Here is a 115343-nt window from a genome sequence, read left to right on the forward strand (position 1 = left end):
GGGTCGTCCGTCAGCGCTGCGATCCGGGCGGCACTTGCATGGTGGTGTGCCGCGACGGCGAGTTCGCCGTGAACGCCGTCTGCACGACCGGCCGCGCCCGGCTCCGGGGCGAGCGGGCCGTGACCTGCCCATCGACCACGGCCGGCCGCATCGCCGCCTATTGCATGTCGACGGAGCGGGACGACGCGGGACGCTGACCGCACGGCCGCCGCCCCCTACAGCGGCGACGAGCGTCGTCCTCCCGTCGGTGAGAAGGATGACGACTCCGGCCCGCAGCCATCCGCCGACGACACATTGCGCGCGCCGTCCGGGCCGCCATCCTGACGATGGCCGTCGTGACGATGGCCGTCATGATGGTGGGTCTCGTGAAGATGAGTCTCGTGACGATGGCCGGTGTGACCGTGACCGTCGACGGGAGCACGACCCGTCCCGTGGTCGAAGACCAGCCCCCAGGGGGCACGGAGATCGCGCATCATCCGCTCGTGCTCGTTCGCCATGATGCGATAGCACAGGCACGACATGCTCTCGAGCCGCCCGCGGTCGAGAATCTCGAGCTGTGCTCGTCGGGTTCCGACCACTTGCTCGCGCTCGAGCAGCGCCAGGCATTCGCTGATCGTCGCCCGCCGCACGCTGAGAAGGCGCGCGAGCATGTCGTGGGTGAGCGGCAGCACGTCCCGGCCGATGCGGTCCTGCGCCGTCAGCAGCCATCGGGCGAGCCGCTGCTTGATCGGATGGGCGCTGTTGCAGGCGCTGGTCTGGGAGGTCTGCACGAGAGCGAGCTGGACGTAGCGGAGCATGACGGCGCGAAACGACGGGACACCGTTCATCGCCGCATGGACGTCGGCGGCGCGCATCCGCAGGGCGGAGCCGCCGAGCTGGACGACCCGGCGGTGCGGCGAGGCGCTGCCGCCGAGGAGAAGCGGAATCCCCGACAGGCCCTCGCGGCCGATCAGCCACACCTCGGCCGCCTTGCGCTCGTCGATCTGGGCCAGGACCGAGACCAGCCCGCTCTCGATGAAGTAGACGTGCTCCATCGGGGCCCGATCATGGTGGAGCACGCGCCGCTGCTTGATGGAGATCGGCTCGAGCAGCGGGAGGATGCGATCGCGATCGGCCGGCGGCAGGGCCGTCAGGAGGGCGTTGCCCGGCGGCAGCTCGTCTCGCGCCATCACGTGTTCCTTCGGTCGGCCTGGTTCCGCCGGCGGGCCCGACCCGTCTGCGGCCGGACGTCCGCAACGGCAGGTGCCGAGAACGGCGCCGCGGCAGGTGCTCGGCTGGCGACGTCGATCCCGGCGACGTCGATCGACGCCGCACGCGCCCAGCGGCCCGCGCGGTGCGAATGACCGACCTCCCTGGGCGAACCGATCCGGGCGGCAGTGGTTCCGCCCGGACGGCGGCGGCACCGTGCCGCAGCACCGCCGTCGCCTGACGGGACTCGGTGCGCCGGACTCAGCCGGGCGGCGCGGCCGGGATCGTCGCGACCAGACCGGCGAGCAGGTCGAGGCCGTGCGGCCAGGGGCCGAAGCCCGCCTCGGCATTGATGTGGCCGGCCTCGCCGAGATCGGCGAGGTCGGCGCCCCAGATCGCGGCCCAGTGCTCGGCACGGGCGAACCGCATCACCGGATCGTTGTGGCTCGCCACGACCAGGGCCGGCACGCCGAGCCCCGTCTCGGGCACGCGCTCCTCCGCCTCGAAGCGGCTCGGCTCGGCCGGCGCCACCAGCATCAGGCCGGCGACCTGCGGATGACGGTCGGCGGCGAGGCAGCTCGACGCCAGCGCGCCGAGCGAATGGCCGATCAGCACGGCCGGCCGGCGCCGCTCGGCGAGCAGCCGCTGGATCGCCGCGATCCACAGCTCGATGTCGGGATTGTCCCAGCGCCGCTGGCCGATGCGCTGGAACGCCGGCACCGCGGCCTGCCACAGGCTCTGCCAGTGCTCCGGCCCCGAATCCTTGAAGCCCGGCACCAGCACCAGGTCGAGCCGGTCCGCGGCTTGCACCAGAATGTCCCGGGCGCCTCCCGAGAGGGTCGCTGTCATCTCCGAAGGCCTGTGATCTGTCCGGGCGGGCGCCCGCCCGGACAATAGAGCATGTGCCGCAAATGTGGACTCCGGTTTCGCGGAGACGTCATGCTCCGAAAGGCGGCCTCGGACGCGTCACCAGGTGCGCGCGGGCGGGCCGTCGCGCAGAACGAATGGCAGGCGGTGCAGCGTCCAGGCGACGGCGAGAAGGTCGGCGCTGCCGCCCGGGCTGAGGTTCCGGGCGATGAAGGCGTCGTCGAGGGCGCACAGGCGGGCTGCGTAGTCGGCCGCGTCGACGCCGCCCGCCTGCAGCAGGCGCACCGCCGCGGCCCGCGCGAAGCCGAGTCCCCCGATGCCGCCGCGGGCGGCGAGATTGGTGTCGGCGTTGTGGGCGAGGAGATGCAGGAAGGCGGCGGCGAGCGCCGTATCCGTGTCGCGGCCTTCGGCGAGCGCCCGCTCCAGCACCGGGAGCGCACGATACCGTACCGTCGCGAAGCCCGACTCCGCCTCGCCGCGCGCCCCGGTCAGCCCGTGGCGGCGGAACAGCCGCTCGCCGGCAGTCCGCGGCTCGCCCGGACGGCGCAGCTCGCGGGCGACGAGACCGGCAGCGATGCGGGCGACCTCGTCGCACACCGCGTCGGCGTCGACCGGCAGGCCGGCGGCCCACAGCCGGCCGACCGCGGTGAGCAGGAGACCGAACGCGAAGATGCTGCCCTTGTGGGTGTTGACGCCGCCGGTCGCCGCCAGCATCGCCCGCTCGCAGGCGAGCCCGACCGGGCGGGCGCATTCCAGTACCGCCTCGGGCGGCAACGGCGCGATCCCGGCGCCGAGCGTGACGAAGCCGGCGAAGCCCGGACGCAGCGCCGCGGCCGAGGCTTCGAAGGTCGCCACGTCCATGTCGCGGTGCGAGCCGGTGTTGCGGCGATCGACCAGGCCGGGCTTGGGGGTCAGCATCACCTCGCGCAGCAGCGCGTCGACGACGAGATCGGCGAGCGCCGCCGCGAGCGGCGCGACCGCGGCGCCCGAATGCGGGCCGCGGAGGAGCGGGCCGGCGTCACGCGGCCGGATCGACGGCGCGAGCCTGCCAGGCATCGATCCTCTCCTCCATGGCGGTCAACAAGGCGTCGAGCGGATGCGCGCGCGAACGGGCGCAGGCATGGGCCGGGGCGTCGCAGACCAGGCAGCGGCGCGGCGCCAGACCGAGATCGCGGCGCGAGATCGCGCGGTCGCCGGGCGCGGCGACGTCGAGGTCCCACAGCCGGCCGAGCGGATCCGTCTCCTCCAGCATCACGAGGGCCCGCTTGAGCGCGCGGGGCTCGGCCGCGACGGCGACCAGCGCCTCCGGCCCGGTCGGTCCGGCCGCCTCGACCAGGGTCGTCGCCGGCCAGCCGTGCGCGGCGAACAGCCGATCGAGCGCGGTCCGGGCGGCCGCGGCGGCGTCGCGGCTGAGCGCGCAGTCCTTCACGGGTCCCGGCATGACCACCGACACCGTGACGAGCGGCACCTCGGGCCGGCGGGCGAAGGCGTCGCGACGACGCGCGACGCGGCGCTCGCGCGCCGCGAGCATCGCCTCGATCGTCACGGCCGGTCCGGCCCGGCGCCCGCCCGCCGCGAGGCTCATCCCTTCACCTGCCGCACCACGTCGATCACCGAGCCGTCGCGATAGCGGATGAGGCCGACGACCTTGTCGAGGAACTCGATCGGCTGCGGCTTGCCGGTGAGGGCGACGGCCCGGCCGTAGAGGTCCTCGATGGTGGTCACCGGCAGGCCCGCCGCCTTCAGCCGCTCGGCGACCTCCGGGCGGTTCGGATTGACGGCGATGCCGTGGTCGGTGACCAGCACGCCGATGGTCTCGCCCGGCGTCACCACGGTGGTGCAGCGCTCGACCACGGTCGGGATGCGCGAGCGGATCAGCGGGCCGACGACGATCGGCAGGTTGGCGCCCGCGGCGACGTCCGAATGGCCCCCGGAGGCGCCGCGCATCACGCCGTCGGAGCCGGTGATCACGTTGACGTTGAAGTCGAGGTCGATCTCCAGCGCCGACAGGATCACCATGTCGACGCGGTCGCTGCAGGCGCCTTTCGACGTGAGATTGGCGTAGGTGTTGGTCGAGATCTCCCAGTGCTCCGGATTCTCGGCGAGCGACTGGGCCGCGACCGCGTCGAAGCTCTGGGTGTCGAGGATGCGGCCGATCAGCCCCTTCTTGTGCAGATCGACGATCGAGCCGGTGATGCCGCCGAGCGCGAAGGCCGCCTTGATGCCCTTCTTCAGCATGCGCTGCTCGAGGAACCGGGCCGTCGCCGTGGCCGAGCCGCCGGTGCCGGTCTGCAGCGAGAAGCCGTTCTCGAACCAGCCCGAGTGCTCCATCACGTCGGCGGCGAGGCGGGCGATCAGCAGCTCGCGCGGGTTCGAGGTGATGCGGGCGGCGCCGACCGAGATCTTCGAAGGATCGCCGATCTGGTCGACCTTGACGACGAGATCGACCTGATCCTGACGGATCGAGGCCGGCGCGTTGGGGAACGGCACCAGCTGCTCGGCGAGGAGGATCACCTTGCCGGCGCGGGCGGCGTCGACCATGGCGTAGCCGAGCGAGCCGCAGCGCGAGCGGCCCGACACCGCGTTGGCGTTGCCGAAGTCATCGGCGGTCGCCACCGCCAGGAAGGCGACGTCGAGGGTGAGCTCGCCGCGGTCGATCAGATGGACGCGGCCGCCGTGCGAATGCACGTTGATCGGCTCCTCCATCAGGCCGTTGGAGATCGCCTCGGCGAGCTTGCCGCGCATGCCCGAGGTGTAGATGCGGCGGATGACCCCCGACCTGATGTGCTCGATCAAAGGCGCGTTGCAGGAGAGCAGCGACGACGGCGCGAGCGTGAGATCGCGGAATCCCATGGCGGCGAGCGTGTCGACCACCAGGTTGATGATCTTGTCGCCCTCGCGGAAGGCGTGGTGGAACGAGATGGTCATCCCGTTCTTCAGGCCGGAGGCGCGGATGGCGTCCTCCAGGCTGCTGCAGAGCTTGCGCCCGCACTTGCTCTCGCGGGTGGCGAGATGCGGCGCCCGCGCGGTGACGCCTCCGAACGGCTCGAGGCCCTGCGGCAGGGGCGCGCCGACGAGGCGCTCTCGGATGGCTGCGGTCATGACATCGTCCTCGATCTCTTCTGCGCGGTCACTGCCGCACCCCCGAAGCCTCGGCACGGCGCAGCACCACGCGCGCGTGCTCGATCACCGGGGCGTCGATCATCTTGCCGTTCAGCGACACCACGCCGAGGCCCTGCTTCTCGCCCTGTTCGGCGGCGGCGACGACGCGGCGCGAGTAGTCGACCTCCTCCTGGGTCGGCGCGAAGGCGTTGTGCAGGAGGTCGATCTGGCGCGGATTGATCAGCGACTTGCCGTTGAAGCCGAGGCGCCGGATCAGGTCGACCTCCTTCAGGAATCCGTCGTCGTCGTTGACGTCGGAGAACACCACGTCGAAGGCGTCGATCTTGGCGAAGCGGGCGGCGTGCAGCACGGCGCAGCGCGCGTAGAACAGCTCGGTGCCGTCGCCGCGCTCGGTCTGCATGTCCATCACGTAGTCGAAGCCGGCGAGCGCGATCCCGATCAGCCGCTTCGAGGCGGTGGCGATGGCGACCGCGTTGACGACGCCGGAGGCGGATTCGATCGCCGCCATCAGCCTGGTCGACCCGACCTCGCGGCCGCACTCGCGCTCGATGCGCTCGACCTCGGCCTCGAGCGCATGGACGTCGTCGGCCGTGTCGGTCTTCGGCAGGCGGACGACCTCGACGCCGGCGCGCACCACCGCCTCGAGATCCTTCATGCCGAACGGCGTCGACAGAGGATTGATGCGCACCACCGTCTCGATGCCGCTGTCGCGATAGGCCGGCATCCGCAGGGCGTGGAACACCAGGAGGCGCGCCGAATCCTTCTCGCGCAGCGAGACGGCGTCCTCGAGGTCGAACATGATCGAGTCGGGCTTGTAGACGAACGCCGTCGAGAGCATCGCGGCGTTCGAGCCCGGCAGGAACAGCATGCTGCGGCGGAGCTTCATGACAGCACACTCCAGTCGGCCGTCCAGGCGTCGACGGCGCGGGACACCGCGGTCTGCACCCGGGCGGCGATGACGCAGTCGAGCGCGCCCTTGTCCTCGATCACCACCAGCGCCTCGGCGATGCCGAGCTTCGCCAGGCAGCCGCGCACGACCGCCTCGATCTGCGGCCCGAACTGATGGATCACCTCGCTCTGCAGCACGATGGCGAGCTCGCCCTCGCGCGGTGCGATCCTGACCATCAGGTCGCTCGATTCGAGCGTCCCGGCCAGGGCCTCTCTGACGATCTTCATGAATGGACGTCCTTTCGAATGGAGCGCGGCGGCGATGCCGGCCGAAGGCGAGCCCGCGTCGGGCTCAGGCGGCCGAGATTCGGGGCGCGCGGTATTTCGCTTCGAGGAGCTGCAGGGTCGCCGGCGGCACCAGCCGGCGGATGTGGGCGAAATCGTCGGCCGCGAGGAGCCGGCGGACCTCCGAGGCGGAGATCGGCACCTCTTCGCATTCGGTGCGGGCGATCTCGACCATCTCCACGGTCGGCGCCGGCGACACGTCGCCCATCAGCCACTCGCGCATGTCGGCGTTGTACTTGAAGGTCGTCGGGCAGAACGGCTCGGTGCCGACGAAGCGGTGCGTGATCCCGAGCGCCGGGGCGATGTGGTTGCGGAAGATCAGGAGGTCGATCGCCGTGCAGCAGTTCTCGACCAGCCCCTTCTCCTTGAGGAAGTAGGCCGAGAAGGTCGCCCGCGAGACCATGTACTCGGAGCCGTGGTGCAGCGTCGTGTGCGGAACGTCGGCGATGCCGGCCGAGACCAGCGCGTAGCGGTCCCGGTACGAGATCAGCGACACGTCCTCGGCGACGACGAAGACGTGCAGCCAGTCGCAGGCCGCGGCGGCGCGCTCGACCAGGTAGCGATGCCCGCGCGTGAACGGGTTGGCGTTCATCACGATCGCGCCGATGGTGGCGCCCGGCTGGCGCAGCCGCTTCAGCCGGTCGCAGTAGGTGCGAATCCCGATGGGGGTGTTCTCCATCAGGGCGACGAGGTCGGGAACCTCGGCGAGCAGGTAGAAGCCGCAGGCCCGGAAGAACTCGACGCAGTCGGGCTTGGTGTAGAGGAACAGGTGGCTGTGCCCCCGCTCGTGGGCGAGGTGGCTCACCTCGGTGAGCAGCGTCAGCCCGAGCGATTCGCCGCGCAGGTCCGGGGCGATCGCGGCGCACTTCACGATGTTCTTCTCGAGTCCGGCACACGCGACGAGTGCATTGCCCCGTCGGAACACCACGAAGGCCTGCACCCCCGCCTCGTAATCCAGCCCGCACACCGCGAGGAACCTGCGGACATCCTCGCGCTCGGCCGGTTCCTGGACCGGATCGATCGTGTAGGACTGCAGTTCGGCCGTCATCTGTATCGACTTTCGAAAGAGCGGCCCCACCCGCACCCGGCGGCGTGACCCGATGCTCCGCTCATGGCGGACCGGCGCACCGCGCATGGCCGCGCGCCGGTCCCGAGACGCCCCATCAGACGATGTGCGCCAGGAAGATCAGCACCAGCGTGACCGTAATAGCACCACCGATGCGCGTGGCGATCTGCGCAAATGGCATCAGAACCATGCGGTTCGCCGCCGTGAGGATGGCGACGTCGCCGGTGCCGCCCTGGCCGGAGTGACAGGCGTTCACGATCGCCGCCTCGATCGGGTACATGCCGATCTTGCGGCCGACCAGGAAGCCGGTGCCCATCAGGGTCACGACCGTCGAGATGATGATGGCGAGATGGGTGAAGTTGAAGGCGGCGACGAGCTTGTCCCACGGGGTGATCGAGACGCCGACCGCGAACAGGAGCGGGAACGTCACCGAGACCTGGAAGAACTTGTAGACGACGCCGGCACCGGCCTGCAGCTTCGGCGACACCAGGCGGCCGAGCTTGATGGCGACCGCCAGGAACAGCATGGCGACCGGGCCCGGAAGGCCGGTGAGCTTGTAGACCAGCATGCCGAGCAGGTAGAACGTGCAGGCCGTGATCAGCGCGCCGGCGACGACGCCCGGACCGATGGTCGCCGGATCGACCCGCTCCTCGGTCGCGGCGACGTCGTTCGCCACGCCCGGCTGGAGCTGACCTTCGCCGGTGAGGTGCGGATAGCGCTTGCCGATGGTGTTGAGGGCGCCGGACAGCAGGATGGCCGTGAGGCTGCCGAGCATGACGCAGGGCAGCACGGTGGCGAACATCTCGCCCTGCGGCTGGTGCAGGATCTCGGAGTAGCCGATCGACAGCGGGATCGCCCCCTCGCCGACGCCGCCGGCCATAATCGGCACGACGATGAAGAAGAAGGTCTCGTAGGCCGACTTGCCGAGCGCGACGCCGACCAGCGTGCCGACGATGCCGGCCGCCACCGAACCGACGGCCAGCGGCACGAAGATCTTGAGGAACCCCTTGATCAGCACCTGCCGGTCCATCGCGAAGATCGAGCCGACGATGATGCAGGCGATGAACAGATAGAGGAACTGACTCTGCTTGGAGAACTGGGTCGTGACCCGGACCACCTCTGCGGGAAGAAGGTGGTAGAACGCCAGGGCCGACGGGATGAAGGTGGCGAAGATCGCCGCCGCGCCGACCTTGTTGAGGATCGGCATGCGCTTGCCGAGCTCGCCGCAGGCGAAGCCGCCGACCGACAGGAGGCCGATGGCCATCGTTATCTCGCCCGACAGCTTCCCGATCCACGAGTAGTAGCCGATGATGCCCACCAGCACGACGAAGATGGGCAGCGGCACCACGCCGATGTTGTAATCGACGACCTTCCACCACAGACGCAGCCACGTCTCGCGAGGCTTCGCCCGATCGACCGCGGCCAGCTCGGGCAGCGATCCTTCCAACTGCAACGTCATGACGTCCTCCAAACGACCCCGTCGTTCCTCTCGGCGCCGAACGGCCCTTCCGCGTCCCCGGGTCCCCCAATCGATCGGTCGTGAGGACGTCGACGACGTTCGAGCGTTCCGATGCGGACCAGGACGGCAATCGCCGTGCCAGCTGCGGCGGCGCTCGCAAGCCGCTCGCCGGGCTCGTCTTTTCCGGCAGCATCCGGATGTCTGCGGACACTGCAAGGGACGGACCTCCGGACGCCCTGCCGGAGCGATTTCCGAGAATCCGGAAACCGGCCGTCGTCGCGCCGGTCTTGCGTAGAAGTCGGGATGGCCGTCGGCTCGGTCGTCGTGCGACGACAGACCGCCCGGGCTCGAACGCGGGTTCGATCCCTCACGTCCAAGGCCCGACCGGCGGAGACACGCCTTGACCTGGTTCTCGCACGTCACGATCCGCGCCCGGCTGATCGCCGCGATGGCGCTGTCGCTCCTGCTGCTCGTCGCCGTCGGCCTGTTCTCGCTGCAGGCGCTCGCCACGGTCGACCGCGCCACCAAGGATCTGTACGCGCGCTGGCTGCCGGCCGTGCACGCGCTGTCCGAGATCAAGTACGTGATGGCGAGCCACCGTCTGCGCTTCATCCGCGCGATCCTGACGCCGGAGCTGGAGGATCGCGCCGTGGTGTTCGACTCGGCGGAGCGGCGGCGCGACGACGTCGCCGCGCTGAGCCGCGCCTTCGCGACCGGCCTCACCGACCCGGTCGAGACGCGGCGCTTCGCCGACGCCATGGCGGCCTGGGACGCCTATCTGGACGAGGAGCGCCGCATCCGCGACGGGCTCTCCGGGCGCTCGGCGGCGGAGATCTCGGCGCTGGTCAACGGACCGTCGCGGCTCGCCTTCGACGCCGTCTACGCCGCCATCAACCGGGCCATCGCTTTCTACAACACCGGCGCCGACCGGTCCGGGGCCGAGGCGGTCGCCACGTTCAGTCGGGCGATGCGGCTCAACCTGACCCTGTTCTTCTTCGCCCTGGTGCTGATGGCCGTGTTCGTCGTCCTCGTCGTGCGCTCCATCGGCCGTCCGATCGAGCGCATCACCGAGACGATGCGGCGCCTCGCCGACGGCGACCGCACCGTGTCGGTCGCCGGGCTCGAGGGCACCAACGAGATCGGCCGCATGGCGGCGGCCGTCGACGTGTTCCGCAACTACCTGATCGAGCGCGACGCCGCCCGGGAGGCGCTGGAGCGCGCCTACGAGAACCTGGAAGGAAAGGTGGAGGCGCGCAGCTCCGAGCTGCGGATCGCCAATGCGGCGCTCCATGCCGAGGTCGAGGAGCGCGACAAGGCGAACCGGCAGCTGAAGTCGATGCAGGAGGAGCTGATCCGCACCGAGAACCTCGCCGTCATCGGCCAGCTCTCCGCCGGCATCGCCCACGAGCTCGCCCAGCCGCTCGCCGCGCTGGCGACCCTCTCGGAGAACGCGGTGCGGTTCCTCGATCTCGGCGACGAGGCGACGGTGCGGGGCAATCTCGACCGCATCGTCCGCATGGTCGACCGCATGGGAATCCTCACCAGCCGGCTGCGCTCCTTCGCACGGCGCACCGGCGCCGAGCGCGAGGTGATCGATCTCGGCCGCTCGGTCGAGAACGCCCTCGCCCTGCTCGGCCACCGGCACGACCGCGAGCACATGCGGATCGTGCTCGATCCGTCGCAGACGCCGGTCTTCGTCCACGCCAACGCGGTCCGCGTCGAGCAGATCCTCGTCAACCTGATCTCCAACGCCTTCGACGCGACGCGCGGGGTCGCCGACGCGGTCGCCGTGATCGCCTGGACGGCGAGCGGAGCGCAGGCGGTTCTCACCGTGACGGACAACGGGCCGGGCTTCGCGCCCGACATCCTGACCCGGATCTTCGAGCCCTTCTTCACCACCAAGACCAAGTCGGGCGGCGGACTCGGGCTCGGCCTCGCCATCTCGGCCGACATCGCCCGCATCTACGGCGGCTCGCTGACCGCCGCCGAGGCTCCGCAGGGCGGCGCCGTGTTCACGCTGGCGCTGCCGCTCGCCGACCCCACGGGCACGGCCGAGCCGGGCGGCGGCGAGAGCCGGTGACCCGCTTGCTCACGTCTGCTCGTTGTCGAGCCCGTGCTTGCGGATCTTGTCGAACAGGGTCGACTTCGCGGTCGACAGGGTCCTGGCGGCGCGCAGCACGTTGCCGTGCTGGCGGCGCAGCTCCTCGGCGATCAGCGACTTCTCGAACAGGTCGACGGCCTCGGCGAGCGGCACCGGCCGGTCGTTCGCGGCGGTCGACACCTTGATGCCGAGGACGTGACGCTCGGCGCAGTTGCGCAGCTCGCGGACATTGCCGGGCCAGCCGTGCGCCATCAGCTCGCGAACCGCCGCCTCCTTGATCTCCGGCGGCTCGCGGCCGTGGCGGAGCGCCGCCTGGGTGACGAAGTGCTCGAACAGGAGCGGCACGTCCTCGCGGCGCGAGCGCAGCGGCGGGAGCTCGAGCGTCACCACGTTGAGGCGGAAATAGAGGTCGTTGCGGAAGCGCCCGGCGGCGCTCTCGACGGCCAGATCCGCCTTGGTGGCGGCGACGACCCGGAAGTCGACCGGGATCTGCTGGTTGGAGCCGAGCCGCTCGATCACCCGCTCCTGCAGCACGCGCAGGAACTTGATCTGCATCGGAACCGGCATGCTCTCGATCTCGTCGAGGAACAGCGTGCCGTGCGCGGCGTGCTCGATCTTTCCGATCCGCCGCTTGACGGCGCCCGAGAAGGCGCCGGCCTCGTGGCCGAAGATCTCGCTGTCGAACAGCGTCTCCGGCAGGCCGCCGCAGTTGAGCGCGACGAACGGGCCGCGCCGGCCCGACGCGTCGTGCAGGCAGCGGGCGACCAGCTCCTTGCCGGTGCCGGTCTCGCCCAGGATCAGCACGTCGGCCGACGTCGCGGCGATCTCCGAGATGGTCTCGCGCAGCCGGCGGATCGCGTCCGAGCGGCCGATGATGCGGCTCTCCAGACTGCCCAGGCCGGCGAGCCGCTTCCTGAGGCCGCGCACCTCGAGCGTGAGGGCGCGCTTCTCCAGCGCGCGCTTCACCACCTCGACCAGATGCTGCGACGTGAACGGCTTCTCGATGAAGTCATAGGCGCCGTCACGCATCGCCTGCACGGCGGTGGCGACGTCGGCATGCCCGGTGACCAGGATCACCGGCAGCGCCGCGTCCTGGGTCAGCAGTTCGCGCATGAAGGAGAGGCCGTCCTGCCCCGGCAGGCGGATGTCGCAGACGACGATGCCGGAGAAGCCGGGCCCGACCAGACGGTGCGCCTTCTCGGTCGAGTCGACGCCGTGGCTCCGGATGCCTTCCAGCGTCAGCGCCTGGACGCAGCCGAGCCGGACGTCGGCGTCGTCCTCGATGATCAGCACCTGCGGATCGGACACGATGGGCCTCCTGCCGGAATGCGTTCGGGGGACGGGGGCGGCACTCCGGCCGGCCGGCGCGCCCGCACGTCGCGGCGGCCGGCGAAGCCAGCGTCTTAGATCGGCAGGTCCGTCGTCAACAATATGGCAACCTACTTAGCCTTGGGCGCCACGCACGATGTGTCCGCCCGGCACGTCGGCCCGGCAGGACGCAGGGATCTGCGAAATGCACATGGCGGAGCTGCGCGGCTCCGCCCCGTGCTTCGGGATCCGAGCCGGCACGGCGATCGTCGTGAAAATGTCGTGCCGAGGGGCGGAAATGTCGTTCTGATGAGATCCGTCGGGCGTCTTGCGATGTTATCGTTCGCGTGCGGGTTCGGCGCTGATCGGCGTGGTTCCGACGTCCGGGCGACCGGACGTGATTTCGCTGCATTTTCCGGCGATCCGTCACGAGCCGCTGCGATCGACGTCACAGTCGCTTAACGAATTGCGGCCCAAACAACCGCTTGCGCGCCGCCCTCGAACTGGCACGGCGCTTGCGGGCACGAATGCCTGATCACGACGGTCGGGCGCGTGCGTTGCCGATTGCGGGTCGTGAGATCCGCGGCTAACAACACCGGCCTGCGCGGCTGCCCGGCGCGATTCGGCGAGCCGACCACTCGGGTCTTCTCGGTCGACGCCGGGCCGGGTCCGCCAGGCCACGAAGAGGCAGGTCATCATGCGCCGTCAACGTCGAGCCAAGATCGTCGCCACGGTCGGTCCGGCCAGCTCCGCGCCCGAGACGCTGCGGGCCCTGCTGGCCGCCGGCGTCGACACGTTCCGGTTGAACTTCAGCCACGGCACCCACGAGGACCACGCCAAGGTCCACGCGGCGATCCGGGCGCTGGAGCAGGAGACCGGCTGCTCGATCGGCATCCTGCAGGACCTGCAGGGACCGAAGATCCGGGTCGGCACCATCGCGGGCGGCGCCATCAAGGTGGCGGCCGGCGACCGCATCCGTTTCGTGCGGACCGGCACCGAGGGAACCGCCGAAGCCATCCCGCTGCCGCATCCCGAGATCTTCGACGCGGTGATGCCCGGCCACGAGCTGCTGATCGACGACGGCCGGGTGCGGGTGCGGGTCACCGGCCTGCCCGGCGATGCGATCGAGGCGGAGGTGCTGCTCGGCGGCACGATCTCCAACCGCAAGGGCGTCAACCTGCCCGGCACCATCCTGGACGTCTCGCCGCTCACCGCCAAGGACCGGGCCGACCTCGCCTTCGGGCTCGAGCTCGGCGTCGACTGGGTCGCCCTCTCCTTCGTGCAGAAGCCGTCCGACGTCATCGAGGCGCGGCGGCTGGTCGGCGACCGCGCCGGCCTGATCGCCAAGATCGAGAAGCCGAGCGCCATCGAGACGATCGACGACATTCTGCGGCTCTCCGACGGCGTGATGGTGGCCCGCGGCGACCTCGGCGTCGAGATTCCGCACGAATACGTGCCGGGCCGGCAGAAGGAGCTGGTGCGCGCGTGCCGCCAGGCGGCCAAGCCGGTGATCGTCGCCACCCAGATGCTCGACTCGATGGTCGGCGCGCCGACCCCGACACGGGCCGAGGCCTCCGACGTCGCCACCGCGATCTACGACGGCGCCGACGCCGTGATGCTGTCGGCCGAGTCGGCGACCGGCACCTATCCGGTCGAGACCGTCGAGATGATGGACCGGATCATCCGAGCCACCGAGGCGCACAAGCTCTACCGCTCGATCGTCCAGGCCTCGCAGCCGGGCATGGAGGAGACGCCGCCGCACGCCGTGGCGGCGGCCGCCGCCGACCTCGCCGAGTCGATCGGCGCGCCCGTGATCGTCGCCTTCACGTCGTCCGGCACCACGGCGACCCGCATCGCCCGCAAGCGCCCCGCCCTGCCGATCCTGGCGATCACCCCGAGCCGGCAGACGGCGCGGCGCATGAACCTCCTGTGGGGCGTCCACGCCTCGCTCGCCGGCGACGTCGGCTCTTACGAGGAGATGGTCGAGCGCGGCCGCCGGGTGGCGCACGAGGAGGGCTTCGCCGCCGCCGGCGACCTCATCGTCATCGTCGCCGGCGTCCCGTTCGGCCGCGCCGGAACGACCAACAATCTGCGGGTCGCGCAGATCCTCCCCACGCCCCAGGCCTGACGCCGGGCGCACCCTGCACGGCTGCGGCCGTCGGACCGTCCGGCGGCCGCGTTCGGGCGCTTGCTCCCGTGCGCAATTGTCGCGGCCGGAACCGGACCGGATCGACCGGGAGCCATCGGACCTCCCCCGAACTCGGGTATCATCGACGACGACGACGGACACGGCTCCCACACGGGGACCCCGATGACCATCGATCGCATCGTAAACGCCCGGAGCGACCGGCCCGCCCGCCAGGGCGCCGGGTTCCCCCCGACGCCCGAAGCCCCCCCGTGGCATGCGGCGCGGACCGACGACGTGCTGTCACGCCTGTCGGTCTCTGCCGACGGGCTGACCGACGGCGAGGCCGAGAACCGGCGGGAGATCCACGGATACAACCGCCTGCCGACGGCGACGCCGCGCAGCGTCCTGGTGCGCCTTCTCACCCAGTTCCAAAATCTCCTGATCTACGTGCTGCTGGTCGCGGCGGTCGTCACGGCCTTGCTCGGCCACCCGATCGACACCGCCGTCATCCTCCTGGTCGTCCTCGCCAACGCGGCGATCGGTTTCGTCCAGGAAGGCCGCGCCGAGAAGGCCCTCGACGCCATCCGCGGAATGATCGCCCCGCACGCCTCGGTGCTGCGCGACGGACACCGCGTCACGCTCGGCGCGGAGGCGATCGTCCCCGGCGACGTCGTGCTGATCGAGGCGGGCGACCGGGTCCCCGCCGACCTGCGGCTGATCCGGGCCCGCAACCTCAAGATCGAGGAGGCGATCCTCACCGGCGAGTCGGTCGCGGTCGAGAAGGACGTGCGGCCCGTGGCGGCCGAGGCCGCCCTCGGCGACCGCGCCTCGATGGCGTTTTCCGGAACCGTCGTGGCCGCCGGCCAGGGACGCGGCGTCGTGGTGGCGACCGCGCTCGATACCGAGCTCGGCCGGATCAGCGCGCTGCTCGGCACCGTCGAGACGCTGACGACGCCGCTGCTGCGACAGATGAACCGGTTCGCCCGCCAGCTCACGGTGACGATCCTCGGCGTCAGCGCGGTGGTGTTCGGCTTCGCCGTCCTGCTGCGCGGCTATGCGTGGCCGGACGCGTTCATGGCGGTGGTCGGGCTCGCCGTCGCCGCCATTCCGGAAGGGCTGCCGGCCGTGATGACCGTCACGCTCGCCATCGGGGTCCAGCGGATGGCCGCCCGCAACGCCATCGTGCGCCGCCTTCCCGCCGTCGAGACGCTCGGATCGGTCTCGGTGATCTGCTCCGACAAGACCGGAACGCTGACCCGCAACGAGATGACGGTGCAGACCGCGGTGACGGCGGCCGCCGAGATCGAGGTGACGGGCTCGGGCTACGAGCCGCGCGGCGCGTTCCGCCACGCCGGGCGCGACATCGCGGCGGCGGACCTGCCGATCCTCGACGAGCTCGCCCGCGCGGCGCTCCTGTGCAACGACGCGACTCTGCGCCCGACCGAGACGGGCTGGATCGTCGACGGCGACCCGATGGAAGGCGCGCTGGTCTCCTTCGCCGTGAAGGCCGGGCACGACGCCGACCTCCTGCGCCGGCAGATCCCGCGCACCGACGAGATTCCGTTCGACACCCGCCATCGCTTCATGGCGACCCTGCATCACTCGCACGAGGAGACGACCGTCGCCTACGTGAAGGGCGCGCCCGAGCGGGTGATCCGGATGTGCACGCGGCAGGCCGGCCCGGATGGTCCGGTCCCGATCGACGCGACCCGCTGGATCGAGACCGTGGAGGCGCTGGGAGACGAGGGACAGCGGGTGCTGGCGCTCGCCCGCAAGGCGATGCCGCACGGCACCGTGACGCTCGACTTCGCCGACGTCGAAGGCGATCTGGTGCTGCTCGGCCTCGTCGGCCTCATCGATCCGCCGCGCGAGGAGGCGATCGTCGCGGTCGGCGAATGCCGGGATGCGGGCGTCCGCGTCAAGATGATCACGGGCGACCATGCCGCGACGGCGCGCGCCATCGCCGCCCGGCTCGGCCTCGCCCGACCCGACTCGGTGATCACCGGCGAGCGGCTGGACGGTCTCGACGACGACGCCTTCGCGACGGCGGCCCGCGACACGACCGTGTTCGCCCGCACCAGTCCCGAGCACAAGCTGCGCATCGTCACCGCCCTGCAGGCGAACGGCGAGATCGTCGCCATGACGGGCGACGGCGTCAACGACGCCCCCGCGCTGAAGCGCGCCGACGTCGGCATCGCCATGGGCCGCAAGGGCACCGAAGCCGCCAAGGAGGCGGCCGAGATGGTGCTGGCCGACGACGACTTCGCCTCGATCGTCGCCGCCGTGCGCGAGGGCCGGACCGTCTACGACAATATCACGAAGGTGATCGGCTGGACGCTGCCGACCAACGGCGGCGAAGCCATGGCGATCGTCACCGCGATCCTGTTCGGGCTGGCGCTGCCGATCACGCCGGTGCAGATCCTGTGGATCAACATGATCACGGCGGTGGCGCTCGGGCTGACGCTGGCCTTCGAGCCGACCGAGCCCGACGCGATGCGCCGCCCGCCGCGGGCGCCGGACGCGCCGATCCTGTCGGGACTCCTGGTCTGGCGGGTGGTGCTCGTCTCGCTGTTCTTCGTCGCCGGCGCCTTCGGCATGTTCTTCTGGGCGGAGAGCCGGAGCATTCCGATCGAGGAGGCGCGAACGATCGTCGTCAACACGGTCGTGGTGATGGAGATGGTGTACCTGTTCAGCATCCGCCGTCTCCACGCGACGTCGCTGTCCTGGACCGCCGTGGCCGGTACGCCCGCCGTGCTGACCGGGGTGGCCGCGATCGCGGCTGCCCAGCTCCTGTTCACCTACGCGCCCTTCATGCAGGTGCTGTTCGCGACGCGTGCGATCTCGCCGCTGGACGGCATCGCGATTCTCGCCGTCGGGATCGCCCTGTTCGTCGCGCTGGAGATCGAGAAGCTGGTCCGCCGGCGCCTGTGGCCGTGAAGCCGGCGGCGCGGACACGTCGCTCGCCACGCCGACGGGGGACAGGAGGCAGATCCGGCATCACGGGCCGGACGGACGGTCCCGCGGATGTTCAGGCGGCCTTTGCCATCTGGCGGGCGCCGAGGCGGTCGAAGATCACGTAATGGCCCTTGAACCACGGCTCGGCCGCGAGCGCGGCCCGCCAGGGCGTCTCGCGGGCCCGCCGCCGCGCGTCCGACTCCATGACGCCGCGATCGGAGAGATAGTGGAGCGCCAGCCGGTTGTACTTCTCCGGCGCGCCGTCGACGACGTCGAAGCGCCGCACGCCGAGCCAGCGCGGATCGGACAGCAGCAGCGGCACGTGGTCCTGGTCGTACCACGCGTCGAAGGCCGCGCAGCGATCCTCCGGCACCGCGAAGAACACGGCATAGAGCACCGGCGCGTCGAGCAGCACGTCGCCGCCCGGCCCGGCTTCGGCGATGGTGCGCCCGACATAGCGAGTGAAGCCCGACACCGCGCCGAGGATGTCGCGGGTGAGGTCGGAGGGGCTGTTCTTGATGACGCCGTATTCCGGGGTCTTCAGCGCCTCCGGCCCGTCCATCTCGTAGACGGCGAGATAGTTGCGGGTCGTCCCGTCGCGGTAGCGCTGCGCACTGCGGAAGCCCGGCGCCCCCATGCGCACGGGAATGTGCTCGGTGTCGTACCAGTCGTTGAAGGTGTGCTCGAGCGCCTCGGGCGGCGTCATTTCCGAGAACAGGATCCCGCGGCCAATCGCGCCCATGTCGTCCTTCCATTTGCCTGATTGTCAGACAATATTGAACCTCGCCGCCGTGTCAACGGGAGATGCGGGCCGGCCTCGTCGGAGTTGTCGGGACGCCCGTCGATCGCGCGCTCGCGGCGACCGCGCCGGCAGGCGGCGGCAGGCCCGGGCGGCCGGAGAAGCGGGCGTCGGGGACCGAGCGCCGGCCAACGGCGCTCCGGTACCGGCGCGGCTCGCCGCAGTCCCTGATTCTCCGTGATGACGCGCCGAGCGCGAACCACAGCGCCGCCAACGCGTTGGGTCTCCACAAGGAGAACAAGATGAAACATCGTTTGATCGCCCTCGCGGCCGCAGCCGCCGCGCTCACCTTCAGCCCGTCGCTGCAAGCCGCGCCGCTCGGGGCGAGCGGCGGCATCCGCGCCGCGGTGGACGGGATGGACCTCGCCGAGCAGGTCCAGTTCTTCTACGGCGGTCGCCGCTACTGCTGGTACGACGGCGGCTGGCGCGGCCCCGGCTGGTACCGTTGCGGGTTCGCCTGGCGGCGCGGGCTCGGCTGGGGCGGTCCGCTCGGCTGGCACGGCTGGCGGCACGGCGGGCCCCGGCACGGCTATCACGGACCGCGGCGCGGCGGCCCGCAGATGGGTCGTCCGGTTCCGGGGCCCGGCCGGATGGTCGGGCCCCGTTCCCCGGGCATGCGGCAGGGCGGCCCCGGGCCCGGGGCTCCGCGCGGCAGCATGTCGGGCGGACGCCCGGGCGGCGGCACGACCGGGATGAGCAGCGGCGGCGGGCCACGCGGTGATGGCGGCCCGGGCGGCGGCGCCATGCGCGGTGGCGGTGCTGGTGCCGGTGGCGGTGGTGGCGGCGGCGCTGGTCCGGGCGGCGGCGGCGGACCGCGCGGCGGCGGCGGCGGTGGTGGCGGCGGCGGCCCGGGTCGCTGATCGCACGCGCAACTCTCGAGTATTCCGAGCACTGATCGGCGGGCCGCTCCGGCGGCCCGCTTTTTCGCGCCCCGGGTCCGCCTTCGACCGGCGAGCCCGCGACGACGCGGCCGTGACCCTCGCAGCCTCGGCTTCGCGGATTCGACTATCGAGATTTCGACTTTCAGCGCAGCTCGTCCTATTCCGGACGCGACGCGAGCGGGTGCCGCGCGGAACGTCGCGGGGGACGGATCATGCACGTGGTGCTGCTGGGGGATTCGGTGTTCGACAACGCCGCCTATGTGGCGGACGGCGGCGACGTGCTCTCGGCGCTCCGCCGCCTCCTGCCGCCCGGGGCGACCGCCACGCTGCTGGCCCGCGACGGTGCCACCATGGACGATCTGCCGGACCAGCTCGTGCGACTTCCGCCGGACGTGACGCATGTGGTGGTCAGCATCGGCGGCAACGACGCGCTCCGGCAGTTCGACCTGCTCGACTCGCCGGTGCGATCGGTCGCCGAGGCACTGGACCGGCTCGCCGGGGTGCGCGACCGCTTCCTGGCGCGCTACACGGCCGTGGCGGACGCGATCCGGGCGACCGGACGTCCGGCCGCACTGTGCACCATCTACGAGCCGCGCTTCCCCGACCCCGCCCTGCGACGGACCGCCACCGCGGCGCTCACGCTCCTCAACGACACGATCACCCGGGCCGTGTTCGCCCGCGCCCTGGTGCTGATCGATCTCCGCCTCGTCTGCGCCCGCGACGAGGACTTCGCCAATCCGATCGAACCCTCGGCGGCCGGCGGTGGCCGGATCGCCGCTGCCGTCGCACGCTTCGCCGCCCGCCCGCCCGCGGGGCCGACGGTGGTCACGTGATCCGGGCGGCGAAGCCGCCCGCGCCCGGGAGCCGGAGCGGGCGGCGCGCCCTCGGCCTCAGTCGTGGTTGCCCGCCATCTCGGCCTGCCACGGCGCGACGCGGCGCTCGATCGTGCCGACCAGGGCGTTGAGCAGGGTCGCCAGCACCATCAGCACGACGATCGGCACGAACATGCGGGCGGTGTCGAAGGCGTTGGCCGCGTTGATGATGATGCCGCCGAGGCCGGAGATGGCGGTGAAGAACTCGGCGATCACCATGGCGACGACGCCGCGGCCGACCGACAGCTTCAGGCCCGCCATGATGTAGGGCAGCGTCGCCGGCAGCACGATGCGGCGCAGGATGACGAGATCCGGCGCCACGAAGGCGCGGCCGACCTCGATCAGCGGCTTCGGCACCACCTTGACGCCGAGCCAGGTGTTGATGGCGATCGGGAACACGCACATCAGGAAGATGACGGCGACCTTCACCCAGAAGCCGAGGCCGAGCCACAGCACCAGCAGCGGCACCAGCGCGACCAGCGGCATCGCGTAGCCGCCGGTGACGAGCAGCCCGAGCGCCGCCTCGACGGTGCGGAAGCGGCCCAGCACCAGGCCGAGCGGCACGCCGACGACCACCGACATCGCATAGCCGAGAACGAAGGGCTGGATGCTCTCGGCGAGCGCGCGGACGAGCTCGCCACTGGCGACGAGCTCCCAGCCGGCGACGGCGATGGCGCTCGGGTACGAGCCGAACACCGGATTGATGTCGCGCCCGAAGATCTCCCAGGCGACGAGCAGCGCCACGATCGTTCCGGTGCTGATGATCCAGCGCGGGAGCGGCTTGCGCCTGGCGCGGCGGCTGCGGCCGGAGGCGTCGAGCGACAGGTTCTGGCTGGCCAGATCGACCATGGTGATCTCCTCGCGCGGCAGCGGGCTCAATGGACGACGTCCGGCGCCTGATGCAGCGCCTTCCAGATGCGATAGCGGATCTCGCCGAAGGCCGGCGACGAGCGCAGCCGGCCGATGTCGCCGCGCGGCCGCGGCAGGGCGACGTCGACGATCTCCTGCAGCTCGCCGTCCCGCATCACCACGACGCGGTCGGCGAGCAGAACGGCCTCGTCGAGATCGTGGGTGACGAACAGGATGGTCTTGCCGGTGCGGGCCTGGATGTCGAGCAGCTCGATCTGCAGCGACTCGCGCGTCTGCGCGTCGAGCGCGCCGAACGGCTCGTCCATCAGCAGCACCTTGGGGTCGATCGCCAGGGCGCGGGCGATGCCGACGCGCTGGCGCATGCCGCCCGAAAGCTGATAGGGGCGACGATTCCAGGAGTCCTTCAGGCCGACCAGGTCGAGATAGCGCATCGCGGTGTCGTGCAGCTCGGCCCCGCGCATGCCCTTCATCTCGAGGCCGAACTGGACGTTCTGCAGCGCCGTCAGCCAGGGCAGCAGCTCGGCGTGCTGGAACACCATGCCGCGGTCGTAGCCGCAGCCGTGCACCTCGCGCCCGTCCACCATCACGTGGCCGTGGCTCGCCTGCTCGAGTCCCATGGCGACGCGCAGCGCCGTGGTCTTTCCGCATCCGCTCGGCCCGATCAGCACGGCGATCTCGCCGTCCCGGATCGTGAAGCTGACGCGCTTCAGCGCGAACACCGTATGGGCCGCCGCGCCGACACCGGACGTGAACCGCTTGGTCACGTCCACAAGGCTGACTTCTCCCATGCTCGTCTCCTCGGGACGCCCGCGACGGGGGCTCTGCTCGCTCCGAAGCGTGGCGGCCGGCACCGGTCAGTCGGTCACACGGCCGGGCGTCATTTCCCGACCAGCTCGAGGGCGCGGGCGCGCGGCTTCTCGTCGACCATGGCCTTCACGTCGACGGGCTTGGTGAGGTTTCCGGTCTTGGTCAGCAGGTCGCGCATCCAGGTGAGCTTCTCGACCGGGATCGGCATCGCCGGGTCGATGGCAGAGAGCTTCACGACCTCGTCGTGGACGTAGCCGGCGCGCGGGTCGTCAGCCTTGACGCCGGTGACCTCGCTGGTCACCGCGATCATCCTGTCGCGGTTGTCGAGCGCATAGCGCCACGACGCCATCGAGGCCGCCAGGAACCGGGCCGCGTCGTCGCCGCGCTCCGCCAGCGTCTTGCCGGACACGTAGGTGCAGAAGCGGATGTACTCGGGAACCACGTCGTGGGCGTGGACCAGCATCTTGACGCCGAGCTTGTCCGCCACCGGGGCGAAGCCGGTCGCCGCCGCCGCGGCGTCGACGACGCCCGCCGTCACCGCCTTGAAGCGGTCGCCGTCGCTGCCCAGCACGCTGAACCGCACCTCGTTTCCGGCAATGCCGGCCTTGTCGAGCACGGCGCGGGCGAAAAGGTCGGGCAGCGCGCCGGGACCGGAGATTGCCAGCGTCTTGCCCTTCAAATCGGCGACGCCGCCGACACTCTTCTTGGCCCAGAGTGCGTAGGTGAGGCCCGGCCAGTAGCAGCCGACGACCTTGATGTCGGCGCCGCGCGAGGCGGCGATCAGCGGCGCGCCCGGGCTGCCCTCGTAGCTGTCGAGCTCGCCGGCCAGCATGGCCCGCAGGGCGAGCGCGTCGCCCTTGAACTGCATCATCTGCAGGTCGATGCCCTGCTTCTCGGCGAAGCCGCCCTTGGCCGCCATGAAAACGAAGCCGGCGTCGCTCTTCGCCTCGACGACGCCGTGACGCCACGGCTTCAGCTCGGCGGCCGACGCCGCGCCGGGCAGCGCCATCGCCGTGAGCAGCACGACGCGGCCGAGGAGCCTGTTCGCCGGAAACCAGCTCGATCGTGAGCTCATGACATCTCCTTCAGGTGCACCCGGATCAGGTTGGCCCGGGCTCGGGGGTCTGCGCGAAGGCGACGGGGGAATTCATGGCGACGTCGCTGCGTCGCTGGTTTGCAAGCTCCGTACCAGTCTTGAAGTAGTCGCTCGCGGCGGCGCGCCGCGCCTGCTGTTCGAGCGCCTCCGGCCAATGGCCGAGCTCGTAGCCGTGCCACGGCGCCTCCGGCGCGAGCGCCGGCAGGCCGAGCCGCTCCCAGATCGCGCGGGCGTTCTCCATGTACTCGCGCCGCGGCAGCGCCACCGGTGCGAACACACCTTTCAGCATCGCGTTGATCAGCACGGCCGCCGTGTCGCCGCCGTCGCGCGGCCCTTTCGGGCCGTGACCCGGATCCTTGTGGTCGAGGACCCGGAGATCGTGCTGCGGCTGGCAGCGGTAGGACATCGCCCAGAACAGCGCGTCGGCGTTCTCCGGATCGATGTCCTCGTCGACCGCGACGATCCATTTGCCGGCGAAGCGGTGCAGGGTCGAAGCGCCGTAGAGGGCGCGCCAGACCTCGGTCTCGGGCACGCCGCGCTCGAACTGGATCCCGAGCACTGCATACAAACTGGTCAGCGGCTCGTGCATCGCGACGCGTTTGACGCCGCGGATCGACAGGCCGTGGCGCAGGTGATGCAGGAACATCGGCTCCATCGCGGCCTTGCGGATCACGCTGGACTCGCTCGGCGTCACCTGGCTGATGAAGGAGGTGAGGATCGGGTTGCGCCGGCGGGTGATCGCCGTCACCTCCATGTAGGCGTTGTATTCCTGCAGATTGACGTAGCCGTGCGATTCGCCGAACGGTGCCTCGGGTTCCAGCGCGTCGGTGGCGATGAAGCCCTCGATGACGAACTCGGCCTCGGCCGGCACCAGGAGATCGACCGTCTTGGCGCGCGTCACGTTGATGGAACTTCCGACCAGGGCGCCGGCGACGGCGATCTCGTCGAGATGCTCGGGCATCTTCTGCACCGAGGCATAGGAGACGGCGGGCGGGCAGCCGACCACCACGGCGCAGGGCATCGGCTCGCCGCGCGCCTTGTATTTCAGCCAGTGCGCATAGATGCCGGCGCGCAGCTCGACCGAGGGATTCATGCCGAGCCGCCGCGGCGCCTTCAGCTGGCCGCGATAGTTGCCGACGTTCTGGACGCCGGTGTCGGGATCCCTGGTGATGTAGTGGCCGGCCGAGAGATAGGGCGCGTTGTCGAAGCCCGGCGTCGAGATCGGCACCGGCAGCCCGTCGAGCGCCGCGCCGTCGCGGTCGAGTTCCTCGCCCGTGACGACGATGTCGTGACACGGCGCGGACTCGACGACGCGCGGCGGAATCGGCGCCGCGATCGCCGCCACCCAGGTGTGGCCGATGTCCTCCAGCGGACGGCCGAAGCCGATGCGGTAGACCTCGCGGTTCGCCGCCAGCCCGGCGACCAGCACGGCGCCCGCGTAGCGGCGGCCGTTCGAGTCGGTCGGCCGGGTGAACAGGAACGCCTTGCGCTCGGGCTCGGGGATGCCGCCGCGGTACTGCCACCGCACCAGCGGATGCATCTCCGTGTCCTTGTTGATCGGCTCGTCCACGACCACGAGCCGGCCGGCGCGATGCAGCGCCAGCAGGTGGTCGTGCAGGTCTGGATAGCCGCGCGCCGATCCGGCGTCGTCGAGATAGCGGGCGAGCGCCGGATGCAGCGTGTCGGCCTCACGCATCGGGCACCCCGAGCGCCTCGGCGAGCCACGCCGAGACGGCGAAGGCGTCGGCATCGCCGTTCGCGAAGCCCAGCACCTGGAGACCGAGCGGCAGCCCCGCCTCCTCGAACAGCGGCACCGAGAGCGCCGGCACGCCGAGCATCGAGCCCGGCACCACGCAGATCGGGTTGCCGGTCGGCCGCAGCCCGACCGGCGCGGCGCTCGGCGCCGGCAGCGCGATGCAGGCGTCGCAGTCGGATGCGAGCGCCGCGTAGAGGGCCCGCACGCGGGCCCGCTCGGCGAGCGCCTTGCGATAGCCGTCGAGCCCGATGGTCGCCGCCTCGTCGAGGCGGTCGCGGCACGCCTGGCTCAGCTTGTCGGCATCGCGCGAGCGATAATCCTTGTAGGGCCAGATCGACTCGAAGGCGTTGATGCGGTTGGACAGCGGCCACGCGTCGTGGACCGCCTGCTCCACCGCCTCGACGCGCGGATCGGTACGGCGCGTGACGACCGCCACCCCCTGCTGCGCCAGCCGCTCGGCGGCGTCGTGCAGCACCGCCTTGGCGGCCTCGGTCGCCACCGCCCAGCCGGCCGTCTCCAGCACGGCGATGCGGGTCGGCCTCCTCGGCGCCGGCATGGTGGCGGGGCCGAACAGGCCCTCGAAGCCGGGATCGCCGCCGACCCGCACGGCCATCTCCATCATGGCCTGCCAGGCGTCGGCCAACGAGGCGGCCAGGATGCCGGTGGCGCTCTGGCTCAGATAGTCGTGGCTGCCGCCGCGATTGATCGCGCCGACCGTCGGCTTGAAGCCGACGCAGCCGCAATAGCTCGCCGGCCGCACGATCGAGCCGATCACCTGGGTGCCGAGCGCGGCACTGACGATGCCGACGGCGACAGCCGCGGCGGAGCCGCTGCTCGAGCCGCCGGGCGTGTGGCTCGGGTCCCACGGATTGCGGGTGCCGCGCGGCTCGGTGGCGGCGAACTCGGTGGTCACGGTCTTGCCGACGATCACGGCGCCGGCGTCGCGCAGCCCCATGGTCGAGGCGGCGTCGCGGCCCGCCTGCCAGCCGTCGAAGACCGGCGAACCCATCTGGGTCGGCAGGTCGAAGGTCTCGATGATGTCCTTGACGCCGACCGGCATGCCGTCGATGCGCGACAGCGGCCGGCCGGCCTTCCAGCGCGCCGTCGCCGCGTCGGCGGCGGCCCGCGCCGCCGACGGATCCGTGCACACGAACGCCCCGATCACCGGCTCCCACGCGTCCAGCCGCTCGAGGCAGCGCTCCAGGAACGCCCGCGGCGTGTCGCGGCCCTCCGCGAAGTTCTCCGTCGAAGCGCAGAACGGCGCCGGGGTTGGCCGGCCGGGGGTGCTCGTCATCGGGATCACGCGGGCTCGAGGGTCATGGCGGCGGCGCGAGCCTGGCTCGCGATCATCGACGTGCGCATCAGAAACTGGCGCGCCCGGTCCGGATCGCCGGCGATCGCGCGCAGCTCGTCGAGGTTCTTCCGCCGCGTCTCCGCGTCGCGCGCCTCGAGCCGCTTCTTGTTGGCGATGGTCTGCTCCTGAACGAACTCGATCGCCACGGTGCGGCGCTGGAGGTCGTAGAGATCGAGCAGCGCCTCGGGCGCGCCGTCGTTCGTCACCGCGAGCAACTTCTCGGCGAGGTTGGCGCCGTCCTGCAGGCCGCCGTTGAGTCCCATGCCGCCGATCGGGTTGTTGACGTGCGCCGCGTCGCCGGCGAGCAGCACCCGCCCCTTGCGGAACGTCGTCGCGACGCGCTGGTGGGTGACGTAGAGATTGCGGTGGACGATCTCGTAGGGGCGATCGGCCGGAAAGAACTTCTGCATGCGCGCCTGCACGGCGGCATCGCTCATCAGCTCCGCTTCGGCGACATTCGGGTCCGTCGGGAACACGCAGCGCCACAGGCCGGGCGGTCCGTCGTGCGAGACCTTGAAGCAGTTGCACCACTCGTCCGGATCGGCCCAGTAGCTGCGGAAGCACAGGCCGCGCTGCGCCTCGAAGTCGAACGGCGTGGTCAGCACGATGAAGCGCTCGGGCCAGGTGAAGCCCTCGAACGGAATCTCGGCCTGCTTGCGCACCACGCTGCGGCCGCCGTCGGCGCCGATCAGCCACGCCCCCGAATGCCGCGCCACCGTGCCGTCGGGACCACGAACCTCGACGGTCGCCTCGCTCGCCGACTGGGTCGCGGTCAGCACCTCGTGGCGATAGAGCACCTCGACGTTCGGCAGCCGCGCGATGCGATCGAGGATCAGCTTCGCGGTCTTGAACTGCTCGCACTGGACCACGAAGGGATGCCGCGTCGCATCGGCGAGGATCGCGTGGTCGAACTCGCAGACCTTCTCGTTGCCGGGCCGGTCCCAGAACTGGAACGTGCGGGCGACGAGGCCGACCCGCGCCATGTCGGCGGAGAGGCCGTCGTCGGCGAGCAGATCGAGGGTCGCCGGATGGGTCGTGGCGGCACGCGGGTCGGCCTGCGGGCCGTCGTTGAGATCGAACAGCCGCACCGGAATGCCCTGCCGTCCGATCAGCCATGCACAGAGGAGACCGACGGGACCGCCGCCGGCGATCAGCACGGTCCTGCTCGTGTCGCCGCTGCTCATGCGGTCCGTCCCGCGTCGCGATGGTTCGTCCCGGAGACCTGGAGCGCGCGTGTCTTCACGATCATGACCCTTCGCTTGACAGATTGTCTGACGATATGAAACTCTGCGGTCCTGTCAACAAGAGATAAGAGCCACGCCTCATGGATCTTCCCATCCGCCGCCTGACCACCGTGGTCGACGACAAGTTCGTCGAGGCCGGACGCCCGGCCGATCGCCTGCTCCGCAAGGTCGCCGTGGTCGCGGTGGTGCCGAACCCCCATGTCGGCCGTTACGTGCAGGATCTGTCGCCGATGATCGAGGCGAGCCGCGAGATCGGTGCCCGCATGGCCGAGGCCGCGCTGGCGGCGATGGGCGCGCACACGGCGGAGAGCTACGGCAAGGGCGGAATCGTCGGACTCGGCGGCGAGCAGGAGCACGCCAACGCGCTGCTGACGACCACCTTCGCCAACCCGTTCCGCGATGCCATCGGCGACGCGCCGGCCTGGATCTCGTCGATGACCAAGGTTGCGGCGCCGGGCACGCCGATCGACATCCCGATGAACGCCAAGACCGACGTCTACGTGCGGTCGCACTACGACGGCATGACGCTAGTGCTGCCCGACGCACCGCTGCCCGACGAGATCGCGCTCGTGTTCTGCCTCGCCAATCGCGGCCGCCTCAACGCCCGCGTCGGCGGCATGAGCTACGCGGAGTCCGTCGCGGCCCTGCAGAAGGCGCTGCAGCCGGCGTGAGCAGGACCGGACAGTCGTTCCGGCGCCGGAACGGCGGAGACGGCTTCGTCTGATGACCTCGGGTCATTCCGGGACGGCGCGCAGCGCCGGACCCGGACTGCAGCCACGAACACGAAACTCGTCGCTGGAGTCCGGGTTCGCGGGCATCGCCGGCGCCCCGGAATGACCCGCGCTTTCAGTGCCCGGCGCCGCTGAAGTCCTGCGGGATGCGGCACTCGGCGACGCGGACCGGTCTGATGGTCTGCGGCGTGTTGCGGCTGCGGCCGACGAAGCGCGGGACGCCGTCCGTGACGAGGGCGCCGACCGCGGCGATGTCGCCGTTGGCGAGCCCGGCGAGCGCGTCGTTCTTCGAGCCGCCGGCGCAGGCGTCGATCAGCACCACGTCGGCATCGCGGCCCGGCGCGATCACGCCGGAATTCAGGCGATAGACGCGGGCATTGTTGCCGGTCGCGGCGGCGATCGCGCGCTCGACCGGAATGCCGCCGAGGCTCGCCAGATGCGTGATGGTGTAGAGCATGCCGAGCGGCATGATGCCGCTGCCGGTCGGCGTGTCGGTGGCGATGAGCACGCGGTCGAAGGCGCCGGCCGCGGTGGCGAGCTTGGCCACGAGCAGCGCGGTGCGCAGATTGCCGGCCGTGCAGATCTGCAGCGCAACGTCCGACTCGTTCACGAGGCGCGGAAAGTCCCCGTCCGGCATGGCGATCGGGCCGCCGTTCACGTGGAACGATACGTCCGGCCTCATGGCGAGCAGGTGGTCTGCCCAGATGCCCGACGAGCCCGGGATCGACGACCCGCCGGTGTGCACCAGCGTGACCATGCCGAGGGCGCGCGCCTCGGCGATCAGCGGCGCGTAGTCGTAGGGCGTCGGGAAGGCCCCGAAGCCGGCCTTCGCCATCCACACGCCCTGCGCGGCGATCTCGGCGAGGTCGGCGCCGGTGAGCCCCGGCTCCAGGATCACGGCGCCGGCATGCACCCGCATCCCGCCCGGCCGGTAGTCCTGGAACGACTTCAGCGCGGCGACCGCGAGCGCCTTGACGCCGGCCGGATCCTTGGGCCGGCCCGGCACGTGCACCTCCGACGCCGTGATCGCCGTGGTGACGCCGCCGTGCACGTAGCTCTCCAGATAGCCGACCGTCTTCTGGCGCGGCGTGTAGTCGCCGAACGTGATGTGCACGTGCGAATCGATCAGGCCCGGCATCGCCGTGGTGCCGCCCGCGTCGATCACCACGTCGGCGCCCTCCATCGCATCCGCGTCGGCACCGCCGACATGGACGATCGCGCCGCCCTCCATCACGATCGTGTCGCCGGCCACGAACGGCTCGCGCCAGTCGCCGCTGACGATCAGGCCGAGATTGGTGATCGCCGTCTTCATGCGTCGGTCCCCTCGTCGCTGGTCGCCGGCGCGTCGCCCCGCCCGACCGGGCCGGGCCGGCGTTCCGGATCTGGTACGTAGATGCTCATATTGTAAGACAATCTGTCAAGTGATAGCGTCACCGGACCGGCGCGAGCCCGCCGGTTCCGCGGCGAACGCTCCCCTCGGATCGGGCGCACACCACGGGCAGGTTCCGCCGACGGGTGATGCCCGGGGGCCGGAAACGTCGTATCGTCCCGGACGATTCGAGCGCGCAGCGGGAGCGGCACGTTCGCGTCCCTGCCGTTCCGGCTCGACCGACGCGGGCGACGTCGTGACGCGGTGCCATACCGCGTCGAGGAGCAGACGGTTCGACGGCGAACCGCCCTGGACATCGGATCGTCGGATACAGATCGTCGGAAGCGGATCGTCATGAGTCAGATGGCCCCGAGGCCCCGCCTGGATCTCCGCATCTCTCCCAAGACGGTGCAGCAGCAGGCCGTCGAGAAGCTCCGCGGCGCGATCCTGGCCGGCCACTTCAAGCCGGGCGACCGGCTGGTCGAGGGCGATCTCTGCGCCATGCTCGGCGTCAGCCGCCCTTCGGTGCGCGAGGCGCTGCGCAGCCTGGAGGCCGAACGGCTGATCGCCGTCGCGCCGAACCGCGGCTTCTTCGTCCCGACGATGTCGTGGGAGGAGATCGAGGAGATCTACCGGGTGCGGGCGCTGCTCGAAGGAGAGGCCGCCGCCCTGTTCACGGTGCGGGCGAAGCGGCCGGAGCTGCAGGCAATGCGGGCCGCCCTGGACGACTTCAGGGCGGCCGTGGCCGCCGACGACATGATGGAGCAGCTCGCCTCGACGGGCCGGTTCTACGAGCCGATCCTGGCCGGCTGCGGCAACCGCATCATCCAGGAAATCCTGCAGGGTCTGATGGCCCGCATCACGTTCCTTCGGTCACGCTCGATGTCGCGCAAGGGCCGCGCCCGGCTGAGCCTGCGCGAGATGACGCGGATCTTCGACGCCGTGCGGGGCAGCGATCCGGAGGCGGCCCGCACCGCGGCCCGCGAGCATGTCGAGCAGGCCTGCGCCGCAGCCGAGATCGTCTACGCCGAGAAGGAGTGAGGGACGCGGTTCGTGCGAACGAGCCGGTCACGAAACGGGCGGGGGCCGGAACGGGCGGTGTCGGAATCAGGCGGTGACGGTGTATGCGGCGGCGACATGGCCGGCGGCGTCGAAGACTGATGCGACACGACCTGTGAGGCGGGACACCACCCAGACCGCGCCGAGCGTCCGGTCAAGTGGTGGGCGCACAAGGACTCGAACCTTGGACCCGCTGATTAAGAGTCAGCCAATTTCCGCGACTTCTCAACGACTTAGGAAAACGAGAAGTGTCAAACCTCCCCCCGAGGATCAATGACCTACGCCCGTTTTGTCAAACCCGTAGGGAACCTCCGCGCGCGCGGCGCCCCATGATGACCTTGGTGACATCGATCGGCAGTGTCGGCTGCGCTGTCCCAAATCTACCGGCGCGCCGCCGGACCCAACCGGGGGGGCATCCGCCCGCATCAGGCGACACTAGAAGTGGTTGTCGCCAGAGTTCGGAACCGTTTCCGGCCTTCATGAAAAAACGATTCTACGGGGCTCCTAGGGCTTTAGGGCCGGGGCCTCTGCACTCCAGCGACGTGAACGACGCCCCAACGCCCTGTGGCGGCTATAAAATGTCACATTTTCGACGTCCTGCCATAATGTGCGTCATAAAACCGTGTCCATCCCTCGATTCAATATCCGGAATATGAGGAGCGCGAGTATTTCCAAAATACTCGCGGCAGATGAACCGACACTCTTCGGCTTACAAACCCTGGCGGCAGAGGATCATCCTTCGCTTTGTTTCGGGCAGGCATGTCGAGCGTCAGTGAAATGGCTATAGCTGAGCCGATTTCAGCGCTTTCGACCCTGTGTCCAGGCTGAAGGACCGCTGAAGCAACTCTCTATCAGCGCGCGCTGGCCGCGCGAAAGCGACCGATGGGGCGTGAGGCGCCGTCGGCGTGTGCGAGGCTTATGGGGCTAGGGCGATGCCGTCCGATGACGATACCCACGATTTTCGGAGCTTCGATCGGCTTCCTTGGGAGCTGAACAAACGCATTGCGTTGGAGGTCGCGCGGGGCCTCAGAGACGGGGGCCAGCTCGGCGAATACGACCGGCTCGCGGATCGCATCACCCGATGCGGGCGGGTTTTGGAGTTCGATCGCTACGACACGGCCGAGGGCACGATCCCTCGCCTCGTTGGGGGAGAGTTTTGCCGGTCCCGGATGTGCCCGACGTGCATGCGGCTCAGAAGCCGCAAGTTGCACTATCAGCTGAGCGAGGTGCTGGACCTCTATACGCGCCGAAACCCGACCGACCAAGCTTTGTTGATCACCCTGACCATCAGGAACTGCGTTGCGGAGGAGTTGGCAGACACCCTCAGCCGATTGATGGAGGCTCTCCGGCGCTTCGTCCGTGCAAAGCGCTTCAAGCGCGCGTTCGCCGATGACTCCGGGGCGCGCTCCTGGTTCCGCACCTTGGAGATCACGCGGAACGCTGAGACCGGGGCATATCACCCTCACCTGCACCTCCTGGTGATGGCGCCGAACGGCTATTTCCAGAGGGACACCGGCCGTTACCTCACACAAGATGAACTCGCCGAGCTGTGGGGAACCTCCCTGCATGCCGACTACCGGCCTGTGGTCGATATCCGGCCAATTAAGGGAGTTGGTGGAGGCCGACTCACCGATATCGGGCGGAAGTCGCTGCGGGAGGTCACGAAGTACGTCACCAAATTCTCCGACCTGGTGAGCAGTGACAGCCTGGCGCTGGCGATCACGCCGGAAGAGCTTTGCGAGGTTCATGAGGCGCTGAGGGGCCGTAGGCTGATCGGCAAGAGCGGGACCTTCCGCGCGCTCTCGGCCGAACTCGATCAAGTCGACGTCGACGAACCGGACGCGGACTGGGGCATGCCAGACCGCTTGCCGCCGGAGGCCATTTATCTCGGCCGCGAACGCTGGGAATGGCGCTGGGCCTCACAGACTTTCGAGATTTTCGATCTGGTTTTCGTGCCGCCAGAACGGCGGCGCGAAACCGGGTAGCACGCAGCCTCTGCCCGGCCGGGCAGCAGCCCGGAGTTTTTTGAGCTGCACTTTGAGACTGCCAGGAATGGAGAAGCGCGATGGCGAACACGGGCTTGCTGGTGACCGGCAAGGTCGTCGGTCAAAAACACAACATGTACGATAACAAGCCGTATTGCGTGCTGCAGGTGATGGGTGAGGCGACGGACGGGTCTGTGAGCTTCATGGAAGTGAGCATGCCCGATGGCGCCAACCTCGCGGAATATGAGAAGGGAAAGGACGTGAGCATCCCGGTCATGGCGGCCGTCAACAAGTACAACAAGGTGGTGTTGCGGGCGGTTCTGCCGAAGACGGCGGCGGGCCAGTCGGCTTCGGCGATCAACAACGCCCGGCGCACTCCTGAAGCGCCGCGCACGACGCCGTGAGTGTGCTGGACCGGCGTGGCGTGGCTCCGCCACGCCGGTCTTGCCTCGGAAGGTCCGACGCATGCAAGTCCATTGCCTCAGCTTGGCGGATTCGCTGCTCGATTTCTGGAAGCGCGACGACCGCAACGCCGTGGAGGCGCACTTCAACGCCAAGCTTCGCGAGTTGGAGATGGACCACCTGCATCGCAACCTGGCGAAAAGTTACAGCTGGTGCCTCCGCGCTTACGTTGCCCTGTGGGATTGCGGACCAAGGATTTCGCTGCTCAATCTTCTTCACTGTGACTTCCGGTCAAAAGTGATCACGTATCGGCTCTACGAACGGGTCCTCACGGTCGCTGATTTGGAGGTCCGGCGCGAAGCCCTCGAACACCTCTGGGGCGAAGCCGTCGAGTTCGTTGATGGCGCTGGCACATTCGAACACTACTGGGACGGGCGCACTCTCCGGGAATTCACGGCGCCAGGCGCAGTAGTGGTGCGCCCTAAAGGCTGGAAGCTGATCCGCCCCGTGATCGAGGCGCCCAAAATCGCAACGTCCTCGCCACCCAAGGCGTGCATCAACCTGCCGTACCGACCACCGCCACCCGGTCTGCGCGTGGTCGAGCCCGCACCGAGCGCCGTAGCGGTCAGGGCGAATGTTTTGGAACGCCTCCGGTCGCACGCCGCGCCGAAGCCCAAGCCGGTTGAGCCGATCGAGTCCAAGAAGCTGCGCGAGTTTTTGGACTGGTGGGCGCGCGGTGAAGACCCGAATTACGTGGTTCCGGAGTTCGCTTTCTTCATGGTGGGGTCCGAACATCTCCTCACGCATTACTGGACGCTCTCCGACCAGGACAAGGCGAGAGGAAGGCGGTTTATCTGGCGAGCGATTGCCGAATTTGCCGGGCGGCTGAATTCGACCACCTATCCGGCAATGGCGGCGGCCGTGGCAGCCTGGCGCTGCGGGCTCACAGGATCGCTAGAGACCAGTTGGATCGAGCTGAACGCCTGTGACTTCCGCAACAGCGTGGTCACCTACGTCGGGATCGGGCAGGTCCTGCGGCCTGCCGAATTCGAGCCGCATCGGGACTACTTCGAGACGCTGTGGCAAGGGCCGGTCGAATTCGTCGACGCGGGCCAGGGGGTAGTGCTTCCCGCACAGTGGGACAAGGTCTCGAAACATCCCGGTTGCGTGACTGTGCGGCGGCGCCGCGTCCTGCCCGAACGCATCCAGCTTGGTCCGGTGCGGAATGCGGAGGTCACATTCGGCGTGGAGCTAACCACCGGCGAAAGGGTGAGCCTGCCTCTCCGAAGAGTCCCGCACACGCTGGTCGCCGGGACGACAGGCTTCGGCAAGTCCGTGTTCCTGCATCAGTTGATTCAACAGCTGCTGCAGCAAACGGACGTGGAGCGCCTGTACCTCGTCGATCTCAAGGCAGGCATTGAGTTCGCGCGCTATGAGGCACAGCCCAGGGCGACCGTCGTCTGGGAAATGCCGGAGGTGTTCCGGGTCATCGATGAGCTTGCCGCCGAGATGGACCGAAGACTGCAAGCCGCTCGGGGAGCGGGCCGGGAGTTCAACGGGCCACGCATCTTCTTCGTGGTCGACGAGTACGCCGAGATCGAGCTGTGGCCGACCGTGGGGAAGGAAGAGAAGGAAGCGAAGGCGAGGGCCCTGGCTCAGCTGATCAGGATTTCGCTGAGGGGACGGGCGGCCGGAATCGTGCTCGTGCTCAGCCTGCAGAAGGCCACGACTGACGTAATGGATAGTTCGCTGCGGAATAACCTGGCCGGACTGGTGTGCTTCCGGGTCGGTTCGAAAATGACGGCGGCTGCGATGTTCGGCAGTACCGATGATCTGCGGGTGAACCCGCTGCAGCTGCGGCGCGGGCAATTCATCTTCTACAATCCGGTCGCGGCGGAGATTCATTATCTGCAGGCAACCGTGCCGGACGGGCTCGGGATCGCGGACGGGAGGGGCTAGACGGACCGTGAGGGGTGAACCGAGGGCCGAACCCGCGAGGACAGACGCGCCGCCTGAGGCGCGGCTGCCCGCAGCGGGGAGGCCAGAGCGCGAGAACCGAACGGCTGGCCAAAGTCGGATCAGGCTTCGAACTGAGCCCCGCGAAGAGTGGCTGAATGAGATGAAGATTGGCGCTCGACGGTTGCGGGAAGAGGAAGGCGTCCGCTGTAGCGGCGGCGGTGACTCACCCGCACACATGGTAGGCGCGAGATGCCAGCGTCAATCTGATCGGGCGGGCCGTGGGCACGGCGGCGGGGCGAAGATATTTCCCTTGATACATTCGAAACAGCAGGTCACGCAGCTAGGCCTGGGGCAGCGAACCGTTGCGTTAGTGGCGCCGATGGTCGACCCTGAACCGCAGAACGGGTTAGGACGATGCTCCTGTCCTGCAGAACGCTCCGATGAGCGGTTTCAGAACCGCCGTCGGTTTCTTAGTCGAGTGCAATTGGTGCGGTGTGGCCCCTCTTCGCGGGAAGGGAAATGGTCGCACCCAGGTGGACTTCTTGTTGCTATTCGCGCTTGGCAGGCCAGATTGCGTCCCTGATCGACCTTAAATCCGAATTTGATCGGTGCCCTCAACTTTTGGAGGTCAAACGCACCTTGGCCTTGGTCGAGCGCGCATCTCGGTCTCTCGTTGGCTTTGACCGAATCGCCCGCCTGACATTCCCGATACTAAATCCCGCGACCTGAGGCGGGCGGAGAGCGTCGCTCAAGAATATTACCTCCGACCCAGTATTTTTCTCGCCAGCGCTATAGTTAAGCAAATAAGTGATTGGCGCAAATGATGAATAGGCATCTCTTATTTCAGGAACATTGTCGTAAGACACGACCCATCTTGCCTTTCGCCTCCGCTTTAGCTCAGCGGCGATATTTAAATGATCTTCTGCTCGATAGAAATTTTTATAGAGCTTATGCCCCTTCACGAAGTACGGAGGGTCTAGATATATAAATGATTTCTCATACCCTACCGCCTCCCCGAAAAAATCGAACGCATCAGCATTTGTTACTCTGATCTGGTTCGCATACCTCGACAAGGCCTTCAGATTTTCAATCTGCTTTTCTTTCACCAAGCGAACATCGATCTTCCAACTTCCTTTTTGTGCGTACCCGCCGATCGGTCCCGCTCCTTCGATGATCCCAGATCGATTGGTGCGATTGAGGAAGTAAGCAGAAAAACCGAGCTCTAACTTATTCTCGAAATCCCCTGCTTCCCATATTTCCAGCTGACGGTGCCATTGATCGATATCGACCGGCGTTCTTTCGATAAGGCGGCAGAATTTTTCTGTATTGAATAGTGCTGAAACCCAAAACGAATAAATAGATTGATCAATGTCATTGATTGAAATTCGGTCGACAAATCCATTGACGAGAAGCCGAATGGCCAGCCCTGCCCCACCCGCATAAGGCTCGCAGTATTCAGCGCCAAACAGTCTATTCTCCCGGATCAGCTCGACGAAAAACGGAAACAGCTTGGCCTTCCCCCCAGGATACCGCAGCGGAGATGTGATCATTACACATGCTTCTTTACAAACTGATCAATCGTGTCGCGTGCAGCGAGCACTCTTGTATCGTTGGGAATTACGTTCCCGTGAGCCCCGAGGTTGAGATAGTTAAGGTGATCCTTCTTGAATTCACTTAATATATTCTTATCGGCTTGAGACATCTTTACGTGCTGACTTATGCAAAGATTGAGGGAATTCTCCAAGTCTAATTTCGCACCATTTTTGTTCGCCCCCTGGTCGTCTATGATATGTTTCAGAATTGTCTCAGTGATGTTGCGAAGGAGAAAAGTTGCAGCCGCAGGGTATTTTTTACAGTTAATTTCCCTAGCTTCTTTCAAAAGCTGCGCCACAAGCGCGTTGTTAATTTTCTTAATTGAATAACCAAAGAGCGAGCCGGGCTTAGGCGCGCTGCTGGTACCACCGCCCGTCTTCGCGTTAGCCGGCCCCTGCTTACCGCTACTTCCGCTGTTACTCGCGGCACTAGCCTTCTTTCCACCACTCGCAACACTCGAAGCGGCCGTGCCATAATCCGCAAAGACCGCTTCATAGCTGGCGGTAGCGCCCAGCCCCTTAACCGGGCTGATGACGAGCTTTTGCAGGAGGTGCTTAAACTTTTTGTCTGCATCCTTGCCAAGCACGACTTTCAAATTGACAGTGTCGTAGCTGATGCCCACCTTCTCCTTGTGCCCGCTGGTTTGCAGAAACCGAACCGGCGGATTAAAGGCCAGATTTGGCTTAAGCAATATTTCCTTTTCTGTAGGTGTCCAGGACAAGCTTAGCGATTTAAGGTAAAGCTGGTATTCAAGAATCAGCTCTTTGATTTCACTTTGGGCCACATTAAACAATTTGGCGAGCTTGGGCAGGCTTTTTCCGCTTTTCCATTCATCATATACGGCCTTACGACTCCCTAAGTACCCCCACTTGGATTTGTCACCCGTACCGAAGTGAGCGCTCGCCATGATCGGCATCATAGCATCGCGGTTGGGGGCAATGCTGCAATCGACTTTGAGCAGACTGTTTCTTATGTTTTCGCTGATGTGAGGTATTGTGCCAGCATAATCTTTAGGCGGCTTCATGAGGCCAGTGAGAAGCTTGTACGCGGCAATACGCGTATTGCCTTCAACCACAACATATCCAGAGCCTTTTTTGACGACATATGGTCGCTCGGCCCCGATATTCTTTCCCTCTGATGAAATTTTCTTAATAAAAGCTTCAAGATCTTCGTTCTCATACAGATAGGAAACAATTTCACTCTGACTTGAAAGAGGAGTCTGTGAGACAATCCGAGGATTGCGATCGTCCAGCACGATCTCCTTAAGCGGAACGCTTTCGTACTTGAAGCCGGCAAACATGGAGTCCCCCCCGTACCGTTGGACATAGAGCACGAAGCTGGTCAGAGGATCAACCGGCGGGGCTGGGAGACGAGTGACAGTCCACAGCTGCTACCGGCGCAGGCCATGCTTAACACATATGCCGATTCTAGTGGTTCTCCCGTTGGCTTCTTCAGCCAAGCATCGCCGTCCGTCAGGAGACCTTCAGGCCAGCCTTAAGCGGAGGCGCAACGGAGGGGCCGACCGAGGGAGCCCTTCTAATACCGTTGGATGTCTTGCGCTCTCGCGCGGTTGGCCGACTTACTACCGCGTCCGGCCGCGTGATGGGGCCGCGCGCAATGGGCAGACAGCCGGACCAAAGCCCACTGCCCGCCAAAACGTCGCAGTACAGAGGCTGTGGGGAGGCTCCCGGTGGGGATCGGCTCGCCTGAGCCGGTTTCCGGCTTAGGCGAACGGACGGCCCTCGCCGCGTCGGGACGGCCGGGTCAAGGCCGCGTTAGCGCCCGAAGGGCTTGGCCTTGAGGCGGACGGCTCGGCGTGGCCCTTGCACACGAACGGTATCAAAATGCCTCTGGAAGCGGCAAATTAAGCGGCGAAATCCAACCGCATCACTAGGCACAACCGCTTGCCAAGCGTAGATAATTGACCGGCAATGAAAGCGGCAAAGAATGACATCGACATCGACGATGGAACCGATGATGCCGGAGGATTCCGGGCATCGCCTTGAGGATGCGGCGACCGACTTGGTGGCCAAGAGCAACGCCCTTGCGGCACGCCTCCACCCCATCCTGCGGGGGACGGTCGGCGACCTGGTCCGCTCGATGAACTGCTATTACTCGAACCTCATCGAGGGGCATCAAACGCTGCCGGTCGATATCGACCGCGCGATGGCCGGGGACTTCCACGACGAGCCTGAGCGCCGGAACCTCCAATTGGAAGCCCGCGCGCATATCGACGTGCAACGGCTCATCGACCACGGAGAGGCACCGGTCCCCGTCCTCTCGGTCGACTTCATTTTATGGCTGCATCGGAAATTCTGCGAGCAACTGCCCGAGGAGCTGTTGTGGGTCACGAACCCGGACACGGGTGAACGGAAGCGCGTCATTCCCGGCGAGCTAAGGGACTCTCATGTTCGGGTGGGGCTCCACGTTGCGCCCGACCCTACGGACCTGCGGCCGTTTCTTGATCGGCTGGTCGAGGCCTACAGCAGCAACCACCTTTCGAAATTGCGCAAGGTGATCGGGATCGCGGCGGCTCACCACCGGCTCCTGTGGATTCACCCGTTCCTGGACGGCAACGGCCGCGTGGCGCGGCTGTTCTCACATGCACTGATGCGGGAGCTGGGAGTCGGCTCAGAGCTGTGGTCGGTCTCGCGCGGCTTGGCGCGCAGCGTCACGGAGTACAAGGCGCTGCTGATGGCCGCCGACGGCCCACGACGCGGAGACCTGGACGGCAGAGGCAATCTTACGCAAGCGGGTCTCGATGCCTTCTGCGGGTTCTTTCTCGATACCTGCGTCGACCAGGTCAGCTTCATGGAGGAACTGCTGGAGCCGCCGGAGCTGCTGCGCCGGATGGAGATCTGGAGCGAGGAAGAAATCCGCGCCAAACGCCTCCCGAAGGGCTCCTGGCCGCTGTTGCGGGAGGCGGTCATGGCGGGTGAGTTCTCCCGTGGCGCGGCACCGGCGCTGACCGGCTACGAAACACGGCAGGCGCGGACCGTGCTCAACACGCTTATCGACGCCGGGTATCTGGTTTCGCCAACGGCCCGCAGCCCGGTCCGGCTAGGGTTCCCGATCAGCGTTGTCGAGAGATGGTTGCCCCGGCTCTATCCAGGGACGGCTGTACCCACGGCGCGCTTTGAGGCGTGACTGCCGGGCACGCGCGACCTCTGCCTCGGCGACAGTGCCGTAAGACGTGGTGCGGACGGTCCCGGGCTGGCCGATACGCCCCCACTCGCAGATTAAGCTGCAGCCGCCAAACAGGTCTGGCTGCACGTCCAATCGGTAGAAGCGGGCCATATTCCGCTCCGGATCGATGTGCGTGAGGTGCAGGACCGTCACGCGCCGACCCTCGCGATCGTCGACCGACTGACCCCATAGCTGTCGCCGAGGTCGCGGGACTTCTCCCCGTTGGCTAAGCGTTGGCGGATTTCGGCGACCTGTTTGGCGTTGAGCTTCGGCTTTCTCCCCATCTTCACGCCACGCTCGCGGGCCACCTGACGGCCCTCGTGGGTGCGCTTGATGATCCTCTGACGCTCATCCTCCGCCATCGCCGAGAAAAGCGCCATGAAGCCCTGCCCCATTGGCGTGCTGAGGTCGATGTAGGACCGATCCAGCACCCGAATGACCGCCTTGCTCTCGATCACGCGCTTAATGATTTGCAGGCCGTCCCACATCGAGCGGGTCGCACGGTCCCACTCCGCGATCACAAACTCGTCGCCCTCGTCGAGCTGGGTCAACGCGGCCTCAAGGTCCGGCCGTCCGGCCACGGTCTTGCCGCTCGCCTTGTCCGAAAACACCAGGTCGCAGCCGTACCGTTTGAGGGCACGCAACTGCCGCTCCAGGTCCTGGCGAAGGGTGCTGACCCGGGCGTATCCGATGCGGCGAGTTTTGGGACTCATTTATGCACAACCTAACCCACTGAGGAATCAGTGGCAACTCCGCTGTGCATAATTCTTGATTTTTGAGCTGCAGCCGATATTAGGGCAATGGCCAAACATTCGGCAGCCAGTGACTGCCTTCTGCCTCAATACTCCCGATCGCGCCTATACCGACATCGACACTTTCGAGCTTAGCGATAACAGACCTGACGCTTGATTCACCCAAAACATCGCCGACCACAACATGGTATACGGGCGTATGCAAATTCGCGTACAGACGCAGCAGGGCGATTAAGAGGATTCTGGCACCATCTCCAACCACAACCGTACGCAAATTGTACCCCACTCCCGGAGTCGGCGGCGGTATATCAAATGCCCCACCAACAATGTAGGAAATATTCGATCTTGCGCCAAGAATGTATGGCAAACACAACGGCCTAAAATCATCCAGACCCAGCGTCCACAGCACTTGGCCGTATCCAATCTTGGCCAACAGCCGCCCAAAGCTGTTCGGAACGTGACGAAATTTTACGGTGAGCTTCATTCCGTACTTACTTTCGAAGCCATTCGCTTTTTCGTCATCACAGACGGCTGTAAACTGCCACTCCCCCGAAATATCGAGATTTTCGGGGGAGCCTATTAAAATCCCAGCCTTCTGCATTTTGTAAAAGATCATCGCCGCAGGGTAGTCACTGTAGGGCACTTTCACAGTTCGGCCCGGGCGCTCTGGATCATGCAACTTTATGTGAGTCGGGCGACTTCTCTTTCGGCGGCTCGGGGCGTTGTAGCTAATCCGAGCATCGCCCCACATCTCACGTGCTACATCCTGCTCGAATTTCTTCGTTATATCTGCGCATCTCAGGCAGCTTGCCTTTTCTATAATGTGCCGCCCGCCGAGCGAGAATGGCAGGAAATGCTCGTCTGTGAGTTCAACACCGGCGTCACCGCAGTAAATACACTTTCCTTTCGATGGAATCCGACTCGGCCCGTGCGACACAACACATGCCTCTGACACTTATTGCATCTGAGGCGACACCCCAGGCGCACCCCACACTTCCCTGCCTAGATTGTACTATCCAACCCGAGAGTACGGATAGGCGTTTCGAATGTATGCGTTGAGGAACTGCCCCTTTGAGGGCGCCTCGCAAAACTGCTGGTACAATGCTGCTCCGACATTGTAGTATTGATACACCGTCCCGTTTTTGAACTCCACCTCAAGGGTTTCACTGGGTTCGTCGTATCCGACACTCGCGAGATTTGAAGATGATACGGGGTCTCGGTTCATGACACTTCCTCCTCCGAAGGCGATTCATCCTCCACGGGGGCGCGATGAATCTTCGTTTCCACAGCAACTGCCGTCGTACGTTGAGCCCGCCAGGACGCGACAACGCGGTCGTATCCTTCCGCTTTGCGGCGGGTGCTCCACGCTTCCGTGACATTCGGGTCAGCGCTTCGGGGCAAATGGGCCTCAGACGGCAGGGTCGCACGGCATCGAACAGGAAGCCGAGCGGCCTCCCCCGCGATAATTGCCTCCCCTGTTCTCAGAACCGGCAGCAAGTCCATCAAGCCTGCTAGATTATCCGGAAGCGCGCCGCGCACCCGATTTCTGTCATTGGGATTGGCTAATCGAAGCGCGATGATCGTGCCACACTGAGACAAAATCGTTTCATCAACTTCGGCCGGGCGCTGAGAAACGATCATGGCGCCGATGCCGTATTTCCGCCCTTCCTTTGCAATTCTCTTGACGACATCACAGGCCACATTTGTATTTTCCGCACCCAAGTATCGGTGCGCTTCTTCCATAACCACAAGCAGCGGCCTTAGTATTCCGCCCTCTGTCTTCTCGCGACTCCAATACAGCGCGTCGTAAACGATACGCAAAATGGACCCGATTAGACGTATTAGAGCGGCGCTCGGTACACCCGATAAATCCAAGATGGTTATTTGTCGTTCGTGCCCAAGCCACCCTTGGAGCAACTTATCGAGGTCCGCCTTCACTCCTCCATTCAAATCCGGCTCCCAAGGGCCCGGGTGAAGCAGAAAATCGAATCGTCGATCGAGAAGCCTCGACCTTAAGAGATTCAACTGCCGTCTGATCCCCTTCGCAGCAGAGTTCATATAGGGACCGGCTGCACCCATCGCATGGGGCTTATACTGCGGAGCACTAAGCTTTTCAGCGTCACCCTTAGCGATTAATGCTGGCTTATCCCGCTGCTGCCCTTCATAGGTCGTCGTTTCGAAGTCGACGAGCTCGTACCAAAGTCGCTTAAGGCTAAACGGTACAGGACTGTCTACCGTCAGGGACTGCGGATCTAACCCAGGAAGTGAAGCTTCCGCGACCCGTAACGTTTTCAACTCAAATATCTTATCTGTGAATGCGATTTCTTGGTTGTCGTTCAGCCCTCCGGCAATGAAGCCGAGAAGCTCCCCGGCCTCAAGAGCCCAGTATGGAATGTATAGGGGCTCTTCGCCAGGCTGAGGCGTAGCGCTAAATACTTTAGAAATGTCGGCAAGCGGCTGGGCATACTCTCCATGCAGATCCAAGAGAAGAATTCGAGCACCGGGTGATCCGCCTTTTGGATCATCCGGCCTGACAATGGAACGCAACAAGCTCACAACTGTTGTGGACTTTCCTGCACCTGTTGATCCAACCACCGCAGAGTGACGGGTGATGAGACTGTCTAGTGAAAGCCGCACAACAATGTTCTCAGCGCTGGCCAAAGAACCGACTGCAACTTGGTCGTTACCGCTGCTTCCATAAATCCGCTGAAGATCGGCCTCCGTGACGATATGCACCGAATCTCCAACGCTTGGATGCTGGCTCAAACCACGTTCAAATCGGGCTCCAATTGCTTCGCCAGCAAGTTCAACCCGCATCCACCGTCCGGCATTCGCTCCTGGCTCCGTCCGATCTGGCGCTGCTTTTGCACCAACTTCGCAAACGATACCAAAGAGGTCTTGGTAGCCTTGCGGGATGCGGACGAAGCTTCCAACCTGGGCCACTCGATAAGTGTGTCCGTGAATTATCGCGAGCCCAGAGGCCAGCGATTCTGCCAAAATCACTGTAACCGATGCGCCCGAAACAGCGGCGACGGTCCCGAGATATGTGGGATCACTTCCCTTCAAGTGCTGGCTCCTTCGCGGTAGCTGACGCTGTGGAAGCCTCCGGGTCTGCGGCGGCCGCCGCCATTAGGTCCGAAGCCTGCGCGAGGGCGCAGAATCTAGCGAACCGGGCAAAATCACCGAGCAAGAAGACGGGTGCTCCGTCCGCTTCCCGCTTATCCCAGAAGCTTGCGCGAATCTCTGCCCAGTTCTTCGGAAGCTCTCCCGGAACCCAAGTCCCAGGAACTCCACTGATGACTGCGCCATCTGCCGCGTAGACGCTGAGGTTGGGCCTATCAACCGCAATTCGGCACGCACACTCCTCTTGAGCTAACTGTTGGTATTGGAACGCCATAACAGCAGTATTCGCATTTACAGCTAGGGTCTCATCTAAGACTGCACAAATATGCGCATCACGAAAGGAGAACCCAATCGCCAAGATCAGCGTATCGGGGGTCAACAAGAAATTCTTTAGGCGCTCGAATAATGCCGCGTAGGGCTGCTTCTGCGTAAGGTCATACTTGAGATAGTCTGGGTAGACGAGTTCATTTGACTCGCGACCACCTCGCCGAACGATAGCGCCGTTTTCGGCGGCCCACCCCAGCGATCCGTGGAGTTTCCAAAGACGCGACCACCTGGGCGGCAGGTCGTCGCCGGCCACGGTCACAGGATCGAAGAACGGAGCATGCCCGCCCGAAAACCCGTCAAAATACGCCGCTCGGGCTTGCTCGAACGCTTCTTCGAAGAGCAAGTCGTAGTTCGTTGTAAATATCTCTACGGCGTGTGCTCTGTGCGTCCCGCCGATCCACGCCACTAGTTCATTGTAGGGATTCCGCTGTTGCGGTAGGCGAGGGCCCACCAACTTGCCGATTTCAGCGCATATGCTCTTCGCCAAGGTTTCGTATTGTTTCCCATCCATGCCGCTAATAGAAATTGACCCAAGCGCCTGTTGAAGCAGTCGGACGCGCGACAGAATCGATTCAATATTGCTTTTGGCTCCCAATTCGACATGAATTGCATTTGCAGCAACACCGTGCGGCCCGGAAAGAGAGCTAAGCACCTTTGCCGTCAACTCGTTTACGCCTGGGATGAGTGGAGTTCCCGCAGGATGTGGTTTTCCGTCAGCATCGAGCCGGATCGACATCGGCGCTCCCGCACCGATTAAAAGGCCGATGCGTTTTCTGCCTTGCGAGAGCACGTACCTGAGATCGGCCATGAACCGATCAGGATTGTGAATCGTTTCCACTTGTTCCCCCTCTTTTATTCATGTTTTACACCCGCGCGAGAGGTAAGGAAACGGGCCTGCGCTGGTTTAGGCTGGTGGCCGGTCTGCAGCGATCTTGCGCGAGGGATCGAAGCCCGGAGGGCGGAGACGCATCGCGGCTCCGTTCACGAGAGCCCGGCCCGAAGGGGCGCGCCACTCCGCCCGCGAAACCTGCTCGCTCAATAGGCTGAACAATATACGAAACTGATATCCAGCCGTACTCTCCCCTCGCCTCGGCGCATGGTGCACCGTGGCATGGGAAAGGATGACGTGCGCTTACTTCCGCTCGCCCTCGTGCTGATCGGGGCAGTTGGCTCGGCCTGGGCTGACTGCACCAATCCCCCCGGCCAAGCCGGGTTCGTGCGCTACGCCGCCAACGTCTCCATGATGGTCTTCTGCGACGGCACCAACTGGGTCAGCATGTCCGGCGGCGCCAACGTCACTGTCGGCGGCAACGTCAACAACCCGGGCGGGGCCGATACCTACGTCCAGTTCAACAGCGGCGGCACGGCGTTCGGCGGCAGCAGCGCGTTCACCTGGAACACCGGCACCAGCACCCTCTCGGTCACCAACATTTCCGCCACAAACCTCTCAGGCCTCCTGCAAACCGCCGCCCAGCCGAACATCACAAGCGTCGGTACCCTCACCGGCCTCACGGTCAACGGCACCGTCAGCGCCACAACGGTGTCCGGCACAACCGGCTACTTCACCAACTTGGTGGTCAACGGCGTCTCGGTCACCGGCGGCGCCCAGGCCGACCGCATCGTCTCGGGCAGCACCAAGGTGGTGGCCAACAGCACCACCGACATTATCAGCCTGAGCACGGCCAACGTCACCTGGGGCTACTTGGCCAGCTCCACCAGCTACCTGCCGACACTGGCGGGCGCCAAGGTGAGCAGCACCAACGCCAGCCACAACACGGTGCAGCTGGTGCCCGAACCGATCACCAACATCATGGGCGGCGGCGGCAACTACATCCTCTCCGGCACGACGGCGGTTTCCACGTCGTCTGCCGGGACGATCAATTTCGCCACCAACGGCAACACTCAAATGACGATTGATTCCGCGGGGAATGTTGGCGTTGGAACCTCGGCACCAAGCACGGCACTGGATGTCAGCGGCACCTTTATTCGTAAGATTTACCGGGCTTCCGGTGTTGGTCCCTACATACAATCACCAGGAACAGTCACCGGCAGAACGTTGACCTTCACAAAAATGAAAAATGGAACTGACATTCTTATTCGTTATGCAGATACGCTAGGTGCCTATCGGACAAGCTCTTTGTCGACCTACTGCACTTTTACGATTAAAGTCGATGGGGCTAATTGTCCGACATCTATTGCGGGCGTAGTTTACTATCCTGGGGCATCCGATGCTGTGATGTCTCCTAGTTACATTGAAGGTTCCTGCTCGGGATTGAGCGTCGGCTCTCATACCATTAGCGTTGCCTCAACCACGTCAACTGCCATGTGGTGTTATGCTGGATACTCTCCTGCGTCATGGTCGCTAACGGCTGAAGAAGTTTACTAACGTTCGTAGGTATCCATTCGATCGCGAACACGAGGTCTCCCAAACTCAAAGCCGACAACGACACCCTCCGCCACACCCTCCAGGCCAGCGCATCCGCCTGCAAATCCCTCGAAGCAGCGCAACGGGCCGACCACGCCGCTCTGGAAGCCCTACGGCGCCAGGTAAACGCTCTCGTCCCCGCTCGCCACTGACCGTGGAAGAGCTGAGCGGGGGAGGTGAGCCTTCGCTCGAAAGCGAAGACTCAGAACCGGTCTATGCCTTTATCACCATCGGATGGCGGCGAAAGCCTCTCCACGGGCAGCTAATGCGGCTTCGTACTCGTCCGCTTGGCGGTGCCAATCTGGATAGATGCGAAGTCCATACGCCTCCACACCTGGAACACCGGCATCGGTGTCCAGAAGCAGACCGGCAATGAGACCGTGAAGTTCGTGTAGACTGGGAGTGGATAACTCGTTGTATTTCATGGATTGCTCCTTTGGTATGGGCAGCACCATTGCTGCCTCTTCTATTTAGTAAATCGAGGAGTTCACCAAGCAGAGCTCCGTTCGGGCCATACAGGCAGCCCGGCTCTGGCGCAGCTCAGAGCGCCACCGACCGGACGAACGCGAGATAGAACGGCTCCGTCAGCAAAACCGGCATCGCCGCATCGAGCGGCAGCGCGAGCGTGAGACACCCTCCCCGGCGCACGGCCGGAACATCGTCCAGCCGATCGAGCCGCACCCAATAGCCCTGCGGGCCGCCTTCGGGATCGAGACAGGCGAAGTACACCGTCAGATGGAACAGGCGGGCGAACGTCCTGAGCTTCTGAACCTCCGCCACGTCGAATATCAGCCCTTCCGGGTAGACCGTCTTCGCCTTCACGTCGAAAGCAATCAAGCCGACGCCTGGGATGCCGACCAGGTAATCCGGGCGCTTGATCTGACCGCGCAGCGGCACCGGGACGGTCAACGGCGACTGCTCGACATACAGGTGCGGCAGCACGGCCGAATCCAGCCAAGTGCGGAAGACCTGTTCGGCCTGCGCACCCTTGGCGATGTCGGCAGGGTCGACAACACGGCGTGCTCTCCGGACGCGGGGCTTGTTCATATCCGCCTATGGGCGGCCCCGGGAGCACGACCTGACAGCACGGCGTGCGCCCGGCTGGCGCTGGAAGGCACCCGCCCCGAGCGCCAGGTCGCCGGGGGTGCGGGGGCGGCCTTGGAGCGCCCCGCAGGCCTGCTGGAAGGCCGGAGGCCCTAAGCAGGCCTCGGGAAGGGTTCGGGGAGGGCTTCCCTCCCCGATCGCCGGGCGTGTCCCGGCGACCTCTACGGCAAAGCCGCCGTCACTACTGCGAAGCTCTTAGGTAGTGACGGCGGCGGCCCGCGAACGCGACGCCCGCCACCAACAGCCCAGGATTCCGCCAAGCCCAGCCCGTTCTGCAGCTGTGGCACCGCCCTGTCAGAAATGAGTGCTGGCGAGTGCCAGAAGGGAGTGCACGGGCTGCACGGGCCTGTGCCGGTAACACGCCGCCGGGCCATCGGGCCGGGGAAGTCGGGACACACACGGCCTTCGGGCCACGACCAATTCAAAGGAGAAAACCATGACGATGTTCATCATCGACGCGAGCCGGGCGCATCCCGGCAAAAGAGCTGATCGGCGTGACCCATCGGGCAACACCCACAGCCATCCGTAAAGGAAGCGAATTCAGGACGGCCCATAGAAGGCGGCGCCAGCAGGCATTGGAAGAGCCACGCAGCGTCCCCCGGACCAACGAATTGCAGACCAAGGAAAGGAGCGACGGTCCAGCTAACCGGAATGCCTGACCAACTCCGCTGAGAAGCGGGCGGCGTGTTGCCACGGCACACGGCGCGGTCATCAACACTAAACGAAAGTAAGAGACGTGGACGCACTGGCGTTCGACCTAAAAAGCATCACCCTCGCCGCGGGCGAGGGCTCGTACCTGACGCGCGCGCAGCGTCACCGGGGCTTGCAGTTGATTGCGCGTGAGCTGCGGGGGCTCGGCTTCAAGCTGCCCGCCGCAGGCTCGCTCAAGCCCAAGCACATCGAGGCGCTGGTGGCGCATTGGAAGACATCAGGCCTCTCGGCCGGGACGATCAAGAACCGCATGGGGTGGGTGCGGTTCTGGGCCGGGAAGGTCCGCAAGGCGGGCGTGCTGCCGCGCGATAACGACCGCCTAGGGATTCCGGATCGGCACAGCTTCAAGGGCAACCGGGCGCGTATCACGGTCGGCCAGCAGCTGACCGCCCTGCCCGATCGCATGCGACTCGCCATCCGGCTTCAGATGGCCTTCGGGCTGCGGCTGGAAGAGAGTTTGAAGTTCCGGGTGAGCCAGGCCGACACAGGCGACGCAATCGCCTTGCAGGCGAGCTGGTGCAAGGGCGGCCGGTTCCGCGAGGTGCCGATCACGCATCCGCGCCAGCGGGCGCTGCTCGAGGAAGCGCACGCGCTCTGCGGGGACGGCTCGCTTGTGCCCGAGGGCAAGACGTTCATTGAGTTCCGGAAGGAGATGGAGCACGCGACCTGGCGGGCGGGCATCCGCAACATGCACGGGCACCGCCACTGGTACGCGCAATGGCGCTACCAGGCCCTAACGGGACGTCCTGCCCCGGCCGCAGGCGGCCCGACCTATGAGCGGCTGAGCCGGGCCGAGCGGGCGACCGACTATCGGGCTCGCATGACGATCAGCCGCGAGCTTGGCCACAATCGCCTGCAGATCACGGACACCTACCTCGGCAGCCGCTTTGCCCCGAAAGGCGGTGCGTGATGCGCGCTCCCCTCGCCAAACTTCTCCCCATCCTCCAGGCTGAGACCGCCCGGGCGATCGAGACGGCCGCGGCCGAGATTGCGCCGGAACAGGTCCGGGCCAAGATCACGGCCGCAGCCAAAGCCGGTCAGTCGGCGCTGCGCGTCCGGCTCCCCTCCCCCGTCAACGTCCGCGACACCGAAGCCGCAAAAGCCCTCACGGCCTGGTGCAAGAAGGAAGGCCTCAAGCTCGCCTGGGAGAATCGGGCAGCAGATTTGGAAGACGGTCGCCGGGTGATCGTGTGGGAGCCGGAGATTTCGTGGTCGGTGCTCTGAGGAGCGCCCCGACCTCGGGCTAACGGCGGACGGCCTTCTCCAAGGTGGATGCCACCCACTTGTTGAGGCTGACTCCGGCGCGCCTGGCGGCCGTGGACACTTCCTTGTGGAGCGACGGGTCGGTTCGAACCACAAACTGACCTGAGAACGGCTTCTCTGGCTCCTCTCCCCGCTCCTTGCAGAAGGCCAGGTAGTCCTCGATCGAACCGGCGAGGGCCTTCTTAAGCTCGGCCACAGACTTGCCCTGGAAAGTGATCACGTCGCGCAGGTTGGTGACCTCACCATGAAAAATCTCGGCGTCTTCGTCGTACTCGACGATCGCCTCGTATCCCTTGTAACTCATCGTGGTCATGGTGTTATCCCTGCTTCAGTCAGAAAGCGGCGGACGGATTTTACAGCGCCCTTGTCGGTTTCCTTCTGCGGGTGCGGGCGATGGAATACCGCGCGCACGTCGTTAAGGGCGACCCGGACCCGCGACCCGCTCCCTTCGCTGATCTCTGCCCCACATGCCCGAAAAAGAGCTTCGATGTCGGTCCAGACGATGCTGGACCGAACCGGGGCGGCGAAGATCGCTTCCAGGATCGCCTGGTGCTTCCTGCTCAATTCCATATAGTATCACATTTTGATATCAATTCAAGAATCCTCTTGCGAGAAGCGTATGCCGAGGACCGATCCTCGGCGACTCCGGTGCCGCGATACTTGGCATCTTTGGCAAGATGGGGGACGTACTCGAAGCTGGGAGCCGAGAGTTGGCACGGGCACCGGCGGGATTCCCGCTCCGGGGCATCACGATTTTACGCCGAATCGTACCCACGAGTTTGCGGCAACCCGGCCACACGACTGCGTAGACTTTTGGCAGGTGCGCTTGGCAGCGATGCCGACCCGGCGCAGCTTCTTTGCGATGAATCGCACAATCGTAAACACGACCACCACCATCGGCGTGGTCAGCCAAAAGGGCGGCGCTGGCAAAACCACCGTGTCGATCAACCTGGCGGCGGCCTACGCCGCAGCCGGTCAACGGGTTCTGCTCGTCGATGCAGACCCGCAAGGGACGGCGCTCAAATGGTCGGCTCTCCGAGACCGCGACCCGCTGTTTCCTGTCGTCGGGATGCCGAAGGCAACGCTTCACAAAGACATCCGGGGGGTTGCGCGCGACTTCGACGTCGTCGTGATCGACGCGCCCCCACATAACAACGAGGTCGGACGATCCGTCATTGCCGCAAGCGACTTGATCGTCATTCCCGTCCAACCCTCCGGCCCCGACGTGTGGTCCACGGCCGACACGGTCCAGCTGATCCGCGAAGCCCAGCAATTCCGGGACAATCTGAACGCCGTAATTGTGATCAATCGTAAAATCGTGGGCACGGCTCTGGCACGCGACGTGATCACGGCCGTGAACGGCCTCGGCATGCCCGTCGCCAAGACGCATCTCTGCCAGCGCATCGCCTATGCCGAGTGCATCACCCAGGGCCTGACTCTCGCCGAGGCTGAGCCCAAGGGCGGCGCCACCAAGGAATTCTCTCGGCTGGTCGCCGAACTCCGCACAACAAAAGAAAGGATGGTTGCATGAGCGCCAAGGTGGTGCCGGTCAAGATGCCCGGTTTCGATTCAAGAAAGGCCGATGCGTTCGTCACCGGCGGCGCGGCCGTCGCCGCCGAACCCGCACCAGTCAGAACGAAGCGCTTTACCATCGACGTGCCGCTCGACCTCCATGCGCGCGTCAAGATCGCCTGCGCCAAGCGGGGTTTCAACATGGCCGATGAGCTGAGACGGATACTCGAACAGGAATTTCCGGCCGAGTGAATACGACAATGCGCTTTTACGACGGCACGTCTTTGCGATTTGGCGGGTCCGCACATGCGTGACGGCATGGACGCCTTTCGGGAGGCTCTGGAATGCCGGGTCGGGCCAGAGGCTTTCCGGTCCTGGTTTACGGGCGTGCAGTTCAATCACGAGGCCGAGGTTCTTGCCGTCCACGCGCCAACGGACTTCGTAGCCCGCACCCTCCGATCCGAGTTTGAGGTCTCAATCCAGGAAGAGGCACGCTGCGCATTTGGGGAGAAAGTCACCGTTGAAATCGTCGTTCCGAGCGGAACTCCCGCCCGAGCCGCGCAAACCGAGCCTCTGGCCGAGATATTCCGGGCGGTGGCACCAAACGACAACCAGCGCGACTTCTTTGTCCCTGATCTCACAGAGGTCGCCATCAAGGACGAGGTCCACCTTATGGAAATGACCCCGTTCACGCTCAACAAAAGCACCGAGACACGATCTGAGCTTGTCTACGTAACGCCGCAGGGCTTGACTCTGCGCGTGAAGGCGGGTGCGGATCGCGAGCTGCCGTCCGTTGAGGACTACGACTTGGTTCTGATGATGCAAAGCTGGCTTGCCGACATGGCGAACCAGTACCGAACCTCCGTGGAACAGTACGAGGCAGAGAAGCGTGCAGGAAAGAACGTCGCACCTCCGGCTCTGCCGCCGCGATCTTTCGACGTCAGCATCAGCGAGGTCGTCAAGTTCAAGCGAATGAAGTGGGGTGGTCACCGCAGTGAGGACGTGCTCGACGGGTTGAGACGGTTGGTGGGAGCCGTCATCTCGGTCGACCCACTCAAGGGTTCCAAGTACCGAGGGGGCGAATTCCACCTCATCGACAAGTACGACATCCTCGCCAAGACTCCAGACGGGAAGGCATCGCGCCTGCGCATCGACATTCCAAACTGGACCTACGAGGGCATCGTCGAACGGGCGGTGCCCACGCTGCGCACATACAGCCGCGATTACATGATCCTGGCGCAGCCGCTCCATCGAGCGCTCTACCGGCTTCTATCTCTCAAGGTGCCCAAGGACAGCACCGCACTCTACGTCGTGAGCCTGGTCGAGCTGGGCCAGCGATTCCAAACCCGGCAAACCCAAAAATATTTCAACCGGACTATCAAGGGAGCGGTGGAAGCATGCCAAGGCCGCCTTCTTGGGTTCCGGCTTGAGCTGGTCGGGCAGAAGGATGACCGGGCGTTACGGGCTTGGCGCGAGTTACCGGGCTTGTCCGAAGACGCAAACGCTGATCACCACATCACCCAGAGCAACTGAAAATCGTAGGGTCGTATTTGCGATCCGCTGATAACCGTGTCACCTGCGGATCGGCACCTCACCACACTGATTTCCACGTCACCTACCGCTGATCGCCACCTCACCCGGCCGGGCTTAAAATCGTGAAGTCGTATTTGCGAGCCACTGATAACCATGTCACCGCCACTGATAACCGTGTCACCCGGCACTGATTTCCACCTCACCCATCACTGATAACCGTGTCACCCGGCGCTGATAACCGTGTCACCTGATGGGGGCTTAACTGCTCGGATTCATTTCGCTATTTCGGTCCTATCCTTATATCCTTAGATATCCTTCTTTCCGCGCTCCCGCGCTGCGCCGTCGAAAGACGGCCCTTGAAAGGAAGGGGCCGTCTTCGCCGTCGCCGGGGTTGCTCCGGGACACACCGAGGGAAGCTTGCCTGTTGGAAGGGCGCCGCTGCGGCCCCTCGATCTGATGTTGACAACCACGCCTCCCGCGATTTGAATCACGTCCAGGCTGCAAGCGCGGTTGAGCGTTGGTTCTCAAGCCGGTTGACTGACTAACTGGCGGGAACGCGACTGCTTCCTGGCGCCGCAGAGCCCATCGCAAGCCGACAGCTTCGGACTGATAGCGCCCCGCCTGCGGGCCTGACCGAAACTTGCCGTCGCCGCTTGCGCCCTTCCGATTTCTCCAGCGAGAGCCGTCCAGACTCCGTCTGCGGCGATGAATGCAATCATGCTCGGAGAACGCACATGAGTGGCACGCTGCTCAAACTCAGCATTGTCCCCAAGCGCATGCTGACCGTGGACGAAGCCGCCGGTCACTGCGGTCGGCCGGTCAAGCGGTTCCAGATCGAGTGCCCGGTGCCCGCCGTGATCTTCCCCAACGGCGACCGGAGATTTGACGTGCAGGACCTCGATAAGTGGCTAGACTCTCTCAAGGTTGGCGCCGACGACGCGGACGCGATCGTGGCCAGGTTGGGCACCCATGACCGTCGTTCGGGTTAGAGGCTTCCAAATCTTCGCGGACCGCCACGGCCGCATGCGGTGCTATCACCGCCGCACGCGGACGGCCGTCGATTTGCGCAAGGCGCCGCTCGGGTCGCCGCAGTTCTTCGCCGAATGCGCGCGCATCGCCGAGCTAAGCAAACTCGCGCTTCCGGCAAAGCCGGGCACGCTCGGCAAGCTCATCGCCGAGTACAAGGCACACCCGGCGTTCACCGACCTAGCGGAACACACGCGGGCCGATTACGCCCGCATCTTCGAGTATCTGCGGCCGATCGACGGCACGCCGCTCAGCCGTTTCGACCCGCCCCTGGTGGTCCGCATCCGCGACAAGGCCGCGACAGGCGGCAAGCGCCGTTACGGCAACTATGTCCGATCGGTGTTGAGCACCGTGTTCGGCTGGGGCGTCGAGCGCGGCTATCTCGCCATCAACCCGGCCAAGGGCGTGAAGAACCTCCGGCGCCCGAAGGGCCTGCCCGACGCCAACCGGCCCTGGATGGACGCGGAACGGCATGCCGTGCTGGATCACGCCCCGGCCCACATGCGGCCCGCCCTGGCCCTCATGGCGTTCACGGGCCTCGGGCCGGGCGACACCCTGCGGCTGCCGAAGGGGTTCTACAAGGACGGCCGGATCGCCACCCGCCGGAGCAAGACGGGGGAGCCGGTGTACTGGCCTGCGCCTGAGCCCCTGCGCGCCGCGCTGGCGGACGCCCCGGACCACGACGCCGAGACCCTGTGCGCCAACTCGGACGGGAAGGCGTGGACGGTCGACGGGTTCCGGACCTCCTGGGGCAAGCTCCGGCAGAAGCTCGAAGAGGACGAACTCATCGGCCCCGGCCTCACCCTGTACGGGCTCCGGCACAGCGTGGCGGTGATTCTGCGGGAGTGCGGCTTCGACGAACGCACGATCGCCGACGCCCTCGGCCAGAAGACGATCGAGATGGCGCGCCACTATGCGCGCGGGGCGGACCTGTCCCGGAAGATGGAAGATGTGGCGGAGACGTTCGGCGAGGAGCTGATCCGGCGCCGGGCCAAAGTGTCAAACCCGACCGCGAAAGTGTCAAACCTGCCGCCCCGGCCGAAGCAGCCGGGTCAGAATATTCAGGTTTTGCGGGAGGTTAGTGGTGGGCGCACAAGGACTCGAACCTTGGACCCGCTGATTAAGAGTCAGCTGCTCTACCAACTGAGCTATGCGCCCGCACGCCTTGGCGGCGCGCGTCTGTAGCAAACGAGGCCGGCCGTGTCTACCGCGTCGGACCGGTATTTTGCATGCCACGGATGCAGGCCGCCGGTCTGCCGCCCCGGCGGCGGCGGCTCGCCGGCCGCGGTGCCGGTCTCGCCGGCCGAATCGCTGAGGCCGCCGGGTCGAAACCCGGCGGCCTGCGAGGCCCGGCAATCGCTGGGGGGCTGGGGGGAGGCATCGGGGTGCGATCGCCGAACCTTTATGAATTCGCTGTCGTGGCTCCTCTTCGTCTGCGGTCGTCGTCCGCCGTCGTCCCGCCTGCCGCGGAGAGCCACGAAGGCCCGCCGGGCGCGGCGGATGTCCCTAGAGGCGTTCCTCGCCGTCGCCGAGCGGCCGGCGCCGATCGTCGTCCCGCCGGTACGGACCGGAGCCGCGGCGGTCGTCGTCCCAGCGACGGCCTTCGCGCCATCCCGGACCGTCGCGGCGGTCGGGGCCATGGCCCCAGCGCTCGCCGCGGCCGTATCCGTCGCGCCAGCGATCGGGTCCGTGAAACCCGTGGCGGCCCGGACCGGACCCGCGATTCTCGTGCCAGCGGTCATGGTGCCCGCGGTCGTGGTGCCAGCCATGGCGGCCGCGATCGTCGCCGCGCCAGGGGTGCCGGCCGTGCGGACCGCCGTCGGCGAACCGCGGCCCGAGCCGGGCCAGCGACCAGAAGCGGCGCTTCTGGCTGTCGTCGAGGCTCTTCACCAGCGGCGCCGTGGCGTCGGCGAGTGCCTTCAAGGACCCGGCCCGCCGGGTCGCCTGGTCGGCGAAGCGCTCCAGGCGCTCCAACGGGTCGCCAGTCGTTGCACCGCCCGCGCGGTCCTCGCGCATGCGCTCGCGCCATGCCTCGCGCGCCGCCACGCGGTCGGCCATGAAGGCCCGGTAGGCGCGCTCGAAATCAGGCCACGCCCTGTCCTGCTCCGGGGTCAGCGCCAGCCCGGCCCGCAGCGCCGCGATTCGCGCCTCGAGATAGGCCTGACGGTCGGTCAGCGAGGACGCCGAGCCGGACGGAGCCGAGGGCGCCGGCGCACTCTGCGCCGGCGGAGGCGCGCCCTCGGGGCGCTGCTGCGCCAGTCCGTAGCCGGTACCCGCCAGCGCGATCATGGCCGTGCCGGCGAGGAGTGACTTCCACATGTCCGCCTCCGATCGATTACTATGCGAACGGTAGTAATCGCCCCGGACCGCGGCAAGTTAAACTTGGGTAAGAATTACGGATCGGCAATGTTCGCCTTGAATTCGTCACGACCACTGTCGAATCCCGCCGCCGACGTGGCGGGATCGGGCCTCGGCCGGGTCCCGCCGGCCGCCCCGTAATCCCCTGCAGAACGGGCACAATCGGCCCCGTTAACCACCCGGTAACCATGAACCCGGCAAATTTTGCCGGGGCGGTGCGTGAGCGCGGGGCGGATCGATGTCGGATGTGGCGACGGGTCAGGGCGGATCGGGGTTTCGGCTCCCGAGCCTGCGCGAGATCGGCGATACGCTGAGATCGGGCGACATCGCGCTCGCCATCGGCGTGATGAGCATCCTGGTCGTCCTCATCCTGCCGCTGCCGCCGGTGCTCCTCGATTTCGCGCTGGCGATCTCGATCATCACCTCGGTGCTGATCCTGATGACCGCGCTCTTCATCCACAAGCCGCTGGAGTTCTCGGTCTTCCCGACCGTGCTCCTGATGTCGACGATGCTGCGGCTGTCGCTCAACCTGGCATCCACCCGCCTGATCCTGTCGCACGGCCACGAGGGACCGTCCGCCGCCGGCCACGTCATCGAGGCCTTCGGCAACTTCGTGATGGGCGGCAACTTCGTGATCGGCATCATCGTGTTCACGATCCTGGTGATCGTGAACTTCGTGGTGATCACCAAGGGCTCGGGCCGCATCGCCGAGGTGGCGGCGCGCTTCAACCTCGACGCCATGCCGGGCAAGCAGATGGCGATCGACGCCGACCTCTCGGCCGGCCTGATCGACGAGAAGGAGGCGCGCGCCCGCCGCAAGGGCCTGGAGGACGAGAGCTCGTTCTTCGGCGCCATGGACGGCGCCTCGAAGTTCGTGCGCGGCGACGCCATCGCCGGCCTACTGGTCGTCTTCATCAACATCATCGGCGGCATCATCATCGGCATCGCCCAGCAGGGCATCTCGTTCGCCGAGGCCGGCCGCACCTACACGCTGCTGACCGTCGGCGACGGCCTCGTCACCCAGATCCCCGCCCTGATCGTCTCGACCGCGGCGGGCCTGCTGGTCTCCAAGGCGGGCCTCTCGGAAGCCGCCGACAAGGTGCTGCTCCGCCAGCTCTCCGGCTATCCCAAGGCGCTCGGCATGTCGTCGGCCGTGATGGTGGCGATCGGCCTCCTGCCCGGCATCCCGATGCTGCCCTTCCTGCTGCTCGGCGGCGGCGCCGGTGCGCTGGCCTGGATCGTCGACAAGCGCGCCAAGGACGAGGTGCAGGTCGCGGCGGCGACCACGGCGGCGGCCGCCGCGGCTCCGGCCGAGGAGCCGATCTCGGCGGCGCTGAAGATCGACGACCTCAAGATCGAGCTCGGCTACGCGCTGCTCCCGCTGGTCAACTCGCCGGACGGCAGCGACCGCCTCACCGAGCAGATCAAGGCGCTGCGCCGCTCGCTCGCCATGGACATGGGCTTCGTGATGCCCGCCGTGCGCATCCTCGACAACGTCCAGCTCGACGCCAACACCTACGTCATCAAGATCAAGGAGGTGGAGGGCGGTTCCGGGCGGGTGTGGCCGGGCCAGTACATGGCCATGGACCCGATGGGCGGCCAGGTGAACCTGCCCGGCATGCACACCACCGAGCCGACCTTCGGCCTGCCCGCCACCTGGATCGACGCCGGCCTCAAGGAGGAGGCCGCGGTCAAGGGCTACACGGTCGTCGACGCCGCGACCGTGCTGGCGACCCACCTGACCGAGCAGCTGAAGGCCAACATCTCCGAGCTGCTCTCCTACGCCGAGGTGCAGAAGCTGCTGCGCGAGCTGCCCAAGGAGCAGGCCGAGCTGGTCAAGGAGATCGTGCCCGGGCAGATCACCGTCACGGGCATCCAGCGGGTGCTGCAGCTCCTGCTCACCGAGCGCATCTCGATCCGCGACCTCGGCACCATCCTGGAGGGCATCGCGGACGCGCTGTCCTTCACGCGCAGCCCCAACGTGCTGGTCGAGCACGTCCGGACCCGCCTCGCCCGCCAGATCTGCGCCCAGTACACCACCGCGGCCGGCCACCTGCCGCTGATCGCGCTGTCGGCCCGCTGGGAGCAGGCGTTCGCCGAATCGATCGTCGGCCAGGGCGACGACCGCCAGCTCGCCATGCAGCCGTCGCGCCTCTCCGAGTTCATCACCCTGGTGCGCGAGCGCTTCGAGGAGGCGGCCCGCATGGGCGAGGCACCGGTGCTGGTCACCTCCCCGGGCATCCGGCCGTTCGTGCGCTCGATCGTCGAGCGCTTCCGCTCCCAGACCCCCGTGTTGTCGCAGTCGGAGATCCACCCGCGCGCCCGCCTGCGGACGGTGGGCAGCATCTGACCGGCGCCCCCGCGCCGGCGCCGCGGCCCCCGCAGCGGCCACATCCTTCGGCCCGTATCCGGCGACGACGCCGGTCGACATTGCCCGCCCGGCCGCATCCGGCACGCAGCTTGCTAGGGGTCGCGGCCATGATGAACGCCGCCACCCCCGGCCATCCCTCCCGCTGCTTCGACACCCCGCACGCCGGGGTCGCACTCCATGGCAGCCACCACCCGCCACCGATCGGGCGGGCGCGCGGCGTTGCGCCACGTGCGCCATGCCGTCGGGCCCGCTCCTGACGATCCCGGACACCCCCGCTCCTCCTGGAGGTCCTCTCGATGACTGATCATCTGCGCGCCGCCACCACCACCGGTCTCACGCGTCGCCATCTCCTGATCGGCGGCGCTGCCGCCGGCGTGCTCGGCACCCTGCACGGCGCCGCGGCACAGACCTCGTCGAGGGTCACCATCGCCATGTCGCTCGGCGACGTGCCGCGCCTGTGGGCGGGGCCGGACGGCGGCTTCGAGGGCCTGCGCTTCGGCGGCTACACGGTGTTCGACGCGCTGGTCGGCTGGGATCTCTCCTCGGCCGACAAGCCTTCGACGCTGGCGCCCGCCCTCGCGGAATCCTGGAGCATGGATCCGGCCGATCCCAAGCGCTGGATCGTCAAGCTGCGCCCGGGCGTGACATTCCACGACGGCACGCCGTTCGACGCGGATGCGGCGGTGTGGAACTTCGCCTCGGTGTTCGACGACAAGGCGCCCCAATATCTGGCGCAGCGCGCGCTGGGTATCCGCGGCCGTCTGCCGAGCGTCAAGGGCGCCGAGAAGATCGACGCGACGACCATCGCGGTCGTCACCCATGCCGAGGATTCGCTGCTTCCCTATCAGCTCACCTTCCTGCTGTTCGCCAGCCCGGCGAAGTTCGCCGCGGTGGGCAGCGACTGGATGAAGTTCGCGGCGGATCCCGCCGGCACCGGACCGTTCAAGGTGATCAAGCTGGAGCCGCGGGTGCGCCTCGAGCTCGCCCGCAACGACGCCTATTGGGACAAGGCCCGGGTCGCCAAGGCGGCGACGCTGGTGCTGGTGCCGATCCCGGACGGCACCGCGCGGGTCGCTGCACTGCGCGCCGGCCAGGTGGACTTCATCGAGTCGGTGCCGCCCGACACGATCCCGAGCCTGAAGGGCGCCGGCGTCGCCGTCACCATAAACATCTATCCGCACACCTGGATCTGGTACCTGTCGACGTTGCCCGGCTCGGCCTTCGCCGACAAGCGGGTGCGGCAGGCCGCCAACCTGGCGATCGACCGCGCCGGCATCGTCGAGATGCTCAACGGCACGGCCATCGCGGCCGAGGGCATGGTGCCGCGCTCCTCGCCCTGGTTCGGCACGCCGAGCTTCGTGCTGAAGCACGATCCGGAGGCGGCCAAGAAGCTCCTCGCCGAAGCCGGCTACGGCCCCGGCAAGCCGGCGCGCGCCAAGATCCTGATCGCCAACTCGGGCGGCGGCCAGATGCAGCCGCTGCCGATGAACGAGGCGATCCAGCAGAACCTCAGCGCCGTCGGCATCGAGGTCGAGTATCAGGTCGTCGACTTCCTCACGTTGTTCACGGCCTATCGCAACGGCGCCAAGGCACCGGCCGACAACCCGGTCGCCCTCAACCTGTCGCTGCCGACCCAGGATCCGACCAGCGGCTTCGTGCGCTGCTTCGACAGCGCTCTCGTCTCGCCGCGCGGCACCAACTGGGGCCACTACGCGAACCCGGCCGTCGACGCCGCCTTCAAGGAGGCGCAGCTCGCCCGCGACACGGCGGCGCGCGACCGCGCGCTCGCCAAGGCGCATACGCTGCTGGTCGACGATTGCGCCGCCCTGATGGTGGTGCACGACCGCAATCCGCGCGCCATGTCGGCCAAGCTGAAGGGCTTCGTCCAGCCGCAGAACTGGTTCGCCGACTTCACCCCGGTGTCGATGGGTTGAAACGGTCGAACGCGGCACCATTGCTCCCCGTCACCCCGAGGTGCCCGGCGAAGCCGGGCCATGGCAAGTCGGCTTGCCGACTTGCCGAGGTTACATGCCGATCTCGGGCAAGCCCGAGATCAGGTGGGCGACGGCCCGCGAGTCCGGGGCCGCCTCCTTCGAGGCTCGCCGGCGGCGAGCACCTCAGGACGACGGCGCGAGGATTGGGGACGCCGACATGAGCCGCAACGAGTCTCGGGAGACAACCTGATGAAAGCCGATCTGGTCGTGCGCAATGCACGCGTCGTGCGTCACGACGGCGAGTTCTTCGGCGGCGTCGCCGTGGTCGACGGGCGCATCGCCGCGCTCGGTGCCGACGCGCTGCTGCCCGACGCCACGCGCGTCGTCGATGCCGAAGGCCGGGTGCTGATGCCCGGCGTCATCGACACCCATTGTCACCTCGGCTTCCACTATCCGTATGCCGAGGATCTGGCGACCGAGACGCCGCCCGCCGCGGTCGGCGGCGTCACCTCGGCGCTCGACTACACGCCGCTGGTCGACCCCGACTATCTCGGCTTCTTCCGCGAGAAGCAGCGCCAGATCACCGAGCATTCGGCGATCGACTGGGGCTTTCACCTCATCATCCAGCGCGAGGAGGACGTCCACCGGCTCCAGCGGATCACGGCCGACACCGGCGTCGTCTCGTACAAGTTCTATTTCGGCTACGAGCCCGACAACGCCATCGGCATCGTGCCGGCCACCGACGGCTGGATCTACGGGGCGATGCGGGCGCTCGCGGAGATTCCCGGCGGCGTCATCAACGTCCATTGCGAGAACACCGCGATCGGCACCTGGCTGGAACGCGAGATCCGCCCCACCGGCCGTCAGGATCTCGGCGCCTATCAGGAGTCGCGGCCGAGCTTCGTCGAGGAGGAGACGATCCGGCGGATGATCTTCTTCTCGGAGCTCACCGGCTGCCCGCTGCATGTCGTCCATACCACCATCGGGGCCGGCGTGAAGCTCGGCGTCGAGGCGCGCTCGCGCGGCGTCGACGTCACCATCGAGACCTGCCCGCATTATCTCACCCGCACCTCCTACGACGCCGACCTGGACATGAAGGCGAAGATCTGCCCGCCGCTGCGCAACAAGGACGAGCAGGAGGCTCTTTGGCGCGGTGTGGCGGACGGGGGAATCTTCTCGATCGGCACCGACCACGTGCCGTTCCGCCCGAAGAAAGGCGTGGATCTGTGGACCGAGTCGCCCGGCGCCGTCGGCTTCCAGTGGGAGCTGCCGCTGATGCTGCACTACGGCCATCACGCCCGCGGCGTGCCGTTGTCGCGGCTGGTCGCGCTGAGCTCGTGGAATCCGGCGCGCCGCTTCAGCCTCGCGCCCAGGAAGGGCACGCTGCAGGTCGGCGCCGACGCCGATCTCGTGCTGGTCGATCTCGATCTGGAGAAGGCCGTGACGCACCAGGGCAAGGGCCACTGCATCTACGAGGGCATGACGCTGAAGGGCTGGCCCGTCATGACCATCGTGGCCGGCGCCGTGGTGGCCGAGAACGGCGCCTTCGACGACACTGCCGTTCGCCCCGCCCGCTGCCTCAACCTGCTGGCGTGACCCGGCCGGCCTGACCCGGGCGCCTCGGTGCCGGTCTGCGAAGACCGCGATCCGACCCGCTTCGACGTGCCGAGGCGAAGGCGTTCTCCCGGCCTCGTACGGCGGCAGCGCGCCACGCTCGGCACCGGAACGACTTTCCTAAAATACCGCCAAATTTTGTAAACCGTTCTAAGAACAAGAGAATTATAGTCACTCCTGCTCGCCGATCACGAACACGTGAGAGCCCGGAGGGGAAACTTTCCCGGCCCGTATCGGTTGTTGGCGGCAGAGGGGATGGTGCGCTGCACGGGGCGAGGTCGATCCAGCCTGACAATCGGTGAGCCGAACGGCGTCTTGGCCGCACGGCGACGTGACCCGGACGGGACCGTCAACCGAGACTCCAGGGATTGAACCGGCCCCCGGCCCGCGGCGACCAACGGACAAGCTCGATGGGAGGGGTCACATGAACAACGCGTCGCTCGCCACCGCCGACCGGCTCACCCACCTGAAGGTGGTCGTGCTCGCGCTGGTCGCCTCGATCGCGATCATGGTGATCGGCATCACGGCCCATGCAGTGGACGACACGCGCGCCTACGGCGTCGCCGCCGTTCCCGTGAAGGCCGGCAAGGTCATGGTCTCCACCACCGACGCGCCGACCCTGGTGCGCTGAGCCTTCTCTTTCCCTGTCGCCGGCGATGCCCCGCCGGGCGACAGACACCACGCCGAACCTCCAGACGTCGCAAGCGGCCGGGCCCCAGCCCGGCCGTTTTGCTTTTCCCGACAGGCGGCAATGATGTACGGGTCCGGCTCGGATCCGGCCATCGCCCCGGCCGCCCTTACGGGACGGCGCGCAGCGCCGGTCTGTCCGTCGCGGCCGCGACCGGTTCAGGGCCTTCCCGCGAACAAAAACCCCGCCATTCGCGGCGGGGTTCGGAAGCGTCCGAGTTCGGGAGGAGAGCCCGCGGCTCGACGAAACTCGGGACAACGCGACGGCGCGGTGCGGGCGCGTGCGCCGTTTCGGGTTCAGATGGCGATGCGGGCCTCGTCGTCGCTCGGCTCGCGCAGAACGTAGCCGCGGCCCCACACCGTCTCGATGTAGTTGCGGCCCTGCGACGCGTTCGCCAGCTTCTTCCGCAGCTTGCAGATGAACACGTCGATGATCTTCAGCTCGGGCTCGTCCATGCCGCCGTAGAGATGGTTGAGGAACATCTCCTTGGTCAGCGTCGTGCCCTTGCGCAGGCTGAGGAGCTCCAGCATCTGGTACTCCTTGCCGGTGAGATGCACCCGCTGGCCGCCGACCTCGACCGTCTTGGTGTCGAGATTGACGATCAGGTCGCCGGTCTGGATGACCGACTGGGCGTGGCCCTTCGACCGGCGCACGATCGCATGGATCCGCGCCACCAGTTCGTCCTTGTGGAACGGCTTGGTCATGTAGTCGTCGGCGCCGAAGCCGAGGCCCTTCACCTTGTCCTCGATGCCGGCGAGGCCGGACAGGATCAGGATCGGCGTCTTGACCTTGGAGACCCGCAACGCCCGCAGCACCTCGAAGCCCGACATGTCCGGCAGGTTGAGGTCGAGCAGGATAATGTCGTAGTCGTAGAGCTTGCCGAGGTCGACGCCCTCCTCGCCGAGATCCGTCGTGTAGACGTTGAAGCTCTCCGACTTCAGCATCAGCTCGATGGATTGCGCAGTCGCGCTGTCGTCTTCGATCAGGAGAACGCGCATGCCAGTCCCCTTCCATGCCGCGTCGGATTGAGGGCGGCCCGCCGCAGTGCCGGCCAACTCTGACGCCTCGGGACCCAACTGATTCGAAAGGTTAACGGCCAATCCTTAACAAAGTCTGATTCCCCAGCGCAAGACAGTGCTGGGCAATTTCGCCAGAATCGGCCTAAAATGCTGTGGCGGGATGGTTTTTTGGGCACGTTCACGCTCACATCTCACTTTAGGAAGTGGCCGTAACCGATTCAGTCGACTCGCCCCTCCGTCACCGGGGAGACGAGATTCCGGAAGGACCCGAGGACGGTGATCCAATGATTAACGCTCCGGGTAAACATCGAGTTAAGAGTTTCCGGTTCGTTGCTGGCGGTGCTGCGGTGCGCCCCCGGTGCGGGAGGGACGGTTGAGGACGCTCGCCGACCAGATCGCCGAGATCGACGGTGTCGAGGTGTTCGGCCGCGTCGTCGGCGTGAAGGGCCTGATGGTCGAGGTGGCGGGCCCGCTGCACGCGATGTCGGTCGGCGCCCGCGTCGGAATCGAGACCACGGCCCGCACCATTCCCTGCGAAGTCGTTGGATTTTCGGGCAATCACGCGCTGCTGATGCCGTTCGCCGCGCTGGAGGGCGTGCGGCGCGGCTGCCGCGCCGTAGTGATGTCGGCGGCCGCCGCGGTGCGGCCGTCGGGCGGCTGGCTCGGCCGGGTCGTCAACGCCCTCGGCGAGCCGGTCGACGGGCTCGGCCCGCTGCCGATTGGTCCGACACCGTGTCGTTTCCGCAACAGTCCGCCGTCGGCGCATGCCCGGCGGCGGGTCGGCGGACCGATCGACCTCGGCGTGCGGGCGCTCAACACCTTCATCACCTGCTGCCGCGGCCAGCGCATGGGCATCTTCGCCGGCTCCGGCGTCGGCAAGTCGGTGCTGCTGTCGATGCTGGCCCGCAACGTCGACGCCGACGTGTCGGTGATCGGGCTGGTCGGCGAGCGCGGCCGCGAGGTGCAGGAGTTCCTGCAGGACGACCTCGGGCCGGAGGGCCTCGCCCGCTCGGTCGTCGTGGTCGCCACCTCGGACGAGCCGGCCCTGATGCGCCGCCAGGCCGCCTATCTGACGCTCGCCATCGCCGAGTACTTCCGCGACGAGGGCAAGAGCGTGCTGGTGCTGATGGATTCGGTGACGCGCTTCGCCATGGCGCAGCGCGAGATCGGCCTGTCGGCCGGCGAGCCGCCGACCTCCAAGGGCTACACGCCGACCGTCTTCACCGAGCTGCCGCGCCTGCTCGAGCGCGCCGGCCCGGGTGCCGGCGCCGGTGCGATCACCGGCATCTTCACGGTGCTGGTCGACGGCGACGATCACAACGAGCCGGTCGCCGACGCGGTGCGCGGCATTCTCGACGGCCACATCGTGATGGAGCGGGCGATCGCCGAGCGGGGCCGCTATCCCGCCATCAACATCCTGAAGTCGATCTCGCGGACCATGCCGAAGGCGTGCGATCCGGCCTATCTGCCGGTGATCATGCAGGCCCGCAAGGTGATGGCGACCTATGCCGACATGGAAGAGCTGATCCGGCTCGGCGCGTACCGGCCGGGCTCCAGCGCCGAGGTGGACGAGGCGATCAAGCTGCACGACCCGATCGAGGCCTTCCTGTCCCAGGGCAAGGCCGAGTCGACGCCACTCGCGGAGGGATACAAGAAATTGCAGGAAATCCTCATGGTCGCAGAAACCGAAAACTAAGAATATGCTCCCAGAATGAGCGCCTGTTCGGAGCGGCTCTCGGCCCATGCGTGCCAGGCTGCGTTCGAGGCTGCGCTCGGGGCTTCTGGGGAGTAACAGTCGATGAAGTCGCGCGATACACTCATTCGGCTCAAGAAATTTCAGGTCGACGAGAACCGCCGCAAGGTCGCTCAGATCGAGACCATGATCGCCGAGTTCCTGCGGATGGCGTCCGATCTCGACCGCGAGATCCAGGTGGAGCAGGAGCGGGCCGGCATCAACGACCCGGGCCACTTCGCCTATCCGACCTATGCCAAGGCCGCGATGCAGCGGCGCGAAAACCTCAAGCGGTCGGCCGACGAGCTGTCCGGCCAGCTGGAGGAGGCGCGCGCCGCGCTGCAGGAATCCTTCGAGGAGCTCAAGAAGGTCGAGCTGCTCGACGAGCGCGACCAGCTCCGCGAGCGCACCGCCGAGCACGCCCGCGAGCAGAACGAGCTCGATTCGATCGCCGGCATGCGGGCCCGCAGCGCCATCGCCTGATCCGAACCGTACCGACGGGTCGAAGGCCCGGGCTCGCGCCCGGGCCTTCGCGTCTTTGCGGATCCCCCGCCTTCGGCCATAATCCGGCCGGGTGGGAACGGGGCACCGGGATGCCGACATCGGCCGAACTGGTCTGGCTGCTGGCCGGAGTCGCCAAGAGCGACGTCGCGGCCTTCGAGCGCCTCTATGCGGCGACCCGGGCGAAGCTCTACGGCGTGGTGCTCGGCATCGTGCAGGGCCCGGCCCTGGCGGGCGAGGTCCTGCAGGACGCCTATCTGGCGATCTGGACGGCGGCGCCCCGCTTCGACCCGGTCCATGCGACGCCGATGACCTGGATGGTGGCGATCGCCCGCGCCCACGCCATCGCGGCGGCGCGCCGCACCGGTGCGATCGTGATCGACATGGAGGCCGATCCGGACGCCGACGCGTCGGAGGACCGGACCGACGCCGCCGAGGCGGAGAGCGCCGACGCTGCCGATCCGCCGGCCGCCCGGGTGGCGAGCGAGGCGCTCAAGCGCCTGCTCGCCGGTCTCGGCCGGCTCGAGCCGGACCGGCAGCGCATGCTGCTGCTCGCCTATTTCAGCGGGACCGCGCGCACCGCGCTCGCCGCGGAGTTCGACCGGCCGGTCGACACGATCAGGACGCAGCTCCGGCACGCGCTCGCCGACCTGCGGGAGTTCTTGGGGAATGAGTGACGACGACCGCGCGGGCCTGGCCGCCGAGTACGTGCTCGGCACGCTGGACGCCGACGAACGCGACGAGGCGGCCGCGCTGATCGCCAGCGACCCGGCCTTCGCGGCGCTGGTCGCGGCGTGGGAGCGCCGGCTCGGCGAACTGCATGCCATGGTGGAGCCGGTTACGCCGCCGGCCGAGATCTGGATGGCGCTGCGCGCCCGGCTGCCCGACCCGGCCCGCGAGGCCGCCGCCCCGCCGGCGACCGCTCCGTCCGAGCTGCCGGACACCGCCCCCGGACCGGCGCAGACCGCGACGGCGCACGCCGAATCCAGCCGCGCCGAGGAGATCCGGGCCGGAACGCGCGAGAGCGAGACGACGCATGCCGGGGCGACGGCGGAGCCGGCGCAGCCGCGCGCCCCCCCGGAGCCCGACGTGCCCGACATCCTGCGCGCCGTCGCCGAGGCGCTGGCGGTGCCGCCGGACGATTCCCGCAACGCCGCTCCGTCGTTCTCGGCGGCGACGCCGGCCGCCGCGTCCGGCACCGTTTCGGCCGAGCGGATCGCCGGCGACACCGCCGGCGAGTCGGCCGCTCCCGGAGCGAAGACCACCAACGGCTCCGGTCCGGATCTCCGCGCCGGGATCGGGCCGACCGCCGCCGTCGACGCGCACGACGGCATCGACCTCGCCGTCGATGCCGAGGATGCGATCGCGCAGCCGGGGCGCGACCTCGTGCTGCCGCCGCCGGGAGACGACGAGGCGGTGCGCCGGCTGGTCCGCAGCGTCCAGCGCTGGCGCAGCCTGGCCGCCGGCCTCGCCGCGTTCGCCATCGCGCTCGCCGCCATCACAGTGACGGCGGCGATCGCACCCGACCGGCTGCCGGAGCCGCTGCGCCTCGCGCCGCAGACCGTCGAGGTGGTGCGCGAGGTGGTGCGCACCGTCGAGGCTCCGGCGCCGCCGCCGGTCCCGGCGAACGAGCCGGCCCGCCATGTCGCGGTGCTGCAGGCGGAGGGCACGACGCCCGCCTTCCTGGTGTCGCTGCAGCCGGACCGCAGGAGCCTGATGGTGCGTCGGGTGAAGGCCGCCGACGAGGGCGACAGGCGCTACGAGCTGTGGCTGGTCTCGGACAAGCTGTCGGCGCCGCGCTCGCTCGGCCTGCTCGGCACCGGCGAGTTCACCATCGTGCCGGCGGTCGCCGATCTGCCGGCCGACCTGGTCGAGAGCGCCGTCTACGCGGTGTCGCTCGAAGCCGAGACCGGCTCGCCGGTCGAAGGACCTTCCGGCCCGGTGCTCGCTTCCGGCCGGCTGATCGAGGCGGTCCCGGTGATGCCGGCCAGCCCACCGAGCGGCAGCGGCGGACCGTGATCCGTTCGCGGCGGCAGGCCGCGACGAAAGACGCCCGGCTTTCGCCGGGCGTCTTCGTCGGGGGATTTTCGCGGCCGCGGGCCGCGCAACCAGAGGCTCAGCGCGGAGCGCCGAAATTGGCGGCGAGGCGCTGGGTGGCCGGCATGGCGAAGCCGCCCGCTCCCTTGGCCGGCACGGCACCGTTCGGCGCATAGACGCCGCGCTGGTCCTGCACCGGCTTGAACGCGTCGGTGAGGCCGACCACCGTCTCGGCGGCGCCGAGCACCAGGAAGCCGTCCGGCTCGGTGATGCGGCGGATCCGCTCCAGCACGTCGATCTTGGTGGGCTGGTCGAAGTAGATCAGCACGTTGCGGCAGAACACCAGATCGAACGGCCCGAGGCTGGTGAAGTCACCGAGCAGGTTGAGGGTGCGGTACTGCACCATCGAGCGGATCTCGGAGGAGATCTGCCAGGTCTCGCCGGTTTGCGTGAAGTACTTCAGCAGCATCTGGATCGGCAGGCCGCGCTGCACCTCGAACTGCGAGTAGACGCCGGCCTTGGCCTTGTCGAGCACGTCCATCGAGAGGTCGGTGGCGACGATCTCGACACGCCAGCCGTCGAGCCGCGGGCCCATGTCCTTCAGGCACATGGCGAGCGAGTACGGCTCCTGGCCGGTCGAGGCGGCGGCGCACCAGATGCGCAGCTTGCGCTTCGCCTCGCGCGCCTTGAGGAGCGCCGGGACGATCGAGTTGCGGAAGTGGTCGAACGGCACCTTGTCGCGCAGGAAGAAGGTCTCGTTCGTGGTCATCGCCTCGACGACGGCCACCAGCAGGGTTTCCGACCCGGGGCCCTTGAGCTTCTGCACGAGCTCGCTGAGCGAGCCGAGCGAATTCTTGCGCGCGATCGGCAGAAGCCGACTCTCGACCAGGTACTCCTTGTCGGCGGAGAGCACCAGGCCGGACCGGTCCTTCAAGAGCTTGCGCAGATAGTCGTAGTCGAACGGCGTCACGAGCGCTCTCCCGAGAAAATACGCGTTACTTTCTGGGCGATCTGCCCCAGCGGCAGGACTGCGGAGCACAGTCCCGCCTGGGCGACGGCCCCCGGCATTCCCCATACGACGCTCGAGGCTTCGTCCTGAGCGATGACGCTGCCGCCCGCGGCGACGAGTTCGGCCGCCCCCTTGGCCCCGTCAGACCCCATTCCGGTGAGGATGACGCAAAGCGCGGCCCCTCCCCAGACCTGCGCGGCCGTCGACAGCAGCGGGTCGACGGCGGGCTTGCAGAAGTTCACCAGCGGACCGTCGCGCAGAACGATCACCGGATTCCCGTCGCGGCGCGCCACCTGCATGTGGATGGCGCCCGGCGCGACATAGACGCGTCCGGCCACCACCGGCTCGCCGTCGACCGCCTCGCGCACCGTCCGGCCGGAGGCGCGCGAGAGATGCTCGGCCAGAATGGTGGTGAAGGTCGGCGGCATGTGTTGGGTGATCAGCACCGGCACCTGGTCGATCACGCGGCCGAGCTGCGCGACCACCTCGTTGAGGGCCTGCGGGCCGCCGGTCGACGAACCGATCAGCAGCACGCGCGGCGCCGTGTGCGAGAACGGCCGCAGCTTGAGGGCGGGCGCCTTCTCGACCGGCGCGAGGGGGGCCGGACGGCCGCCGCCGGCGAGGCGCGTGTCGGCCGGCGCGGGAGCCGCGGTGGCCGGACGCGGACCCCGCATCCGCCGCCGCCGCTGGCCGAGATGGCGGACCTTCTCGACGAGATCGCGCCGGAAATCGGCCGAGGTGGTGACGCCGCGCGCGGTCTCGGGCTTCGGAATGTAGTCGGCGGCGCCCAGGGACAGCGCCTTGAGGCTGACCTCGGCGTTCCGCAGCGTCAGCGTCGACGCCATGATGACGACGAGGTCGCGCTTCTTGGCGAGCAGGAGCGGCAGCGCCGAGATGCCGTCGAGCACCGGCATCTCGATGTCGAGGATGGCGACGTCGGGGTCGAGCTTCTCGACCTGGTCGACGGCCTCGCGGCCGGTGCGCAGCGAGGCGACGACCTCGAAGTCCGGCTGCTCCTCGAGCCAGCGGGCGATCAGGCCGCGCACCACGACAGAATCATCGACCACCATGACCCGGACACGGTCGCCGGCGGCGGTCGACGCTCTGGACGTGGATGTGACGGCGAGTGCCATAACACGAGATACTCGGTTACGCAGAAGAGACGACGGAGATGGCTTGCGATTTACGTGGAGGTCAGCAGGCCGGATCGGACGCGATCAGACCAGCCCGACCTCCTGGAACTTCGCCGCGACGATGTCCTTGTCGAACGGCTTCATGATGTATTCGTCGGCACCGGCGTGCAGGGCGCGCGCGATCTGGGCGACTTCGTTCTCGGTCGTGCAGAAGACCACCTTGGGGCGGTCGCCACCGGGCATCCGGCGGAGCGTGCGAAGGAACTCGTAGCCGTCCATGCGCGGCATGTTCCAGTCGAGCAGGACCGCGTCGGGCAGCTCGCGCTGGCAGGCGTCGAGTGCCTCCTGACCGTCCTCGGCCTCGGTGATCGCGAAATCCATGCCTTCCAGGATACGCCGCGCCACCTTGCGAATGACGCTGGAGTCGTCGACAACCAAACAGGTCTTCATCGCGTGCCTCGCTTCTTCCGTGAACCGGCCGCGGTCTCTGCGCCGGCCCACCCGCAGTCGAAAAACGCCTCGCTCAGGCCGCGATGGCCTCGCCCATGTCCAGCACGCGGTCGACGTCGAGGACGACCAGGAGCTGACCGTCGAGCCGATGGACGCCGGCCGAGACGCGGGCGAGCCGCGCGTCGAGATTGACCGGATTCGGCTCGCGGTTGTTCTCGTCGAGCTTGAGGACCTCGCCGACCGTGTCGATCAGCAGGCCGTAGGACTCGCCCTTCGACTCGATGCCGATCGCCATCGGCTTCTTGCCGTCCTCGCGCTTCGGGAGGCCGAGCCGTCGGCGCATGTCGATCGCCGTGACGATGCGGCCGCGCAGGTTCAGCACGCCGGCGATCTCCGGCTGCGACAGCGGCACGCGGGTGAGCCGCTCCAGCATGAACACGTCCTGCACCCGCGAGATCGGCAGCCCGAAGAGCTGCTCGCCCAGCATGACGGTGACGTATTCGGTGAGCTGGTCGCTCGGGTTGTTGTCGTTCGCCATCCTCGTCTCCATCACGCTGCCTCGGCGTGGGCGGTCTGTTCCTTCAGGGCGGCGATCAGGCCCGGCCGGTCGAACTTGGCCACGAAGTCGTGGAAGCCGACCTCGCGTCCGCGCTCGATCGCCTCGGGCGAGGTCAGGCCCGACAGGGCGATGATCGGAACGTCCTTGGTCTCGGGATCGGCCAGCACGGCTTCGGCGAGATCGAAGCCGTTCATGCCTGGCATGTCGATGTCGGTGACGACGACGTCGATGCGCTTGCCGGACTTGAGGACGTCGATCGCCTCCTGGGCGGCGCCCACCGTGGTGACCTGATAGCCGGCGGCCTTCAGGACCGGGGTGAGCATGTTGCGGAAGAACGCCGAGTCGTCGACGAACAGCAGCGAGCGCGTCACCGGGCCGCCGAGCGCCTTGTCCTTGCGGCGCAGCCAGTCCTCGAAGGCGATCGGCAGGAAGTAGCCCATGTCGATGATCTCGGTGGCGTGGCCCTTGACCACCGCCGAGCCGAGCACGCCGGGGACCTCGCTCGACACCTCGATGTTGAGGTTGTCCTCGACGATGTCGACGATCTCGTCGACCACGAGTCCCATCGAGCGGCCGTCGTCGGAGAACACCAACAGTGGCTGGGTGCCCTGGGTGCGGATCTGCACCTCGTCGTTGACGCGCACCAGCGGCATCAGCTGGCCGCGATACTGGACCAGGCGGCGGCCGTTGGAGATCTCGATCTTGGTCGCGTCGATCTCCTCGAGGCGGGTGACCAGCGACAGCGGCACCGCCTTGGGCTCCGGCGAGCCGGCCCGGAAGACCAGCAGCGAGGTGGTGTTGTCCTGTCCGGCGTGATGCTGGACGGCCGCCTCCTCGGACTGTCCCTGCGCCGTCGCGATGGTGCCGAGCGCCCGCGCGATCCCGTTCGGATCGATGATCATGATCACCGAGCCGTCGCCGAGGATCGTGTTGCCGGAGAACATCGCGATGTGCCGCAGCTTGGTGGACATCGGCTTGACCACGATTTCCTCGGTGTGGAAGACGCCGTCCACCACGATGCCGAAGGTCTGGTTGCCGACCTGCGTGACCACGATGAAGCCGTTCTCGGCGTCGTTCGCCGACTCGGCCTGCACCTCGCCCTCGTCCATCTTGAGCAGGCTCTTGAGCCGGATCAGCGGCAGCAGCTTGTTGCGCAGCCGCAGGACGGGCGTGTCCTTGATCCGCTCGATCTTGTGCTCGGAGTTGGTCTGCGCCCGCACCAGCTCGACGACCGAGAGCTGCGGAATGGCGAAGCGGTCGCCGCCGGCCTCGACGATCAGCGTCGAGACGATGGCGAGCGTCAGCGGGATCTTGATGATGAAGCTGGACCCGGAGCAGGCCACCGACTTGACGTCGACGGTGCCGCCGATCTGGTCGATGTTGGAACGGACCACGTCCATGCCGACGCCGCGGCCCGACACGCTCGTCACCTTGGCGGCGGTCGAGAAGCCGGCGGCGAAGATGAACTTGTGGATCTGCGCCTCGCTCATCTTCTCGATCTGGGCCTCGGTGGCGAGCCCGCTCGAGACCGCCTTGGCCTTGATCTTCTCGGTGTTGAGACCGCGCCCGTCGTCGGCGATCTCGATGATGATGTGGCCGCCTTCGTGATAGGCGGAGAGACGGATGGTGCCCTTGTCCGGCTTGCCGAGCGCGCGGCGCTCGGCCGGCGTCTCGAGGCCGTGGTCCGCCGAGTTGCGGACCATGTGGGTCAGCGGATCCTTGATCAGGTCGAGGACCTGGCGGTCGAGCTCGGTGTCGGCGCCGTGCATCTCGAGCTCGATCTGCTTGCCGAGCTCGGTGGCGAGGTCACGCACGATGCGGGGCAGCTTCTGCCACGCGTTGCCGATCGGCTGCATGCGCGTCTTCATGACGCCTTCCTGCAGCTCGGCCGTGACGTTGGAGAGCCGCTGCAGCGGCACCTTGAACTCGCTGTCCTCGTGGCGCCGGACGATCTCGAGCAGCTGGTTGCGGGTCAGCACCAGCTCCGAGACCATCGTCATCAGGTGCTCGAGGGTCTCGACGTTGACCCGGATCGACTGGTTGGCGACCTTGGAGTCGTTCTTCTCCTCCTCGCCCTTGCCGTCGGCGGGGCTCGACAGCGCGGCGGCCGCCTTGGCGGCGTTCGGCACGTCGGACGGCGGCGTGAACTTCGGGCCGGGCGTCTCGCGGAACGCGCGCTCGAGCTCGTCGAGCGACACCTCGCCCGGACGCAGCTGGCGCTCCAGGATCTGGTAGGTCAGCGTCCCGGCCGTGACGTCGGCCGCGGGCTGCGGGGCCGGCGCGGCCTCCGGCTCGGCCGCCTTGGCGGGCGCCGGGGCGTTGATGGCGAGTCGCTCGAGCTCGTCGATGAGGTCGCGGTCCTCGCCGGCCGGCTCTTCCTGGTTCTGCTCGAGCTCGTCGAGCAGCGACTTGATCCGGTCGATGGTCGAGAGGATCAGCGTCACCGCCTCGCCCGTCACCGAGGTTCCGTCGCGGAACTTGCCCATCAGGGTCTCGGCAGCGTGCGCCAGCGCTTCGAGGCGTGGCAGGCCGAGGAACCCGCAGGTTCCCTTGATGGTGTGGACCAGCCGGAAGATGTTGTCGAGGATCTTGGCGTTGTTTGGATCCTGCTCGAACCGAACGAGCTCGACGTCCACCACGTCGAGGCTCTCGTTCGTCTCGGTCAAGAATTCCCGGAGCAAGTCGTCCATCGGAAAAAACTCGCGTTACAGGCTCGAGCAGCCCGGAAGGAATTCGGGAGCTGATGCAGTCTGTTGGGAAAGCGTTTAAGTTTCGTTTCGGCAGACCGCATGGAAATGCGCATCACACTGCGCAAAGTCGATCGGCAGGCGGTCGCGGCGTCGCGCCTGCGCTCTCGCGACGACCGCGAGCCGCTCGGAATTGTTGAAAATTAGAGCAAATATGTCGGCGCGCGTGGGCGCGTTAAGGTCGTGTTAAGCGGCCCGCGACGGCGATCGGCGAGACCAAAAAAAATTCCGCCGCCCGCGCCGGTTCGTCGCGACTAACACTCGGAAGGGCTTGAAATAACCCGTTCGTACGAGATCGATCAGCCGACTCCGGCGACCGCCTCGGCGCCGGCGGACGCCGTAGCCGTGATCACGATCGCCTCGCCCTCGGTCGCGAAGGCGACGTCGAGGCCGCAGGCGCGGGCCAGCAGGCCGGCGTAATAGGGCTGGACCGCGTGCGCGTCCATGGCCGGATCCTCCGGCGTGCCGGAGACGAGCTGCGGCAGATGGGGCGGCACGCGGGCATTGGTGCCGCGCGTCTCGATCCGGAAGCCCATGGTCTCGCCGTCACCGACCGGATCGATCGACAGCGTGCCGCCGCGTGGGATCGTGTGGCCGGCCAGCAGCAGCAGGTTGAGGACGAGCTTGACCCGATTCTTGGGCAGCAGCAGCCGCGGCAGGCTCCAGGAGAGCTTGACCTTCTCGTCCTCCAGCGCGCCGCGCGCCACCTTCTCGGCGTCGCCGAGGTCGATCTGGGCGCCGGCCGAGCCGGAGGCGCCGAAGGCGAGGCGGCAGAACTGCAACCGGGCCGAGACCCGGCCGGCGCTCTTCTTGATCAGGTCGAGCGCGAAGGCCTTGGTCTCCTCGTCCTGGGCGTCCTCGAGGACCTCGAGGCCGTTGACGATGGCGCCGGAAGGGCTGATCAGGTCGTGACAGACCCGCGAGCACAGCAGGGCGGTCAGGTCGAGCGGATCGAGGATCGCTGCGCTGGGCGTCACGGCGCTGGACATCGTGTCTGGTCTCCGCGGGCCACCGAATCGGCGCCCCCGCCGCGGTGGTGCGGTGTGATACACCGGCGCGAAGCACCAAGGCAAACCGCCGTTCACCATACCGGACGATCTCCATGGCCCCGATCGACGACGCTCTTCTGGCCGACCTCTCGGCGCTGGTATCGCGGGCCGGACGCGCGATTCTGGAGGTCGCGCGGAGCGCCCTCGCGGTCGCCGAGAAGGCCGACCGGTCGCCCGTGACGGCCGCCGACCGCGCCGCCCAGAACGTGATCCTCGACGGCCTCGCCCGGCTGCTGCCCGGCGTGCCTGTGGTGTCGGAGGAGAGCGAGGCGAACGCGGGGCGGCGCTTCGGCGACGAGACCTTCGTGCTGGTCGACCCGCTCGACGGCACCCGCGAGTTCGTCGCCGGCATCGACGAGTACACGGTCAACGTCGCGCTGGTGAGCGGGGGCCGGCCGACCGCCGGCCTGGTGTTCCTGCCGGCACGCGGCGTCCTCTATCGCGGCCGCGCCGGCGTCGGCGCCGAGCGGGTGGCGGTGCCGGCCGGCGCCGCCGACGGCCCGGCGGTGGCGATCCGCACCCGCCCCTGCCCGGCCGCCGGTCTCGTCGCTGCCGTGAGCCGGTCGCATCTCGACCCGCGGAGCGAGCAGTTCCTCGCGGCGCGCGGCGCCGGGCAGCGGATCGCCTGCGGTTCGGCGGTCAAGTTCGGGCTGCTGGCGGAAGGCGCCGCCGACGTCTATCCGCGGCTCGCGCCGACGCGCGAGTGGGACGTGGCGGCCGGGCACGCCGTGCTGGCGGCGGCCGGCGGTGTCGTTGTGCGCCCGGACGGCAGTCCCCTCGCCTACGGCGACGGCCCCGGCGGCTTCCTGGTGCCCGGCTTCGTCGCCTGGGGCGACCCGGCCGCGACGGCACCGGGATGCCCGGAGGGAGCGCCGGCGCCGGTCAGGGCGTGAGCTGGGCCCGCAGCTCCGGCCAGTGGCTCTGCGCGTCGGTCAGCACGGCGAGCGGATCGGCCAGGAACTTGTCGCGCGCCTTCTCGCTGTAGAACAGCATCAGCCGGCCGCGCAGCACGACGAACACCTCGGGGTGGCCGGGCCGCGAGATGCCGCGGGCGATGCCGACCGGATCGTAACCGCCGAACAGCGGCGCGTAGACCCCGGGATTGTCCGCGAAGGCGTTGCGGTTGCCCTCGTTGCGGAAGCGCCAGACCGTGCCCTGATAGACGTATTCGTACTCGGGACGGCCGGGGGCCGCCTTGCCGTCGACGAAGTAGGAGACCGGGTCGAAGCCCGCGATGGCGAGCCCGGAGTAGCGGTCGGTGACGACACGCTCGGTCGTCGCGGCCAGCAGACCGGATGTCGGCGCGAGCGCCAGACCCAGAATCCCGGCAACCAGAGCGAACAGGAGCACGCGCGCAGTTTGCCGGGTTCGCCGCCTTGGCGTCATAGTGTTGCCGGATGTTGTCTCGATTCGGGTGGGACACTCCTAGCGCGATTTCGTAATCACGCCGTTAGCGCGCTGCAGCAAAAGCTCGGGCAAATTCGAAGTTCGGGCGAGTCGAAGGTCGGGCACGGTTCGGAAGGGTCGGATATGCGCACAGTCTCGCGTTGGATCGCGGCCGCGGTCGTTCTCCTCGGATGCGCCGTACCGATCGCGGCCTCCGCCCAGAGCCAGCCGGTTCCCGCCCATCGCAACAACGACACCTATTCGACCGGCGAGATCGTCTCCGCCGGCCATCGCTTCTTCGGCGGCGTCTCGCGCAGCCTGGCGACCCTGGTCGAGCGCGCCGCCAGCCAGTGGGGCCTGCCCAACGGCTACGTGCTCGGCGAGGAAGGCGGCGGCGCCTTCTTCGGCGGCCTGCGCTACGGCGAGGGCGTGCTCTACACCAAGAACGCCGGCGACCTGAAGGTCTACTGGCAGGGCCCCTCCTTCGGCTGGGACGTCGGCGGCGAAGGCGCCCGCACCATGATGCTGATCTACAACCTGCCAGCGACCCAGGCGATCTATCAGCGCTTCGGCGGCATCGACGGCTCCGCCTATTTCATCGGCGGCCTCGGCATGACGGCGCTGACGTCGAACAACATCGTGGTGGTGCCGATCCGCTCCGGCGTCGGCCTGCGCCTCGGCGCCAATATCGGCTATCTCAAGTTCACGCCGCAATCGACCTGGAACCCGTTCTGACGCAGACGGGTCGAACCGCCCCGCAGGGGCCTCCCCGGACGTGCTCCCGCCTCCGGGCGGCCGGACACTGTTGCGTGAACGCTTCGAATTTGCCGTTTCCGGGCCTTGCAAAACAGTGGTCAGGTCGTTGAATTCCCTTTAGAAGCTGGACACTCAAACGGCCGACGGCACCTCTCCCGGCGGCGCGAGTAGCCGGAGGCGTTCGCCATGATCGAACAGGCCATGCTGTTCGGGATCGGGTTTCTGGTCGCGAGCCTGTTCAACCTACTGTTCGTGCCGCTGGTGCACAACCGGGCCGTGCGACTGACCATGCGACGCCTGGAGGCCGCGACCCCGTTCTCGATGGCCGAGATCCAGGCCGAGAAGGACCAGCTCCGCGCCGAGTTCGCCATGTCGACGCGGCGCCTGGAGATGAGCGTCGAGCAGCTCAAGACGCGGGCCGCCGGCCAGCTCGCCGACCTCGGCCGCAAGTCGATGGCGATCGGTCGCCTCAAGCAGGAGCTGGACGAGAAGAACGCCGCCTTGCTCGCCATCGAGGCGCGCGAGAAGGCGCTGCGCGAGCAGCTGCAGTCGACCGAGCAGGAGTTCTCCCGCAAGAGCGACAAGGCCCAGTCGGTCGAGCGGGTGCTCGTCGGCAAGGAGGCCGAGCTCGCCAAGCTGACGGCGGCGCTCGACGAGCGCACCTCGGTGTCGGACAGCCAGCGCATCGAGATCGCCACCCTGAAGACCCAGATCGAGTCGCTGAAGTCGCGGGTCGAGCAGGCGCAGAGCGACCTCCGGGACACCAAAACCCGGATGGACAAGGAGCGGGCGGCCGCCGCGAGCGTGGCGGCGGAGCTCGCCCAGGAGCGCACCCGGGCGGCCGAGCTCGGCACCCGCACCAGCGAGCTCGAGCGCCAGCTCGGCGAGCAGACCGGCGAGGCCGAGGGCCTGGGCCGGCGCATCCGCGAGCTGGAGGAGCGGCTGACCGAGCAGGGCCGCATGCTGGTCGAGCGCGAATACGACGCCCGCAAGGCGCGCGAGGAGGCGGCCGGTGCCTCGGAAGGCCTGCGTGGCGAGACGGCGCGGCTGGAGCAGGAGCTGAAGGCGGCCCGTGCCGAGAACGCCCGGCTGGAGCAGGAGCTGGCGGCGTTCCGCAAAGGCAGCGAGGAGTCCTGGGCCAGCGAGCGGGTCGAGAACGCCCTGCTGCGCGAGCGCATCAACGACGTCGCCGCCGAGGTGGTGCGCCTCACCATGGTGCTGGAGGGCGCCGGCTCCCCGATCGAGGCGCTGCTCGCCGAGGACCGCCCGGCCGAGCCGGCCGGGGCGGAGGCCGCCGCGACCGACGGCCCCGCGTCGCGCGGCGGAGATCTCGTCCAGCGCATCCGCGCCCTGCAGGCGCGCGCCTCCAAGGTGGCGCCGCCGGTGCCGGCCGGCGTGGGCGCCGCGGTGCCGGAGGTGGCACCGGCGGCCTCCTGACCCGCCGGCCCGTGCGCCGGCTCCCCGCGGCGGTGGCGCTGCTCGTCCTGGCGATCGCATCCGTCGCGAACATGGCCGCCGCCGGCGAGCGGCACCCGCCCGGACGTGAGCGGCACCGGCCCGCCCCCCCGATCCGGGAACCGGCCCGCTTCACCGACGACCAGATCCTGCGCGGCTTCCTGGCGGTCGCGTTCGGTGCCGAGTTCTCGACCGCACCCGACGACCGGATTCGCCGGTTCGACGGCCCGGTCCGCGTCCTGGTCGACGCGACGGGCACTCCCCCTGCCCTGCGGACCCGCCGCACCGCCGAGGTCGCCGCGGTGGTCGCCGAGATCGGCCGGGGCGTGCCGCATCTCGACCTCGCGACGACCCCGGCCCGCGACGCTGCCAACCTCACCGTGCTCGTGGTGCGGCGGCGCGACATCCCCGCCACCGTGCGGGCGGTGTTTGGCCCGGCGCGGGCGAGATCGATCCTCCGTCGCCTGCAGCCCGAATGCATCAGCGGGTTTTCACGCGATTCCGCGAACCGGATATCCCGGGCCGTCGTGGTGCTGGCGGCCGACACCTCGGACTTCGCCTTCCGCGACTGCGCGTTCGAGGAGATCCTGCAGGCGCTCGGGCCGATCGACGACACCGACGCGGTGCCGTGGACAATGTTCAACGACGCGGTGCGGACCGGCCGCTTCGGCCGCTACGACCGTCACCTGCTCGGCCTGCTCTATCACCCGCGCATGCGGCCCGGCATGACCCGCGCCGAGGCGGAGGCGACCGCGCGGGCGGTGCTGCCGGAGGTGCGTGCGGCGGTCGACCGGACGCCGGCGGATGCCCCGGCGCCGCCCGCCGCAACCGGGCGGTAAGGTTAACGCTTCGTTTCGATTGCGGCGGCACGCCGCGGCTCCTAGCGTTCGGTGGTGGCCCGGTGGCGGAATGGTGACGCGGGGGGTGCCGACTGCTCTCCCACATCCTGGTTCGAATCCAGGCTGGGCCTCCACGCCGCGTCCCCTCCCGGATGGAACTAACCGGACCGGACTGCGTTACCAACGGCCCGTCACCACGCTTCGCAACCGCCTCGGCTCGGCCGGGCGCTGCCAGCAGGGCCATCGATGGCGCCATCGATCCCTCAATCGATCCGATCAGGTCGCCCGACCATGTGCGTTCTCCGGTCCGTCTCGCGCAGGATGCACGGCCGACCGGCGCCCCGTTCCACCCCGCCCGCCATGCACTTTTCCGAGTCCCGAGGTCCCGGAGGATCATGACAACTCGTTCGCACGCCAGCCTCTTCGCCACCATCCTGTCCGAGCATGGTCCGCAGATCCTGTCGGCCTGGTCGGATCGCCTGAAGTCGACCGGAGCTCTGGCCTCCGGCCGGCTGCGCGAGGCCGAGCTGCAGACCCAGTGCCGCACCGTGCTCGAGCTGCTGTCGACCGCGATCGCCGGCGGGCTCGACGCCGCCAGCCCGAACTACGGCCCGCTGCGCGACGTCCTCGCCGACGTGTCGCGCTCCCGGGCCGTGCAGGGCTTCACGCCGTCCGAGACAGCGACCTTCGTGTTCTCGCTCAAGCAGCCGCTGTTCGAGGCGGTGAGCGCCGCCGAGGCCGGCGACCCGTCGACCGTGGCGCGCGCCGTCCAGGACATCACGCAGCTGATCGACGCGCTCGGCCTGTACACCATAGAGGTGTTTCAGAAGAGCCGCGAGGAGACGATCATCCGCCAGCAGCGCGAGATCGCCGAGCTGTCGACGCCGGTGGTCAAGCTGTGGGACGGCATCCTGGCGCTGCCGCTGATCGGCACCCTCGACAGCCAGCGCACCCAGGTGGTGATGGAGAACCTCCTGGAATCGATCGTCGCCCAGACGGCGGAGATCGCCATCATCGACATCACCGGTGTTCCGACGGTCGACACCCTGACGGCCCAGCACCTTCTCAAGACCGTCTCGGCGGCGCGCCTGATGGGCGCCGACTGCATCATCAGCGGCATCCGTCCGCAGATCGCCCAGACGATGGTGCATCTCGGGGTCGAGCTGAACGTCGTGTCCAAGGCGACCCTGGCCGACGCCTTCGCCCTGGCGCTGAAGCGGGTCGGCCGCACCGTCGTCGCCGTCAAGGCGCGTGAGCTGCCGGCGGGCTGAGCTCATGGACCGCATACCGATCCTCAAGCTCGGGAACGCGCTGCTGGTGACCATCCAGGTCGACATGCACGACCGTCTCGCCACCGCGCTGCAGGAGGACCTGACCGAGAAGATCGTGTCGGCACGCGCCCGCGGCGTGCTGATCGACATCTCGGCGCTGGAGATCGTCGACAGCTTCATCGGCCGCATGCTCGACCACATCGCGGCGATTTCCCGCATGCTCGACGCCGAGACCGTGGTGGTGGGGATGCGCCCCGCCGTCGCCATCACGCTGGTCGAGCTCGGCCTGTCGCTGTCCGGGGTGAAGACCGCCCTCAATGTCGAGCGCGGCATGGAGCTGATCAAGCGCAGGCTCGACGAGACCGAGGTCGCCGATGGCGACGACGACGAGTGACCGCATGGAGGTTCGTTCGTCGGACGACGTGGTGCGGGTACGCCAGCAGGTGCGGGCCCGCGCCGTGGAGGTCGGCTTGTCGCTGGTCGATCAGACCAAGATCGTCACGGCGGCGAGCGAGCTCGCCCGCAACATGCTGGACTACGGCGGCGGCGGCGTCACCACGATCGAGGTGGTGTCCGACGGGATGCGCCGCGGACTGCGCCTCGTCTTCGAGGACACGGGCCCCGGCATCGCCGACATCGAGCTCGCCCTGAAGGACGGGTTCACCTCGGGCAGCGGCCTCGGCCTGGGACTTGGCGGAGCCAAACGGCTGTGTAACGAGTTCTCCATCGACTCGAAGCCCGGCGAGGGAACGCGCATCGTCTGCGCGCGATGGAAGTAGGATCATGATCCGACGTGCCGACGATCGTCTTTGCGGGGCCAACCGCGGGTGCGGAGCTGGACCGCACCCCCGCACGCGGCGCCGTTCACCGGCGTCCGGGCCCGCCGCGAACACACCGTCCCGGACCGGCCGATAGGTCGACCATGATCCGGGTTCCCGTCACCGAGACGAGCCAGGTCTCCGAAGCGCGCCGCACGGCCGCCGAGCGCGCCGAGCAGTGCGGCTTCGGCACGGTCGACGCCGGCCGCGTCGCGCTCGCCACCACCGAGCTCGCCTCGAACCTGATCAAGCACGCGGGTGGCGGCGACATCCTGGTCGGCGGCTTCGACGAGCCCGACGGGGCCGGCATCCAGGTACTGGCGCTCGACAAGGGCCGCGGCATCGCCGACCTCGCCGCCTGCCGCCAGGACGGCTATTCGACCGCCGGCACCAACGGCCACGGTCTGGGCGCCGTGTTCCGCCAGGCCCATACGGTCGAGGTGGTGTCGTGGCCGGCCCTCGGCACCGGCCTGCTCGCCCGCTTCGAGCCCGGCCCGCCGCCGCAGAGCAACAAGCCGAGCCGCGCCACCTTCGGCGTCGTCTCGGTGGCCATGGAGGGCGAGAGCGTCTGCGGCGACGGCTGGAGCGTCGACGAGAGCGCCACCGCGCGGACCCTGATGGTCGTCGACGGGCTCGGCCACGGCCCCAATGCCGCGACCGCCGCCTCCGAGGCCGTGCGGGTCTTCCAGCGGCACAAGGGACACCGGGTGCCGACCATGCTCGACTACATTCATGGCGGGCTGCGCGCCACCCGCGGCGCCGCGGTGTCGATCGCCCGCATCGACACGGCGGCGGACGGGGTCGAGTTCGGCGGCATCGGCAATGTCTCGGGTGTCGTGGTGACTCCGGCGGCTTCCCGCCGGATGGTGTCGCTGCCCGGCACGGCCGGCCACATCGCCCGCAAGATCCAGAGCTTCGACTATCCGTTCGACGACGGCCTGGTGGTGCTGCACTCGGACGGGCTGTCGACCAGCTGGTCGCTCGACCGCTACCCGGGCCTCCTGCGCGCCCACCCCACCCTGATCGCCGCGGTGCTGTTCCGCGACCACTGGCGGCGGCGCGACGACGTCACGGTGCTGGTGGCCGGACGGGGAGCGGCGCCGTGACCTGGCCCATCGTCACCATGGCGATCGTCTCGGAGGCCGACGTGGTGACGGTGCGCCAGCGCGCCCGCCTGCTCGCCGAGAAGCTCGGCTTCGAGCGGCAAGACCAGACCCGCATCGCCACCGCCGTCTCGGAGATCGCCCGCAATGCCTTCAGCTACGGCCGGGGCGGCCGCGCCGAGTTCGCGCTCGACACCGGCAACGGCCGGCAGGTCTTCACGATCCGGGTGAGCGACCGCGGGCCGGGCATCGCCGATCTCGACGCGATCTTCGAGGGGCGCTACCGCTCGCCCGAGGGCATGGGACTGGGGCTCGTCGGGGCGAAGCGCCTGATGGACCGGTTCGACGTGGAGTGCCCGCCCGAGGGCGGCACCGTGGTGACGCTGGGGCATCTGCTGCCGGCGCGGACCGCCCCGGTGACGGCACCCGGGCTCGCCGCGATCGTGCGCGATCTCGCCGTCCAGGGAGAGGACCCGCTCTCGGCTCTGCGCGAGCAGAACCGCGAGCTGATCGAGACGCTCGACGCCCTGCGCCGGCGCGAGCAGGAGGCGCAGACGCTCGACCGCGAGCTCTCCGACACCAATCGCGGCGTCGTCGCCCTTTACGCCGAGCTCGACGAGCGGGCCGAGCAGCTCCGCCAGGCGAGCGAGCTGAAGTCGCGCTTCCTGTCCCACATGAGCCACGAGTTCCGCACGCCGCTGAACTCGATCCTGGCGCTGTCGCGCCTGCTGCTCGACCGTGTCGACGGCGATCTCACCGGCGAGCAGGAGAAGCAGGTCGGCTATATCCGCCGCTCCGCCGAAGGCCTGCTGGAGCTTGTCAACGATCTGCTCGACCTCGCCAAGGTCGAGGCCGGCAAGGTCGAGATCCGCCCGGTGCCGTTCACGGTCGCCGAGCTGTTCGGCGGCCTGCGCGGTGCGCTCAAGCCGCTGCAGACCAACCCGGCCGTCGAGCTGGTGTTCGAGAGCGGCGGCGGCCTGCCGCCGCTCGTCACCGACGAGGCGAAGGTCACGCAGATCCTGCGCAACCTGATCTCCAACGCGCTGAAGTTCACCGAGGCCGGCGAGGTCGCGGTGTCGGCCGCCCAAGACGAGGCGACCGGCCGCATCGTCTTTGCGGTGCGCGACACCGGCATCGGCATCGCCCCGGAGCACCAGGAGCGCATCTTCGAGGAGTTCAGCCAGATCGACACCCGGATCCAGCGCACCGTGAAGGGCACCGGCCTGGGCCTGTCGCTGTCGCGCAACCTCGCGGCGCTGCTCGGCGGCGAGCTCGCGGTCGAGAGCGTGCTCGGCCAGGGCTCGGTGTTCCGCCTCGCGATTCCGCCGCGCTTCGGCGAGGCCGGCGAGGCGGGCGCCACGACGCGGCGGCGCGTGCTGGTGATCGACGACGACGAGACCTTCCGCTACGTCTTCCGCCAGCTCATCGGCGGCGACTCGCGCTTCGAGGTGATCGAGGCCGCCGACGGCGAGGCCGGCCTCCGCCGCGCCTGCGAGGATGCGCCCGACCTCGTGCTGCTCGACCTGCAGATGCCGCGCATGGACGGCTTCGCGGCCCTGCAGCGGCTGGAGGCCGACCCGCGTGCGAGCCGCATCCCGGTGGTGATCTCGACCTCCCTCGCGGTGACCCCCGAAATCGCGGCACGGGTGCGGCCGGGCGTCCCCATCCTGTCCAAACGCGATCTCTCGCGCGAGAGGCTGTCGACCCTGCTGGCCGACATGATCGAGAACAAGGTGGTGCCATGACGGACGGCAGGCCACTGGTCCTCAACGTCGACGATCGCGAGATCGGCCGCTACACCAAGAACCGCGACCTCGCCCGCGCCGGCTTCGCCGTGATCGAGGCGGCGACCGGGGCCGACGCGCTCCGCATGGTGGAAGAGCACCATCCGCACGTGGTACTGCTCGACGTCCAGCTTCCCGACATCAACGGCACCGAGGTGTGCGCCGCCATCAAGGCGCGCTGGCCCGAGGTGATGGTCCTGCAGACCTCGGCGACCTTCACGACGCCGGCCGACCGGACCAGCGGCCTCGACAGCGGCGCCGACTCCTATCTGGTCCAGCCAGCCGAGCCGCAGGAGCTCGCCGCCGCCGTGCGGGCGCTGCTGCGGATCCGCAAGGCCGAGGACGAGCTGCGGCGCGTCAACGAGACGCTGGAGCGCCGGGTGGAGGAGCGCACCCGCGATCTCGCCGAGGCCAACGACCGCCTGCGCCACGAGATCGTGCAGCGCGAGAAGGCGGAGGCCGCGCTGGCGCAGTCGCAGAAGATGGAGATCATCGGCCAGCTCACCGGCGGCGTGGCCCACGACTTCAACAATCTTCTGACCATCATCATGGGCAATGTCGACATCCTGCAGCGGCACCTGCCCGAGGACGTGCCCGACCGGCTGAAGCGCGCCCTCGACAACGCGGCGCGCGGGGCGCGGCGCGCGTCGTCGCTGACCCAGAGCCTGCTCGCCTTCGCCCGCCGGCAGCCGCTCGACCCCAAGCCGACCGACGTCGACGCGCTGGTCGGCAACATCTCCGAGATGCTCCGCCGCACTTTCGGGGAGCAGATCGCCATCACGCCGATGGTGGCCGACGATCTGTGGCGCGTGAACGCCGATCCCAATCAGCTCGAGAGCGCGATCCTCAACCTCGCGGTCAATGCCCGCGACGCCATGCCGAACGGCGGCCGCATCACCATCGAGGCCGCCAATGCCGAGCTCGACGACGCGAGCGCGGCCCGCGAGGCCGAGGTGGTGCCCGGCCCCTATGTGGTGATCGCCGTCACCGACACGGGCGTCGGCATGACCCGCGACGTGATCGCGCAGGCCTTCGAGCCGTTCTTCACCACCAAGGACATCGGCCACGGCACCGGCCTCGGGCTGAGCCAGGTCTACGGCTTCGTCAAGCAGTCGGGCGGGCATGTACGGATCCATTCCGAGGTCGGTCACGGCACGACCGTGAAGATCTACCTGCCGCGGTTCGACGACGACGACGCCGCCAGCGAGCACGAGCCGGCCGCCCATTCGACGCCCGCCGGCCATCGCCACGAGACGATCCTGGTGGTGGAGGACGATCCCGACGTGCGCGAGCACTCGGCCGAGATCCTGGGCGAGCTCGGCTACCGCGTGCTGCAGGCCGAGAACGGCCCGGCCGCGCTCGCCGTGCTCGAGCGCGAGCAGGTGACGCTGCTGTTCACGGATCTCGGGCTGCCCGGCGGCATGAATGGGCGCGAGCTCGCCGACGAGGCGACGCGCCGCCGGCCGGAGGTGCGGGTGATCTTCACGACCGGCCACGCGACCAGCGCGATCGTGCACGACGGCCGGCTCGACCCGGGCCTGCACCTGATCGCCAAGCCGTTCACCTATTCGGGCCTCGCCGCCAAGCTGCGCAGCGTGCTCGATCACCGGGCCGAAGCGTCGGCCGGGTGAGCCGGGCCGGTGAGCCGGACGGCGACGGACGCGCGCCGACGCACCCGGCCGGCCGGTGTCCCGGCCGCCGAGAGCGGACCTGATCAGGAAAGAGAAAGCCGGCGCCGTGTGGCGCCGGGTCCCGTCTCACGCGCCGGCCTGCCGGTACATCCGCGGTCAGGTGGCACGTGAGAGGGAGGAGATGTCGTCCCTCCGGACGCGGGTGCGCCTCGCGAGGCGCCGGCCGCTTCGGATCGGCCGCTTCCACGTCGGCATCTGCTGAACAGACCTGTCCAGCGAACCTGCCCATCGGAGGGAAAACTCGCCGACGCCCTTCGGCGTCGGGTCCCGTCTCACGGCCGGAGCCTGCCGGTACATCCGCGGTCAGGCGGCTCGTGAGAACGGGTGCGGCGATTGCCGCTTGAACCTCATATGGGGACACCGGACGGAAATCCAAGCCCCGGGTCGAGGTCCGCGAGCGACCGGGCGCACTGCCCGTCACCCACAGCGACCATAGCGGCGCTTTGTGACTGTTTCCCGACATCGGCGCGGCGGGCGTGCGACCGGCCCCGCACCCGGGTGGGAACGATTGTCGCACCCCCCGCATTGCCCCGGCGACCTTCGCAATCCAAGCAGCGCCGGACCACGTGCATCGATGCGGTTCCTGAAAGTCGTGCTCGCCCTCTTCGTGCTCGCCGGCCTGGGCTTCGGCGGATTTCTCGTCTTTGCTCATCGACCGGCGATCGAGGCAGCAGCGGCTCCGCGGCCCGACTGGTTCGACGACGCGCTCGTCGCCCGTGGCGCCGAGCTCGCCGCGATCGGCAACTGCTCGTCGTGTCACACCGTCGAGGGCGGGCCGGCGCTCGCCGGCGGCCGCGCACTGCGAACGCCGTTCGGCACCATCTACGGCACCAACATCACACCCGATCCCGACACCGGCATCGGCCGCTGGCCGAAGGAGGCGTTCGCCCGCGCGATGCGCGACGGCGTCGACCGGGCCGGCGAGCACCTCTACCCGGCGTTCCCGTACGACCACTTCACGCGGCTGACCGATCGGGACATCGACGCGCTCTACGCCTATCTGATGACCCGCACGCCGGTGCACGACACCGCACCGGCGAACGACCTGCCCTTCCCGCTCGGCTTCCGGCCGCTGCTCGCCGGATGGAAGCTCCTGTTCTTCCGGCCCGGCCGCTTCGAGCCCGACGCCTCCGCGACGGCCGAGGTGAATCACGGCGCCTATCTGGTCGAGAGCCTGGCCCATTGCGGCGCCTGCCACACGCCCCGCAACGCGCTCGGCGCCGAGGAGACGGAGCGGCGCTTCGCCGGCGGCACCTCCGACGGCTGGATCGCGCCGGCGCTGACGACGCGGAATCCGGCGCCCGTGCCGTGGACGGCCGAGGCGCTCGCCCGCTACCTGAAGCAGGGCTTCGACCGTCATCACGGCGCCGCGTCGGGTCCGATGATCGAGGTGGCGCGCAATCTGTCGCGGGTTCCGGATCAGGACGTCGCAGCCATGGCCCGCTACGTGGCGCAGTCCGTCGGCGAGCCGTCGCGCGAGCGGGCCGAGGCGGCCCGCTCGCTGCTCGCCGAGCTGGCGGAGCCCGGCCCCGCCAGCACCACCGGCACGGCGGGCGCGGCGGCGCCCGGGCGCGATCCGATCTATGCGGGCGCCTGCGGCGGCTGCCACGACGCGGCGCGCGAGATCGTCCATGCGCTGCCGCTCTCGCTCGTCACCGCCGCACGGCTCGACAGCCCGGCGAACCTGCTGCGCGCCGTGCTGGAGGGCGTGCATCCGCGCGACCGCACCGCGGGTCCGCTGATGCCCGGCTTCGACGGAGCCCTCACCGACGAGCAGATCGTGCAGGTGACCCAGCACGTGCGCACCGCGATCGCCGGCGAGCCGGCCTGGGACGACGTCGCCGGCATGCTCCGCCGGATCCGTACGGGCGACGCTTCGGACAGCGGAGGGGATGCGCGATGATCACGCTCACCATCAACGGCACGCGTCACGACGTCTCCTCCGATCCGGCGACGCCGCTCCTCTACGTGCTGCGCGACGAGCTCGGCCTGCACGGTGCCAAGTACGGCTGCGGCTTCGGCCAGTGCGGCGCCTGCACCGTGATGGTGGACGGCCGCGCCGTGTACTCCTGCGTCACCCCGGTCGCCGCCCTGCCGGGCCGCGAGATCAAGACCGTGGAGGGACTGGGGACGATCGACAGCCCCGGGCCGATGCAGCGCGCCTTCATGGACGAGCAGGCGGCGCAGTGCGGCTACTGCATTCCCGGGATGATGATGCGGGCGCAGGCGCTGCTGGAGCAGAACCCGGCGGCGGGCGAGCAGGACATCCGCGACCATCTCCAGGCCAATCTCTGCCGTTGCGGCACCCACATGCGCATCCTGGCCGCCGTGCAGCGCGCCGCCGATCTGATGCGGAGCGCCGGCGACGGCGGCCCCTCTCCCGTGACCACCGGGGCGGTCCGATGAGCCCGGTGCCGCACGTCGTCTCCCGCCGCGGCGTCCTCGCCGGCAGCGGCGCGCTGGTGATGAGCTTCGCGCTCGCCCGCACCGCCTTCGCGCAGGATCCGCAGGAAGCCCAGAACGTCGGCGAAGAGGCGCGCAAGCCGCTCCCGCAGCCCGGCAGCCTGAAGAACGAGCCGCTGCTCGACGCCTGGATCCGCATCGACGCCGACGGCCGCATCACCGTGTTCACCGGCAAGGCCGAGCTCGGCCAGGGCATCAAGACGGCGCTGCTGCAGGTCGCGGCCGAGCAGCTCGACGTGCCGTTCGAGAGCCTGACGCTGGTGACGGCCGACACGGCCCGCACGGCGAACGAAGGCTACACGGCCGGCAGCCACTCGATGCAGGACTCCGGCACCGCGATCCTGCACGCCAGCGCCCAGGTCCGCGCCCTGCTGGTCGCCGCCGCGGCCGGACGGCTCGGCGTCGCCGCCGACCGGCTCCGCACCGGCGGCGCCGCCGTCACGGCGCCCGACGGGCGCAGCCTGTCCTACGGCGAGATCGTCACGGCCGAGATGCTGCACGTGAATGCCGCGCCGCAGTCGCCCCTGAAGGATCCGGCGGACCACACCGTGATGGGCAGGCCGGTGCCGCGCGTGGACATCCCGGCCAAGGTGACGGGCGGAGCCGCCTATGTGCAGGACATGCGGCCGACCGGACTGGTGCACGGCCGCATCGTCCGGCCGCCGAGCCCGGGTGCACGGCTGCGCGCCGTGGACGCGGCCGCGGTCGAGCAGATGCCGGGCGTCCTGAAGGTGGTTCGCAACGGCAGCTTCCTCGGCGTGGTCGCCGAGGGCGAGTGGCCGTGCATCCAGGCGATGCGGCGGCTCGCCGTGCTCGCCCGGTGGGAGGGGCACTCCGACCTTCCCGACGCCGCGACGATCGACCAGACGATCCTGAAGCTGCCCAGCCAGGACACCGACATCCTGGACACCGGGCATCTCGGCGCGCCGGAGGGCCGGCGCTTCGAGGCGACGTTCACGAAGCCGTACCAGATGCACGCCTCGATCGGCCCGTCCTGCGCCATCGCGCAGGCGACCCGCGACGGCATGACGGTGTGGACGCACAGCCAGGGCGCCTACCCGCTGCGCGACGCGCTCGCCGAGATGCTGCAGGTGCCGCCCGACAAGGTCCGCTGCATCCATGTCGAAGGCTCGGGATGCTACGGCCACAACGGCGCCGACGACGTCGCCGCCGACGCGGCCCTGCTCGCCGTCGCCGTGCCGGACCGGCCGGTGCGGGTGCAGTGGATGCGCGAGGACGAGCACCGCTACGAGCCCTACGGCCCCGCCATGGTGGCGAAGCTCACGGCGGTGCTCGACCGGAGCGGCCGCATCGTCGACTGGACCCACGACGTGTGGAGCAACACCCACCTGACCCGGCCCGGCCGTGCCGGCCATCTGCTGCCGGCCCTCTACCTGCAGCAGCCGTTCACGCCGCCGCCGCCGAAGCCGCTGCCGCAGCCCGAGGGCGGCGGCGACCGCAACGCGATCCCGCTCTACCGGTTTCCCCGCGGCCGGGTGACCAACCACTTCATCCCGGACATGCCGCTGCGCGTCTCGGCACTGCGCTCGCTCGGCGCCTACCACAACGTGTTCGCGATCGAGACCTTCCTGGACGACCTCGCCGCCGCGGCCGGCATCGACCCGGTGGAGTTCCGGCTGAACCACATGGAGGACCCGCGCGCCCGCGACGTGATCTCGAAGACCGCGGAGGCGTTCGGGTGGAGCAGCGCCGGTACGAGGCGCCCGGGCACCGGGCGCGGCTTCGGCTTCGCCCGCTACAAGAATCTCGGCGCCTACACGGCGGTGGCGCTCGACCTGACGGTCGATCGCGACAGCGGTGCCGTGACGGTCGGCCGCGTCGTCGCGGCGGTCGACTCCGGCGAGGCCGTGAACCCGAGCGGGATCAGGAACCAGATCGAGGGCGCGATCGTACAGTCGACGAGCTGGACGCTGTTCGAGGCGGTCCGCTTCGATCGCACCCGCATCACCAGCCGGAGCTGGGCCGACTATCCGATCCTGCGCTTCGACGCGGTGCCGGCGAGCGTCGAGGTCCACATCATCGACAGGCCGGGCCAGCCTTTCCTCGGCACCGGCGAATCCGGCCAGGGCCCGACGGCCGCGGCGATCGCCAACGCCGTCGCCGACGCGACCGGCGTGCGGCTGCGCGACCTGCCGCTCGACCGTGCGAAGGTCCGCACGGCGCTCGGCCGTCGGCCGGCGTCCCGCGCCGGGTGATCACCCGACGGCGACCGCCTCCGGTGCGCCCGGACGGTCAGTGCAGCTTGGCGGTGAGGCGCGCGATGGTGGCGTCGAGCAGCGCGAGGGCGGCCCCGTTGGTGCGATGCAGGCTGGCGATCGAGCCCGCCGCCTCGCCCGCCGCGACCGTGTCGAGCAGCGCGTAGTAGACGCAGTCACGCGTCAGCCCGCTCGCCTCGCCCTCCAGCGAGCGCACCGCCTCGAACACGCCCGAATGGGTGCCGTTCTCCACCCGCTGTCGCGCCTTGCGCAGCGTCTCGATCACGGTCAGCGTCGTCATGGCAGGAAGGCCCCCGGGCCCGGTCGTCGGATCGGCAGCGCTGGTACCCGAATCGCCGCCCCGGCACAGTCCGGAGGAGTACGGTTCGAAGATGACCTGATCAGACGGGGCGACGCGCCTCTCCCGGCGTTGCCGGGAGAGGCATCATGGTAGCGAGCTACAGCCTCGTGATGGTCAGGCCGCCGTCCACGTTGACGACCGTTCCGGTGGAGAACACCACGGCGGGGTTCGCCAGGGCCGAGACGGCGGCGGCGATGTCCTCGGGCGTGCCCCAGCGCTTCGCCGGCACCAGGCCCTGCTCGATCAGCGCGTCGTACTTGGAGGTCACGCCGGCCGTCATGTCGGTCTTGATGATGCCGGGCCGGACCTCGAACACGGCGATGCCGTCGGGTGCGAGACGCGCCGCGAGTCCCTCCACCACCATGGCGAGGCCCGCCTTGGAGATGCAGTATTCGAGGCGGTTGTTGGACACCATCTCGGCCGAGCAGGACGACACGACGATCAGCGCGCGCGGGGTCTCGCTCGGCACCTTCAGCATGCGGGTCGCCACCGCCTGGGCGAGGAAGAAGGCGCCGCGCAGGTTGACGCCGAGCACGTAGTCGAAGTTCTCGGCCGTCGTCTCCAGCACGTCGAGGCGCTGCGGCGGGGCGACGCCGGCGTTGGAGACGAACACGTCGACCGGCCCGAGCGCCGTCTCGACCGTGTCGAGCACGCGGGCGTGGTCGGCGACGTCCTGCACGTTGCCGGCGACGTAGGTCGCCGCCACGCCGTGTGCCGCGAGGCGCTTCACCGCGGCCTGCGCCACGTCGTCGTCGCGCGTGCCGGTGATCGCCACGTCGTAGCCGTCGCGTGCGAGGCCTTCGGCGACCGCGAGGCCGATGCCGCGCCGCCCGCCCGTCACCAGGGCGACCCGGCGCTTGGTCTTGTGATTCATGGTTCTTCACTCCCGATGCATGGTGACCGTCATGGCCGGGCTCGTCCCGGCCATCCACGTCTCGTGCGCGCTGCGATCCCGCGCCGTGGATGCCCGGGACGAGCCCGGGCATGACGAGTCAGAGTGTCGTGGCGGCGAGCCGCCTCACCCGAAGAAGGTCAGATACGGCCCGTTCTCGGCGAGACGCTGCACGTAGAGGGCGAGCTCGCGCATGTGATAGTCGCCCCACATGGTCGCCTCGCCGCACGGATTGGCGCGGCCCGGCGGCACGTGGTCCCAGCCGTTGGGGCGGTGATACTGGCTGTGCAGCACCAGCCCCTGATGGTTCGGGTCGATGCTCAGATAGCGGTCGGACAGCAGCGTGCGCAGCACCGTGAGGCCGGCTTGGCGGTAGCGCGCCGCGTCGTCGCGGCCGGTCGCCTCGCGCCACGCGCCGAAACGCAGCAGGCCCTGCGCCGCGATGGCGGCGGCCGAGGAGTCGACCGGCTCGACGTCGTTCTCGGGCTCGGACTCCTTGTTGTACACGTCCCCGAGCTTCGCCAGGTCCGGCGCGCCCGTGTCCCAGTAGGGAATGCCGTCGGTCGCCGTGTGGGCAATGTAGAAGTCGCAGGTCGCCGCCGCCGCCTTCTCCATCATGGCGATCACGTCGGCCTTGCCGCCGAACGCCTCGACCTCCGCCTCGTCGAGCGTCTCCATGAACTCGAGCAGCTCGGCATAGCCGGTGATCGCCCAGGAGAGACCGCGCGTCCAGGTGGAGAAGCCCGAATAGCCCTGCTGCGTGCCGACACAGCGGAAGGCCCGGCTGGCGGTGTTGAAGATCGCCTCGTGGGCGGTGCGGCCGCGCACGTCGTAGATGTCGCGGCCCTCGCCGTAGAACACGCCGTACTGGGCGGTGGTGCGGGCATGGGCGATCAGCCGCCCGAGCAGCGGGATCACCTGGTCGCCCTCGCCCTTCATCACGTGGCCGAGCTGATGGGCCAGCGCCAGCACGCGCAGCGTCCGCATGGTGTCGATGAACAGCGAATGCGGCCCGTTGAACGACTGGATGTAGCCGTAGCCGTCGCCGAGCTCGGTCCAGCGATGCGCCTGCACGGCACCGGAGCACTTGAGCGCCAGCTCGAAATATTCGAGCTGCCACGGGTCCTCCTCGATGCGGCCCTCGTTCACCAGCCGGCGCAGGTTTCCGTAGGTCGAGATCTGGTTGAAGCCGTGGTCGTGCACGCCGAAATGCGTCACGTGCACGGGCATGTCGGCGCAGGTGCGGTCGAGGCCGAGCGCCAGGAAGCTCTCGTCGCCGGTCGCGTCGAACTGCAGGATGGCGCTGCCGAACTCGAAGCCCTGCGTCCAGTCGGTCCAGCCGCGCGGCTTGTACTCGCCCGCCACCGTGTGCACGGGCGCGCCGGCGGCGCGGTCCATGGTCCGGTCGATGGCGACGATCTTGCCGGCGGAGAGATCCCACATGCGACGGATCGCCGGAAGAAGGTCGTTCGGCGTCAGTGCGGTGTCGATCTTCATGAGCGTTCGCCCCTGTTTGGCGTGGATTTCTGATTCGCCATGGCCGGCCTCGTGCCGGCCATCCACGACCTTCGGCCGATGCCACACGAGCAGACGTGGATGGCCGGGACAAGCCCGGCCATGACGGTGGGGAGAGGCGCTCGCGCGTGGGGCGTCCTGCCGCAAGCGCGGCGCCCGTGGCGCGCCCCCTCGCCGGCCCGAGCGCCGCTCGGGCGCCCTCTCCCACGAGGGGAGAGGGTCAGAAAGGGAAATGTCAGCGGATCACCCGGGCGCCCTTGCCCTTCATGATCGCCTCGACCTCCTTGACGTTGACCATCGAGGTGTCGCCCGGCGTGGTCATGGCGAGCGCGCCGTGGGCGGCGCCGTACTCGACCGCCGCCTGCGGGCCCTTGCCCTCCAGGAAGCCGTAGGCGAGACCGGAGGCGAAGCCGTCGCCGCCGCCGACGCGGTCGTAGATCTCGAGGTTCTCGCGCATCGGCGCCTCGTAGAACTGCCCGCCGGCCCAGATGATGGCGCCCCAGTCGTTGAAGGTCGCGGTCCTGGCGTTGCGCAGGGTCGTCGCGGCGACCTTGAAGTTCGGATACGCCTTTACGGCGGCCTCGATCATCTTCTTGAAGTTGACCGGGTCGATCTTGGAGATGTGCTCGTCGAGACCCTCGACCTCGAAGCCGAGGCAGGCCGTGAAGTCCTCCTCGTTGCCGAGCATCACGTCGACATACTTGGCGATCTCGCGGTTGATCTTCTGCGCACCCGCCTTTCCGCCTTGGCTCTTCCACAGCGAGGCCCGGTAGTTGAGGTCGTAGGAGACGATGGTGCCGTATTTCTTGGCGATCTGCACCGCCTCGATCACGGCCTCCGAGGTGTTCGGCGCCAACGCAGCGAAAATCCCGCCGGTGTGGAACCAGCGCACCCCCTCCTCGCCGAACAGCCTTTCCCAGTCGATCTCGCCGGGCTTGATCTGCGACGCGGCGGAATGCCCCCGGTCGGAGCAGCCCAGCGCGGCGCGGACCCCGAAACCCTTCTCGGTGAAGTTCAGGCCGACGCGGGTGTTGCGGCCGATGCCGTCGAACTCGCGCCAGAGGATGTGCGAGGTGTCGACCCCGCCCTGCATGATGAAGTCCTCGACCAGCCAGCCGAGATCGTTCTGCGGCAGGGCGGTGACGACGGTCGAGCGCTTGCCCCAGCACTTGCGCATGGCCCGGGCGACGTTGTACTCGCCGCCGCCCTCCCACACCTGGAAGCTGCGCGCGTTGCGCACGCGGCCGAAGCCCGGATCGAAGCGCAGCATCACCTCGCCGAAGGAGGCGCAGTCCCACCTGGTCTCGGTGGCGGGCCGGATCTTCAGAATCTCGGTCATGTCTCGTGCCTCTTACTTGCCGCGGATGGTCCGGATCAGCGCGATGGTGTCGCGCACCCTGGTCTCGATACCCTTGTAGTCCTTGGCCTCGAGCAGCTTCTTGGTGATCAGGTTGGAGCCGATGCCGACGCAGACGACGCCCGCCTCGAACCAGGCGCGCAGCGACGCCTCCGAGGCGTCGACGCCGCCGGTCGGCATCAGGCGGGTCCACGGGCACGGCGCCAGCACCGCCTTGACGAAGGCGGGACCGCCGACGATGTCGCCCGGGAAGATCTTGACGATCTCGCAGCCGAGCTCTTCCGCCTGATTGATCTCCGACATGGTGCCGCAGCCGGGGCTGTAGGGAATCTTGCGACGGTTGCAGACCTTGGCGACGTCGGGGTTGAGCAGCGGGCCGACCACGAACTTGGCGCCGTTGGCGATGTAGAGGCCGGCGGTCGGCGCGTCGACCACCGAGCCGACGCCCATGATCACGCTGGGATCCGCCTTGGCGAAGTGGCGGGCGACGTCGAGGAAGACCTGCGAGGCGAAGTCGCCGCGATTGGTGAACTCGATGCACTTGGCGCCGCCGTCGGCGCAGGCCTGGATGACGTTCCGGCAGACCTCCGTGTCCGGATGATAGAACACCGGGATCACCCCCTGGTCCATCATCGCCGCCAGGACGGTCATGCGATCGTGTGCCATGTCATTCGTCTCCTCGACCGGTGGCGACGGACGGGCCGGCCGCCGCGCGGAGCCCGCCGTCGATGAGTGTCTCCGGACGCCCCGAATGCGTGTCGCCGTGCCCGGCGCCGCCGAGCTGCTCGGTGGCCATTGGCATGCCTGGTGCGGCGTGAACAGGCGGAAGGAGCGGCCGATCCGGCCGGCGGGACTCGACCCGACGGCCAAGTAACTGTCTAGTTACAAAACCATCGGGGCGGGGCGATCGTCAAGATGCGAGCTGTTCCCGGAACGCAGACCGGGACCACGGCCCGGCATGGCTGCGAGAGACCGGCCGGAGGTGCGCCGCCGGCCGGCCCGCCGGGTCGGGACCGAACGTGCCGACGGTCGCGAGTCCGACGCGCCTGGGGCCTGTCCCGGCCCCTGCGTCTGGCGGCCGGCCGCGGCGCGGCGTCGTGCCGCGGCGGCGCGGGCTGCCGTCTGGAGCCCGTCGCGGCGACTGGAGTAGCCCGGCCGCCACGCCGCCGAAATGCCCCAATTCCCACTTGGCGCTACTGTAACACCGCGGAACGCGGCCCTTTCTAGGCATGTTAAGGTTAATGCTGGCGAATTTTCGCTAAAGTTTAATTCAAATTGACGGTATTCATTCCTTAACGAATATTAACAACAACTGAAAAATGGAGAGGGACATGTCGCGCAGCACTCTCGTGTCTGCCACCGAGACGTCGGTGGCCGGCACCCCTGAACGCGCTCGGACCGGGGGCCTCTCGACCGCGTTCGAGCGGACGCCACCGAGCCGGGCCGCTTCCGAGCCGGTGCGACACAAGCGGCACGGCACCGCCGCGCGCCCGTCAGCCGAGACGTCCGCCGACAAGGTGCTGCGGGCGTTCAACACCTGGTCGTTCAAGCGCGAGCAGCCGGAGAACCCGCACCTGCTGATGCAGGTGGTGACGACGGCGGTGGCGCGCGGCGAGCCGCTGCGCTTCGTCATGTACTGGGGCAAGGGCCCGCGCTGCAGCATCGGACCGGAAGACCTCGAGTGCCTCGATTTCGTCGGCGGCATGATGGCCCGGATCCGCGAGGTCCACACGGCCGGCGCCGCCGTGACGCTGATTCTCACCGACACCCACGCCCGCCACAACGGCCACCCGGAAGAGAGCATCGACGCCTACTTCGCCGCGATCGCGGCCGAGGCGGCGCGCCGCGGCTTCGCCACCTGCCGCCTGTCCGGCCTGGTCGCCGCCGCCGGCGAGACCGCCGTGGCGGCCGACGACGCGCCGATGCCCGAGGACGTCCTGGAGAGCCTCGCCGCGAGCGCCGGAAAGTGGTACCGTGGCGCCGGCACGGCCGAGGATGGCGCGCGCGCCTACTACACGATGAACATGGTGGAGCGGCGGGCGGTCGAGATCGCCTTCCCGGGCGCGATCTTCGCCACCTTCAACGGCAGCAGGCTGCGCTGCCTGTTCCCGGCCCGGATGCCCATCTTCTACATGTATTCGCTGCGGCGCGGCGTCGCCGTGAAGCCGTGGTTCCTGCCCGCCGACCAGGAGCTGTGCGAGCCCGACGCCTGCCGCTGCCGCACCCCCGAGGCGATGCCGGACTGACGGCTACGCGGCCGCGCGCCACGGCCACGACACAGAGAGCGACAGAGAGACCACGCGATGACCGGCTCCGCACCCGCCACACCCGCGCGGACGGCCGCGCCGACGGCGGCGCCGCCCGCGCCGGCGCCGCCGCGCGTCGACAACGTGCCGCTCGGCATCCTGTTCATGGTCTGCTCGACCGTGATGTTCGCGCTGTCGAGCGCGCTCGCCAAGTGGCTGGTGGCGATCTATCCGGTCGGCGAGGTGATGGCATTCCGCTCGCTCTCGTCGCTGCTCGTCTGCTCGGTGTTCGTCCTGCCGGTGACCGGACTCGCGGTGTTCCGGACCAACATTCCGGGTCAGCACATCGCCCGCGGAACGTCGCAGGCGATCTCGCAGACCCTGACGGTGCTCGCGGTGTCGATGATGCCGATCGCCGGTGCCATCGCGATCGGCTTCTCGGCGCCGCTGTGGGCGGCCCTCATCTCGGTGCTGTGGCTGCGCGAACGAGCCGGCGGGGCGCGCTGGACGGCGTTGCTGGTCGGCTTCGCGGGCGTCCTCGTCGTCACCGAGCCGGGCGCGGATTCGCTGCAGCTCGGCGCCCTGTTCGCGCTCGGCAACGCCATCATGTACGGCAGCGTCACGGTGGCGGTGCGCGGCATGACCAAGACCGAGTCATCGAACACGCTCCTGATGTGGCAGCTCCTGACCATGTCGGTCTGCCACGCCGGCCTGCTGCTGTTCGGCTTCCGCATGCCGACCGCCGTTGACGCGGTTCTCCTGGTCGGCATGGGGATCGCGAACACGATCCAGCAGTATTGCTGGACGAGGGCGCTGTCTCTCGGCCCGACCACGGCGGTCTCGCCCTTCTACTACATGAGCCTCGTCTGGGCGATGCTGCTCGGCTTCCTGGTGTGGGGCGACCAGCCGACCCTCGCCCTGCTCGCCGGCTCCGCCATCGTCGTCGCCTCCGGCCTGTTCCTGCTCTGGCACGAGGCGCGTGCGAAGCGCGCCGCCAAGACGGCCGTATCCGCTGCAGTGGCCGCGGCAGTGGCCGCAGCGTCGGCGCCGCCGCACGGCCTCGTCCGCGGCGCGACCAGCGTGCCGGTGGTGTCGGCCGGGCGCTGACCCGACAGCGTCAGGTCAGGCCGCGACGATGCGCTGCTTCGGCCAGTTGGCGATCAGGGTGGCGACCTCGTCGATCGGAAGGGCGCGGCTGAACAGGTAGCCCTGCGCCTCGTCGCAGCCGAGCCGGGCGAGCACCTCCTGCTGGCGCGGCGTCTCGACGCCCTCGGCCGTGGTCGTCATGCCGAGCGCGCGGGCCATGTGCACCACCGCCTGGACGATGGCGACGTGATCCGATTCGTCGTCGAGATCCATCACGAAGGTGCGGTCGATCTTGATCTTGTCGAACGGGAAGCTGCGCAGATAGCTCAGCGACGAGTAGCCGGTGCCGAAGTCGTCCATGGCGATGCGGATGCCGGCCTGCTTGAGACGCCGCAGGATGCGCAGCGTCTTCTCGCTGTCGTCGAGGAACACCCGCTCGGTGATCTCCAGCTCGAGCCGTCCGGCCGGAAGGCCGGTCGCGGCCAAGGTCCGCTCGATCATGTCGACGAGGTTCGGAGCGGAGAGCTGCACCGGCGACAGGTTGACGGCGACCTTCAGCTCCTGCGGCCAGCGCACCGCCTGCCGGCACGCCTCGGCCAACGCCCACTCGCCGAGCGGCAGAATCAGGCCCGAATCCTCGGCGACCGGGATGAACACGTTGGGCGGCACCATGCCGTTGTCGGGATGGCGCCAGCGGGTCAGCGCCTCGAAGCCCGTCACGGCACCGCTGCGCAGATCGACGATCGGCTGATAGTGGAGCTCGAGGCGGTCGCGGGCGATCGCCTCGCGCAGATCCATCTCGACGTGCCGGCGGTCGTTGACCTCCTTGTTCATGGAGGCATGGAAGAACTTGTGGGTGCCGCGGCACTCCGCCTTGACGGCGTAGAGGGCGAGGTCGGCGGCCATCAGGAGATCGTCGGCGTCGCGGCCGTCCTGCGGTCCCACCGCGATGCCGATGCTGACGCTCGGGCAGATGTGGTGCCCGTCGATGTCGCAGGGCTGCGCGATGGTCTCGACCAGGCGGTCGGCCATCGCCTCGAGCGCGTCGCGCGACTCGACCGGCGAGACGACGACGGCGAACTCGTCGCCACCGAGCCGGGCGAGCACGTCGGTGTCGCGGACCGCGCCGCGCAGGCGGCGGGCCGATTCCTGCAGCAGCCGGTCGCCGATGCGGTGGCCGAGCGTGTCGTTGATCACCTTGAAGCGGTCGAGGTCGAGGAACAGCACGGCGAAATCCGGCACCGGCGCGCCCTCGGCGGACACGCCGCGCCCGACCTGGTCGAGCGCCGAATGGAACACGCGGCGATTCGGCAGCCCGGTGAGCGGATCCTCGGCGGCGAGACGGGCGACCCGCGCCTCGGCCTGCCAGCGCTGGGTGATGTCGGTGAGGGTGTGAATGAAGCTGCCGTCCGGCAGATAGGCGGTGCGCACCTCGAGCACGGTGCCGTCGGGCAGGATGCGCTCGCTCACGGTGACGCGACGCGTGCCCCCCGACGAGGAGTGATCGACGGCCGCCCGCGGCGGCACCACGATGTCGCGCAGCTTGCCGTGGCGGGTCGTCCGCTCGGCGAGCTCGTCGAGGCGTGGCGGGTGCTCGGCGAGTTCGGGCGGCAGGTCGAGGAGCTCGGCGCAGCGCCGGTTGATCACCGGTATCTCGTGATCCCGCGTCACCAGCATGATTCCCTGGCTCATGTGCTCGAGGGTCAGCCGGAGCTGCTCGCTCTTCTGCACGGCCCGCGCCTCGGACCGCAGGATGCGGTTGACGGCGGCGAGGATCAGGATGGTGAGGAGGAGGCCGACGACGACGTGGAGCTGCAGCGTCGACATCGCGTTCTGGTAGATCTCGGCCTTGTCGACGCCGACGCTCACCCACAGCGGATGCCCCCTCACCTTGCGGATGGTGACGAGCCGCGTCTCGCCCGTGTCCGGGTTCTCGACATCCAGGGTGGCGTTGACGCCGGCCACGATGGCCTTGTGGATCGGACCGCCGCGCAGATCGGTGCCGAGCGCGAAGGCACCGGACGAGCCGCCGCTCGAGCGCACCATGCCGTCGCTGCCGATCAGCGAGATCGAGGCAGAGCGGCCGAGGTCGATCTTGTCGTAGAACTGGGTGAGATGGTCGGGATCGAGCGAGGCGACGACCACGCCGGCGAAGCTGCCGTCGGTGTTGACGAAGCGGCGGGTGAACTGGACCGACCACTTGCCGCTGATCCGTCCGACCAGCGGCTTGGAGATGAACAGCGCGTCGTCCGGGTTGTCGATGTGGACGCGGTAGTGCTCGCGGTCGGAGAGATCGGTCGGCGGCGCCGGCTGCGGCCCGGCATTGGAGGCCCGCATGATCCCGTTGGCGTCGATGATCGCCACCTGGACGATGATCTCGCTCAGCACGTCGGTGGTCGCGACGATGGTGTGGTAGTCGGTCGAGTCCTTGCGGGTCTCGATGCTGCTCCGCATGTAGAGGAGCGCCTTGTCGATCTCGCCGATCGAGCGCAGCACGTTCTCCTCGAACACCATCGCGAAGTTCTGGTTGGTTCGTTCCGCCTCGCGCTCGTCCGCCCGGACGCCCTCGTAGTATTTCCAGGCGATGCCCGTCCACAGCATCGCGATGATGACGAGACCGAAAATGGCCGAGCTCCGCCGCTCGGCGATCAGCTTCGGCAATTGGAGGATCGGCAGCGTCATCGGATTGGTTTTGCGTCTCTTAACGGTGCGCCCTCATCTTTTTCTACCGCTGTTGCTTCCGGCTTAACGGTGCGTGGCCGGTTCGAGTCTTAGATAATTTGGACTTAAACCAGGTACTTTGGTACGGCCCGGCAAACTAAAGTTATCGTGTTGATTGAAAGCGGAATTCCGGCAACCCCGAAATCCTCGTCGCGCGCCGCGTGCGGCCCGCGGGCCGCCTGCGCGCCGCCGGCCGGCGTCCGCTTCATTTCGCTGTCCGAGACAGGGCCGAGCCGCCGGCCGCCGGCCGCGGACCGGCGTCGCGGCAGCCGCGCCGGAGCCGGTCCCGGCCGATCCTCGCGCGACCCTCCGGGCGAGCGCCAGGCGGCCCGGCCTTGGCCCGAGGATTGCTTTCTTTGGAGGCGCCCTCGTGTCCATTCCGCGTTCTCCCGAGATCAAGGACTTCCGACCGATGCTTTCGAAGCGTAGCGTCATCGTCGCCCTCGGCCTTGCCGCCCTGGCGATTCCGTTCGGCGGCGCCCATGCGCAGACCGCGCTCGACGACGTCCTGAAGGCCAAGACCGTCAGGATCGGCGTTCCTACCGATTACCCGCCCTACGGCTTCGTCGGGCCGGACCTGAAGCCCATGGGCCTCGACATCGACGTCGCCGGCCTGATCGGCACCCGGCTGGGCGTGAAGGTCGAGCTCGTGCCCGTGGTCAGCGCCAACCGCATTCCGTATCTGCAGACCCGGAAGGTCGACCTGATCGTGTCGACCCTCGGCCGCAACGAGGAGCGGGCGAAGATCATCGACTTCAGCCACGCCTATGCGCCGTTCTACCAGGGCGTCTTCGCCCTCAAGACGACCGAGATCAAGACCTTCGCCGATCTTGCCGGCAAGACCGTGGCGGTCGCCCGCGGCGCCATGGAGGACGAGATGCTGGCCCAGGTGGCGCCGCCCACGACCATCGTGAAACGCTTCGAGGACCAGGCCGCGACCACGGCCGCCTTCGCGTCCGGCCAGACCCAGGTGATCGCCACCAGCGTATCCAACATCGGGGTGCTGAGCCAGAAGAACCCGGGCCTCGGCGTCGAGTACAAGCTGCTGCTGCGCGACAGCCCGTGCTTCGTCGGCATCGCCAAGGGCGAGGACGCGCTGCGCGGCAAGGTTAACGCCATCATCCTGGCCGCCAAGGCGGACGGCACGCTGGAGAAGCTGTCGCAGAAATGGCTGAAGCGCGGCGCCGGCGACCTGCCGCTGTGAGCCACGGATCGGCGGGCCGGGCGCCGCGCCCGGCCCGCGCCGCCGCCCCGAGCACCCGGAACCGCCCATGCGCGTCGCGCTCGACTTCTGGCCCGTCCTGGCCCAATGGCCGCTGCTGCTCGAAGGCGCGGCCTGGACCCTCGGCCTCACCGCCGTCGCCACCCTGCTCGGGTCGTCGGTCGGGGTCGCCTGCGCCTGGGCCCGCGTCAGCGGCCCGTGGGCGCTGCGCGTCCCGGCCGCGGCCTATGTCGAGCTGATCCGCAACACGCCGTTCATCGTGCAGCTCTTCTTCGTCTTCTTCGGGCTGCCGGCGGCGGGCATCAGGCTGACCCCGCTCACCGCCTCGATTCTCGCCATGACCATCAATCTCGGCGCCTACGCCACCGAGATCGTCCGGGCCGGCATCCAGGCGACCCCGCGCGGCCAGATCGAGGCGGCGGAGAGCCTGGCGCTGACGCGGCTCCAGGTCTTCGTCCACATCGTCCTGCCGCCGGCCCTGAAGCGGGTGTGGCCGGCCCTGACCAGCCAGATCATCATCGTGATGCTCGGCTCGGCGGTCTGTGGCCAGATTTCGATGGAGGAGCTGAGCCACGCCGCCAACCTGATCCAGAGCCGCAACTTCCGTGCCTTCGAGGCCTACATCCTGGCGACCCTCGTCTATCTCGGGCTCGCCATCCTGGTCCGCCGGGTGCTGCACTGGGCCGGCCAGCGCTTCGTCTTCGGCAGCTGAGGAGGGGCACGGTGGTCGAGTTCACGCTCTGGGACATCCTGCGCAACCTGCTGCTCGCGGCGCGCTGGACCGTGGTGCTCTCGCTGATCGCCTTCGCGGGCGGCGGCGCCGTCGGCCTCGTCCTGCTGGTGCTGCGCCTGACCGGAAACCGCGTCGCCGACGCGGCGATCGGCGCCTATGTGCAGCTGTTCCAGGGCACGCCACTGCTGATGCAGCTCTTCCTCCTCTATTTCGGCATCGCGCTGTTCGGGGTCGAGACCTCGCCCTGGATGGCGGCCTGCGTGGCGCTGATCCTCTACGCCTCGGCCTATCTGACCGAGATCTGGCGCGGCTGCGTCGCGGCTGTGCCGCGCGGCCAGTGGGAGGCGTCGGCGAGCCTGGCGCTCGGCTTCGGCCAGCAGCTCGCGCACGTCGTGCTGCCGCAGGCGCTGCGGATCGCGGTGCCGCCGACGGTCGGATTCCTGGTACAGGTCGTCAAGGGAACCGCGCTCGCCTCGGTGATCGGCTTCGTCGAGCTCACCAAGGCGGGCGGCATGATCGCCAACGTCACCTACGAGCCGCTGCTGGTCTACGGCTGCGTCGCGCTGATCTATTTCGCGCTGTGCTTCCCGATCAGTCTCTATGCCGGCTCCCTCGAAAGGAAGCTCCATGTCGGCCGGCGCTGATCCCTCCGCGACGAACCCCGTGCTCGTGCCGCCGCACACCGAGGTCGGCGCCCCGATCGTGCGCATCACGGCGCTGCGCAAGTCGTTCGGCGACAACGAGGTGCTCAAGGGCATCGACCTCGACGTGATGCGCGGCGAGGTGGTGGCCGTGATCGGCAAGAGCGGCTCCGGCAAGAGCACGCTGCTCCGCTGCATCAACGGGCTCGAGGCGTTCCAGGAGGGCTCGCTCACCGTCGACGGCAAGCCGCTGCTGCACGAGAGCGCCCAGGCGATGCGCGAGCTGCGCCAGCGCGTCGGCATGATCTTCCAGAGCTTCAACCTGTTCCCGCACCTGTCGGTGGGCCGGAACGTGATGCTGGCACCGCGCCTCGTCAAGAAGCGCAGGCCGGACGAGAACGAGGCCCGCGCCCGCCAGCTGCTCGACCGCGTCGGCCTGGCGGAGAAGTTCGACGCGATGCCGGACCAGCTGTCCGGCGGCCAGCAGCAGCGCGTCGCCATCGCCCGCGCCCTCGCCATGGACCCGGCCGTGCTGCTGTGCGACGAGATCACCAGCGCGCTCGATCCCGAGCTGGTCGGCGAGGTCCTCCGGGTGGTGGAGTCGCTCGCCGAGGACGGCATGACGCTGCTGATGGTCACCCACGAGATGGGCTTCGCCCGCAAGGTCGCCGACCGGGTGATCTTCATGCATCAGGGCCGGGTGCACGAATCCGGCCCGCCCGACTCGATCTTCGGCGCCCCGCGGACGCCGGAGCTGAAGCAGTTCCTGTCGTCGCTGCACGAGTGACGGCAGCGGCGCGACTGCACTGACTGACCCCTCGTGGTGAGGAGCGGCCGCAGGCCGCGTCTCGAACCTTGTGGCCCCGACACCGAGGCCGCCCTCGCCCTTCGAGACGGCTGCTTCGCAGCCTCCTCAGGGTGAGCGCGGAGGGATGTTCAGCACGAGGGGCGGCGCACCGGTGCACCGCCCCTCGGGAGTCCTGACATTCGGCCGACTCGCGACGCGCCCTACTCCGCGGCGCTCTGCGCCTGCTGCGCCTTCCACTCGGGCAGGAAGCGGAACGCCTGGTCGAGCAGATGCGGGGTGTGACGGCCGGGCGACTGCTCGAGCGCGCGGGAGAAGTACTCGCGCAGCGCCGGCTTGTAGTCCGGATGGGCGCAGTTCTCGATGATCACCCTAGCGCGCTGCTTCGGCGACAGGCCGCGCAGGTCGGCGAGCCCCTGCTCGGTGACGATCACGTGGACGTCGTGCTCGGTGTGGTCGACGTGGGTGACCATCGGGACGATGCAGGAGATCGAACCGTTCTTGGCGGTCGACGGGGTCATGAAGATCGACAGGAAGGCGTTGCGGGCGAAGTCGCCCGAGCCGCCGATGCCGTTCATGATCGCGGTGCCGGCGATGTGGGTCGAGTTCACGTTGCCGTAGATGTCCGCCTCGATCAGGCCGTTCATGGCGATGATGCCGAGCCGGCGGATGACCTCGGGATGGTTGCTGATCTCCTGCGGGCGCAGTATCACGTTCTTCTTCAGCTCGGCGGCGTCGCGGTTGAAGGCGAGCGCGGTCTCGGGGCTGAGCGACACCGCTGTCGCCGAGGCGAACCGCATCTTGCCGGCCTTGATCAGGTCGAGCATGCCGTCCTGCAGCACCTCGGTGTAGGCCGTCAGATCCTCGAACGGCCCCTCGATCAGGCCGCCCAGCACCGCGTTGGCGACGTTGCCGACGCCCGACTGCAGCGGCAGCATGCTGCGCGGCAGGCGGCCCCGCTTCACCTCGTGGTCGAGGAACTCGAGGATGTGGCCGGCGATCCGCTTCGAGTTGGCGTCGGGCGGCGAGAACGGCGTGTTGCGGTCGTGGCTGTCGGTCTCGACCACGGCGACGACCTTGCTCAGGTCGACATTGTAGTAGCGGTCGCCGATGCGATCGCCCGGGTTGTTGATCGGAACCGGACGACGATCCGGCGGGCGGCGGGTGCCGTAGTAGATGTCGTGCATGCCGTCGAGGGCGAGGTTCACCCACGAGTTCACCTCGAGGACGATCTTGTCGGCCTGGTCGAGCCAGGTCTTGTTGTTGCCGATCGAGTTCGCCGGAACCAGCCGGCCGTCCTCCAGCACCGCGGCGACCTCCACCACGGCCACGTCGAGCTTGCCGAGGAAGCCGAACCAGGCGTACTGGGCGACGTGCGAGAGATGGATGTCGGTGTACTCCATCTCTCCGGAGTTGATCTGCTTGCGGCAGATCGGATCGGACTGATAGGGCAGCCGCATCGCGAAGCCGTTGACCCGAGCGAGCGCGCCGTCGAGCTCCGGCGCCGTCGAGGCGCCGGTCCACACGCCGACCCGGAACGGCTCGCCGCGGGCGTGCGCGGCGTCGATGCGGTTCGCCAGCGCCAGCGGCACGGCCTTCGGATAGCCGGCCCCGGTGAAGCCGCTCATTCCCACATTGGCGCCCGGCGGGATGAGGGCGGCGGCCTCGTCGGCCGACATGATCTTGGAGCGAAGGGCGGGGTTGAGGATGCGGGCGGCGTTCGACATGACGTTCCGTTCGGTGCTGGGGGTCCACGGTTCTTCATTGAGCCGCCGTGGACTTATACGCGCGCACTGCGTCGAACTATCCGACGAACAACTTACCGGTGCCCTCCGAATATCTACCATGCGCTCATCGCGCGCGATCACGGGTAGTGATCACGTCGCGTTGCGCGCGTCGGCGTGCAATTGACGTTTTGTTGAGCATCTCGCCTCACGCGACGCCGTTGCGCGTGACGTCCGTCAGCCCGACGCCCATCACCCCTGGCGCCCGCGCATGTCCGCATCGATGGTCAGGCGCCCGGGTGCGCGAAAGCGCGAACGGTAGATCTGCAGGTTCTCCATCACCCGCTGCACGTAGATGCGCGTCTCGGTGAACGGGATGCGCTCGACCCAGTCGACCGGGTCGACGGCGGGATCGCGCGGATCGCCGTAGCGCGCCGTCCACTGGCGCACCCGGCCGCGGCCGGCGTTGTAGCCGACGAAGGCGAGCACGTGATTGCCGTCGTAGGTCGTGACCAGATCGGTGATCTCGGCGGCGCCGAGCTGGACGTTGTAGGCGGGATCGCGATGGAGCCGCGCGGCGTCGAAGGCGACGCCGAGCCGCCGGGCGACGACCCGGCCGGTCGGCGCCGTCACCTGCATCAGCCCGACCGCCTTGGCCGACGAGATCACCCGCGCATCGAACGCGCTCTCGGCACGGGCGATGGCGTAGACGAGGCTCGGATCGGGCCGCGGCCCGAGCGGCGGCGCGGCGGGCAGCCCGACGTCCGGAAAGGCGACGTGATCGAACGGCAGCCCACGGGCCAGCGCCCCGCGGCCGAGCGCCGTCATGGCGCGGGCGTCGCCGCGGGCGGCCGTGGCCTCGGCCACGAGGGTGAGCACGCCGACGTCGTCGACGCGGTCGAGATCGGCCACGAAGGGCACGACCAGATCGCGATGGCCGGTCGCGTAGAGCAGATCGACGGCCCGCACCAGCGCGCTGCGCTTCAGCGCCGCGCGCTGCGCCCCCGTGACCGGCGGCGGCCGGCGCACCGCGATGCTGCGCAGCCCGATCCGGGCGCGCGCGAGCTGGCCGTAATAGGCGGCGGAGTGCTGCGCCGCCGCCTCGTAGTGCCGGCGCGCCTCGGCCCGGCGGCCGCTCGCCTCGGCGGCGCGGCCGAGCCAGTAGCCGGCGCGCGCCAGCGAGGTCGGATGCGTCGTCAGGGTGCGGATGGCCGCGAAGTGCCGCTCCGCCGTTCGCGCGTCGCCGAGATAGCGCAGCGCGATCCAGCCCGCCGTGAACGGCTGATCGACCCGCAGCCCCTCCCGGACCGGACGCGGCGCCTGCGCCGCCACCCGCCGGGCGAGGCGGTAGCGGCGGCCGTCGAGCAGCTCGCGGACCAGGATGCGCGCCTCCTTCCACCACGCGTCTGGATCGACCACGACCGGGTCGTGGGCGACGGCCAGCATCGCGGCGGCGGCATCGGCCGGGTGGCCGGCGCGGCGGAGCCACTGGGCGCGGGTGAACTGGTAGGCGGGCTCGCGGTGCAGGGCCGCCGGCACCGCCTCGATCGCCTTGCGGGCCACCGCACCGGGGCGGCGGGCCGCCTTGTGGGCCGTGACGATCGCGGCATGCCCGGCCCCGAGGCGCCGGGCCGCCCGCATGGCGCCGTCGAGATCGTCGGCGAAGAGCCGCGCCCGGAAGCGGGCGAGGTGGTCGGCCCGGCCGATCAGCGCGCCGGCGGTCTCCAGGAGGCGCTGTTCCAGCGCGGCCGAGAGCGCGTCGGCACGCCACGCCGCGCGAATGTGTCGCGCCGCTCCCGCGCGGTCGCCGCGGGCGAGCAGCGCACGGCCGAGCGCCAGCCGGCCGGCGGCGCCGAGCGGCTCGCGCCCGGCGAAGTAGCGCAGCACCGTGTCGGGCGAGGCGGTCTCGGTCCACAGTCGCAGCTCGGCGCGCCGATGCACCCGGTCGATCTCCGGCCAGACCGGATGGGCGCGCGCGAACGCCCAGTGGCGGGCGAAGCCGGCCGCCGGGTCGTCGGCCCGCAGGATGGTCCATTCGGCGAGCGAGCGGGCGACCGGGTCGCGCAGGCCGGCGCGACGGGCCGTGGCCGCCGCGACGTCGCCCCGCACCGCGAGCGCGATCGTCTCGCGTAGCGTCGCGAGCTCCGGTCCGGCGAGCGCGACCGGGACGGCGGCGGGCGCCGCCCGGTCGCTCGGCTCGTCCGCCGCGGTCCGCAGCAGATGCCCGATCGGATCCGCGGCGGTCCGCGAGGCCGCGCCGGCCGCCAGCCCGGCGGCGAGCCAGGCCAGACAGCCCAGCACGGAGATCGCGGCCCGGCCGCGCGCGCTCTGAGGCATCCGATCCTCCGATGATGTCCGGCAAAACCGACCCGCCGTGCCGGGCGGGCCGCGGCAGTCTCCCGGCGAAACCGTTGATGAAGTGCAAACCTCTGTCAAATCAGGCAAAACGGCAGCAGCACGGTGACCGTGGCAAGGCCGGCGCCCGGCCGCAGCGGCCGCCGCGACCCGGGCGCCTCGGCCTCCACACGCGCGTTAACCGAAGCTCAAATCGCGTCCGTTACCGTCCAGATTCCCCCCAGCCGTCCGGGCGGTTCCGGCGCGCCGGGACACTCCCGACCGTGCCGCGCCCGTCCAGGCCGCGGCTCCTCCCGCGAGGCTGCAGCGATGTCCGAGCCCTCCCTGCTGATCGACGAGCTCGACGAGACGCTGGCGGGCGGCTCGGCCGCCGACCGCACCCGCCTCCTCCAGCGGGTCACCGACCTCTATCTCGACGGCGCCGTGAATTATTCCGGGGAACAGGTCGCGCTGTTCGACGACGTGCTGGGGCGCCTGCTGGTCGACATCGAGGAGACGGCGCGGCGCGAACTCGCCCACCGCCTCGCCGGCGCCAAGGTGCCGCCCCCGAACGTCGCCCGTCAGCTCGCGCTCGATGCGGCCCCCGCCGTCGCCGCCCCGATGCTGATCCACACCGACAGCCTCGACGAGGCCGATCTCGTCGCCTGCGCCCGCAACGGCAGCCAGGTGCATCTGCTCGCCATCACCAAGCGGCCGGAGGTGAGCGCCCCCGTCACCGACGTGCTGGTGACGCGCGGCAGCGACATCGTGGTGCGCAGCGTCGCCGACAATGCCGGCTCCCACTTCTCCGAAGAGGGATTCGATGCGTTGGTGCAGCGCGCCGGTGACGACGACGTGCTGGCCACCCGGGTCGGCCGGCGGCAGGACCTGCCGCGGCACCATTTCGTCCGGCTTCTGGCCAAGGCCTCCGACGCGGTGCGGGCCCAGCTCCAGACCAGCCGGGTGGATCAGCCCGGCGACATCCGCGACATCGTGGCCCGCGTCACCGACGCGATCGCGGCCCGCACGGCGGCCGAATCCACCGACTACGCCACGGCGACCGCCGACGTGGCGGCGCTCGAGCAGAGCGGCGGGCTCGACGAGGCGGCGGTCCGCGACTTCGCCGCCTCCGGCAAGTTCGAGCACACCACCGCGGCGCTGGCGCGCCTCGCCGAGCTGCCGGTTCCGACCGTCGAGCGCATCCTGCTGCAGCAGCGCGCCGAGTCGCTGCTGTTCCTCGCCAGGGCACTGGGGCTCGGCTGGGCGACGACCCGCATCATCCTGCAGATGCGGCACGGCGACGTCGTCGTGCACGACCAGGGCCTCGATCTCGTACGGTCGAGCTTCGAGCGCATCAAGCGGACGACGGCCCAGCAGATCCTCGACTTCCAGCGGAGCCGCAACGACCACGCCTGACCTCCGGCGGGACCGGCCGCCCGCCGGCGCCCGCCGTCGCGGCGGCCGCCGCACGGGCCTGCCGCAGCCGGGCGAGCCGGTCCGCGTCCCGCCGCCGCCCCCAGACGAGATGCCAGACGGCGGCCGCCAGGATCGCGCCGTCGATCGCGAGATGGAACACCCCGATCGGCCACGTCTCCATCCGAGCCTCCGGTGCCGGGACCTTTGAATCGATACCGCGAAAAAGTCCGCGCCTGCCGATTACCTTGCGGCTCCAGCTTATTAGTTATAATTTCCAACATGTTAACAACAAATCATCGATTGCGTGCGAGTCTTCTTCGCGCTGGGAATACCTGAAGGAGACGTGCCGTGTCGTCGCTTTTGTCGCGCATTCGCATTCTGACGAAAATCCTTTGTCTGATCGGGCTGCTCGCGCTCGCCGCGGTCGCCATCGTAGGAGTCGCCGTCGACGCGATGTCGGCGCTGCGCCACGCCGCCCGCGCGACCGAGGTGGCCGGCGACAAGGCCGTGCTGGGCTCGCGGCTCAACACCAACTTCACCGCCATCGGCCGCGCCGAGGCGATGCTGGTCGCCGATCCGCGCTCCGCCGTGATCAGGGACGCGGCCGATCAGCTGCGGGCGGAATGGAAGCTGGTCGACGAGCGCGTCGCGCTGCTCGACCGGCTGAAGTCGACCGACGACGACCGGCGCTATCTGGCCGAGCAGGCGCCGCTGATCGCGACGCTCCGCCGCGCCTCCGACAGCCTGGTCGACTTCGCGGGCGGCCTCGGCGAGACGCCGACGCCGGCCCAGCGCGCCGAGCTCCTGTCACGCGCCGCGACGAGCCGCACCGCCCAGGCCCAGGCCCGCAACCGCACCCGCGTCTATTTCGACGAGCTGCAGCAGCTCAAGCGCCGCCTCTCCGACGAGGCGCAGGCGACCTACGAGGCCGGCACCCGCACCATCCTGGCGATCGCCGTCGCCGGCATCGGCCTCGCGCTCGTCCTCGGCTTCCTGGCGGCGCGCTTCGGCATCGTCAAGCCGATCCTCGACATGACGGCGGCCATGACCTCGCTCGCCCGGGGCGTGCTGACGACGGCCGTGCCGGGCGTCGGCCGCGGCGACGAGATCGGCACCATGGCGAGCGCCGTGCAGGTGTTCAAGGACAATGCGGTCGAGAACGAGCGGCTGAAGCAGGACCAGCAGGCGGCGAGCGAGGCGGCCGACCGCATGCGGCGCGCCGCCGTGCTGGAGATGGCCCGCAATGTCGAGCGCCAGTCGCTCGACGCGATCAGCGGCATCGGCCAGGTGTCGCGCGGCGTCGGTGGCACGGCCGAGGGCATGGCGAGCCGCGCCGTCGCGGCCGGCGAGGCGTCGCGCGGCGTGTCGACCTTCGCGGACCAGGCCAAGGCGACCGCGGAGGCGGTGGCGGCCGCCGCCGAGGAGCTGTCCTCCTCGGTGCAGGAGATCACCGACCAGATCGCCCGCACCGGCGTGGCGACCCGCGAGGCGGTGTCGGCGGGCGCCGACGCGCAGGCGAAGATCCGGTCGCTGTCGCAGGCGGTGGCGCGCATCTCCGAGGTCACCAACGTGATCAGCGACGTCGCCGAGCAGACCAACCTGCTCGCCCTCAACGCGACCATCGAGGCGGCGCGGGCCGGCGAGGCCGGCAAGGGCTTCGCCGTGGTCGCCGCCGAGGTGAAGGCGCTGGCCGGCCAGACGGCCCGCTCGACCGACGACATCAACCGCCACGTCCACGACATCCGCGCCGCGACGGAGGCGGCGGTGCGAGCCGTCGAGGAGATCGGCGAGCGCATCCGCGGCATCGACGGGATCACCGGGGCGGTCGCGGCCGCCGCCGAGGAGCAGGGCGCCGCCACCCGCGAGATCGCCCGCAGCATCCAGCAGACCAACCAGGCCGCCCGTGAGGTCGCCACCCGCATCGCCTCGGTGTCGAACGACGCCGCCGAGGTCGGCCGCAGCTCGGTCGAGGTGCGCGAGGCGGTCTCCGGCATGACCCGCGAGATCGACGCCCTGCATCGACGCATCGCGACGCTCGTGAAGTCCGCCCAGCCCGACGCGGCGTGAGTGAACGTGTTCGAGACGGTTTGCCTCGAGGCACTGTCTCGGTGACTCGTCATGGCCGGGATCGTGACCATCGTCGCCTCCGGCCCGACCCGATCACTTCAGCCTGATGCGCCCCTCGACGCCGGTCCGCATCGTGCCGAGGCGGCGGAGATGGACCATCACCTCGTTGGCGAGCAGCGGCGAGTCGTCGGTGGGCAGCAGGTGCTTGGCGTCGCGCACCATGTCGTAGCCGTCGCCGCCGCGCGCCATGAAGTCGTTGACCGCGACCGTGTAGGTGCGGCGCGGATCGAGCGGCCTGCCGTCGACCTGGATCGACAGCACGCGGCTGCCCGGCGGCTTCGACGGATCGGCCTCGACGGTCAGCCCGGACACCTGCGGGAAGCGGCCCGACGGGTCGGGAAGCTTGGCGAGGCCGTGCTCGATGGCGGCGCGCAGCTCGGCGCCGCCGATCTCGACCGGCACCACCCGGTTGGAGAAGGGCAGCTCCGCCAGCACGTCGCGGCGCGTCACCGGACTGCCGGGCGGATAGACCCGGCCGGACCGGATGCCGCCGCCGTTGAGGATCGCCGCCTCGGTCTTGAGATTGGCCCGCACCGCGTCGGCGAAGACGTTGCCGATCGCCGCCTCGCGGGTCCTGACCGTCGCGCTGCGGCTGTCCCACTCGACCGCCGTGGTGGCGATGGGCACGTTCATCTCGCTGGCGAGCTCGGCCTGGTAGCCCTTCACGGCGGCCAGCACCTCCGGGTCGGGCGTCACGGTCGCCGTGTCGACGATGCGGAACTGCGGCCACCATGCCATGGCGCGGCGCCCCTCCGGGGTCGTCGTCACCGTCACGTCGACGTCCACGGCCGTGACGTACAGCGCCTCGTAGCTCGATTCGACGAGCGCGGCGCTCTGGTCGTAGTTGATGAAGAGATCGTGGTTGTGCCCGCCGAGCACGACGTCGACCACGCCGGTCGCGACCATGGCGCGCTGCTGGTCGCGGTCGGCATGGACGACGGCGACGACGAAGTCGGCGCCCTCCCGGCGCAGCGCCGCCGCCTGCTCCTTCAGCACCTCGACGGAGTCGCGGAACACCAGGTCCTCGGGGTTGGAGGCGCGCGCCGTGTCGTCGTAGGCGAGACCGAGGAGGCCGATCTTCACGCCGTCGACCGTGACGACGCGACGGTCCTGGAAGCCGGGAAGGACCGCATTGCCGGGCGCGCGGAGATTGGCGGCGAACAGCGGAAAGCGCGCCTCGCCCATGCGCTTCAGGAACACGGCCTTGCCGAAGTCGAACTCGTGGTTGCCCGGCACGAAGATGTCGGGCGCCACCATGTTGGTGAGCGCGACGATGTGGGCGCCCTGGTCGAGCCCCGACATCAGCGACGGGGACAGCGTGTCGCCGGCATGGGCGAAGATCACGGTGCCGCCGCCGGCCGCCGCCCTGGCGCGCTCGGCCTTCACCACCGCGGCGAGGCGGGCGAAGCCGCCGCGCATCCTGCCGTCCTGCGTCTCCTGGTCGGCCATCTCGTAGATGTCGTTGACCAGCACGAAGGTGATCTTGGCGGCGTGCGCGGGCAGCGCGATCAGAACGGCCAGCGCGGCGAGCAGGACGGCGCGCGTCGTGAGGCGGGCGAAGCAAGACATGGACGGTCCCCGTGGCGCAGCAGACCCGGCGTCCGCTCGTCCCCGCGAAGGCGGGGACCCAGGGGCCACGCGACGTGAGATGCGAGGTGCGGCCCTGGAGTCCCGCTCGGGCGGGAACGCGCGGAGCGTGGGGTGAACTCGGCGAGAGATGCTCTACCGCGTTTCGCCGGCCGTGCAAGCCACCCGACCGGGGACCTCGGCGCACCTGCGCGAGACCGTGAGTCTCGAGCGGTTTCGGGTTCGATGACTCGGCCCCCGAGGTCCGCTCGTCCCCGCGCAGGCGGGGACCCAGGGGCCACACGACGTGTGGCTCTGGAGTCCCGCCTGCGCGGGAATGAGCGGAGCGTGGATCGACGTCAGTGGAAAACGCTCTACCGCACCTGCGCGAGGACCCGCCGGGCGCGCCGGAGAATCGGCTCGTCGACCATGCGGCCGTCGACCGCGAAGGACCCCCTCCCCTCGCGCGCCGCCATCTCCGCCGCCTCGATCTGGCGGCGGGCGAGGTCGACCTCGGCCGCGGTCGGCGCGAAGGCGGCGTTGAGCACCGGCACGATCGCCGGGTGCACGCAGGTCGCCCCGGTGAAGCCGGCGCGCCGCGAGGCGAGCGCCACGGCGCGCACCGCCTCGGGGTCGCGGAAGTCGGCGACGGTGCCCAGCAGCCCGAGCGGTGCGACACCGGCGGCGGCACAGCCGACGACCATCTGCCGCTTGATCGTCGCGACGGTCTCGTCGTCGGGGGCGCAGCCGAGCTCGGCGGCCAGATCCTCGGCTCCGCACAGCAGGCCGGCGACGCGCGGCGAGGCCGCCGCGATCGCCCCGATCTGCGCGACCGCCGCGGCGGTCTCGATGATCGGCACCAGGACGACGCCGCGCCCGCCCGCCGGCAGCGGCGCGAGGAGGTCGAGCATCTCGGCGACCAGCACGACGTGCTCGGGCCCCATCGCCTTGGTCAGCACGATGCCGTCGGCGCCGGCCGCGACCGCCGCCTCGACGTCGCGCACCGCCTGCGAGAGCGGCCGGTTGACGCGCACCAGGACCTGCGACGGCCCCTGCCGCACGATGCCGACCGACTCGGCCAGCGTCTCGCGCGCCGTCTCCTTGGCGGCGGGAGGCACCGAATCCTCGAGATCGAGGATGACCGCATCGGCGCCCGCCTGCGGCGCCTTGTCGACGAAGCGCCGCACATTGGCGGGGACGTACATCAGCGAGCGCCACGGCGCGGCGCGTTCGGACTTCGACATCGGGCCTCCGTAGGGCGGCGCCGCGGCGCCGCCCGCTCTCATTGCACCGTCACGCCGGCGGTGCGGATCAGGTCGCCCCAGCGGACCACCTCGGACTTGATCAGATCGCCGAACGCCTCCGGCGTCATCGGCGTCGCCTCGGCGCCCTCCTGCTCCAGGCGCTTCTTGACCGCCGGCGAATCCAGGATGGCGTTGATCTCGACGTTGAGCCGCTTGACGATCTCGGGCGGCGTGCCGGCCGGCGCCGCGATGCCGTACCACGGCCGCACGTCGAAGCCGGGCGCCACCGTCTCTGCGGCGGTCGCCAGGTCCGGCAGGCTCGCCATGCGCTTCGGGCTCGATACGCCGATGGCGCGCAGCAGGCCCTGGTTGACCAGCGGCATCACGGTCGGGGCCCCGCCGATGGTGAGCTCGACCACGCCGGCGACCAGATCCGTCAGCCCCTGTGCCAGCCCGCGATAGGGCACGTGCTCCATCTGCACCCCGGTCGCCTGCAGGAAGGCCAGCATCACGATATGGCCGGCGCTGCCGTTGCCGGCCGAGCAGTAGCGCAGCTTGTTCGGATGCGCCCTGGCGAAGGCAACGAGCGAGGTCAGGTCGCGGAAGGGCTGCGAGGGATGCACCACCATCACGTTGGTGACGCTGGCGATCATGGCGACGGGCGCGAAGTCCTTCACCGGGTCGTAGGCGAGCTTGGGATAGATCGCCGGGTTGACGGCGAGGGTGCCGATGTGCCCGAGCAGCAGCGTGTGGCCGTCCGGGGCGGCGCGGGCGACGGCGGTCGAGCCGAGCGAGCCGCCGGCGCCCGAGCGGTTGTCGACCACCACGGGCTTGCCGAGCCGCGGCGCGAGCTGGTCGGCGATGGCACGGCCGAGCGTGTCGTTGGCCGCGCCCGGCGGGAACGGCACGATCAGGCGGATGGTCTGCGACGGCCACGGCTCGGCCTCGGGCGTGGCGCGCGCGGGGAGGGCCGGGCCGGCCGCGAGCATCGCGGCAGCCCCGGCCAGGAGATCGCGGCGCCTCATTCCGCGGCGTCCGCGGCACGGCCGGAGAGCCGCCTCCTGTCCTCCGGGCCGAAGCCGAGCTCGGCCAGGATCGCGTCGCCGTGCTCGCCGAAGCGCGGGGCGAGCCGCGACTCCGGCACGCCTGTGTTGGAGTATCGGTTGGGATGCCTCAGTCCGAGCATGGTTTCCTCCTGGTCGT

General features: G+C 68.5%; 100 protein-coding genes, 3 tRNA genes and 1 pseudogene (2 of these 104 only partly in view). 51 read left to right on the forward strand and 53 right to left on the reverse strand.

Annotated features, from left to right (window positions below; translation table 11 throughout):
- A protein-coding gene (locus J2S22_RS17265; RefSeq protein WP_272775910.1) for a hypothetical protein crosses the window boundary here: on the forward strand, positions 1-197 show its 3' end. It extends 478 nt beyond the left edge of the window; 197 of the gene's 675 nt are visible here — the last part of the coding sequence; its start codon lies beyond the left edge, outside the window; it ends in the stop codon at positions 195-197.
- An 18-nt stretch (positions 198-215) separates the two neighbouring features.
- On the opposite strand, the gene J2S22_RS17270 is transcribed toward J2S22_RS17265, so the two are convergent.
- Positions 216-1034 carry a Crp/Fnr family transcriptional regulator gene (locus J2S22_RS17270; protein ID WP_307155853.1) on the reverse strand — a complete coding sequence of 273 codons (819 nt, stop codon included), beginning with the start codon at positions 1032-1034 and terminating at the stop codon, positions 216-218.
- A gap of 12 nt (positions 1035-1046) precedes the next feature.
- Between J2S22_RS17270 and J2S22_RS17275 the strand changes: the two genes are divergently transcribed.
- Positions 1047-1343, forward strand: coding sequence for a hypothetical protein (locus J2S22_RS17275; protein WP_307155854.1), 297 nt, complete (start codon positions 1047-1049; stop codon positions 1341-1343).
- Between the two features lie 106 nt (positions 1344-1449).
- On the opposite strand, the gene J2S22_RS17280 is transcribed toward J2S22_RS17275, so the two are convergent.
- From J2S22_RS17280 to J2S22_RS17315, 8 genes are all read right to left on the reverse strand, one after another.
- Positions 1450-1998, reverse strand: a complete 549-nt coding sequence (locus J2S22_RS17280; RefSeq protein ID WP_272775912.1) for an RBBP9/YdeN family alpha/beta hydrolase — start codon at positions 1996-1998, stop codon at positions 1450-1452.
- Positions 1999-2154: 156 nt separating this feature from the next.
- Positions 2155-3111: a triphosphoribosyl-dephospho-CoA synthase CitG gene (gene citG / locus J2S22_RS17285; protein ID WP_272775913.1), complete on the reverse strand. Its 957-nt coding sequence runs from the start codon at positions 3109-3111 to the stop codon at positions 2155-2157.
- On the reverse strand, positions 3074-3640 hold the full coding sequence (gene citX, locus J2S22_RS17290; RefSeq protein ID WP_272775914.1) for a citrate lyase holo-[acyl-carrier protein] synthase: 567 nt from the start codon (positions 3638-3640) through the stop codon (positions 3074-3076). Before citX ends, citG begins: the two co-directional genes overlap by 38 nt.
- On the reverse strand, positions 3637-5157 hold the full coding sequence (gene citF, locus J2S22_RS17295) for a citrate lyase subunit alpha (protein WP_272775915.1): 1521 nt from the start codon (positions 5155-5157) through the stop codon (positions 3637-3639). The genes citX and citF overlap by 4 nt, the downstream gene beginning before the upstream one ends.
- A 28-nt stretch (positions 5158-5185) precedes the next feature.
- The gene (gene citE / locus J2S22_RS17300; protein ID WP_272775916.1) at positions 5186-6064 is read right to left on the reverse strand and encodes a citrate (pro-3S)-lyase subunit beta; all 879 of its coding nucleotides are present in this window, start codon (positions 6062-6064) and stop codon (positions 5186-5188) included.
- Positions 6061-6354: a citrate lyase acyl carrier protein gene (gene citD / locus J2S22_RS17305; protein ID WP_272775917.1), complete on the reverse strand. Its 294-nt coding sequence runs from the start codon at positions 6352-6354 to the stop codon at positions 6061-6063. Before citD ends, citE begins: the two co-directional genes overlap by 4 nt.
- A 64-nt stretch (positions 6355-6418) precedes the next feature.
- Entirely contained in the window at positions 6419-7459 is a 1041-nt protein-coding gene (gene citC / locus J2S22_RS17310; RefSeq protein WP_272775918.1) for a [citrate (pro-3S)-lyase] ligase, read from the reverse strand.
- Positions 7460-7574: 115 nt separating this feature from the next.
- On the reverse strand, positions 7575-8936 hold the full coding sequence (locus J2S22_RS17315) for a 2-hydroxycarboxylate transporter family protein (RefSeq protein ID WP_272775919.1): 1362 nt from the start codon (positions 8934-8936) through the stop codon (positions 7575-7577).
- A gap of 400 nt (positions 8937-9336) precedes the next feature.
- Between J2S22_RS17315 and J2S22_RS17320 the strand changes: the two genes are divergently transcribed.
- Positions 9337-11016, forward strand: coding sequence for an ATP-binding protein (locus tag J2S22_RS17320; protein ID WP_272775920.1), 1680 nt, complete (start codon positions 9337-9339; stop codon positions 11014-11016).
- 9 nt (positions 11017-11025) lie between these two features.
- Here the strand turns inward: J2S22_RS17320 and J2S22_RS17325 are convergent, their stop codons facing one another.
- Positions 11026-12345, reverse strand: coding sequence for a sigma-54-dependent transcriptional regulator (locus J2S22_RS17325; RefSeq protein WP_272775921.1), 1320 nt, complete (start codon positions 12343-12345; stop codon positions 11026-11028).
- A gap of 697 nt (positions 12346-13042) precedes the next feature.
- On the opposite strand from J2S22_RS17325, the gene pyk reads away from it, so the two are divergent.
- Together pyk and J2S22_RS17335 are read left to right on the forward strand one after the other, a co-directional pair.
- Positions 13043-14473, forward strand: coding sequence for a pyruvate kinase (pyk, locus tag J2S22_RS17330; protein WP_272775922.1), 1431 nt, complete (start codon positions 13043-13045; stop codon positions 14471-14473).
- A 183-nt stretch (positions 14474-14656) separates the two neighbouring features.
- Complete coding sequence (locus J2S22_RS17335; protein WP_370878217.1) at positions 14657-17410, forward strand: cation-transporting P-type ATPase; 2754 nt, start codon at positions 14657-14659, stop codon at positions 17408-17410.
- 91 nt (positions 17411-17501) lie between these two features.
- Here the strand turns inward: J2S22_RS17335 and J2S22_RS17340 are convergent, their stop codons facing one another.
- Positions 17502-18170 carry a DUF4286 family protein gene (locus J2S22_RS17340; protein ID WP_272775923.1) on the reverse strand — a complete coding sequence of 223 codons (669 nt, stop codon included), beginning with the start codon at positions 18168-18170 and terminating at the stop codon, positions 17502-17504.
- Between the two features lie 299 nt (positions 18171-18469).
- Between J2S22_RS17340 and J2S22_RS17345 the strand changes: the two genes are divergently transcribed.
- Both J2S22_RS17345 and J2S22_RS17350 read left to right on the forward strand, forming a co-directional pair.
- A complete protein-coding gene (locus tag J2S22_RS17345) occupies positions 18470-19087 on the forward strand; it encodes a hypothetical protein (protein WP_272775924.1) in 618 nt (205 codons plus the stop codon).
- Between the two features lie 233 nt (positions 19088-19320).
- Positions 19321-19941: an SGNH/GDSL hydrolase family protein gene (locus J2S22_RS17350; RefSeq protein ID WP_272775925.1), complete on the forward strand. Its 621-nt coding sequence runs from the start codon at positions 19321-19323 to the stop codon at positions 19939-19941.
- 57 nt (positions 19942-19998) lie between these two features.
- Here the strand turns inward: J2S22_RS17350 and J2S22_RS17355 are convergent, their stop codons facing one another.
- The 6 genes from J2S22_RS17355 to J2S22_RS17380 form a co-directional block, all read right to left on the reverse strand.
- Positions 19999-20829: an ABC transporter permease gene (locus J2S22_RS17355; RefSeq protein ID WP_272775926.1), complete on the reverse strand. Its 831-nt coding sequence runs from the start codon at positions 20827-20829 to the stop codon at positions 19999-20001.
- 26 nt (positions 20830-20855) lie between these two features.
- A complete protein-coding gene (locus tag J2S22_RS17360; protein ID WP_272775927.1) occupies positions 20856-21638 on the reverse strand; it encodes an ABC transporter ATP-binding protein in 783 nt (260 codons plus the stop codon).
- Positions 21639-21727: 89 nt separating this feature from the next.
- Positions 21728-22732, reverse strand: coding sequence for an ABC transporter substrate-binding protein (locus tag J2S22_RS17365; RefSeq protein ID WP_272775928.1), 1005 nt, complete (start codon positions 22730-22732; stop codon positions 21728-21730).
- Positions 22733-22757: 25 nt separating this feature from the next.
- Positions 22758-24449, reverse strand: coding sequence for a UbiD family decarboxylase (locus J2S22_RS17370; protein ID WP_272775929.1), 1692 nt, complete (start codon positions 24447-24449; stop codon positions 22758-22760).
- Positions 24442-25803: an amidase gene (locus tag J2S22_RS17375; RefSeq protein ID WP_272775930.1), complete on the reverse strand. Its 1362-nt coding sequence runs from the start codon at positions 25801-25803 to the stop codon at positions 24442-24444. Before J2S22_RS17375 ends, J2S22_RS17370 begins: the two co-directional genes overlap by 8 nt.
- A gap of 5 nt (positions 25804-25808) precedes the next feature.
- Entirely contained in the window at positions 25809-27047 is a 1239-nt protein-coding gene (locus J2S22_RS17380; RefSeq protein ID WP_272775931.1) for an FAD-dependent oxidoreductase, read from the reverse strand.
- Between the two features lie 140 nt (positions 27048-27187).
- Here J2S22_RS17380 and J2S22_RS17385 point away from each other — a divergent pair, with 140 nt between their 5' ends.
- Entirely contained in the window at positions 27188-27778 is a 591-nt protein-coding gene (locus tag J2S22_RS17385) for an amino acid synthesis family protein (RefSeq protein WP_272775932.1), read from the forward strand.
- Between the two features lie 175 nt (positions 27779-27953).
- Here the strand turns inward: J2S22_RS17385 and J2S22_RS17390 are convergent, their stop codons facing one another.
- A complete protein-coding gene (locus J2S22_RS17390) occupies positions 27954-29150 on the reverse strand; it encodes an amidohydrolase family protein (RefSeq protein WP_272775933.1) in 1197 nt (398 codons plus the stop codon).
- Positions 29151-29570: 420 nt separating this feature from the next.
- Between J2S22_RS17390 and J2S22_RS17395 the strand changes: the two genes are divergently transcribed.
- Positions 29571-30248: a GntR family transcriptional regulator gene (locus J2S22_RS17395; RefSeq protein ID WP_272775934.1), complete on the forward strand. Its 678-nt coding sequence runs from the start codon at positions 29571-29573 to the stop codon at positions 30246-30248.
- A gap of 177 nt (positions 30249-30425) precedes the next feature.
- Here the strand turns inward: J2S22_RS17395 and J2S22_RS17400 are convergent.
- A tRNA-OTHER gene (locus tag J2S22_RS17400) sits at positions 30426-30552 on the reverse strand.
- A gap of 646 nt (positions 30553-31198) precedes the next feature.
- Between J2S22_RS17400 and J2S22_RS17405 the strand changes: the two genes are divergently transcribed.
- The 3 genes from J2S22_RS17405 (at position 31199) to J2S22_RS17415 (ending at position 34612) form a co-directional block, all read left to right on the forward strand.
- Complete coding sequence (locus J2S22_RS17405; RefSeq protein WP_272775935.1) at positions 31199-32251, forward strand: protein rep; 1053 nt, start codon at positions 31199-31201, stop codon at positions 32249-32251.
- A gap of 80 nt (positions 32252-32331) precedes the next feature.
- Complete coding sequence (locus tag J2S22_RS17410) at positions 32332-32655, forward strand: hypothetical protein (RefSeq protein WP_272775936.1); 324 nt, start codon at positions 32332-32334, stop codon at positions 32653-32655.
- Positions 32656-32716: 61 nt separating this feature from the next.
- On the forward strand, positions 32717-34612 hold the full coding sequence (locus tag J2S22_RS17415) for an FtsK/SpoIIIE domain-containing protein (RefSeq protein ID WP_272775937.1): 1896 nt from the start codon (positions 32717-32719) through the stop codon (positions 34610-34612).
- Between the two features lie 614 nt (positions 34613-35226).
- Here the strand turns inward: J2S22_RS17415 and J2S22_RS17420 are convergent.
- The gene (locus J2S22_RS17420) at positions 35227-36162 is read right to left on the reverse strand and encodes a DNA adenine methylase (RefSeq protein WP_272775938.1); all 936 of its coding nucleotides are present in this window, start codon (positions 36160-36162) and stop codon (positions 35227-35229) included.
- Entirely contained in the window at positions 36162-37505 is a 1344-nt protein-coding gene (locus J2S22_RS17425) for a hypothetical protein (protein WP_272775939.1), read from the reverse strand. Before J2S22_RS17425 ends, J2S22_RS17420 begins: the two co-directional genes overlap by 1 nt.
- 665 nt (positions 37506-38170) lie before the next feature.
- On the opposite strand from J2S22_RS17425, the gene J2S22_RS17430 reads away from it, so the two are divergent.
- A complete protein-coding gene (locus tag J2S22_RS17430; RefSeq protein WP_272775940.1) occupies positions 38171-39352 on the forward strand; it encodes a Fic family protein in 1182 nt (393 codons plus the stop codon).
- Here J2S22_RS17430 and J2S22_RS17435 read toward each other — a convergent pair.
- From J2S22_RS17435 to J2S22_RS17460, 6 genes are all read right to left on the reverse strand, one after another.
- Positions 39266-39502 carry a WGR domain-containing protein gene (locus tag J2S22_RS17435; protein WP_284701015.1) on the reverse strand — a complete coding sequence of 79 codons (237 nt, stop codon included), beginning with the start codon at positions 39500-39502 and terminating at the stop codon, positions 39266-39268. The genes J2S22_RS17430 and J2S22_RS17435 overlap by 87 nt on opposite strands.
- A 38-nt stretch (positions 39503-39540) precedes the next feature.
- Positions 39541-40104: a recombinase family protein gene (locus J2S22_RS17440; protein WP_272775942.1), complete on the reverse strand. Its 564-nt coding sequence runs from the start codon at positions 40102-40104 to the stop codon at positions 39541-39543.
- A 79-nt stretch (positions 40105-40183) separates the two neighbouring features.
- A complete protein-coding gene (locus tag J2S22_RS17445; protein WP_272775943.1) occupies positions 40184-40792 on the reverse strand; it encodes a hypothetical protein in 609 nt (202 codons plus the stop codon).
- Between the two features lie 363 nt (positions 40793-41155).
- Positions 41156-41368 (reverse strand): KTSC domain-containing protein, encoded by a 213-nt coding sequence (locus tag J2S22_RS17450; protein WP_272775944.1) that lies wholly within the window; start codon positions 41366-41368, stop codon positions 41156-41158.
- A complete protein-coding gene (locus J2S22_RS17455; protein WP_272775945.1) occupies positions 41365-43209 on the reverse strand; it encodes an ATP-binding protein in 1845 nt (614 codons plus the stop codon). Before J2S22_RS17455 ends, J2S22_RS17450 begins: the two co-directional genes overlap by 4 nt.
- On the reverse strand, positions 43196-44431 hold the full coding sequence (locus tag J2S22_RS17460) for an SIR2 family NAD-dependent protein deacylase (RefSeq protein ID WP_272775946.1): 1236 nt from the start codon (positions 44429-44431) through the stop codon (positions 43196-43198). The genes J2S22_RS17455 and J2S22_RS17460 overlap by 14 nt, the downstream gene beginning before the upstream one ends.
- Positions 44432-44704: 273 nt before the next feature.
- On the opposite strand from J2S22_RS17460, the gene J2S22_RS17465 reads away from it, so the two are divergent.
- Complete coding sequence (locus J2S22_RS17465) at positions 44705-45979, forward strand: hypothetical protein (protein ID WP_272775947.1); 1275 nt, start codon at positions 44705-44707, stop codon at positions 45977-45979.
- A gap of 263 nt (positions 45980-46242) precedes the next feature.
- On the opposite strand, the gene J2S22_RS17470 is transcribed toward J2S22_RS17465, so the two are convergent.
- Complete coding sequence (locus tag J2S22_RS17470) at positions 46243-46443, reverse strand: hypothetical protein (protein ID WP_272775948.1); 201 nt, start codon at positions 46441-46443, stop codon at positions 46243-46245.
- A 115-nt stretch (positions 46444-46558) separates the two neighbouring features.
- A complete protein-coding gene (locus J2S22_RS17475; RefSeq protein WP_272775949.1) occupies positions 46559-47065 on the reverse strand; it encodes a hypothetical protein in 507 nt (168 codons plus the stop codon).
- Between the two features lie 793 nt (positions 47066-47858).
- Between J2S22_RS17475 and J2S22_RS17480 the strand changes: the two genes are divergently transcribed.
- Both J2S22_RS17480 and J2S22_RS17485 read left to right on the forward strand, forming a co-directional pair.
- Positions 47859-48743: a phage integrase N-terminal domain-containing protein gene (locus J2S22_RS17480; RefSeq protein ID WP_272775950.1), complete on the forward strand. Its 885-nt coding sequence runs from the start codon at positions 47859-47861 to the stop codon at positions 48741-48743.
- Positions 48743-49057: a hypothetical protein gene (locus tag J2S22_RS17485; RefSeq protein WP_272775951.1), complete on the forward strand. Its 315-nt coding sequence runs from the start codon at positions 48743-48745 to the stop codon at positions 49055-49057. The genes J2S22_RS17480 and J2S22_RS17485 overlap by 1 nt, the downstream gene beginning before the upstream one ends.
- Before the next feature lie 19 nt (positions 49058-49076).
- On the opposite strand, the gene J2S22_RS17490 is transcribed toward J2S22_RS17485, so the two are convergent.
- Entirely contained in the window at positions 49077-49409 is a 333-nt protein-coding gene (locus J2S22_RS17490) for a type II toxin-antitoxin system HicB family antitoxin (RefSeq protein WP_272775952.1), read from the reverse strand.
- Positions 49406-49666, reverse strand: a complete 261-nt coding sequence (locus J2S22_RS17495) for a type II toxin-antitoxin system HicA family toxin (protein WP_272775953.1) — start codon at positions 49664-49666, stop codon at positions 49406-49408. The genes J2S22_RS17490 and J2S22_RS17495 overlap by 4 nt, the downstream gene beginning before the upstream one ends.
- 265 nt (positions 49667-49931) lie before the next feature.
- On the opposite strand from J2S22_RS17495, the gene parA reads away from it, so the two are divergent.
- The 5 genes and pseudogenes from parA to J2S22_RS30925 all read left to right on the forward strand — a co-directional run.
- The gene (gene parA, locus J2S22_RS17500) at positions 49932-50627 is read left to right on the forward strand and encodes a ParA family partition ATPase (protein ID WP_272776020.1); all 696 of its coding nucleotides are present in this window, start codon (positions 49932-49934) and stop codon (positions 50625-50627) included.
- Entirely contained in the window at positions 50624-50860 is a 237-nt protein-coding gene (locus tag J2S22_RS17505) for a hypothetical protein (RefSeq protein ID WP_272775954.1), read from the forward strand. Before parA ends, J2S22_RS17505 begins: the two co-directional genes overlap by 4 nt.
- Positions 50861-50914: 54 nt before the next feature.
- Positions 50915-52141 carry a replication initiator protein A gene (locus J2S22_RS17510; RefSeq protein ID WP_272775955.1) on the forward strand — a complete coding sequence of 409 codons (1227 nt, stop codon included), beginning with the start codon at positions 50915-50917 and terminating at the stop codon, positions 52139-52141.
- A 734-nt stretch (positions 52142-52875) separates the two neighbouring features.
- Complete coding sequence (locus tag J2S22_RS17515; RefSeq protein WP_155481176.1) at positions 52876-53130, forward strand: hypothetical protein; 255 nt, start codon at positions 52876-52878, stop codon at positions 53128-53130.
- A 538-nt stretch (positions 53131-53668) separates the two neighbouring features.
- Positions 53669-54079: pseudogene (locus tag J2S22_RS30925) on the forward strand (tyrosine-type recombinase/integrase); the annotation flags it as partial.
- Positions 54080-54249: 170 nt separating this feature from the next.
- Here the strand turns inward: J2S22_RS30925 and J2S22_RS17520 are convergent.
- Both J2S22_RS17520 and J2S22_RS17525 read right to left on the reverse strand, forming a co-directional pair.
- Positions 54250-54325 (reverse strand) — tRNA-Lys (locus tag J2S22_RS17520).
- Positions 54326-54673: 348 nt separating this feature from the next.
- Positions 54674-55486 carry a Spy/CpxP family protein refolding chaperone gene (locus J2S22_RS17525; RefSeq protein ID WP_272775956.1) on the reverse strand — a complete coding sequence of 271 codons (813 nt, stop codon included), beginning with the start codon at positions 55484-55486 and terminating at the stop codon, positions 54674-54676.
- Between the two features lie 277 nt (positions 55487-55763).
- Here J2S22_RS17525 and flhA point away from each other — a divergent pair, with 277 nt between their 5' ends.
- The 4 genes from flhA (at position 55764) to J2S22_RS17545 (ending at position 62075) form a co-directional block, all read left to right on the forward strand.
- On the forward strand, positions 55764-57875 hold the full coding sequence (gene flhA / locus J2S22_RS17530; protein ID WP_272775957.1) for a flagellar biosynthesis protein FlhA: 2112 nt from the start codon (positions 55764-55766) through the stop codon (positions 57873-57875).
- A 317-nt stretch (positions 57876-58192) separates the two neighbouring features.
- The gene (locus J2S22_RS17535) at positions 58193-59830 is read left to right on the forward strand and encodes an ABC transporter substrate-binding protein (RefSeq protein ID WP_272775958.1); all 1638 of its coding nucleotides are present in this window, start codon (positions 58193-58195) and stop codon (positions 59828-59830) included.
- A 249-nt stretch (positions 59831-60079) separates the two neighbouring features.
- Entirely contained in the window at positions 60080-61426 is a 1347-nt protein-coding gene (locus J2S22_RS17540) for a dihydroorotase (protein ID WP_272775959.1), read from the forward strand.
- Positions 61427-61868: 442 nt separating this feature from the next.
- On the forward strand, positions 61869-62075 hold the full coding sequence (locus J2S22_RS17545) for a hypothetical protein (protein WP_272775960.1): 207 nt from the start codon (positions 61869-61871) through the stop codon (positions 62073-62075).
- 353 nt (positions 62076-62428) lie between these two features.
- Here J2S22_RS17545 and ctrA read toward each other — a convergent pair whose 3' ends face one another.
- The gene (gene ctrA / locus J2S22_RS17550) at positions 62429-63130 is read right to left on the reverse strand and encodes a response regulator transcription factor CtrA (protein WP_111359911.1); all 702 of its coding nucleotides are present in this window, start codon (positions 63128-63130) and stop codon (positions 62429-62431) included.
- Between the two features lie 394 nt (positions 63131-63524).
- Here ctrA and fliI point away from each other — a divergent pair, with 394 nt between their 5' ends.
- The 4 genes from fliI to J2S22_RS17570 all read left to right on the forward strand — a co-directional run bounded on the left by fliI (position 63525) and on the right by J2S22_RS17570 (position 67403).
- On the forward strand, positions 63525-64847 hold the full coding sequence (gene fliI / locus J2S22_RS17555) for a flagellar protein export ATPase FliI (protein WP_272775961.1): 1323 nt from the start codon (positions 63525-63527) through the stop codon (positions 64845-64847).
- A gap of 102 nt (positions 64848-64949) precedes the next feature.
- A complete protein-coding gene (gene fliJ / locus J2S22_RS17560; protein WP_272775962.1) occupies positions 64950-65366 on the forward strand; it encodes a flagellar export protein FliJ in 417 nt (138 codons plus the stop codon).
- 110 nt (positions 65367-65476) lie between these two features.
- On the forward strand, positions 65477-66061 hold the full coding sequence (locus J2S22_RS17565) for a sigma-70 family RNA polymerase sigma factor (protein ID WP_272775963.1): 585 nt from the start codon (positions 65477-65479) through the stop codon (positions 66059-66061).
- Positions 66054-67403: an anti-sigma factor domain-containing protein gene (locus tag J2S22_RS17570; RefSeq protein ID WP_272775964.1), complete on the forward strand. Its 1350-nt coding sequence runs from the start codon at positions 66054-66056 to the stop codon at positions 67401-67403. Before J2S22_RS17565 ends, J2S22_RS17570 begins: the two co-directional genes overlap by 8 nt.
- Positions 67404-67500: 97 nt before the next feature.
- Here J2S22_RS17570 and J2S22_RS17575 read toward each other — a convergent pair whose 3' ends face one another.
- The 6 genes from J2S22_RS17575 to chpT all read right to left on the reverse strand — a co-directional run bounded on the left by J2S22_RS17575 (position 67501) and on the right by chpT (position 74308).
- Positions 67501-68391, reverse strand: a complete 891-nt coding sequence (locus tag J2S22_RS17575) for a CheR family methyltransferase (protein ID WP_272775965.1) — start codon at positions 68389-68391, stop codon at positions 67501-67503.
- A complete protein-coding gene (locus J2S22_RS17580; RefSeq protein ID WP_272775966.1) occupies positions 68388-69563 on the reverse strand; it encodes a protein-glutamate methylesterase/protein-glutamine glutaminase in 1176 nt (391 codons plus the stop codon). Before J2S22_RS17580 ends, J2S22_RS17575 begins: the two co-directional genes overlap by 4 nt.
- Before the next feature lie 84 nt (positions 69564-69647).
- Positions 69648-70013: a response regulator gene (locus J2S22_RS17585; RefSeq protein WP_111421800.1), complete on the reverse strand. Its 366-nt coding sequence runs from the start codon at positions 70011-70013 to the stop codon at positions 69648-69650.
- Positions 70014-70086: 73 nt separating this feature from the next.
- Positions 70087-70551 (reverse strand): chemotaxis protein CheW, encoded by a 465-nt coding sequence (locus J2S22_RS17590; protein WP_272775967.1) that lies wholly within the window; start codon positions 70549-70551, stop codon positions 70087-70089.
- An 11-nt stretch (positions 70552-70562) separates the two neighbouring features.
- Complete coding sequence (locus tag J2S22_RS17595) at positions 70563-73262, reverse strand: hybrid sensor histidine kinase/response regulator (RefSeq protein WP_272775968.1); 2700 nt, start codon at positions 73260-73262, stop codon at positions 70563-70565.
- Between the two features lie 356 nt (positions 73263-73618).
- The gene (gene chpT, locus J2S22_RS17600) at positions 73619-74308 is read right to left on the reverse strand and encodes a histidine phosphotransferase ChpT (protein WP_272775969.1); all 690 of its coding nucleotides are present in this window, start codon (positions 74306-74308) and stop codon (positions 73619-73621) included.
- A gap of 113 nt (positions 74309-74421) precedes the next feature.
- Between chpT and cysQ the strand changes: the two genes are divergently transcribed.
- Positions 74422-75261 carry a 3'(2'),5'-bisphosphate nucleotidase CysQ gene (gene cysQ, locus J2S22_RS17605; RefSeq protein ID WP_272775970.1) on the forward strand — a complete coding sequence of 280 codons (840 nt, stop codon included), beginning with the start codon at positions 74422-74424 and terminating at the stop codon, positions 75259-75261.
- On the opposite strand, the gene J2S22_RS17610 is transcribed toward cysQ, so the two are convergent.
- Entirely contained in the window at positions 75251-75718 is a 468-nt protein-coding gene (locus tag J2S22_RS17610) for a YHS domain-containing (seleno)protein (RefSeq protein WP_272775971.1), read from the reverse strand. The genes cysQ and J2S22_RS17610 overlap by 11 nt on opposite strands.
- 180 nt (positions 75719-75898) lie before the next feature.
- On the opposite strand from J2S22_RS17610, the gene J2S22_RS17615 reads away from it, so the two are divergent.
- The 13 genes from J2S22_RS17615 (at position 75899) to J2S22_RS17675 (ending at position 90150) form a co-directional block, all read left to right on the forward strand.
- Positions 75899-76489 carry a DUF1134 domain-containing protein gene (locus J2S22_RS17615; RefSeq protein ID WP_272775972.1) on the forward strand — a complete coding sequence of 197 codons (591 nt, stop codon included), beginning with the start codon at positions 75899-75901 and terminating at the stop codon, positions 76487-76489.
- Between the two features lie 207 nt (positions 76490-76696).
- Positions 76697-77947 (forward strand): coiled-coil domain-containing protein, encoded by a 1251-nt coding sequence (locus J2S22_RS17620; RefSeq protein WP_272775973.1) that lies wholly within the window; start codon positions 76697-76699, stop codon positions 77945-77947.
- An 11-nt stretch (positions 77948-77958) separates the two neighbouring features.
- Entirely contained in the window at positions 77959-78804 is an 846-nt protein-coding gene (locus tag J2S22_RS17625) for a DUF2927 domain-containing protein (RefSeq protein WP_272775974.1), read from the forward strand.
- Between the two features lie 56 nt (positions 78805-78860).
- Positions 78861-78938, forward strand: a tRNA-OTHER gene (locus tag J2S22_RS17630).
- A gap of 261 nt (positions 78939-79199) precedes the next feature.
- Positions 79200-80075, forward strand: a complete 876-nt coding sequence (locus J2S22_RS17635; protein WP_272775975.1) for an STAS domain-containing protein — start codon at positions 79200-79202, stop codon at positions 80073-80075.
- 4 nt (positions 80076-80079) lie between these two features.
- Positions 80080-80469 carry an STAS domain-containing protein gene (locus J2S22_RS17640; RefSeq protein WP_272775976.1) on the forward strand — a complete coding sequence of 130 codons (390 nt, stop codon included), beginning with the start codon at positions 80080-80082 and terminating at the stop codon, positions 80467-80469.
- 4 nt (positions 80470-80473) lie between these two features.
- A complete protein-coding gene (locus J2S22_RS17645; RefSeq protein ID WP_272775977.1) occupies positions 80474-80854 on the forward strand; it encodes an anti-sigma regulatory factor in 381 nt (126 codons plus the stop codon).
- A gap of 143 nt (positions 80855-80997) precedes the next feature.
- Entirely contained in the window at positions 80998-81999 is a 1002-nt protein-coding gene (locus J2S22_RS17650; protein ID WP_272775978.1) for an ATP-binding SpoIIE family protein phosphatase, read from the forward strand.
- On the forward strand, positions 81996-83741 hold the full coding sequence (locus tag J2S22_RS17655) for an ATP-binding protein (RefSeq protein ID WP_272775979.1): 1746 nt from the start codon (positions 81996-81998) through the stop codon (positions 83739-83741). Before J2S22_RS17650 ends, J2S22_RS17655 begins: the two co-directional genes overlap by 4 nt.
- A complete protein-coding gene (locus tag J2S22_RS17660; RefSeq protein WP_272775980.1) occupies positions 83738-85411 on the forward strand; it encodes a response regulator in 1674 nt (557 codons plus the stop codon). The genes J2S22_RS17655 and J2S22_RS17660 overlap by 4 nt, the downstream gene beginning before the upstream one ends.
- Before the next feature lie 634 nt (positions 85412-86045).
- Complete coding sequence (locus tag J2S22_RS17665) at positions 86046-87374, forward strand: cytochrome c (RefSeq protein ID WP_272775981.1); 1329 nt, start codon at positions 86046-86048, stop codon at positions 87372-87374.
- Positions 87371-87877, forward strand: a complete 507-nt coding sequence (locus tag J2S22_RS17670; protein ID WP_272775982.1) for a (2Fe-2S)-binding protein — start codon at positions 87371-87373, stop codon at positions 87875-87877. Before J2S22_RS17665 ends, J2S22_RS17670 begins: the two co-directional genes overlap by 4 nt.
- Positions 87874-90150: a xanthine dehydrogenase family protein molybdopterin-binding subunit gene (locus J2S22_RS17675; RefSeq protein WP_272775983.1), complete on the forward strand. Its 2277-nt coding sequence runs from the start codon at positions 87874-87876 to the stop codon at positions 90148-90150. Before J2S22_RS17670 ends, J2S22_RS17675 begins: the two co-directional genes overlap by 4 nt.
- 37 nt (positions 90151-90187) lie before the next feature.
- On the opposite strand, the gene J2S22_RS17680 is transcribed toward J2S22_RS17675, so the two are convergent.
- The 5 genes from J2S22_RS17680 to J2S22_RS17700 form a co-directional block, all read right to left on the reverse strand.
- Complete coding sequence (locus J2S22_RS17680) at positions 90188-90451, reverse strand: hypothetical protein (RefSeq protein ID WP_272775984.1); 264 nt, start codon at positions 90449-90451, stop codon at positions 90188-90190.
- 157 nt (positions 90452-90608) lie between these two features.
- Positions 90609-91385 carry a 3-ketoacyl-ACP reductase gene (locus tag J2S22_RS17685; RefSeq protein WP_272775985.1) on the reverse strand — a complete coding sequence of 259 codons (777 nt, stop codon included), beginning with the start codon at positions 91383-91385 and terminating at the stop codon, positions 90609-90611.
- 144 nt (positions 91386-91529) lie between these two features.
- Complete coding sequence (locus tag J2S22_RS17690; protein ID WP_272775986.1) at positions 91530-92900, reverse strand: hypothetical protein; 1371 nt, start codon at positions 92898-92900, stop codon at positions 91530-91532.
- 253 nt (positions 92901-93153) lie between these two features.
- Positions 93154-94257: a sugar kinase gene (locus J2S22_RS17695; protein WP_272775987.1), complete on the reverse strand. Its 1104-nt coding sequence runs from the start codon at positions 94255-94257 to the stop codon at positions 93154-93156.
- Positions 94258-94269: 12 nt separating this feature from the next.
- Complete coding sequence (locus J2S22_RS17700) at positions 94270-94941, reverse strand: bifunctional 4-hydroxy-2-oxoglutarate aldolase/2-dehydro-3-deoxy-phosphogluconate aldolase (protein WP_272775988.1); 672 nt, start codon at positions 94939-94941, stop codon at positions 94270-94272.
- A gap of 791 nt (positions 94942-95732) precedes the next feature.
- Between J2S22_RS17700 and J2S22_RS17705 the strand changes: the two genes are divergently transcribed.
- Together J2S22_RS17705 and J2S22_RS17710 are read left to right on the forward strand one after the other, a co-directional pair.
- Positions 95733-96521: a hypothetical protein gene (locus tag J2S22_RS17705; RefSeq protein WP_272775989.1), complete on the forward strand. Its 789-nt coding sequence runs from the start codon at positions 95733-95735 to the stop codon at positions 96519-96521.
- A gap of 57 nt (positions 96522-96578) precedes the next feature.
- Positions 96579-97628: a DMT family transporter gene (locus J2S22_RS17710; RefSeq protein WP_272775990.1), complete on the forward strand. Its 1050-nt coding sequence runs from the start codon at positions 96579-96581 to the stop codon at positions 97626-97628.
- Positions 97629-97643: 15 nt separating this feature from the next.
- On the opposite strand, the gene J2S22_RS17715 is transcribed toward J2S22_RS17710, so the two are convergent.
- Entirely contained in the window at positions 97644-100289 is a 2646-nt protein-coding gene (locus J2S22_RS17715; RefSeq protein ID WP_272775991.1) for a bifunctional diguanylate cyclase/phosphodiesterase, read from the reverse strand.
- Between the two features lie 451 nt (positions 100290-100740).
- On the opposite strand from J2S22_RS17715, the gene J2S22_RS17720 reads away from it, so the two are divergent.
- The 4 genes from J2S22_RS17720 to J2S22_RS17735 all read left to right on the forward strand — a co-directional run bounded on the left by J2S22_RS17720 (position 100741) and on the right by J2S22_RS17735 (position 103711).
- Positions 100741-101532 carry a transporter substrate-binding domain-containing protein gene (locus J2S22_RS17720; RefSeq protein WP_272775992.1) on the forward strand — a complete coding sequence of 264 codons (792 nt, stop codon included), beginning with the start codon at positions 100741-100743 and terminating at the stop codon, positions 101530-101532.
- A gap of 67 nt (positions 101533-101599) precedes the next feature.
- Complete coding sequence (locus tag J2S22_RS17725) at positions 101600-102262, forward strand: amino acid ABC transporter permease (RefSeq protein ID WP_272775993.1); 663 nt, start codon at positions 101600-101602, stop codon at positions 102260-102262.
- An 11-nt stretch (positions 102263-102273) separates the two neighbouring features.
- Positions 102274-102927, forward strand: a complete 654-nt coding sequence (locus tag J2S22_RS17730) for an amino acid ABC transporter permease (protein WP_272775994.1) — start codon at positions 102274-102276, stop codon at positions 102925-102927.
- Entirely contained in the window at positions 102911-103711 is an 801-nt protein-coding gene (locus tag J2S22_RS17735) for an amino acid ABC transporter ATP-binding protein (protein WP_272775995.1), read from the forward strand. Before J2S22_RS17730 ends, J2S22_RS17735 begins: the two co-directional genes overlap by 17 nt.
- Before the next feature lie 221 nt (positions 103712-103932).
- Here J2S22_RS17735 and scpC read toward each other — a convergent pair whose 3' ends face one another.
- Both scpC and J2S22_RS17745 read right to left on the reverse strand, forming a co-directional pair.
- Positions 103933-105456 (reverse strand): succinyl-CoA:acetate CoA-transferase ScpC, encoded by a 1524-nt coding sequence (gene scpC, locus J2S22_RS17740; protein ID WP_272775996.1) that lies wholly within the window; start codon positions 105454-105456, stop codon positions 103933-103935.
- A 249-nt stretch (positions 105457-105705) separates the two neighbouring features.
- Positions 105706-107790 (reverse strand): lytic transglycosylase domain-containing protein, encoded by a 2085-nt coding sequence (locus J2S22_RS17745; protein ID WP_272775997.1) that lies wholly within the window; start codon positions 107788-107790, stop codon positions 105706-105708.
- Positions 107791-108117: 327 nt separating this feature from the next.
- Here J2S22_RS17745 and J2S22_RS17750 point away from each other — a divergent pair, with 327 nt between their 5' ends.
- Positions 108118-109203, forward strand: a complete 1086-nt coding sequence (locus J2S22_RS17750; RefSeq protein WP_272775998.1) for a DUF2336 domain-containing protein — start codon at positions 108118-108120, stop codon at positions 109201-109203.
- 348 nt (positions 109204-109551) lie between these two features.
- On the forward strand, positions 109552-111270 hold the full coding sequence (locus tag J2S22_RS17755; protein WP_272775999.1) for a methyl-accepting chemotaxis protein: 1719 nt from the start codon (positions 109552-109554) through the stop codon (positions 111268-111270).
- A 93-nt stretch (positions 111271-111363) separates the two neighbouring features.
- On the opposite strand, the gene J2S22_RS17760 is transcribed toward J2S22_RS17755, so the two are convergent.
- The 4 genes from J2S22_RS17760 to J2S22_RS17775 all read right to left on the reverse strand — a co-directional run.
- Complete coding sequence (locus J2S22_RS17760) at positions 111364-112899, reverse strand: bifunctional metallophosphatase/5'-nucleotidase (protein ID WP_272776000.1); 1536 nt, start codon at positions 112897-112899, stop codon at positions 111364-111366.
- Positions 112900-113270: 371 nt separating this feature from the next.
- Positions 113271-114140, reverse strand: a complete 870-nt coding sequence (locus J2S22_RS17765) for an HpcH/HpaI aldolase/citrate lyase family protein (protein ID WP_272776001.1) — start codon at positions 114138-114140, stop codon at positions 113271-113273.
- A gap of 38 nt (positions 114141-114178) precedes the next feature.
- Positions 114179-115165: a Bug family tripartite tricarboxylate transporter substrate binding protein gene (locus J2S22_RS17770; protein ID WP_272776002.1), complete on the reverse strand. Its 987-nt coding sequence runs from the start codon at positions 115163-115165 to the stop codon at positions 114179-114181.
- Positions 115162-115343 carry the final stretch of a CaiB/BaiF CoA transferase family protein gene (locus J2S22_RS17775; protein WP_272776003.1) on the reverse strand. Its footprint extends 1048 nt past the window's final position, so the window shows 182 of its 1230 coding nt (coding positions 1049-1230); its start codon lies beyond the right edge, outside the window — the gene reads right to left on this strand; the stop codon is at positions 115162-115164. Before J2S22_RS17775 ends, J2S22_RS17770 begins: the two co-directional genes overlap by 4 nt.

The sequence above is a fragment of the Rhodoplanes tepidamans genome (assembly GCF_030813915.1).
Lineage (GTDB): Bacteria > Pseudomonadota > Alphaproteobacteria > Rhizobiales > Xanthobacteraceae > Rhodoplanes > Rhodoplanes tepidamans.

Bases quoted from the DNA above. Each gene is read 5' to 3' on its own strand.
- J2S22_RS17270 (WP_307155853.1), bottom strand. From the start codon at position 1,034: ATGGAGCACGTCTACTTCATCGAGAGCGGGCTGGTCTCGGTCCTGGCC.
- J2S22_RS17275 (WP_307155854.1), top strand. From the start codon at position 1,047: ATGGTGGAGCACGCGCCGCTGCTTGATGGAGATCGGCTCGAGCAGCGG.
- citG (WP_272775913.1), bottom strand. From the start codon at position 3,111: ATGCCTGGCAGGCTCGCGCCGTCGATCCGGCCGCGTGACGCCGGCCCG.
- citX (WP_272775914.1), bottom strand. From the start codon at position 3,640: ATGAGCCTCGCGGCGGGCGGGCGCCGGGCCGGACCGGCCGTGACGATC.
- citF (WP_272775915.1), bottom strand. From the start codon at position 5,157: ATGACCGCAGCCATCCGAGAGCGCCTCGTCGGCGCGCCCCTGCCGCAG.
- citE (WP_272775916.1), bottom strand. From the start codon at position 6,064: ATGAAGCTCCGCCGCAGCATGCTGTTCCTGCCGGGCTCGAACGCCGCG.
- citD (WP_272775917.1), bottom strand. From the start codon at position 6,354: ATGAAGATCGTCAGAGAGGCCCTGGCCGGGACGCTCGAATCGAGCGAC.
- citC (WP_272775918.1), bottom strand. From the start codon at position 7,459: ATGACGGCCGAACTGCAGTCCTACACGATCGATCCGGTCCAGGAACCG.
- J2S22_RS17315 (WP_272775919.1), bottom strand. From the start codon at position 8,936: ATGACGTTGCAGTTGGAAGGATCGCTGCCCGAGCTGGCCGCGGTCGAT.
- pyk (WP_272775922.1), top strand. From the start codon at position 13,043: ATGCGCCGTCAACGTCGAGCCAAGATCGTCGCCACGGTCGGTCCGGCC.
- J2S22_RS17335 (WP_370878217.1), top strand. From the start codon at position 14,657: ATGACCATCGATCGCATCGTAAACGCCCGGAGCGACCGGCCCGCCCGC.
- J2S22_RS17340 (WP_272775923.1), bottom strand. From the start codon at position 18,170: ATGGGCGCGATTGGCCGCGGGATCCTGTTCTCGGAAATGACGCCGCCC.
- J2S22_RS17345 (WP_272775924.1), top strand. From the start codon at position 18,470: ATGAAACATCGTTTGATCGCCCTCGCGGCCGCAGCCGCCGCGCTCACC.
- J2S22_RS17350 (WP_272775925.1), top strand. From the start codon at position 19,321: ATGCACGTGGTGCTGCTGGGGGATTCGGTGTTCGACAACGCCGCCTAT.
- J2S22_RS17355 (WP_272775926.1), bottom strand. From the start codon at position 20,829: ATGGTCGATCTGGCCAGCCAGAACCTGTCGCTCGACGCCTCCGGCCGC.
- J2S22_RS17360 (WP_272775927.1), bottom strand. From the start codon at position 21,638: ATGGGAGAAGTCAGCCTTGTGGACGTGACCAAGCGGTTCACGTCCGGT.
- J2S22_RS17365 (WP_272775928.1), bottom strand. From the start codon at position 22,732: ATGAGCTCACGATCGAGCTGGTTTCCGGCGAACAGGCTCCTCGGCCGC.
- J2S22_RS17370 (WP_272775929.1), bottom strand. From the start codon at position 24,449: ATGCGTGAGGCCGACACGCTGCATCCGGCGCTCGCCCGCTATCTCGAC.
- J2S22_RS17375 (WP_272775930.1), bottom strand. From the start codon at position 25,803: ATGACGAGCACCCCCGGCCGGCCAACCCCGGCGCCGTTCTGCGCTTCG.
- J2S22_RS17380 (WP_272775931.1), bottom strand. From the start codon at position 27,047: ATGAGCAGCGGCGACACGAGCAGGACCGTGCTGATCGCCGGCGGCGGT.
- J2S22_RS17385 (WP_272775932.1), top strand. From the start codon at position 27,188: ATGGATCTTCCCATCCGCCGCCTGACCACCGTGGTCGACGACAAGTTC.
- J2S22_RS17390 (WP_272775933.1), bottom strand. From the start codon at position 29,150: ATGAAGACGGCGATCACCAATCTCGGCCTGATCGTCAGCGGCGACTGG.
- J2S22_RS17395 (WP_272775934.1), top strand. From the start codon at position 29,571: ATGGCCCCGAGGCCCCGCCTGGATCTCCGCATCTCTCCCAAGACGGTG.
- J2S22_RS17405 (WP_272775935.1), top strand. From the start codon at position 31,199: ATGCCGTCCGATGACGATACCCACGATTTTCGGAGCTTCGATCGGCTT.
- J2S22_RS17410 (WP_272775936.1), top strand. From the start codon at position 32,332: ATGGCGAACACGGGCTTGCTGGTGACCGGCAAGGTCGTCGGTCAAAAA.
- J2S22_RS17415 (WP_272775937.1), top strand. From the start codon at position 32,717: ATGCAAGTCCATTGCCTCAGCTTGGCGGATTCGCTGCTCGATTTCTGG.
- J2S22_RS17420 (WP_272775938.1), bottom strand. From the start codon at position 36,162: ATGATCACATCTCCGCTGCGGTATCCTGGGGGGAAGGCCAAGCTGTTT.
- J2S22_RS17425 (WP_272775939.1), bottom strand. From the start codon at position 37,505: ATGTTTGCCGGCTTCAAGTACGAAAGCGTTCCGCTTAAGGAGATCGTG.
- J2S22_RS17430 (WP_272775940.1), top strand. From the start codon at position 38,171: ATGGAACCGATGATGCCGGAGGATTCCGGGCATCGCCTTGAGGATGCG.
- J2S22_RS17435 (WP_284701015.1), bottom strand. From the start codon at position 39,502: ATGGCCCGCTTCTACCGATTGGACGTGCAGCCAGACCTGTTTGGCGGC.
- J2S22_RS17440 (WP_272775942.1), bottom strand. From the start codon at position 40,104: ATGAGTCCCAAAACTCGCCGCATCGGATACGCCCGGGTCAGCACCCTT.
- J2S22_RS17450 (WP_272775944.1), bottom strand. From the start codon at position 41,368: ATGAACCGAGACCCCGTATCATCTTCAAATCTCGCGAGTGTCGGATAC.
- J2S22_RS17465 (WP_272775947.1), top strand. From the start codon at position 44,705: ATGGGAAAGGATGACGTGCGCTTACTTCCGCTCGCCCTCGTGCTGATC.
- J2S22_RS17470 (WP_272775948.1), bottom strand. From the start codon at position 46,443: ATGAAATACAACGAGTTATCCACTCCCAGTCTACACGAACTTCACGGT.
- J2S22_RS17475 (WP_272775949.1), bottom strand. From the start codon at position 47,065: ATGAACAAGCCCCGCGTCCGGAGAGCACGCCGTGTTGTCGACCCTGCC.
- J2S22_RS17485 (WP_272775951.1), top strand. From the start codon at position 48,743: ATGCGCGCTCCCCTCGCCAAACTTCTCCCCATCCTCCAGGCTGAGACC.
- J2S22_RS17490 (WP_272775952.1), bottom strand. From the start codon at position 49,409: ATGACCACGATGAGTTACAAGGGATACGAGGCGATCGTCGAGTACGAC.
- J2S22_RS17495 (WP_272775953.1), bottom strand. From the start codon at position 49,666: ATGGAATTGAGCAGGAAGCACCAGGCGATCCTGGAAGCGATCTTCGCC.
- parA (WP_272776020.1), top strand. From the start codon at position 49,932: ATGCCGACCCGGCGCAGCTTCTTTGCGATGAATCGCACAATCGTAAAC.
- J2S22_RS17505 (WP_272775954.1), top strand. From the start codon at position 50,624: ATGAGCGCCAAGGTGGTGCCGGTCAAGATGCCCGGTTTCGATTCAAGA.
- J2S22_RS17510 (WP_272775955.1), top strand. From the start codon at position 50,915: ATGCGTGACGGCATGGACGCCTTTCGGGAGGCTCTGGAATGCCGGGTC.
- J2S22_RS17515 (WP_155481176.1), top strand. From the start codon at position 52,876: ATGAGTGGCACGCTGCTCAAACTCAGCATTGTCCCCAAGCGCATGCTG.
- J2S22_RS17525 (WP_272775956.1), bottom strand. From the start codon at position 55,486: ATGTGGAAGTCACTCCTCGCCGGCACGGCCATGATCGCGCTGGCGGGT.
- flhA (WP_272775957.1), top strand. From the start codon at position 55,764: ATGTCGGATGTGGCGACGGGTCAGGGCGGATCGGGGTTTCGGCTCCCG.
- J2S22_RS17535 (WP_272775958.1), top strand. From the start codon at position 58,193: ATGACTGATCATCTGCGCGCCGCCACCACCACCGGTCTCACGCGTCGC.
- J2S22_RS17540 (WP_272775959.1), top strand. From the start codon at position 60,080: ATGAAAGCCGATCTGGTCGTGCGCAATGCACGCGTCGTGCGTCACGAC.
- J2S22_RS17545 (WP_272775960.1), top strand. From the start codon at position 61,869: ATGAACAACGCGTCGCTCGCCACCGCCGACCGGCTCACCCACCTGAAG.
- ctrA (WP_111359911.1), bottom strand. From the start codon at position 63,130: ATGCGCGTTCTCCTGATCGAAGACGACAGCGCGACTGCGCAATCCATC.
- fliJ (WP_272775962.1), top strand. From the start codon at position 64,950: ATGAAGTCGCGCGATACACTCATTCGGCTCAAGAAATTTCAGGTCGAC.
- J2S22_RS17565 (WP_272775963.1), top strand. From the start codon at position 65,477: ATGCCGACATCGGCCGAACTGGTCTGGCTGCTGGCCGGAGTCGCCAAG.
- J2S22_RS17570 (WP_272775964.1), top strand. From the start codon at position 66,054: ATGAGTGACGACGACCGCGCGGGCCTGGCCGCCGAGTACGTGCTCGGC.
- J2S22_RS17580 (WP_272775966.1), bottom strand. From the start codon at position 69,563: ATGGCACTCGCCGTCACATCCACGTCCAGAGCGTCGACCGCCGCCGGC.
- J2S22_RS17585 (WP_111421800.1), bottom strand. From the start codon at position 70,013: ATGAAGACCTGTTTGGTTGTCGACGACTCCAGCGTCATTCGCAAGGTG.
- J2S22_RS17590 (WP_272775967.1), bottom strand. From the start codon at position 70,551: ATGGCGAACGACAACAACCCGAGCGACCAGCTCACCGAATACGTCACC.
- J2S22_RS17595 (WP_272775968.1), bottom strand. From the start codon at position 73,262: ATGGACGACTTGCTCCGGGAATTCTTGACCGAGACGAACGAGAGCCTC.
- chpT (WP_272775969.1), bottom strand. From the start codon at position 74,308: ATGTCCAGCGCCGTGACGCCCAGCGCAGCGATCCTCGATCCGCTCGAC.
- cysQ (WP_272775970.1), top strand. From the start codon at position 74,422: ATGGCCCCGATCGACGACGCTCTTCTGGCCGACCTCTCGGCGCTGGTA.
- J2S22_RS17615 (WP_272775972.1), top strand. From the start codon at position 75,899: ATGCGCACAGTCTCGCGTTGGATCGCGGCCGCGGTCGTTCTCCTCGGA.
- J2S22_RS17620 (WP_272775973.1), top strand. From the start codon at position 76,697: ATGATCGAACAGGCCATGCTGTTCGGGATCGGGTTTCTGGTCGCGAGC.
- J2S22_RS17635 (WP_272775975.1), top strand. From the start codon at position 79,200: ATGACAACTCGTTCGCACGCCAGCCTCTTCGCCACCATCCTGTCCGAG.
- J2S22_RS17640 (WP_272775976.1), top strand. From the start codon at position 80,080: ATGGACCGCATACCGATCCTCAAGCTCGGGAACGCGCTGCTGGTGACC.
- J2S22_RS17645 (WP_272775977.1), top strand. From the start codon at position 80,474: ATGGAGGTTCGTTCGTCGGACGACGTGGTGCGGGTACGCCAGCAGGTG.
- J2S22_RS17650 (WP_272775978.1), top strand. From the start codon at position 80,998: ATGATCCGGGTTCCCGTCACCGAGACGAGCCAGGTCTCCGAAGCGCGC.
- J2S22_RS17660 (WP_272775980.1), top strand. From the start codon at position 83,738: ATGACGGACGGCAGGCCACTGGTCCTCAACGTCGACGATCGCGAGATC.
- J2S22_RS17665 (WP_272775981.1), top strand. From the start codon at position 86,046: ATGCGGTTCCTGAAAGTCGTGCTCGCCCTCTTCGTGCTCGCCGGCCTG.
- J2S22_RS17670 (WP_272775982.1), top strand. From the start codon at position 87,371: ATGATCACGCTCACCATCAACGGCACGCGTCACGACGTCTCCTCCGAT.
- J2S22_RS17675 (WP_272775983.1), top strand. From the start codon at position 87,874: ATGAGCCCGGTGCCGCACGTCGTCTCCCGCCGCGGCGTCCTCGCCGGC.
- J2S22_RS17680 (WP_272775984.1), bottom strand. From the start codon at position 90,451: ATGACGACGCTGACCGTGATCGAGACGCTGCGCAAGGCGCGACAGCGG.
- J2S22_RS17685 (WP_272775985.1), bottom strand. From the start codon at position 91,385: ATGAATCACAAGACCAAGCGCCGGGTCGCCCTGGTGACGGGCGGGCGG.
- J2S22_RS17690 (WP_272775986.1), bottom strand. From the start codon at position 92,900: ATGAAGATCGACACCGCACTGACGCCGAACGACCTTCTTCCGGCGATC.
- J2S22_RS17695 (WP_272775987.1), bottom strand. From the start codon at position 94,257: ATGACCGAGATTCTGAAGATCCGGCCCGCCACCGAGACCAGGTGGGAC.
- J2S22_RS17700 (WP_272775988.1), bottom strand. From the start codon at position 94,941: ATGGCACACGATCGCATGACCGTCCTGGCGGCGATGATGGACCAGGGG.
- J2S22_RS17710 (WP_272775990.1), top strand. From the start codon at position 96,579: ATGACCGGCTCCGCACCCGCCACACCCGCGCGGACGGCCGCGCCGACG.
- J2S22_RS17715 (WP_272775991.1), bottom strand. From the start codon at position 100,289: ATGACGCTGCCGATCCTCCAATTGCCGAAGCTGATCGCCGAGCGGCGG.
- J2S22_RS17720 (WP_272775992.1), top strand. From the start codon at position 100,741: ATGCTTTCGAAGCGTAGCGTCATCGTCGCCCTCGGCCTTGCCGCCCTG.
- J2S22_RS17725 (WP_272775993.1), top strand. From the start codon at position 101,600: ATGCGCGTCGCGCTCGACTTCTGGCCCGTCCTGGCCCAATGGCCGCTG.
- J2S22_RS17735 (WP_272775995.1), top strand. From the start codon at position 102,911: ATGTCGGCCGGCGCTGATCCCTCCGCGACGAACCCCGTGCTCGTGCCG.
- scpC (WP_272775996.1), bottom strand. From the start codon at position 105,456: ATGTCGAACGCCGCCCGCATCCTCAACCCCGCCCTTCGCTCCAAGATC.
- J2S22_RS17745 (WP_272775997.1), bottom strand. From the start codon at position 107,790: ATGCCTCAGAGCGCGCGCGGCCGGGCCGCGATCTCCGTGCTGGGCTGT.
- J2S22_RS17750 (WP_272775998.1), top strand. From the start codon at position 108,118: ATGTCCGAGCCCTCCCTGCTGATCGACGAGCTCGACGAGACGCTGGCG.
- J2S22_RS17760 (WP_272776000.1), bottom strand. From the start codon at position 112,899: ATGTCTTGCTTCGCCCGCCTCACGACGCGCGCCGTCCTGCTCGCCGCG.
- J2S22_RS17765 (WP_272776001.1), bottom strand. From the start codon at position 114,140: ATGTCGAAGTCCGAACGCGCCGCGCCGTGGCGCTCGCTGATGTACGTC.
- J2S22_RS17770 (WP_272776002.1), bottom strand. From the start codon at position 115,165: ATGAGGCGCCGCGATCTCCTGGCCGGGGCTGCCGCGATGCTCGCGGCC.